This is a genomic window from Mesorhizobium sp. B2-8-9 (assembly GCF_006439475.1).
GTDB lineage: Bacteria > Pseudomonadota > Alphaproteobacteria > Rhizobiales > Rhizobiaceae > Mesorhizobium.
Map to the genome: position 1 here is coordinate 1 of NZ_VFTQ01000019.1, position 114437 is coordinate 114437.

A 114437-nucleotide genomic window follows, 5' to 3' on the forward strand; every position below is an offset into this window, starting at 1 on the left:
AAGTCCAGGCAGATGCATTTGGGCCTAACATCGCTAATTATGAGAATACGGGCGAGCGTCGCCCGTATTCTCTTTGCCTTGTCCGGGTGACCGCGATCACTCTCCTCAACGGTAACCCTCTCAGATGCGCAGCATAGCGCCGTCCAAATGCTGGTGCCCCCTTCGAACAACCAAGGGAAAACTTTCCCGGAACGGATTTCGACCGTCTGAAAGAAGAACTCACTCTGATTCCTGGTCCGTGGACGTATCTGCAAACGTTCCTGAAAACAGCGCAGGGCCGCGCGTCTTCAGCAGCGACAGGGACGTGTAATCAAGGATCGACAATCCCCCATCGACCACAAGCGTCTGACCGGTGATGAAGGATGCTTCCTCGCTTGCAAGGAATGCCACCGCTGCGGCAATCTCGCCAGGTGTTCCCATGCGGTTGAACACACCCGGCGGGACTTCCCATTCGCCCGAGGCGTTGGTGCTCGACGCAGGCTCTTTTTCATCGAGCTCTGTGGCGATCCAGCCGGGGCTGACACAATTTGCCCGAATGCCGAATGGCGCACCTTCGACCGCCAGTGAGCGTGTCAGCGCCTCCACTCCAGCCTTCGCAACGCCGTACAATCCCCAGTTTCCGTGCAGTGTGGCTGTCGACGAGATGTTTACGATCGACCCGCCGCCGCAGTCGCGCATCACCGGAAGCGCGTAGGAGGAGACGAAGTAGGTCGAATCGAGATTGGGACCGCGCAACTTCGACCAGCGCTGGCCCGGCGATTCATTGGCCTGGATGCCCGACCGGCGGGAGCCAACCCCGGCATTGTTGACGACGACGTCCAGACTGCCCCATTGAGCAACCTTGTCCACCAATTCCGCCGCTTCCGCTTCGCTTGCCAGATCACATTGAAAGAAAGTAGCTGTTCCCCCCGCAGAGGCTATCTCCGCTTCCACTTCCAAGCCCTTGGCACTGTCCCGACCGACAAGAGCAAGTCTGGCCCCTTCGTTGGCGAAGTAGCGTGCAATGCCACGTCCGATTCCTGAATTGCCGCCCGTGACGATTACGACCTTGTCTTCAAAACGCATCTCACCCGCCCTCCAAATGGGATCATCACTTCGCTCTGTCTTGTAACGCAGAATTCCGGACGCTCTAAGGCTTGTTCAAAGTCATCGGACATGAGCAAACGGCGACGAGAGTGACGGCGCAGCACTCGTCATGCCGAGGTGATCGAAGCCATCGCGCAAGGCAATTCGAAGAAAGCGCCCGCTGCGATCAGGCTGATATTCGGGAAGCTGCGGGACCAATCCGGGATGCCATTTCGGCGAATTCGGCTGACCTGGTTGAGGCCCGCGCTTAGTCGCCGTATTGCAAGCGCGCGTAGCCAGCCGAAAACTCTAGCTAGGCGCGTCGTCGCGCGCGAAGCAATTGGCGATAGCCGCGCTCGACCATGTTCAGCCCGTCGCGCACCAGCCGATGCGTCTGATATCGAAAAGCCGAGTCGTGCCAGTCGGCGGCGCTGACCAGTCGCCGACCGAACAAGGCGGTCGCGACTTCGAAATGGGATGCCTGCTCTTCCCGGCCATCGAGGCATCGCAGCATGTGGGCAAGGCGGCGGCGCTGGGCCGTGGTCAAGCGCGCGTCGGGAAGGTGCGGCCTGTGGATCGAGCGGATGAACCGTTCGATGGCTTGCAGCCGATCATGCGCCATGTCGTCGAGCGGGATGATGGCGGCAAGCGGCTCGCCCGGCTTGGCGTCGCCAAGGAGCGCCAGCTGTGTGCCGCCAGGCAACGAACGCATGTGAAGGCCGACCTCGTCACGCCGGCCCGCAGCAAGCGGTACGTCGAAGACGCTGTTTTCCCGCGTTTGCAGATCCGGCGGAACCTCGACAAGGTTCACGACCCCAGGGTTGATCTGAGGCGCCCAATAGATGGGCTGCTCGACCGCGGATTGGTCAGGCCTGGCGGCGAAACTGCAAACCCCAGCGCTTGCGTAATGCGCGCATCGCCTTAGCTGAGCGGGAGGTTGCGAAGTCCTGCTGATACCGCGGATTGCGTCGCAGGAATTCCCAGGCAATCTCATCGGCGTCGGCGCCTTTGATGAATGCATATGCCTGTGGGTCACGCCACTGCGATGTATCCGGCTTCATCCGCATCCTTCCCTTCTCAATGATTTGATAGGGGGGCGCGGCGTTGAGCGAAATCCTTGGATTCCGTCATTGACGTCGACGCGCGCATATCCCGGCGCCGAGCGATCAAGCGAGACTTATTGCGATAAATATGATGCCGGACGGCTTGCCTGGAAAGCCGTTCAGCCTTTGCCGTGTTTCGGAACATTTTAGCCTTGCTGAATGTTCACCTTCCCATGACGGAGCCACACGAAACCGGAGAAGCCGAGGATGCCAACCGGCGGGAGTTCACCCCAGCCTATTGCCGGGCTGCTCGCGCGCTGCTCGATTGGTCTCAGGTCCGCCTGGCTGCGAAGTCCAATCTCAGCGAAGCCACGATCCGCGACTTTGAGAGCGGGAGGCGCATTCTCCGCGCTCAAAGGATTGTGGCGGTCCGCAAAGCCTTCGAGTCGGCCGGCGTGACGTTAACGGTTGGCGGCCCTTTGCTGACAACGTCCGCGGATCTCCCCTCAAGTGAGACAGAAGACCAGCGGGCCGGCGTAGCAACAGCGCGCAAAGGATCGGCGGCGCGTGCGTCGAAAAGGATCCGCAGTCGACCGCTGAAGGGTGAGGACGCCGAGGTCAAACACGTCGTTGAAGTGCATGACATTTCACCGGCCCAAGCGCGAGAGCTGGTGCGCCGTCACGGTAACGACTGGCGCAAGATCGACGAGGCTGCGAAAGTCTACAAGGACGACAAATAAAGGGCCGCTTGGCCGAGCATGTCCCGCTTCATGATCCGCCTCACTGGGCTGTGAAGAAGGTCAACAACACCTTGCCCTTCTCGCCGAGCAGGCAGACATGCCGCCAATATCTCGATCCCGCATTTCGCTGCCCCAAAGGAAAAGCCCGCGTCGCCGCGGGCTTGTTCATGGTCGAATACTTGACGATCAGGTCTTGTCGACGACGTTCTTCACCGCGTCCTTGACCTGGCCCTTGGCGACCTGTGCCTTACCCTTGGTTTCCTGAACCTTGCCCTTGGCCTGTTCCTCGTGATTGTCCACAGCCTTGCCGACGGCTTGGCGCGCCTTTCCGGCGACTTCGTTGGCGTTGCCCTTAACCTTGTCCGATGTGATTCCCATGGCGCGCTCCCTTGCTGGATTCAGGCATTCACTCCGCAAGAGAATCTGTTCGTCGACAATTGGTTCCACGTTTCCGGAAGACCTACGCCAAAGGGAGAACAGAGGGCCGTGACAGCGGGAACGGACGGGTGGGTCCATTGCTCGGACATCTTGTAACGTGAAGATCGGTCCGCCGCTCACAGAACGCTCAAGGAGCCCCGCGTAACGTTTGCGATCCCTACTGGCTCGCGCATTGCAGTGTCTTGAACGTCTCTGTCCAGCTGCGATAGGCCTCGTCATCGCCTTGGCTCCACGCGCTGAAGGCGCGCCAGGCCGCAAAAGACGAGGCGGGCTGCTCGAGCAGCGTACCGATCGATTGATCGCCGGCAGGCCAGCCAGTTGGCTGGTCGCATATCGCGTCATGAGCGAGACGCCGCAGGTCAGCCAAGGCAGAGCGGATCTGCGGAAGCGGAAATTCGAAAAGATCGGTGTTGTCCTTCGCTTCGCGAACCACGACCGCAAGCTTGGCGATCACACCCGCTAACGATTGTGCCGGCGTCGCCGCGATCTCAGCCAACAGGGCGTCGGCCTTGTCCGCTACATCCTCTTTCTGGCCATCGAGATCGTCGCAATCGGCGCTAGCCCCCTCCCCGCGCCCAATAAGAGCGCCGGTGGGCAAAAATGCGCCGCGCTCCAACTGCCTCCCCTCCTCTTGCTGCTGCCGGACTGAGGAAGCCAGCATCTCAACATGGGCGTCGATCCAGGCAAGGGACAGGAGAAGTGCGGGATCGGGTGACGGAGCTTCGGCTGAAGGGCCGGCACGCTCTTTGGTCAACGGAGATTGCATCTCCCGTCCAAGCGTGACGGAAGGCAAAGTCGTGGTATTGTCGGAATCAGCCATGATCCGAGCTCCCACACAGCTTGGCTTTGGTCAGGTCGGGCAAGGTGTTCCTGCACCCTGCTCGACCGTTTCACCGCCGCCCATGACGTGGAGATGATCTCTCCTGGGTCGCAGGCGGTGGCAACTAGCGGTGGTTTAAGTGAACGCAGGCAAAAAATCAAGCCCTATGGCATCAAATGATACTTTTGGTATAGCTGAACTTACAAGCGGACAAATTCGAGCCGCACGTGCTTTGCTTCAATGGGATCAGAAAACGCTTGCGGAACGGTCCAAGGTCTCACTCGCTACGATCAAACGACTAGAGCCTCTAAGCGGTCCAATAAGTGCAAACAGGGTGACCATTGACGCGTTGCGACGCGCACTCGAATCCGCAGGCATTCAGTTCATCCCGGAGAATGGTGGTGGTGCGGGTGTCCGGCTCGCCAGCCGTTCTGATCAATCGTAGCAAGGTTTCGCAGTCAGCATGAAAGGACGCCTCGCCCGGTGCCGGGCGAGGCGTCTTCGAAGTCACTCGCCGTTGCGGCGGCTGGGGCGGGACCAGATGAGGCTGTGGCCCTCGCCTTCCTCGTCGGCGAAGAGGTTGGCGTAGATCGGAGCGGTGAAGCTCGGGTCGTCCAGCTTGAGCCCGAGATAATCGCGGCCCTCGTTGGAGCGCTTGGACCAGGCGGCGCCGATCTCGGCCTTGCCGACCACCACGCGGTGGCTTGGTGCCGCTGACAGTGCTCGGTAGTGCCAAATTCGGCTACGATGGCTTTGCGGCAACAATTCAACGCTGAAACCAGGCACACAGCTTACGGCCACCGTCGATAGTCATTGGTGACGTGCCGTCCTTTCAAGAGGCGATAATGCGTGCGTCCACCGCATGCAAGCAGGCCAAATAAGCCATTTAGCTCAACGCCTCTCTGATCTTAGTTGTAGCCAGCTCCGGGCCATCACTCATCAGTCAGCATCATTTCAGATGAACATGGTTGGAAATATCTTCAGGGCTTGCATTTGCCGAACAATTTGGTTGAATCAGAGTCACGCAAGCTCCTAAAAATTGCAACGTCGGATGTTCGGATAAAGGCGGTGGATCTCTCCCTAAGAAACTGGCTCCGGCAAGATGACCTTATCGAATTGTCAATGGATGCGGGATCTTTTCAGACCGCAGGCTTGTTTCTTCAACAAGTCGGGGCGGCCGAAGACGTAGCAGGTCAGATGCTCAAGTATTGCAAAGGTACAACATCGTCTTTTCGGGGAGGGGGGAATGAGGAGACAAGTCGATCTGCAGGAAGCTGTGAATGCCGTTTCGGATGTAGTGCAGAACCGACCGCGGCCTATCCGAGATTTCGACCAGATTCATATGAAGGTGGGCGACATGGTCATGCAGAGCGAGATCGTGGCGGATTGGGCGGACAACAAACGGCTGGCTTTCATCGGTGACGGGGACGCGATTAGCGTGTGCGTCGCTTATCTCAAGGCTAGGGACGTTCTTGACTTCGGGCCTACCAAGATCACCGTCTTCGACTTTGACGAGCGGACGGTCCAGTCGGTCAAGAGGTTCGCCGACAAGGAGCGGATCGAGCATCTCGACGCCCAGCTATACAATGTGCTCGAGCCGTTCCCCGATACGACCCAATTTGACTGCTTCTACACCAACCCGCCTTGGGGTGCCTCAAACGGCGGCGAAAGCGTTAAGGTTTTTGTCGATCGCGGGATCGAGGCCGTGAAGGGGATAGGCGAAGGGATGATCGTGATCGCCGACGACGACGATCGGCCTTGGCCCAAGGTGGTCCTCGCCAACGTCCAGCGACACGCGAACGAACATGGTTTCTTCGTCTCGCGCATGCAGCGAAAGCTGCACCAATATCACTTGGACGACGATCCAGACTTGAGGTCCTGCAATCTATTCGTCACATCGCTACCCGATCGGCAACTGATAAAGGGGCCGAGCCAACCCATTGCCGCCGAACGCATGGCCAACTTCTATGGAATGTCGCAACCGCCCAGGGTTCGATACGTGCGGGAAAGGAAGAGGCCCGATTGGGGCAAGGCCCCGGATGAAGAGTATTACGTCGAGTATCTGGAGGGACAGACGTCATGAACGAGATTTTCAAGCCGGGCGCAGGTGTCCTCTTCATGAAGGTGGGCACCCATGCCAATGAAGAACTTGACGACATCATCGCCCGCAAGACCAAAGAAATCGACGAAGCAGGTTACGCCATGTGGGGCTATGGCGGCAACACCTGCCACCCCAGCTCGATGGTGCAGCCGTTTGCCGGCAGCTTCGCGACGAAGGGGGCGCCCATCCACCTTGTGATGGAGCAGATGACCTCCAACCACTTCGCGGAACCACTCGAAGCGGCCGAGTACTCGCCCGACAACAAGAACTGGACCAATATCCCACCAGAAATCCGGGTGCTCGGCTCGAGGTTCGCCCTGGTGATAGAGGACCTCCAGCAGGTCGATATGTCACTTCCGCTTGACCAGACGCGTGTACCCGTCGGCCCGAGCACAGGTCGGATCGGCAGCAAGTATATCGCAGGCAAGGTCGACAAGGCATGCCTCGAAATCCTTGATGCGCCCGTTCTGCTAAATGATCAGGAACCCAAGTTTCGAAAGATCAATCTGGTCGCGACCTTGCGTACCCCATATGCCGTCTTCCTAAGAAACTTCCGAGGCTAGGCGATCAAAGCTGGCGACTAGGAGGTCGCCGGTCTCTGACCGAAGGGCCTTGGTATAGCTTTCGAGGCCCTGGACGACCGACGGGAGGTTCACGTCGCGGGTCGAGCACTGGAAGCAATAGGCGATGGCCCTGTCAGAAGCGCGCTCGCGACAGACGGCCGCGCGTATTGGGCCAAGGCCGTCCCTTTCGATCATGCTTTGCAGGACTTGCTCCAGACAAACCAACTTTTGCCGCACCATCGGCAAGACCATGCTGACCGCCTTCGCGGCTCTCTTGTCGCCCGTGACAAATGCCAAGCCGCCGCGGCTTAGAAGCATCGCGACCAATTGGCTTTCACCGGTATCAAGTGAAACATTGGCTGCGGAGGCGGCAGCTTCGAAGTCAGCGGCTCTCTCTACCTCCTCTGTCGTGGGCTCGAGAAACCGGACTTTTGCGAGGGCGATGTCGAGGTTAGCCTTGGCGTTGGCCACATCCACCAGAACTCTGGATCTTTCAACCCGTGACCTGAGCGTGAACCTCGCCAATCCGAGGACCGAGGGAGGCTGCGCTGCGCAGGTACAGAGCTCGATCAAACGGGTAGCTGCGCCGTAGGTGCATATTTTGAGGACGACATCGTTATCGAGGTAGAGACCGTCAGACATCGCCCAATTTCAGCAACGCCTCCACGAAGATCCGGTCGTCGTCCATCAGCGCTGACCAATCGATCTCGTCTTGCGCAAGCGTGTTTATCGCTTTCCATATAGGCACCGGACCGCCGTAGATCCGCTTCAATGCCGATATGACCACAGGCCAGTTGTGTTGGAGGTGCCCGACGCAAAGGGCGAGAGTGCCGGGCTCGATTCGGTGCTGCGGTGCGGCCTGCACGACTGCAGCGGCCAACATCATGTGGTTGTAGTGAGCCATCTCGGTCGTGATTTCAGGCTCCGGCGATCCAGTAAGAAGTGTCAGGGCGTATTCGTCTGCCGCCTTCTCTTCGTCGTCAGCCTCCTTCGCCTTGACCGGATCCTCGATGTCCACCAAGGCGCTGCCCGGCGCGACGTGGCCGAGCGCCAGATGACCGATTTCATGAGCGAGGGTGAATGCTAGGAGCGCTGGATAACTAGCATCACGGCCCAGCATGATTGCCCCAACGTGCCTATCGCCTATGACCATGGCATGCATGGCCTTGAAGACCAGCGGGAAAACCCGAAGATGAACGACGGGGACCCCGAGGGCCCAGCAGGATTGCGACAAGGTTCGAAGGTCGACGTACTCGTTCGAGCGTAGGATCGAGGCGCGCAGTTCATCAGCGCCAATCCCGGAGAAGCCTCGCCCCGGGGGCGCCGCTCGTGTCAGCAACCTGCCAACGGACATCCCGAACGAGCTGAGGACCTCTCGGTCGGCATCGGACTCAGTACCAAGATGTTTGAATTTGGCCTTGTCCTTCCATACGAATTCGACGCGCTCGCCGAGTAGGGGTTTGGGTGCCAGCCCCAGCTTGCGGGCCAACGCGAACCGCAGTTCCGCGCGAGCACTTGGGCTCTGCGACAGATCATCCTGCCACCACGTCGGCCATGCCGCATCGATGGCAGCTCCGCTCAATCCTGCTCGGCGCAGTTCCTTGCGGAGTTGATCTGAATCGTTGCCCGCCAAGGCCCCTTGGTTCCCGTTAGATAAAGCTGGACTGCGCCGGATAGGCCGAACGTAGCCGTCGAGGCCTTTCCCTCAAATCGGCAACCAGACGGAGCCACTCCCGAAGCGAAGCACCCTTAACGGTATATTCTACGCTCTCGACGCTCGATGCGTCCAGTTCTACGGGGTCGGTCAGCCTGACCCAATAGCTCCCGGTCAGTTCGGCCGAGATATTAGCTTCGTAGTCACCAACTCCATCCGGCTGTACCCGCTGGATCAGGGCGGTCACCTGGGATGACCCGACCGGCCCACGGTTCACCCCAACATTCCTGAACGCTCCCGGGTCGAACCTAACGCCTTTGCCGAGCTTGAGCGGATTCAGGCTCCTGCATATCAGCGCGTAATGGCGTTTCTTATCGCCGGCATCTGTTTCGCCGCGGCTGGTGATCAGCGCCTGGGGGGGCAATGCTCGTTCGACACCGTACATGTCGAGATACCGACGCCAAACCAACAAGCTCCGCGGCGACGCATCGACCGCTTTCGGCCGACCTTTCATGACCGAGAAGATGACCGGCACGGGGATGCCGAGCCTCGCATATGTCGACGTGGCTACGGCTGGAGCGTTGCCAACGCCCCAGAAGAATATGCCGTCGCCGGCACGACGTTCCAATTCCTTGCGGGCCACGATGTCTTCAAGCTTCTGACCTCCCTCGGACTGCATACGCGTCCAGCACAGCAGGTCCGATCCATGGTCAAGCGAAACAGGATGCCTGGCCGCATATGACATCAGCATTTTCCGATACATTTTCCCAGCTACGGTTTAATCTGCCACCGCAAGGGGTCTGTTGCAAGCGAAAATACCCGCCGTCGCCCCAGCAAGGGCGGTACATTGACGGTGGATAACATGTGCAAATCCTGTTAATTAGCCCAACGTGACTTATTTCCAGATTATCCCATGAAAACAGGTCGACCGCCGCTATGGAACCCGGTGGCCACGTTGAGCGAGACAACGTGGACGGAAGTCGTCCCTGTCACGAGCAAGTCGCGCGTGCAACTCCCCGTCTCGGCAAGAGTCAGGTTGAATTGGGGTTCGCTAACAGAGCCGTTTCCACTTCTTGCGAAGCTAGAGCCCGGCAATAGCGCTAAGCTAGAACCGTGGGATCCAACCGGCGTCACTGTAATGCGGAGGCTCGAAACACTGCTCGCGAGTGAGGGGGATGCCGATCGTGCGGAGCTGGCCTTGATCGCCATGGATCGCTATTTAAGGGTATCGCTCGACCCGGACGGCAGGATATTGCTCCCGGCAAACTTGGCTCACCATGTTCATGCCATTGGTCATGACGCCGTGCGCGTCATCGTCAGAGGGGGCGAACTCCAGCTTTGGTCCGAGATCGCGTGGCAGGCTAAACGTTCGTCGAGGCTTCGAGCATTCGGCGATCGCCTACTCCGCGTGGAAGGCTCCCGCTGAGGAAAGGCTAAATGCTGGAACTCGATGCCCGCTTGCAAGACGCGGCTGCCGATGTTCAAACTACGCAAATGACGCTGCCGTCTCGGCACAGTCGCCACCTGCGCGGCGGCTATCGGGTCCCGCCACTCATAAGCGGGAGAGCAGGAATCCACCCCATGATGGTCGGAGTCGTGTAGCCATCGCCCGTCAAAGCGGTCATACTCGGCCTCGTGGCCGAATGGTGTACCCACATGACGCCTATCATGATAGGTCGGCACTATCGTATAGCCGGAACACTATGAGGAAGAGGCTTCCGGCGCCCGAGTTTCCGCCCACATCAGGTTGTCGAGAAGAATCGAGCTCCCTCGCGTCGGAAATTTTGTAAAAACCCGGTATGACACGTCATCATCGTTTCGTAGCTGGAGTTTGCCGAAACGGGTTTGTGGTAACTTGCCGTCGCTGAAGCGCATGACGAGTTGATATCCACTAAGGTCGGCGTAATGTTCACGCGCAGAGCAATACCATGCGACTTCCTCTACGTCGGCATCCCGAAAAGCGGATGGCAAATTCAATGCCCTCGCTTGCTCGGGCCAGCGATCGTAAAATGTCGCTAAGCCTTCCAGGCCGGCCCGCGAGTAGGAATCGTGTCGCAGGACCAGGCGTAGGATCTGGTCCTGACTAAACATATCGCCGAGGCGTTCAACGGTCGCAACGATCTGCGGGATTAGCTGCGACGTTTGCCACAAGCCAGGGTTTGGTCCCAGGCCGACCAGAAGCTCTATAATCTTCTCTGCCGTGCGGAGCCGATTCGGAGCTTCGATATCATCCAGCAGTGCAAGCACACCCTTGAATAATTTGATCTGCTGACCATCACTGGCGGCAACATCAGCCAGCTCTCTTAGAGCGAGCACCACGGCAGACGCGTGTTTGCCTGCGACAACATCTATAAGTCCATGGTCCAGGCCAGTTTCGAGCGTATCATGAAGCGGTATATGCAAAGTGACATTTGAATTGTCGGGCGAAGACGCAAGGCGCTCTTCATGTTCCAGCGCCCAGGCCTGGAGCCAAAGCCACCAAGCCGAACGAGTCGTTATATCCACGTGCACAAGGATCACCGGCAACCGGAACTGCAGCGCGTAATTTAGGAATGATCGTTCGACTACGACGTGGACCACCTGTCCGCGCACGTCGGCAGACTCGGTCGCCTTGACCTGTAATTTTAACAGTTTGCCTGCGGGGCGCTGTCCGTCGCCTTCGGCGGGAGCGTATTCCGCTTCAAGGTCAACTCCGTAGTCGAGATCCTGAAATCTACACATCCAGTGGGGGTGCGCATCCACCTGTTCACGAACCTGATTCTGGCCTTTGTCGCCTATTTTTTGCGAACGGGTTCGAGTTGGCACGGGGGACCTTCGATCATGTGAGTATGTCTCATCACTGATAGCGACGAACATGCATGCCGACCAGAGGCCTGCTGGTCCAATAGATCAGCCGCACCGCCCGCAGCTTCAGTTCAAACGTCCGTTTTCGGGCAAGTTCAAAGTCAGCCGGAACATCCAGAATGCGGCGCAAAGCCGCTTTCCCTTCACAACACCAAGCTACGATTAAGCCCTCTTGACTCCCGTCGCTCGATCATAGAACAAATAGAGAACATGCTTGTATACGCTTCATGGAGGTCAACGACCATCTTGCGGCCGGAGCCCGCCATAGACGACTTGCGCGCACGGATCGAAAAGATCGAGGGCCGGCGCCGACGCGCCAGATCGGTGCTTCCTTTCGGGATCGCCGAGCTGGATTCGCGACTTCCGGGCGGGGGACTGGCGCTTGGCGCGCTGCATGAAATCGCCGGCGGCGGCAATGGAGCCATCGATGGCGCGGCCGCGGCCCTTTTCGCCGGCGGTGTGGCTGCGCGCACGCGCGGCAAGGTCCTGTGGTGCATCACGCGGCCCGACCTGTTCGCTCCGGCGCTGGCGCAGGCCGGGCTGAAACCGGACCGCGTCATCTATGTCGAGGCCGGCGACGACAAGACGATCCTCGCCTGCATGGAGGAAGGCATCCGGCATGGCGGCCTGGGCGCGGTCGTCGGTGAAGTCGCGCGCCTGACCATGACGGCCTCGCGGCGGCTGCAGCTCGCCGCCGAAGAAGCCCACACGATCGGGATCGCGCTGCGGAGATGGCGGCGGCAGACGGAGGCGGCCGATTTCGGCCAGCCGACGGCCGCCATGACCCGCTGGCGCATCTCGGTCCTGCCCTCGGCGCCGCTGCCCGTGCCCGGTGTCGGCCGTCACCGATGGCTCGTCGAATTGATTCGCGCCCGCGCGGGTGACAGTGCCGATTTCGAATTGGAGGCGTGCGATGGCACGGGTCGTCTCGCTGTTCCTGCCGACCTGGCCGACCGACAGGGTGCGGCGCAAGGCCGGCAACGCAGCGCCGCCGGCTGACGCCCCGCTCATCCTGATCGGTCGCGACAAGAACAGGCGCGTGGTGCTCGCTGCCGATGCCGCAGCACTCGCCGCCGGCCTGCGCGCCGGCATGCCCGCGACGAAGGCCCAGGTGCTGGTGCCGGGCCTTGCGATCCAGGACGCGGACCAAGAAGCGGATGCCGAGGCGCTCGAGCGGCTCGCTGTCTGGATGCTTCGATTTGCGCCGATTGTCGCGCCCGATCCGCCCGACGGGATCGTCATCGACACGACGGGCGCCGACCATCTCCATGGCGGCGAGGCCGCCATGCTCGAGGGCATGGTTGGGCGTCTGGCGATGTCCGGCATCGTCGCGCGCGCGGCGATCGCGGACAGCTGGGGCGCGGCGCATGCGCTGGCCCGGTATGGCGGCCAGGACATGTTCATCGCGCCACCCGGCCACGGCCCATCTATTATAGAACCACTTGCGCTCGAAGCGCTGCGGATCGCACTTTCGACGGCCGCCGAACTGCGCAGGCTTGGTTTCCAACGGATCGGCGATCTCCTGAAACAGCCGCGCGCGCCGCTTGCGCTGCGCTTCGGCCCGGAGATCGGCCGCCGCATCGATCAGGCTCTTGGCAACACAGCTGAGCCTATCGATCCGGTGCGGCCGCCGGACATCGTCGAGGTCCGCCGTGCATTCGCCGAGCCGATCGGCGCGGCCGAGACAATAGCGCGCTATATCGGCAAGCTCGTCGCCCAGCTGTGCAAGCTGATGGAGCAGCGCGGCCTCGGAGCGCGCCGGCTCGATCTCATCTGCCATCGCGTCGACAGTCGGGCTCAGGCGGTCCGTGTCGGCATGGCGATGCCCGTCCGGGACGCCAAACGGCTGACCCGGCTGCTTTGCGACAAGCTCGAGACCATCGCGCCGGGCTTCGGCATCGAGATGATGATCCTAGCGGCGACAGCGGCCGAACCCCTGGAGCACAGCCAGGCCGTGAACTCCTTCGTCGAGGAAACCGTGCCGGATGTGTCCGACCTTATCGATACGCTGATGAACCGGGTCGGCGAGCGCGCCGTCTACCGCCTTGCCCCTGTCGCTAGCGACGTGCCGGAGCGTTCGGTCAGCAAGATCCCGGCGATGGCGGCCGACACCGGCGCGGGCTGGCCCGGCCATTGGCCGCGGCCAGCCCGCCTGCTGCCGCAGCCGGACCCGGTCGAGACGGTGGCGCTGTTGCCCGACCATCCGCCGGTGTCCTTCACCTGGCGCGGCGTGCGCCGGCGCGTGAAGCGCGCGGATGGCCCGGAGCGGGTCTTCGGCGAATGGTGGAAGCGCGACGCCGAGCTGGTGGCGGTGCGCGATTATTTCCGGCTCGAGGACGACGCCGGCGAGCGCTACTGGCTCTACCGCGCCGGCGACGGCGAGGATGCGGCGACGGGCTCGCACCGGTGGTTCCTGCATGGAGTGTTCGGATGAGCGTCATCCGTTATGCCGAGCTGCAGGTCACCTCGCATTTCAGCTTCCTGCGCGGCGCCTCCTCGGCCGGGGAGCTGTTTTCGCAGGCGGCACTTCTCGGTATCGAGGCGCTGGCCGTCGTCGACCGCAACAGCCTCGCCGGCATCGTCCGCGCCCACGAGGCGGCCAAGACCACGGGCGTGCGCCTGATCGTTGGTTGCCGCCTCGACCTCACCGACGGCATGTCGCTGCTCGCCTACCCGACCGACCGCGACGCCTATTCCCGGCTCTGCCGGCTGCTCTCGCTCGGCAAGGCCCGGGCCGGCAAGGCGAAATGCCATCTCGAATGGAGCGATGTCGTTGCCTATGGCGACGGCCTCATCGCCGTGCTCCTGCCCGACATGGCCGATGAGATCCTGGCGCTGCGCCTGAGACATCTGCGCGAGGCATTCGGCGACCGCGCCTATATGGCGCTGACGCTCAGGCGCCGGCCCAACGACCAGCTTCGCATCCACGACCTGGCCACGCTTGCCTGGAAGATGAAGGTGCCGTGCGTCGTCACCAACGACGTGCTCTTCCATGAGCCGGGCCGCCGCATGCTGCAGGACGTCGTCACCGCGATCCGGCACAATCTCACCATCGACGCGCTCGGCGAGCGCCGCGAGCGGCATGCCGACCGTTACCTCAAGCCGCCTCAGGAAATGCACCGGCTTTTTTCACGCTACCCGGAAGCGCTGGCGCGCACGATGGAGATCGCCGACCGCTGCCGGTTCTCTCTCGACGAGCTTGCCTACCAGTACCCGGAGGAGCGCGACGATCCTTCGCTGACACCGCAGCAGGCGCTCGAAAAGCTGACATGGCAGGGTGCCGCGACGCGCTACCCGGAAGGCGTCCCGGACAGCGTCGCCCGCTCGCTGCGCCACGAATTGCGGCTGATCGAGAAGCTCGACTATGCACCCTATTTCCTGACCGTGAATTCGATCGTGCGTTTCGCGCGCTCGAAGGACATCCTCTGCCAGGGCCGCGGCTCCGCCGCCAATTCGGCGGTCTGCTACGTGCTCGGCATCACCTCGATCGATCCCGGCCGCAACGATCTTCTGTTCGAGCGTTTCGTCTCCGAGGAGCGCCGCGAGCCTCCCGACATCGACGTCGATTTCGAGCATGAGCGGCGCGAGATCGTCATGCAGTGGGTGTTCGACACCTATGGACGCGACCACGCGGCGTTGTGTTCGACGGTGGTGCGCTACCGCACCAAGGGCGCGCTGCGCGATGTCGGCAAGGCGCTCGGCCTGCCGGAGGATCTCATCCGTACGCTCTCCGGCCAGGTCTGGGGCTGGTCCGAAGAGGGCGTCGAGAAGCGGCATGTCGAGGAACTCAATCTCAACCTTGCCGATCGCCGGCTGCGACTGACGCTCGACCTCGCGAGTCAGTTGATGGGCGCGCCGCGTCACCTCAGCCAGCATCCGGGCGGCTTCGTGCTCACCCATGACCGTCTCGACGATCTGGTGCCGATCGAGCCGGCGAGCATGAAGGATCGTCAGGTGATCGAATGGGACAAGGACGATATCGACGCGCTCAAATTCATGAAGGTCGACGTGCTGGCGCTCGGCATGCTGACCTGCATGAAGAAGGGCCTCGATCTCCTCGCAGAGTGCAGGGACATACGCCTCGACCTTGCCACCATACCGGCGGAGGATCCGCGCACCTACGCCATGATCAGGAAAGCCGATACGCTCGGCACTTTCCAGATCGAGAGCCGGGCGCAGATGTCGATGCTGCCGCGGCTGAAGCCAAGGACTTTTTATGATCTCGTGGTGCAGGTCGCGATCGTGCGACCCGGGCCGATCCAGGGCGACATGGTCCATCCCTATCTGCGCCGCCGGGAAGGCATCGAACCGGTGCATTACCCAAGGCCCGAGCTCGAGAAGGTGCTCGGCAAGACGCTCGGCGTTCCGCTGTTCCAGGAGCAGGCGATGCGGGTTGCCATCGAATGCGCGGGCTTCACGCCAGGCGAAGCGGACATGCTTCGCAAGTCGATGGCGACCTTCAAGTTCACCGGCGGCGTCTCGTCCTTCAAGACGAAGCTGATCGACGGGATGGTGGACAATGGCTATGAGCGCGGCTTCGCCGAGCAGACATTCAAGCAGCTCGAAGGTTTCGGCTCGTATGGTTTTCCGGAGAGCCACGCCGCTTCCTTCGCGCTGATCGCCTATGCCTCGGCCTGGCTCAAATGCTGGCATCCCGACGTCTTCTGCGCGGCGCTGTTGAACAGCCAGCCGATGGGCTTCTATGCGCCGGCGCAGATCGTGCGCGACGCGGCCGCGCACGGGATCGAGATCCGGCCGGCCTGCGTCAACGCTTCGCGCTGGGACTGCACGCTCGAGCCTATTTCCGATGGCGGACATTTCGCCGTCCGGCTGGGGTTGCGCATGGTGCGCGGCCTCGCCAATGCCCATGCAAGCACAATCGTCGCCACGCGCGCCGACCAGCCCTTCGCCTCGGTCGAAGATCTGTGGCGGCGTGCCGGCGTGCCGCAGGCAGCGCTTGTCCAGCTCGCCGAGGCGGATGCGTTCCGGCCAGCGCTTGGCCTTGCGCGGCGAGAGGCGCTTTGGGCGATCAAGGCGCTGCGCGACGAGCCCCTGCCCCTGTTCGCGGCCGCATCGGCCCGTGAAGCGGAGCTGGTTCCGGAGATCGACGAACCTGCGGTGGCGCTTCGGCCGATGACAGCCGGCGGCGAGGTCGTGGAAGACTACCGCCATATCCGCCTGACGCTGCGCAGCCATCCGATCTCGTTTCTGCGCGACGACCTTCGCCGTCGCCGCATTGTTTCCTGCGCCGAGGCGATGGAGGCGCGCGACGGCCGCTGGCTGGAAACGGCAGGCATAGTGCTCGTGCGGCAGCGCCCGGGCTCGGCCAAGGGCGTCATGTTCATCACCCTTGAGGACGAGACCGGGATCGCGAACCTGGTCGTCTGGCCGAAAGTGTTCGAGCAGCACCGGCGCACGGTTCTGTCGGCGGGCATGATCGCGGTAAAGGGCCGGATCCAGCGCGAGGGCGAAGTGGTCCACCTCGTGGCTCGCAAGATCAGCGATCTGTCAAACGAGCTCGCCAGCGTCGGCGAGCGCGAGGGCAGCTTTCCCGTGCCGCACGGCCGCGGCGACCAGGTGCGCAATGGCGGCTCGGGACCCGATCCGCGCGAGCTCCCGCCCAAGGGGCTGCGCAGCCGCGACATCTACATACCCGACCTCCACATCGACAACATCAAGGTCAGGACGCGGGATTTCAGGTGAAACGCCGAATTTCTTGCCCGGCTCAGGATCGCAAGACGACCCAAAGCGTTAGAGGTCGAACGTCGTGACCGCGCGGCGATCGAACAGGAGACGATAATGGCAGACGACAAATCGAAGCGAGGCGCCGCAGACCGGAGGCAGGTCTCCGGCGGTGAAGGCTACGAGGTCAATTATTTCGCCCGCAAGCACGGTATCAGCAGAGAGCAGGCCGAAACCCTGATCAAGCGGGTCGGCAACGACCGCGACAAGCTCAATGCCGCCGCGGAGAAACTGAAGAAATAGGCTGCGAATTGCGAATGGCGCATCGGGCAGTTGGGTTTTGTTTGAGTGAGGTCAGGTGAGCAAGTCAGCTTTGCGTCGGCCCGCAACCAAAGGATCTTCAACCCCCCTTGCGAAGCCAGCCTTGCGCGGCGCAGCCAAACTCGCGCCACCCGCGTTCCGGCCGGTCCAGCTTGCAAAACTGGTGGACACGGTTCCCCCTGGGGACCGCTGGATCCACGAGATGAAATATGATGGCTACCGCATTCTCGTCGCGCTGGGCGGAGGTGAGGCGCGCGCCTATACGCGCTCCGGCCTGGACTGGTCCGACCGCTTCCCGTCCATTTTGGCGGAGGCGCGCAAGCTCAAAGTTCGCTCCGCCCTGATCGACGGAGAGGCGGTTGTCATGGACAAGGAGGGCCGATCCAGCTTCCAGGCGCTGCAGAACGCATTGAAGGGCGCTCCCGCGAGCATCGATTTTTATGCCTTCGACCTGCTCCAGCTCGACGGGGAAGACCTGACAAGGTTGCCGCTCCTGCAGCGCAAGCAGAAACTGGAGACCATCCTGCCGGCGAAGCAGCCCGTCCTGCGCTACTCCGATCATATCCAGGGCCGCGGGGAAGAGTTGCTGAACCGCTTCTGCGACGCCGGCCTCGAGGGGGTGATCTCGAAGCTCGCGGATTCGGCCTATGTCGGCGCCCGCGATGGAAGCTGGCTGAAGATCAAGTGCATCAAGCGTCAGGAATTCGTGCTCGTCGGCTGGACGCCGTCAGACAAGGATCGCGCGTTTCGATCGCTGATCCTCGGCGTCCATGACGGCGGAAAGCTGCGATATGCCGGCAAGGTCGGGACCGGTTTCAATGCCGCCGGAATGGCCCGGCTCATGAAGACCATGGCGCCTCTGGAGCAGAAGGCGGCAACGGTCGAGGCGCCGCGCGCGGAGGTCCGCGGCGCGCACTGGCTGCGTCCCAGGCTTGTCGCCGAAATCGCCTTCACCGAGATGACGAATGAAGGGACACTGCGCCATCCAAGCTATCTCGGCCTGCGCGACGACAAGAAGCCGGAAGCGGTCGTGCTCGAGACGGAACACCGCACGGCCACCCTGCCGCCGCCGGCGACAAGCGCGGTCGCGATCAGCAATCGCGGCCGCGTGATCTACCCCGAATCCAACATCACCAAGGGACAGCTTGCCGATCATTATTCGGAGGTTGCCGCGATCATGCTTCCCTGGGCCGCCAGCAGACCGATCAGCCTGGTCCGCTGCCCGCAGGGCCGCGCCAAGAAATGTTTTTTTCAAAAGCATGACGCCGGCAGCTTCGGCGACAAGGTCCATCACGTCGGGATCACCGAAAAGGACGGCCATGAGGAGCCCTACCTTTACGTCGACGATGCCGAGGGGCTTCTAACCTGTGTCCAGATGGGAACGATCGAGTTCCATGGATGGGGAGCGCGCATCGAAGACGTCGAGAAGGCCGACCGCCTCGTGTTCGACCTTGACCCCGACGAAGGACTGGATTTCGAGGCGGTCCGCGCTGCCGCATTCCAGTTCCGGGATATGCTGCAATCCATTGGGTTGACCAGCTTCCCGATGCTGACGGGCGGCAAGGGCGTGCATGTGATCGCGCCGCTCACGCCGCGCGCTGAATGGCCCGAGGTAAAGGCCTTCGCCTCCGGGCTTGCTCAGGCGGTCGCGCAGAGCGACCCCAGCCACTTCACGGCCGTGTTGTCGAAGGCCAAACGCAAGGGACGGATCTTCGTCGACTATCTGCGCAACCAGCGCGGCGCAACGGCAATCATGCCTTATAGCGCCAGGTCGCGGCCGGGCGCCCCGGTCGCAGTACCTGTCAGCTGGGCGGAGATGAAGACGATCGATGCGCCCTCGCATTTCCATGTCGGCGACGCGCCCGAGTTGAAGAAGCGCGCCGCATCGAAGGCCCTCGCCGGCTGGGGCCGGGCCGATCAGTTCCTGCCGGACCTCATGAAGCCATGAGGATCGCCACCTACAACGTCAACGGCGTCAATGGCCGCCTGCCGGTGCTGCTGCGCTGGCTTAAAGAGGCAGCGCCAGACATTGCCTGTCTCCAGGAACTCAAGGCGCCGCAGGAGAAGTTCCCGGAAGGGCCGATCCGCGACCTCGGCTATGACGTGGTCTGGCATGGCCAGAAAAGCTGGAACGGCGTCGCGATCCTGAGCCGGGTCGGCAACATCCACGAAACGCGGCGCGGCCTCCCCGGCGACCCCGATGACAGCCATAGCCGCTACATCGAAGCAGCAGTCAATGGCATCCTGATCGGATGCCTTTATCTTCCCAATGGAAATCCAAGGCCCGGCCCGAAATTCGACTACAAGCTGCGTTGGTTCGACCGCCTCATCGACCACGCAGCCGAATTCGTGGCGTCCAGACAGCCGGTGGTGCTGGCAGGCGATTTCAACGTCATGCCGACCGAACTCGATGTCTACAAGCCCGAGCGCTGGCTGGACGATGCTCTGTTCGCGCCCGAGGCGCGCGCCGCCTACGCGACGCTGCTCAAGCAAGGCTGGACCGACGCACTGCGCTCGCGTCATCCCGGCGAGAAGATCTACACGTTCTGGGATTATTTCCGCAACGCCTTCGGCCGCAACGCAGGCCTGCGCATCGACCACCTTCTCGTGAGCCCGTCGCTCAGGAAGCGGCTGATCGATGCCCAGGTCGACGTCGAGGTGCGCGGCTGGGAAAAGAGCAGCGATCACGCGCCGGTCTGGATCGAGCTCTCGTAAAAAACAGCGCCTCGCGGGTGTTCAACGCCTGACGACAGGAAGCCCAGGGCGCGCCTGGAGCATTGGGTGCTCGCTGATGATGAAACCGTCACGATGTTTAGCTGCGGCGTCGACAGGCTTCGTGCGCCTAAAATGCCTACGCCCGTGTCGCGGCCGCATTCAGCAGCGCACCGCCTCGCTTCACCCGATCTGCTCCACGAGCAGCGTCCCCGGCTGAAGCGGCTTGATCAGCGATTTGGCGGATACCGACGGATCAAGCCAGCTCGCCCAATCCTTGCGCTCCAGGATCACGATCTGCCGATCGTGATACGGCGCGATATCGGGACCGGGTTCCATCGTGAGCATGGTGAACGCCTCCCCGACATCATTGGTATCGCGCCAAATCCCGGCGATGCAGAAGATCGGCTCGTCGCGCTTGGTGAAGAGCCACTTGTCCTTGCGCTTCTTGCCCTTGTCTGTCGGTTCGGTGAATTCGTAAAATCCATCGGCTGGTATCAGGCAGCGGTTCGAGGCGAACTCGCGACCGTCCGAGCGGAAGTTGTAGACCGGCCTCTTGTTCGGTCCAGGCCAGCTCCACCGGCGCTGAACAAGGTCACCCTCGCCGGCCGCTCCGTCAACCGGGCGGATGATCGGCCCGATGTCGGTTATCTTGATGTCCTCGCGCGCCTGGATGTTCGGCGCTCCTTCACTGAAGCGGATCTTGATCTTGAGATCGGCGAAGTCCTCCACGATCGAGGCGACATCCACCATCAGCCGATAATCATTGCACATGTCTCACCTGTCTCTGCGGCATTGCGCGGCGGCTTCGTTCCTGTTATGTTCTTTTTGCTATGGGCGCAACAGTTTTCGATTCCGACAGCCCGCTCGACGAGCCCCGCGTCATCATAAGGCGCTACGGCGGCGATGTTGAGATGCTCAAGCTGCCGTGGGGACTTCAACCGAAGGAAGCAGGCCGGCGCCCCTTCACCGTGGTGCGCGCGGAGGACCGATCGTTCCCGAGCCATCGCTGCCTCGTGCCGGCGTCCGAATTCCGGCACCGAAGCCAGGGGAAGAACTACAGCTTTCGCCTCGCCGACGATGACTGGTTCTATTTCGCCGGCATCTGGCGGCCGGCGAGCCGCGATTGGCCGGAAGCCTACGCGATCCTGACGATCGAGGCCAATGACGACATCGCGCCCTACCATGATCGCCAGATGGCGGTGCTGCGCCGAGACCAGCGCTCGGCCTGGCTGGACATGACGCGTCCCGAACACGAAGTGCTTCGTCCCCTTCCCAAGGACAGTTTCCGGATTTCCCGCCTCCATCAGGGCCGCGCGCAGGCTGAATTCGCGATCTGAGCGTTGTAGATCCTGCAGCACGAAGCACATATCCTGGCGACATGTCCCCTGACCGCAACGCCGACCAGCGTAAGATCATTCATGTCGACATGGATGCGTTCTACGCGTCTGTCGAACAGCGCGACAATCCGGAGCTGCGCGGCAAGCCGCTGGCCGTTGGCGGGGCTGCGGCGCGCGGCGTGGTGGCTGCCGCGAGCTACGAGGCTCGCGCCTTCGGCGTTCGCTCCGCGATGCCTTCGGTTACGGCAAAGCGCAAATGCCCCGAGTTGGTCTTCGTGCCGCCCCGCTTCGACGTCTACCGGTCCGTCTCGGCCCAGATCCGCGAGGTGTTCGCCGAACACACCGATCTCATTGAACCGCTCTCGCTCGACGAGGCCTATCTCGACGTGACGCGGAACAGGCTCGAAATTTCGTCTGCCACGACGATCGCCGAGATGATCAGAGCGAAGATCCTGCTGGTGACCGGTCTCACCGCTTCCGCCGGCATCTCATACAACAAATTCCTCGCCAAGATGGCCTCCGGCCAGAACAAGCCAAACGGCCAGTTCGTCATCACGCCCCGCCATGGGCCGGCCTTCGTGGAGGCGCTGCCGGTCAAGAAATTTCATGGTGTCGGTCCCGCAACGGCCGCCAAGATGGAGGCGCTGGGCATTAAGACAGGCGCCGATCTCAAGGACCGTTCGCTTGCCTTCCTGCAGCAGCATTTCGGGAAGTCTGGGTTCTGGTATTATCAGATCGCGCGCGCCATCGATGAACGCGCGGTCGAGCCGGATCGGCCGCGCAAATCGATCGGCGCCGAGGATACGTTCGCAGCCGACATCTTCGAGTTCGCTGGAGCAAGCGCCGAACTTAAGCCGCTGACAGCCAAGGTGTGGGGGCACTGTGAAGGCAAAGGCATCCGGGGCCGGACGATCACGCTGAAGGTCAAGTTTGCCGATTTCCATCAGATCACGCGCAGTCGCACCGTGTCGGTGCCAATCGAGCTCTCTGACTTCGAACGTCTCGCAGCCGATCTCCTGAAGTCGGTGTTTCCGGTACAGAAGGGAATCCGGCTGCTGGGCGTCACGCTTTCGTCGCTGGGCGATGTGTGGCCGCCGGAACAACGGCAACTTCGGTTCGAGCTTTAGGATGAGCGCAAACGAAACGCGGCCGCCGGCTCTGGGATCAGCCCGCGTGGGGATCGGATTTGGCGATTGTCTTGGATAGCTACTCCGGCATAATCATCGGCCGGCACGGCCGTGCGAAGCAGAGGGGAAGGCACATGGCCCCCCTCCCAGGGGTTGATGCGTCAAACATCAGGCGGCCTCGCCTTCTTCTGGCTGGAGCCCGTGCAGGAAAGCGACGGCGCGCTGCGCATGGGCAGCGGCCGAGAAGATCGCTCGCTTGTCGTCGCCGAGGACTTTCAGCCACGCGCCGAGGTAGCTTGCATGGTCCGGCCGGGGCTCGAGTTCGGGCGCGATGCCAAGATCGGCGCAGAGGAAGCAGCTTCCGAGCTCGGCGATCAGTTCCTCGCGCGCTTGCTCGCTGCGATCCTTGGCGTAGCGACTAAGGTCGCGGTTCACGCGATGCGGCGCCGAAGTCCAATGGGTAAGCTCGTGACTGAGCGTGGCGGCGTATGACGCGGCGTCCCGGAACGTCTGAAGCGGCGGCATCTGGATGTGGTCCGTCACCGGGGCAAAGTAGGCGCGATCCCCGCCGTGCCGGATTACCGCCCCAGTGTTGGCGAAGAACCCGTCGGCGTGCTCGATCCGGGCGATGGGATCGCGCACCGGCTCCGCCTGCCGTTGATAAAGGTGGTCCGGCAGGCCATCAATTTGCGCAATGTTGAAAACGGAATACGCCTTGAGGAACGGGATCTCGCGGTCGATTTCCTCGCCGCTGGTGTCCGTCTCCGTCCTTGTAAAGCGGCTGGCGAAGACCACCAGCGAGCCGGTCTCGCCCTTGCGAACGCCGCCGCCAAGTTCGAGCGCCTGCCTGAATGTCATCCACAGCGGGTTGGAAAAGCCGCGGGCAACCGCCTCCGACCAAAGCAGCAGCACATTCATGCCGCTATAGGGCAGACCATTGTGCCTGAGCGGCCGGGTGACGCGGCCGGAGCCATCGGTCGATTGCCACGGCTGCATCCAAGGACGGACACCCTTCTCCAGCTCGGCTACGATGCGATCGGTGATGCGCGCATAGATATCGATGCGCCCTGCATTTTCTTTCCTGCTCATTTCATGAACCTCCAGTTGGAGGCCGCGCCGATCGCGGCCCCGTCACAGGGGTCCACTTGGCGGAGCAGGAAGGCGGGCCGCGCACCCGACCGGGTCCCGTCGTGCGCGCACGATGGGTGGTCATGGGCCGCAGCGACAGCGGAGGACGGCAAAGCCGTTGCGCTGTCTGCCTGGATCCGCCAGGACCTCGGGGCAGGACGGGGCGCGAGCGGACGTCAGAAAACAGAACGCGGCGCTGGGCGCCGCCTGAATGCAGTCGAGAGAAGGCCGGTTCAATGAACAGACCGGCCACCGCTATAGGGATCGTATTCGAAGAGGATTTCGACATCGGCGTCGTCGAGCTCATCGGCGGGCATCACGCCGAATTCGTTGTCGACCTGGAAGAGGATAACCGGAACCATGAGAGTGCGGGCGAGAGACCAGGCGGCCTTTTGGGCGAGTATGAGATCGTAGGACATCTGAGGGCTCCATCTTGGAGCGGGCCAATTCCCGCTCGATGGCTCCGTCAGTGTGCGGAAGCGGGCGCGATCACCCGAAGGCGTCAGCCGAGCGGCCGCAGCATGCTAGCGGACCCCTTGCGGGTTGATCAGGGAAGATCCGCAGCCGCACCAGGAAGGCCATTACGAGAGAGCGGGATTGGGCCGTGAAGGAGTTCAGCATCCCGATCGGGCCGAGGCTGGCGAAAGAGCTGGCATCGGGGCGGTCCTCGGAACGTGGCGCACCGGAAGCAACATCCGACCCGAGTGCAAACTCGCGCATGACGCAACCCTATTTGCTCGGCGCACTGTATGGCAGCGGTCGTCTCTCTTCGTTCGCCACGCAGCGACACTCGCGACGAAACCGCCACTTGGCCATGATCGAAAGCGGTGTGTTCGACCCATGAAAATGGCCAGGCCCTGCGCAGTCGATGCGAGGGGCGAATGAGCCGGATGTGCACGACATAGAAGGAGGGCGGGTCCGGAGCTCCGCCCTCGATGTTTATCCGAGAGCTACCATCTGCAGTTCGGCCGCCTTGCGGTCGACGGATTGGCCGGGGTTTTCGACTGGACGCTCGAAGGGCTTCCAGGCCTCGCCTACAACCTGCTCGTAGGCCGCGATAGCCCCCTCGGCGGCCATACGCAGCGCATGGGCCTGTAGTGCCATATCAGCGGCGAACTCGCGCTTGCGCTGGGCAGCGCTGTCGAAGCCGACCGGTCCTGCGACGTCTTCGTTCCGATCGTCGCAGGCCGACTTGGCCGTCGCGTCCCGTGCTTCGGATACCGCACGGCTGTAGAACTGGCCGGCCCCGTAGGCGGATCCGACAAAGGCACCGACGACGCGTTGCAGGTGTATCTGCATGGCGCGTTCCGCCAGCCCCTCGTCGAGTGCGGCGGCCGTGTCCACGATGAGCCTTTCGTGCAGGTCGCGAATGCCGTCGCTGTCGAGCACCGGGAGGCCAAAACTCTCCGAGACGAGCGAACACTGTGCGGCGTCGGGGCATACGAGTCGGACCATTTGGAAGGTAGTGCCCTTGCGCAATGGGGCGACGCGGGCGGTTGCGCGGGGATTGGCGGCTTTGCTGGTCATTGACATATCCTTTCTTCAGCTTCTCGAGGTCAGGACCGACTCCGTGCCGACTCTCCCTCGGGCGCGGACCAAAAGAACCGGCGGAATGACGGGCGCTTCAGGGTCCGGGCGGACCGAGACGAGCATGGAAGGCTTGCGGCCAAGCAGGGCTTCCTTCGCCCTCGCGCGGGACGCGGGTCTTCCATGTCGAGACCGGACCGACCGGCCGCCCCGCGGCGCGGACGCGGCCTTGAAGCGCACGGCCGCAGGTTCAGGACCGCATGAAGCCCGAGTGAGGACCGGCACGGGCGTCGACTTCGACATTGGAACCGTAGGACAGGTGATCATGGCTACCTGCCGACTCATCGACCGGAGACCGCTCGGCATGCACACCACGCCCACACCATGACGGCCGTGGCCCGACACCGGAGGGACCATCATCGGCAGCGCTAGCTGTCGCGGCCGTACACCTGGAGCCGCCAGGCGAACCTGACGGCGGCAGATTGATCAAAAGAAAGGCGAGGTCTATTCGGCGGCCTCGCGGTAGCCGTCCTCGAGCCCGCCTTTCTCGGAAGGTTGGTCCTCTCCACTCAGGCCGTCGACCTCAGGCCCAACGTCGTCATCGGCCCCGGGGACGGTGCTCTTGGACAGCCACTCGGTCAGGTTTGCCGCATCGGGAGCGAACAGCGCAGCCGGGTGGACGAAGTGCCCTTCCTTGAAGTGCTCGACGAGCGCGGCCCGCGTGTCCTTTACGCGCGCCCGCGGCAGAACCGGCGTGTCGGCGCACGAGGCCTCGATCGCTGGACGCGACAGACAGGAAAGGAAGTCCTCGGTGCCCATATTGGCGAGGAAGCTGTCTGCCCCGATCGCGCCGCCTGCGACGAGCGCCACCACGCCCGACTTGCTCATCCCCTCGCGGCAGGAGAGCGCATCGATGAGGACGCCCCGGGCTGCGATGCGCAAAGTCTCGGCGTCGAAGGCGAACTTGCCCTCGGCATCGAAGAGAGTGGCGGCGTGCCGAGGCATGCGGCGACCGACCCCATAATCGCCGCCGGCACCGGAATCGACGCGCACGTTCTGGCCAGCGAAGGCGAGAACGAGCAACGCCAACAGCGTGTCGTCCTCGATCGGCGCCCGTGACAGCGCCTCATGGAGAGCATCGGTGCGCAGGTCGCCGATCATCTCGATACCCTTACGGGTCACATCGGGACGCGACTTCGGCATGACGACCGCCTCGGCGGCTTCCGTCGCGTTGGCCTTCTTTCCGGCCTCGGGCAGACGGAAGTGGACCGTCTTCACCTTTCCCTCGCGGTCGAGATACATCGCGGCGTGATCCGACTTCTTCGGCGTGCCATAAACGCGTTCCGCCTTTGGCGGCAGCTTCACCTCGCCATGGGCGTTCGGTTCGGTGATGATGCTGTTCTTGGGCAGGTTCTGCGTCATCCATTCCTGCTGGGCGCCGAGGAAGGCCTCCACGTCTGTGGTGTATCGGCTGTCCTGGTCGGCCGGTGCGAACAGATCCTCCACCCAGGCGATGCCGTAGGCCTCGCGCAGCTCGTCGTCAAAGCTTGCGTCGCGCGCGTACATGCGTCGCTTCGTGAGACCGTTGGCGATGCTCCACCACGACACCTGTGGGTCGCCCTTGCTGGGCTTTTTGGCTTTCCAGACCTCCTTCTGCTCCTCAAGCGAGGCGGCCGCGATAGTGCGGAGCTGCTGCTCGTTCGGCATATCGCCCTTGGCCATTGCGTCGAGCATCGCCGGCAGCACATTGGCGAGCAGACGCAGCTTCTTGATCTGGCGAATCGACTGCGCGAGGGCGATCGCAATCGACTCTTCGGTCCAGTTCAGCGCAACGAGACGCTCAATGGCACGCCAAAGATCGACCGGGTTGAGCTGCTCATGCGTGATAGAGGTGGCCAGCGATCGCATCGCGCCGCCGTCCTCGGCTCGAGGCACGACCAGAACGGCGATCTCTTCGAGACCTGCTGCGATCGCCTGCTTCGCGCGCCGATGACCCTGATCGATGACGAAGCCATTGCCGCCATCGGCTTCAGCGAACACGATCAGCGGCTCGACGACGCCAATGGCCTTGATCGTTGCGAGCAGCAAGGCGTCCGCCTGCGGGCTGCACTTGGAGCGCCGCGCCTTGTCAGGATTGTCCTTGAGCGAGCGCGGATCGACGAACTTCAATTCCATGGGAATGCTCCTTGAAGGTTAGGACAGGCCCTTCGCCGGTCCTTTCTCGTCTTCATTCCGAAGACATCCCCCTTGCCCGCGGAGCGGGCGGGACGGGGCAATTGCGCTGGAGCATCCCTGCCCGACTGGCCAAGCGGGGCTTCGTCAGCCCTGCGCAGGATGAAGGGCCGGGATTGCGACCGGCGCGATTGAGCGTCAGCGTCGGCGGACCACCCGATCTGCGAGCGGTCCGCCCTGCTTTTTCGCTTCTCTCCTCTCTGGACGCCCTCCAGACCGAGCCGGCGAAAGCTGCTCAGAACGTGGAGGCAAGTTACGTCGCCTGCACCTCATGCTCGACGTCTCGATCTTCCGCGAGATGCCCGGAAGAACTTCTGACGCCCGGGTCAAGGAGAACCGCCGTGATCTGATCAATCGAGAACAATGGCTATTTCGCAGCGTCGTTCTTGTCAGCTCTTCGGCTGCGCTCTCATTCTCAGATCGGCGTTCCAGTCATCCGCTACGGGTCGAAGGCGTTCACCGCCGCACCGAGCTTGCTCCCCCAATCCGAGCAGACGGTCGGCGTAAATCTCGCCCTGTTTGTTGTTGTCGGTAGCAGCGATGAGCTCAACACCCGGCCTGGCGGCAAGCGCGCGCAGCGCCGCGTCGGTATCCGGCGACCAGCCGCCCCCGGTGCTGAGATAGAACGTGTCGGCGCGAAAGCCCTCGAGCGCGGCAAGGCTCATGGCGTCGATCGCGGCTTCGGTCACGCAAAGGCGCAGCGCATCAGGACTGCCGAGGCGGAACAGCATCTTGGCGCCGCCCGTGGCAAAACCGCGCCAGTCCGGCCCGCGTTCTTCCCACCCGGTAACGGTGCCCTTGCTGTCGACATGGGCAGCCCACATCGAGCCGTGCGGGCCTTCGCGCAGGACGCCGGCGCCGCTTGCGGCGCGGACGATGCGGTAAGGAAGATGTCGGGCCCCGGTCAGATAGCGCCAGGCCGCCGATCCGCGCCATGGCCTCCGTCGTGCGTACCAGCGCTCCGGTATCGACAGGTCAGGCTCCCGCTCGCGGGACACCCGCTGCCAGACCGGCTGGCACGGCACGAACCCGACGAGGTTGGCGACCTCGTTCATGGCTTCAACGAACGGCACCTTCTCAAGATGTTCGACCAGGCGAAAGACATCGCCTTTGCCGTCGCCGAGCGGGTCGAACCAGCCCCTGCCGTCATGGATGACGATGATGATCGAAGCCTCACGGCGGTATTTCATCGCCTTGCGCGTGCTCTCCTTTATGTCCAGGGCGAACCCCGCGCGCTCCAGCACCGCAGCGCAGGGTACCTTGTCCTTCAGCCTTTCAAGTTCCGCTTTTTGCATTTCGCCCGCGCACCTTTGCAGCGCCTCCCTTCTATTTGGTCTTCGCCCAAACAATTGGGCAGGAACAGGAGGCCGCGAAGAGCACGGCGGGCAAGGGCGCATGCAATGCCTTGATGGTGGCGAGTTGCGCCGCGGCGCAGCTTCCCTTGCCGGCCTCGGCGCGCAAGCGGCACGGTGCGCCGCCGTCAGTTTCGCTGACGCTCCTCCTCCGCGACCACTGAACGCACCGCGATGCCCGTTTCCGCAAACGGAGCGATGCGAGCGTAGTCGGGATGGGCAGCGCCTGCGCTGCGCGAGGTCTTGTCCGAAACTTGCAGCATTCGTCGAACCTTGCTGACGCTCGCCCGGGACGTTGCAAACATGATCGCCATGATTTTCGGCGCGTATCGAGCTTTGATGATGCCTTGGCGTTGGCCCGGCAGATCGAGAAAGCCATGAACGCCGGCAGCTAGCGGGCCGGCCAGAGGGGCCTGCGATCCAATGCCAAATCAATCACCGCCTGCTCGACAAGCTGGCAGTGCAGTCTTGGTCGGTCCAAAGCAAACTGAAGTCACTAGCTATGATTTTCGCGCCAAGATCGCCACCCCATATGCCTCCTGAGCGCGAGAGCCGGTCCCCAGATCATCCACCTTCGAGTTGGAAATTCGCTTTCGGCGGCGGCGCGCCGCGATAAGCGCGTTGGTTCCGCGGTACGTGCGACCCTGGCTCTTTGGAAGGAGAGCAAGGCCTTTACTCCTCTCCTTCCGTCATCAACCAGTCGCTGAAAAACCCGGCCCTTCCGGGCCTCTTCTCGGGAGAGCCCACAGGTCTCCTGACCAATGTGAAAAGGGCGTACAAAGTGGAGGCACCGAAATGTCCGTAAGCGCAAACAAGTCAGTTCGGTGCTGGAGCAGGTTCGTGGCCCTGAGACCGGTTCAACAGGGCGGCCGAAGGAGCATCAGCATAGCGCCGCCGAAAGGCGGGATGCGGGACCGACAGCCCCCGGCGAAGGGCGCCATATACCTCAGATGTGTGTCGCGGCTGCCTATTGCAGACGCTTGGTGACAGCTTGGCCAATGTTGCGGTGGGGCATTCCGGACGGTCGGGTTTGGTTCGCAGCAATCAGAAGGCAGACGTTCAGCTCGGCCTGAGGCTGCGAATTGTATGAAGCATCGCCAACGGGTCGCAACGGATCTTCGGCGTCGCGCCCAAATTGATGCCGGTCACATGCTTTCGAGAAGGCTTTGAAGGAACGCAAGGCTGCGTGATTGCTTAAGGCAGCCGAGACCGAAGGTCGTGCGTAGTCTCGGGAAGCAAGCGCCCACCTCTCCCACTTGGCGGACCGCTTTTGTCCGCCCGACCGCATCGGAATGACATCGCTGGTTTGGAGGTCTCTCAGCCTGTCCGTAATAGATTGCAGAGTGGTGGGCAATCGTTAGGACGCAAGGGCTCACCTCGCTAAGCATCGCCGCTCACTCGGCCCGCGATGGCGAACGCCTGCAGGTTTTGACCTTTCCGTGGTCTTGGTCGGCGTTGGCGATAATCGAGTAGAACGCCGCGCGGGCGATGTCTTTCTTTGACGCGTCCGGGTGTTCCTTCCTTGCCGCCTCAACAGTTGTTTCGGCGTCATATCTGGCGTCACAATCCGCATCAGAGTGTCGCTGATCGTCTGTAGTTCGGTTGCATCCATTGGAAACTCCGTCCCCTGGCTCCCCACTAACAGCTCTAAGAGAGCGCCTTTGTTAGCTGAAACTAATTCACGTCTCGACGGCAAGCCAGTCAGCCCGAGTTCCGGCCGTGTCGGCTGTCTCATAAGGCGCTTCGCTGCAACGGCGTCAGCCAACCGGTCGGCCAGTGCCGCTCGGAAACGTGGAAGCCATACCGACGGTTCAGTCTTCCTTTAAATCTTCGGCTTCCTCCTTGAGCTTGGTCCAGTCGGCACCATGCTTTCGCAGCAAAGCGCGCGCCTGTTTCGGCGTGACGTCCGCAATTTCCGCCAGGTGCTCTACCTCGAGTTCTTGCCCTTTAACCACGCGGCTCGCCTTCTTCTTTTCTTCTTCTTCGGTAGCCATTTACCCATGTCCTTCTCTCGCATCATCGGATGAACGAGGACTGACCGGTGTGGTTCCGGCTCGCGTATTGTCGCCTGCCGGCTTGGGAGCCCGGCCAGAGTTGGCCGAGACGAGCGGTTGTTTGTGACAGCTCAATGACGCACGATGCAGAGTGGGACCCGTTCGATTGTCGTGAAGTTGCGCGGCGCCAAGGACATCATGCAGGAAACGGAACTGAAGCTCGAGCTTTCGCGGTCGGGTGCGGGATCGCTCCTCAAGAAAAATCCGTTCGGATCCTCGCCCACCGTTCTCCAGCAGAGATCAAGCTATTTCGATACCGCCGAATGGGACCTGTCCAAGCGCGGCCTATCGCTCCGAATTCGGCAATCGGGAAATGAGAGGATACAAACCGTCAAAACCGGCGATAGAAGCGCGGCCGGATCGTTCACACGCAAGGAATACGAGCAACCGGTCGCCGGCGATACGCCGGTACTTGATGATCCAGAGACCCGAGACCTGCTTGCAGAGGCTGGCCCCAGGCTCGCGGCTCTGTTCGAGGTTCATGTCAAACGGCATTCCTGGAACGTGACGGATGGCAACGCCACGATCGAAGTCGCCTTGGATATCGGCAAGGTCGTTGCAGCCGATCGCGAGGCGCCGCTCTTCGAGATCGAGTTGGAAAAGAAGGCAGGCTCGCCGAGAGCGCTGTTTGCATTAGCCCGGAAAATCGACGTGATCGCGCCGGCGCATCTCGGGGTGCTGAGCAAAGCTGAACGAGGCTACCGTCTGCTTGACTCGGCGCCCAGTGCCGTGAAATCGGTCGCGACCCCACTGACCTCTGACATAAGTGCGACAACGGCGTTCGCCCGCATCGCAGCAGCCTGTCTCAAACAGTTTCGGCTGAACGAAATGGCGTTGGGCTGGTCCTGCGATGCCAACGCCCTGCACCAGGCTCGTGTGTCGCTGCGACGACTGCGCTCCTTGTGTTCGATCTGCAAGTCCCTGTTCGACGACCGCCGTTTCGACCACCTGCGAGAAGAATTGAAATGGCTCGCGTCGGAACTTGGCGATGCACGCAACATCGACGTGATGATCGACCGCGCTTCGAGCGACCCTCTCTCTCGTCGTCTTCAAGAAGCGCGCGGCGAAGCCTATGCGGCGGTCAAAGCATCGTTCTCCTCAACGCGCGCCCGGTCTTTGATGATCGATATCACCGAATGGATTTCCATCGGGGAGTGGCGAACCCCATCATGCGAAAAGTTGCATGAGCAGTCGTCGAGGGATTTCGCGTCGGATGTATTTGATAAACTTTGGAAAAAGGTGGCAAAGGGCGGCAGCAATCTCATCGATGCCGACGACGAGACCCGCCATAAAGTGCGGATCGCCGCAAAGAAACTGCGCTACGCGGCGGAGTTCTTCGAGCCGCTTTACAACAGCAAGACGGAAGCTAAACGCCATCGACGGTTCATTGAGGCGATGAAGGGCCTGCAGGATCAACTGGGCAGCCTCAACGATATCGCCACCGCCCCCGATATGCTTGCAGCGCTGGAGCTTTCGGACCTGGATGGTGCGAAAGATCTCTTCAGCGCCGACGAGAAGTCCAAGCTTCTGAAGCACGCCGCGGAAGCGCACGATGCCTTTGTCAACACCAAGCGCTTCTGGCGTTGAGACAGCATGCAGAAAGCGCGGCAAAGCTCCAGCACAGCCGCGCCCGCCGCTAGGCATGGCGGAACCTGCCTCATGAAACCTTCATAGACGCTCTCTAACGTGTCTGGCGTAGGGGGAATGTTGCGTGGATGAACATAGACCGCACAGGCCGGTCTACCGCCTGCAGCGCCTTGATGGCGATCGGGTGGTTACCATCGTCACCTTCCACTCGGCTGCAGAAGCGCTGATGCTGCTACTGAACCTGCCAAACGGCTACCGATTGACCCTCGATAACCGCGAAGTGTCGCCCTTGTCAGGTCGTCATGAAGATGCCGCAGATTAGCTGGGCCGAACGTTTGATTGGTCGGCGCCTCAGGTCGATTCGACTGCTAAGAAAGACCTTCCGCCCGGTTTCAACCGGTCTTCTTTCTAGTCCTAGCCGATAGCCTAGCTTTCAACCAGTGCAAGCTTGGACCGGATAGTCCCAATCGCATTCACGATGGCATCGGCGGCGTGAAGGTCGAGCGCGATATCCAAGATACCTTCGGCCGTCTGTATCGATAGGATGCCGAGGTTGCCTTTGTCATCCTCCACGGCGCCGACGTGGATTTCGGTTGGCACCAAAGGCTTCGCTTTGTCCGTCCGCTTCATCGTTCACCCGTGTCAAGAGAAAACGACAATTCCCCAAATAGGTCGAAGGTTCAAGCGGGCTTAGGTCTCACTACAGCCACAAGCCTGCGGGGCTTCTATACTCCGTGAACGGCAATTCCGTATATCCGGGCGCCGCCAAGCGCCCGGGCTTCCGTCGGAGTAACGCGAATTTCATTTCTTACCAGAAGCAGCCTGTTCGATAAGGTCGGCGACGGCTTTGGGATTGGAGACGTAGATGGCGTGGCTGCCGGGCACTTCCATTGTCGTCGCCTTGGCGCGGCCGGCCATCTGGCGCTGCGCCGGCGGCGGGATCATGTGGTCGTCGGTGGCAACGAGGTACCATGACGGCTTCACCTTCCAGGCCGGCTTGGTGACCTTGCCTTCAAGCGCGGCTACCCCCCACGGCACCTGCGAGTCGGCCATGAAGGAGGCGAGCTCGGGATCGACGTCGGCGGCGAATGAAGCGGCGAACTTCGCCTTGTCCAGCATCAGGAAGCCGTCGACAGGCGGAAGGATCGGCGGCACCGCGGCGCCGGCAGGCGGGTTGGCGATCAGGCTCGACACCGACTCGCCGGCATTGGCGGCGAAAGCGGCGATGTAGACGACGCTCTTCACTTTGGGATCGGTGCCGGCTTCCGAGACCACGACGCCGCCATAGGAATGGCCGACCAGGATGACGTCGCCCTTGGCGGCGGCGATGGCGCGCTTGGTGACAGCCACGTCGTCGGCGAGCGATGTGGTCGGGTTCTGGACGATAGTGACGTCGTAACCGTCCTTCTTGAGGATCTTGTAGACGCCGTCCCAGCCGGAACCGTCGACGAAGCCGCCATGGACGAGGACGACGGATTTCGCAGGCTGGGCATTTGCCGTTCCGGCGGCGGCGACGCTGAGGGTGAGAGCGGCGGAAGCGATGATTGCAGCGGTAGACATTCGAGTTCTCCTTTTCAAAAGCGTTTGTTTGCGTTGCTTGCAGGAGAACTATGCGACGGAGCGGCCGGGCCCGCTTTCAGGCGGCCTTCAGGACCTCTTGATTTTCCCTTGAGATCGCTTTGATTTTGCGCCCAATAGCCGGCTAGACTACCGCAGTAGCCGTTTTCCGGCGGGTGGAGCACGCATTGCCATATCATTTCGAGGATTTCGTCCTGGACGGGGACAGGCGCGAGCTGCGCCGCCGCAACGACCTGATCCCCGTCGAGCCGCAGGTGTTCGACCTTTTGCAGTACCTCATCCGTAACCGCGACCGGGTGGTGAGCAAGGACGACTTGGTCGACGCCGTATGGCAGGGGCGCATCGTCTCCGACGCCACCTTGGCCAGCCGCGTCAACGCCGCCCGCGGCGCGCTCAGCGACAATGGCGAGGATCAGCGGCTGATCCGCACCATCCTGCGCCGGGGCCTGCGCTTCGTCGGTGCGGTGCGCGAGGACGGCGGCGTGCAGGGCACCCCCGCGGCGCAGCAAGCGGCCCCCTGCCCCGAAATTCCCGCCCGGCCCTCCATCGCCGTGCTGCCCTTCCAGAACATGAGCGGTGATCCGGAGCAGGATTATTTCGCCGATGGCATGGTGGAGGACATCATCACCGGCCTGTCACGCATCCGCTGGCTGTTCGTCATCGCGCGGAACTCGAGCTTCACCTACAAGGGCCGCGCGGTGGATGTGAAGCAGGTCGGGCGGGAGCTTGGCGTGCGCTATGTGCTGGAAGGTTCGGTGCGCAAGGTGGGCAGCCGCGTGCGCATCACCGGCCAGTTGATCGAGGCCGAGGACGGCAGCCATCTTTGGGCCGAGCGCTACGATCGCGATCTCACAGATGTGTTCGCGCTGCAGGATGAGATCACCGTCGCCGTGGTGGCGGCGATCGAGCCCAACCTGCGTCGCGTCGAGATCGAGCGCGTCAGGCGCAAGCGCCCCGACAGCCTCGACGCCTATGACCTTCTGCTGCGGGCGCTCCCCGACGTCTATACCTTCATGCCCCAGGGCGCGGCCAAGGGGCTGCCACTGCTCGACCAGGCCCTCGCCATAGAGCCGACATACGCGCTGGCGCATGGCTTCTCTGCCTGGGCGCACCAGACGCTTTTCATCCGCGGCGGCTTGAGGCCCGAGCATCGCGACAAGGCGGCCCGCCATGCCCACGCGGCGATCGAGCACGGCTCGGGCGACGCGATGGCGCTGGCCCTGGCCGGCTTCACCATCGGCCTGGTCGAGCACGACCGCGGCCTCGCCGACGAGGCATTTGCGGCCGCGCTTTCGCTCAGCGCCTCCTGCGCCTTCGTCTATGCTTTCGGCTGCGTGCCGGTGGCATATGGCAGCGACGCAGCGCGCGCCATCGACTGGTGCGAAAAAGCGATGCGGCTCAGCCCAATGGACGCCATGAGTTGCGTGCCGCAAGGCATTATCGGCTTTGGCAATTTCCTGGCCGGCCGACATGAACAGGCGGTCGCGGCCGGCCGCCGAGCGGTCGAGATGAATCCGGGCTTCAGCATTCTGCATGGCTGGCTGGCGGCGCCGCTGGCGCGGCTTGGGCGGATCGACGAGGCAAAGGCCTCGGCCAAGCGGCTGATGACGCTGGACCCGCATTTCACCATCGGCGGTTGGTCGAAAGCGGTAGGGCTAGCGCCACAGATCATCGATGACGTCACTGGCGCGATGAGGACGGCGGGGCTGCCAAACTAGCCGGGACGTTGAGATCGCGCTCCCTCTCAACTTCTGAAGTGTCCCGCTGTAGCCGGATTTATACGGCCAGTTCGTCACATTTGATGCTGCATGCAGGAATGCCGTCGCTGAGCAAAGCAAGACATGCTCCTGTAACGAGCATTTTAGCCCAATTCTCTGCCCGCCCTGCGTTCGGTCAGCTTTGTTGGCTCGCCTAGATTCCATAGATTGGCTCTGCGCCAGGCGCGGCGCGACCTGTCAGGCGCGGATGATGCTCAACGGCGGGCCGAGAACTCGCCACAGGTGTCGCTCGGGATTTGATTAGCACCGGTAGGTAGCCGTCCCTCGCGCAAAAAATGTTGCTTGCCGCTGGTAGGCCTACTCCCACCTTGTGGTACCGATGACCGCGGCAGAGGCGTAGCAAAACGCGCGATCACGCGGACTTGCGGCTCGCCTTTGCTCTGGGCTGTCCCTTGATGCCTTCCTTCTCCAGACTCTTGCGAAGCACAGAAGCGAGATCGACGACATTCTCTTGTGGCCGAGGCTCGGGCTTTGGCGGCTTTTTACCCTTGCGCTTGGCATCGATCATGGCAATCAGTGCGTCTTCGTAAGTGTCCTTAAACTTCGACGGGTCGAATTTGGTTACCTTCTTGTCGATCAGCAGCTCGGCGAGCTCAAGCAGATCCTTGTCGTATTTCGGGCTTTCCAGCTCATCGAAAACGCTGCGCTCGGAAACCATCTCATCGTGGGTCCGCAGCCCTGTCAACAGCATGCCCTTGCCGAATGGCTGGATCACCACTTCCCGCCCACGCTGATAAAGCACGACGCATGACCTGGCCGCGACCCGTTGTTTCGCCATCGCGTCGCGCAGCACCGAGAATGCTTCCAATGCGGCGCCGTCCGCCGGAACGACATAATAGTTTTTTTCCAGATAGCGCGTGTCGATGTCGTCGACATCGACAAACGCCTCCACCTCGAGCGTGTGCTGCGAAGTCAGCTTCAGCTTCTTGATCTCGTCGGGCTCGATTTCGATGAAATCGCCCTTCTCAGCTTCATAACCTTTGATCTGATCTTCCGACGGAACGACGTCATCGGTCCCTTCATCCACGTAGGCACTCTTGACAGGCAGACCGTCCTGCCGATTGAGGATTTTGAAGTGGACCTTTCCGGCCTCACTCGTCGCCCCTACGAGCTTGACGCCGCAGGAAACCGACCCGACCTTCAGGAAACCCTTCCAAACTGCGCGTGGGGCCATCTTCCATCCTATTGCCGTTCTGATCATCAGGAAACATTTGGCGGCCAGCGGGGTTCCAGCTGGCTCGCTTCTTCTCGAAAATCCCTGACGCAGGCGTGGCGAAGCTCGAAGCGGCCGGACGCAAGCGCAAAGCGCTGGCTGTAGGTGCCGGACACGGATTCGCCACTTACGGCACGGTTGAACGAGCGGCCCGATTGGGTCGCGATCCTGCGCCCGACATGAGCGCTTGCCGGCGCTCGGTTCTTTCCAATTCCTGTTTAACGGCCGGTCAGAACGAAGCACGGTTTACCTCAGTCCAAGCGCTGATCGACCGCGTCCGAGGCTGACCATCGGTTTCAAACACGTTCGTCGACCCAACCTTTGATGTCAGCCATGACGATCTCCTTATCCCGGTCATTGAGGAGGTCATGGAAATGGCCGTCATACAGCTTCAGCGTCCTGTCGACGGCGCAGGCGGTGTCATAGAATATCTGGCCCGCTCACGACATCGCGCACAAACGCCGAAGCGATGCTGGTGTAGGCACATCAGCACAAACCCCGCGGGCTTTTTGCCAGCGCGTTCGCTTTAGGCAAGCGAGCGTCGACTACTACGTCGCGCGAGCTCACCGCCTTGGCCGTGGGCGTCGTGCAAGGCGCCCCTTGCCATATCGCCATCCGTCCGGAGCGGCTGAGCCTCGCCTCAGGAACTGCCGGCGGCAACGCCCTGCCCGCCACGGTCGACGGGCGCATTTATCTCGGCGACCACCTGCGCCTACTGGCAAGGCTCAGCAGCGACCAGGTGCTGACCGTCAAGGTCGGCCCCAAAGCCACGATGGCGAATGGCGAGACCGTGACGGTCTCCTGCGCGCCCAACGATTGCCGTGCCTTTCCGGCCGAAGCCGGATCGGGCGGTGCCATTCCAAAACAGGGGAAAACGACATGAAATATGTGAGGAAACATCTTATCGCGCTCGCGGCCGCCACGGCTTGCATGACGTTTGGCCATGCAGCCCCAGCGTCACTTCACTCGGGATCAACCCAACTGCTTCAACACTTCGGGGTCCACCGGCAGCTTGCGCATCCGCTTTCCCGTGGCTGCGAAGATCGCGTTGGTCACAGCCGGCACGATGCAAGACGTGCCGGCCTCACCCATGCCGCCTGGGGCCTCCGAGCTTGGGACGAGGTGAACTTCGACGGAAGGTGCCTCATCGATACGCAACATCTTGTAAGTATCGAAATTGGTCTGCTCGACACGGCCATCCGTCACGGTAATCTCTCCGTGCAGCGCCGCGGTGATACCGAACATGACTGCGCCTTGTATCTGTGCCTCGACGGTATTGGGGTTCACGACGATCCCGCAATCGACGGCGCAGACGACTCGCCGGACGCGAACCTTGCCGTCCTCCGCCACTTCGACCTCGGCAACATGCGCCATGTAGCTGGCGAAGGTATTCTGGATCGAGACGCCGCGTCCCACCCGCGGTGGCAGCTTCTCGCCCCAGCCCGCCTTCTTGGCGGCAAGCTCCAGTACGGCCTTGGCGCGTGGCGTCTTATCGAGCAGCGCCAGACGATACGCCACCGGATCCTGCTTGGCCGCCGCCGCGAGTTCATCCATGAAACTCTCGGTGACAAAGACATTGTGCGATGGCCCGACACTGCGCCAGAAGGCGGTTGGAATGCCTGGCGGCTCGACGCGTACATATTCGACATGCAGGTTTGGCAGATCATAGACCAAGCCGATGGCGCCTTCAGTCGTGTCCGGATCAAGGCCGTTGTTGAAGCCCGGCGGCAGCCATCGCGCGATGATGGAGGACCCGGCAAAGCGATTGTTCCAGGCGACTGGCATGCCTTTGGCGTCGAGCCCCGCGGACAACCTGTCATGGAACATGGGGCGGTACATGTCGTGCTGGATATCTTCCTCGCGCGTCCACACGACCTTGACCGGACCGTCGACCTGCCTAGCGATCTCGACGGTACGGACCACACCATCAACCTCGAGCCGGCGTCCAAAACCGCCGCCGATAAGGTGGTTGTGCACCACCACCTGCTCCGGCTGCATGCCCAGCACTTTCGCCGCGGCGGTCTGAGCGCGCGCGATCGTCTGATTTCCAACCCAGATCTCACACCCACCCTTGCGCACATGGGCTGTGCAGTTCATTGGTTCCATCGTCGCATGCGCGAGGAACGGAACGTGATAGGTCGCCTCGACCTTAATAGCCGCGCCGGCCATCGCCCGGTCTACATTGCCAACGGTCTCGGCAACCGCTCCTGGCTTCACGGTCGCCTGCTCGAGCTCCGCGGAGATCACTTCGGTGGTGAGGCCAGCGTGGGGGCCATCATCCCACTCGATCATCAGTGCCTCGAGTCCCTTCTTCGCCGCGCCCATATGATCCGCGACAATCGCGATTGCGTCGTCGAGTTTCACGATCTGGCGCACACCGTTGACGGCCTTCGCCGCAGCATCGTCCACGCTTTTGACACGGCCGCCGAACACCGGCGTCTGCACCAATGTGGCGATTTTCACGCCGGGCGGACGGGCATCGATACCGAAGACCACGGTTCCGTTCACCTTCGCGGAGAGGTCGAGTCGCTTGGCCGGCGTGCCGATCAGCTTGAAATCCTGCGGCTGCTTGAGCAAAACATCTCCCGGAACCGGCATGCGTGCCGCTTCGGCGGCGAGCTCGCCATAGCCAAGGTGTCGGCCGGTCATGGCATGGATCACCTCGCCGCGCTGCGCATGGCAGGTCGCCGGGTCGACATTCCAGCGCGCTGCTGCGGCTGAAACGAGCATCGTCCGCGCGGCCGCACCGGCCTGGCGCATCGGCTTCCATGCCCCCCGGATCGCGTTCGAATTACCCGTTGCCTGCACGCCAAGCAGTGGATTGGCATAGAGCTTCTCATTGGGTGGAGCATGTTCCAGCTTCACCTGGTCGAGGTCCACCTCCAGTTCCTCGGCGATCAGCATCGGGATCGAGGTGTACGTGCCCTGCCCCATCTCGACATAGGGCATCGTCAGCACGATCTGTCCGTCTGTCTCGATGCGGATGAAGGCGTTGGGGATGAACCCCTCGTTACCGGCATTGGCTGCCGGCAAGGTGAAACCAAGTATCAGGCCGCCGCCCGCTGCCGCTGCAGCCTGCAGGAAGCTGCGACGAGAAAGAGTGTTCATCGAAGCCGGGTCGGAGGCCCGGGACCTGTCGCGATTTACGATCATGATTGCCTCCCCTTCAGCTCGCAGCGGCCTGCTTGATCGCCTCGCGGATGCGCGCATAGGTCCCGCAGCGGCAGATGTTGCCCGACATCGCGTCGTTGATGTCGGTATCCGTCGGATGGGAATTGCTTGCCAGCAACGCCGTGGCGGACATGATCTGGCCCGACTGGCAGTATCCGCATTGTGGGACTTCCCGGTCGAGCCAGGCCTTCTGGATCGCGGCGCCGGCATCGGTCGCGCCGATCGCTTCGATCGTGGTGACCTGGGACTGGCCAATGCTGTCGATCGGGGTGACGCAGGAGCGAATGGCCTGCCCGTCCAGATGCACGGTGCAGGCACCGCACAGCGCCATGCCGCAGCCGAATTTTGTGCCGGTCATGCCCAATACATCGCGCAGCACCCAGAGAAGCGGCGTGTCGTCATCAACATCCACGCTATGTGTCTGACCGTTGACATTAATGGTGAAGGCCATGGAGTTCTCTCCCTCGCAACCGGGTGGCGATCCCCAAGGTTACGGCCCGGCGGCAGGGAGTCGATTGTACGTTAGTGTCGCCGGTACTTTGGAATAATTGAAGCGCCGTCCGATATCCGCGAAATACCGGATAAGGCTCAGCCGCAATGAGGCCGGGTCTGTACTGAATTATCCGCCGCGGCATCGAATACATCATTCCGCCTGGCGGTCACATGCGATCAGGAGACATCAGTGAGACAGCCAATTGCCATCTTGGCGGGCGCCATCGCGTTTGCTTGCGCTCCGCCAGCTTCAGCAGAAGACATCGATGCGTGAAAAACCGTTTTCAAGAAATGCACGGCTTGCCACGCGGGTGATACAACCACGAACAAGGTCGGGCCATATCTTGGCACGTGATCGGCCGCCCGGGCGGCACGGTCGATGGTTTTAAATACTCGAAGGCAATGGCCGGGGGCGGAGCGGCGGGTCTGGTGTGGGATGAAGTGACGCTCGCCGAATATTTGGCGGCCCCCAAAACCAAGGTTCCCGGAACGACGATGACATTTGCCGGGCTGAAAGCCGGACGACGTCCAAACAGTCATCGCCTATCTCAAATCCCTGTCGAAGTAGTTGGTGGGGTGAGATCAATCCAAAGGTGTTGCCGATGCCAACGTGCTATAAATAGATTGTCGTTGCTCCCGCGCATCTGACAGCGCATCAGAACAAAATCGCTAGCAATCCCGAACTTAGAGGAGAGACGGCATGACGAAAATTCCGAGCCCCGATCCCTTGTTCGAATGTCCAAGACCGTTGTGGAAGCCGCGCAAACCGCCAAATAGCGCTCTTGCATCAAAACTCAGAATAAAAGATCGAGAGGGATGCCGAATGATCGGCATCTTTTCCTAGCGTCCGATACCGAGCCGGGCGGCCATGTTCACCAGGTCGGCAAGGGAGCGGGCCTGCATTTTTCGCATCGCCTGACCTCGGTGCGCCTTTACCGTGATCTCGCTGATGCCGAGTTCGAAGCCGACCTGTTTGTTCATAAGCCCCGAAACCACCAGTGCCATTACTTCCTGCTCGCGATGGCTGAGTGACGCATGACGCTCCCGCAGCGCCATCCCCTCCGATTCCAGCGCGAGCGCGGTCTTGCTGCGATCGAGAGCCTGTTCGACAGCGGCGAGCAGGACCTCGTCGCTGAACGGCTTGGTCAGGAACTCCACGGCACCGGCTTTCATCGCCTTCACGGTCATCGGCACGTCGCCATAGCCGGTGACGAAGATGATCGGCATTTCGGTGCGCTCGACGGAGACTAGCTTCTGCACGTCCAGCCCATTCAGATCGGGAAGATTGACATCCAGGATCAGACAGTTCGGCACCGCCGGACGGGACCAGGCGAGGAATTCCTGTCCGGACTGGCATGTCTTTGCCAGCCAGCCAGCCGACTGGATCAGCAATTCCAGGGACTCACGCACGGAGATGTCATCGTCGACGACGAATACGACAGGTGTTTCATATGACATGGACATACACCTCGCCCCCCACGCTCGATGCAGTCACTAAATACTTGCGGATGGCAATCATCGCTTCACGGCAGCTCATGACAAGACCTCCTCCTGATCAAGCGGCACGAAACGCCGAGTTGAGTGCCTCCTGCAGGGCCGCATCGCTGAAGGGTTTGAACAGGCACGCAACCGCGCCCTGTTCGATCAGGCGCGGCCGCACCGTATCGTCCTTAAGCGCCGTGATGAAGATTGTCGGGATTGACTGACCACGACGCGCCAGTTCGCGCTGCAAGTCGGGGCCCGTCATGCCGGGCATGACGACATCGAGGATCAGGCATCTGGTCTCGCTCACACGATCCGACCTCAGAAACTCTTCCGCCGACGAGAACCCATGAGCACGGAACCCGAACTCGCGGAGCAGGTCTGGCAGCGACTCGCGTACCGACTCATCGTCATCGACGACCGACACGAGTGGATGCATGACATTCATAAAATCCTCGCTGCGGCTTGGGCACTGCTGATGACCGGCGCAAAATTTGCTCCGGTCGCTTGGACGGGGATCTCGTCCCCTGAATATTTCGGTATCGAAACGAAGAATGTGGCTCCGGGTCCATTGTTTCCTTCGGCCCATAGACGTCCGCCATGGCTCTCGACGATAGACCGGCTGACCGATAGTCCGATTCCCATGCCCTCGCTCTTGGTGGTGTAGAAGGCTTGAAACAGCTTCTCCGCGCCCAGAGGCCCGAAGCCGATGCCCGCATCCTGCACCGAGAGGCGCACGAGATCGTCGCCGCCGGCCTCGCTACGGATCAGCAATCGCCGCGGGCGATCTTCGACTTCGTTCATTGCATCCACGGCGTTGCGCAAAAGGTTCATGATCACCTGCTGAAGCTGGATCCGGTCGCCGCCGACGGGCTGAAGTCCATCGTCGAGTTCGGTGCGTAAAACCACACGCCGGCGCTGAAAGTCATTCCAGGACAGCGCGATGACTTCACGCACAGCCTCGTTCAGATCCACCGGCTCGATAGTGACGGCTTTCTTGGTGAACAGAGAACGCAGCCGCGCGATCACATCGGCCGCGCGATTGCCGTCGCGGATCGTGCGGCGCGCCGTTTCGCGCGCGCCATCAACATTTGGCGGGTCGGCAGCCAGCATACGAAGGCAGGTGCCGGCATTGGTTATGATGCCCGACAGCGGCTGGTTGACCTCATGCGCGATCGAGGCCGTCAGCGCGCCGAGGCTCATGATGCGGGTTACCTGCGCAAGTTCGGACCGCAGCTTCTCGACTGCTTCTTCAGAGAGCCGGCGTTGCGTGATGTCAAGAACCGCGCCTATATATTCGATCACGCCGTCGTTGCTGTGGCAGCCAGCCCGGTGCGCAATCAGATGCAGATACTTGACCGATTGGTCCGGCAGCACGATCCGATGCTGGTATTCGAAGTCGCGTTCACCGCGTTGAGCCCGCTCCACCATATCGGCCATCATCGGCATGTCTTCGGGATGAACCCGGCTGGCGATTTGATCGAGCGTCACGGCCTTGCCCGGCTCGAACTCGAAGATGCGATAGAGTTGCTCCGACCAGATGATTTCGCCGCTCGTGACATTCCAGGAAAGGTTGCCCACGCGAGCGAGGTGCTGGCCTTCCGCCAGGAACGCTTCACTGCGCCGAAGAGCGTCTTCGGCCCGCTTGCGCTCCGTCATATCGCGCGTGACGCCGAGTTGCACGATTGAGCCGTCACTCTCGCGCAAGGGCGCGGCGTGAGTTTCCATGTGTCGGCGAATGCCTTGCGCGTTGACAAGGTCGAACTCCAGAAAGCCTTTTTGCCCAGAGCAGACCTTTTCGTGGAATTCGCGATACCGCGCCTGATGCTCGGGCGCGACGAAATCGACGAATCTCTGGCCAATTACGGCGTCCACGGAAGGCACACCGGCCATCACGGCACCGGCCGCGTTGGTGCGCAGCACCGTGCCGTCGCGAGCAACCACTTTCACACATTCAGGCGTCGTTTCGACGATCGCGCGGAAGCCGTCCTCGCTGCGTTTGCGGTCATCTATTTCGGTATTGACGCCGTACCATTTGATGATGTTGCCGTTCTCATCGCGCATGGGGTTGGTGCGGAACATGAACCAGCGATACTGCCCGTCATGGCGGCGTACGCGTCCCTCCGTCTCGCCAGCCCTGCCGGCGGCAAGCATGACGTCCCAGTCGGCGAGGATTTTGGGCAGATCGTCCGGGTGAAAAGCCTCTGTCCACCCCCAACCCTGGACTTGCTCGAGGGTGCGCCCGACATACTCAAGATATTGCTCGTTATAGAAGTCGATCAAACCGTCGGGTGTCGCCGTCCATGCAAGCGCTGGAATCGTATTGATCGTGTTGAGGAGATTGCGCTCGCTCGTCGCGAGAGCCTGCTCGGCACGCTTTCTATCTTCGATATCGTGACTGACGCCATACCAGCGGATCACCCGGCCCTGCTCGTCTCGCATTGGCACCCGCCGCCCCAGATGCCAACGATACGTGCCATCCGCCATGCGCGCACGATATTCGCACTCAAACGGCTCTTCCTTGGCCAGACATTCGCGCCATCGATTCTCGGCGAACCCAAGATCATCCGGATGGAAAATTTTCCGCCAATCCACATCAGCGGGGAAGCCGCTAAGTTCGATCGCCTGTCTATTGGCGGAAACACGGATGCCGTCGGCATCGTAGATGCCGACTCTGGCGGGAATGCTGTCGAGGATCAGCCGTGATTCGCGCTCGCTCTCGCGCAACGACGCCTCAGCCCGCTTCCGGTCGTCTATATCTGTCTGCAGGGCGTACCAACAGATAATATGTCCGGAGGGGTCGTGAAGAGGAACGCCTCGACTGTAAAACCATCGATACACCCCATCGAAGCGACGCAAGCGATATTCGATTTCATAGGGCATGCCGGAAGCGATCGCCCTGTTGAATATCTCGGTCACTCCCGGAAGATCGTCGTCATGTATTGTTCTGTTTGTTGCCCATTTCCGTAGCTCTTCCGGAGTCAGGCCGTGATACTCAGCCATTTGCTGGTTTACGACGTCGGTCCTGCCGTCAGGCGTCAGGATGGCCACTAGGCCGGGAATGCCATCGACGATGGCGCGCGCCTGCCGTTCGCTTTCGCGCAGCGCATCCTCAGCTCGTTTGCGGTCCTCGATATCGATCAGCAAATGGAGCCAGCGCAGAATGTTGCCCTGGGGATCCCGCAAAGGCAGGCCATGGACGTTGTACCAGCGATAGATGCCGTCGGCGCGGCGGTGGCGGCTCTCGACATTGTAGGGTCTGCCATTCCGGTGCGCTTCGACCTGTGCCGCGACCGTGCGCTCGAGATCGCCCGGATGGACAACCTCGGAAACCTTCCAGCTTTTTAGTTCCTCCAAGGTCTTGCCGAAGTAATCGAGCGTGGGTTGATTGAGACGCTCGATTTCACCGGACGGAGTCGTCACCGCGACCGGGATCGGAATACTGTCGACGATCGATTGAAAATAAAGATCACGCTCTCGCAATGTCTCCTTGGCTCGCCGCAAATCGTCGATATCGGTGACCACACCACACCATCTGAAGATACGTCCGGCGGCGTCGCGCACCGGATTGCATTGGATGAGGAGCGAGCAATACTGCCCGTCGACCCGTCGCACGCGCGCCTCCATGTCGCCGGGCTCGCCGGAAGCCAGGATCGACTGCCAGCGTTCAAGCAATTTGGGCAGGTTGTCCGGGTCGACCACAGCCCGCCACTCCCAGCCATGGGCTTCGTCCAGCCCGAGACCGGTGTATTCAGACCAGCGTCGGTTGATGAAGTTGATCTTACCGTCAGGTAGCGCTGTCCACGTCATGGCCGGATGTGCGTCCAGGACGCGACCGAGATCGATCTCCATTGTCATCCTTTCCCGTCAAGCCGCAACCATGCGCCAGCCCCCGTCGGACCGTCTATTATGCCTTGGTGTCGGTCTCTCGAAGCCAAGCCAATCCGCAGCCTGCCGATACCATCGTGCAATAGAATTGCGGCGAGCGACAGTCGATCTTCTATGCATCTGACGCGGGTCAATTCGTGGCTGCGAGGCCGGGCGATGTGTCATGGGCGATCAAGAAATTGTCGATTCAAGCGTCACGGCAATCAGACCCACTGAGCGGCCGATTATCGAAACGGAACCAAGTCGAGGAGGTAAGCCGTGAATAACTCAGCGTCTGATCCTCTCTTTCTGGACGACCTTCATGTCGGTCAGCGCTTCACCAGTGCGACCCACACAATTGACGAGGCGCAGATCAAGGCGTTCGCGGCTCAATTCGATCCGCAGCCTTTTCACGCGGACGACCAGGCAGCCAGAAAAACACTTTTCAACGGCCTCGCGGCAAGCGGATGGCACACTGCTGCAATCACGATGCGTCTCAACGTCGAGTCCGGCCTTCCCCTGGCAGGTGGGATCATCGGCGCAGGCGGAGAGATCAACTGGCCTGCGCCGACGCGGCCCGGCGACATATTGCACGTGGAAAGCGAGGTCGCCGAGATCACACCTTCGCGCTCGAAGCCCGATCGAGGCATTGCACTCATTCTGAGCCGCACGATCAATCAGCATGGCGAGGTCGTTCAGATCCTCAAGGCGAAGCTCGTCGTCCCGCGCAGACCCGCGACCTGAGCGCTCGCCGATCCAGCGCGGTCGCGCCGGCGGTTTGCCATCGGCACGCATGCCATCGATTCACCTCAGATCAAGCGGTTCGCCGCCGAATACGATCCGTAGCCGGAGGCCGCGAACGACACTTCTTCCATGGCCTCGCTGCCAGCGGCTGGCAAGCAGGAATCGGCCTTCGCGAGCTCACCCCTCGAAAATCAGAAAACACGTACGACGGATCCGATGGGGCCGCCGAAAATCCATCATACGGTCGATCAGCGCCTCCACCATGTTCGAAAGACGGGCGTGCGTACAGTAGAAATCGGAGCGTGAGGGACGGCACTGTGTCCGAATTCCGGATAATCGCCTGCGATCATGAGCGTCTCAGGAATCCGCCGGTCCAGGCAGCTTGAACTCAGCGGCATGCAGCTTAACGAAGTCGCGCATGTTCGTCGGTGCTTCGCCGGTCAGTTTGCGCAGGGTGTCTGTCATGCGGTCGTAACGCCCCTGCTTAGTAAGCTCAGTCATGGCTGAGAGATGCCTGACGACGAATTCGGGAAGCTGCATATGACGAAGGCTATCGCTCCACCCTGGGAGTGGGACGTCGTAATATCGGATGGGCCTGCCGAGCGCTTCGGAAAAGACACGCGCATAATGTTCCAGATCGGCCGATTCCGGCCCGGTTAGATCGTAGATCTGCCCGATATGCGGAGCGGGATCGTCGAGGATCACCGCCACCGCTCGCGCCACGTCTACCGCAGAGATCGGCGAGGTTTTGCCGCTGCCGAACGGCAGAGCCAACGCATCGGAGGCCCGCACACCGGGAGCGGTGAGTTGAAGAAAAAAGCCCTCGAGGAAGACTGTCGGCCGGATCGTGACAACCGGCAGTCCCGACCACGACAAAGCCTGCTCTGACAGCCAGTGCAGCTTATGCTGCGGGCTGTCGGTAGTCTCACTAATGCTCATCTGCGAGACCGTCATCTGCGACATGTTCACGAAAGCATCGACGCCGTAGTGGCGCGCCACCGCCGCGGTGTTGACCGTGGCTTCCAGGTAGGCCGCGGAGGTAGACATTCCAAAATAGATGCGCCGGCAGCCTTCGATGGCGCGATGCATTGAGGCAAGGTCCGTCAGGTCGCCCACAACGACCTCTGCGCCGATTCGTCGTAGGGCCTCAGCGCGCTCGTCCTCACGCCGAACCATGGCGCGCACCTTGTGCCCCCTTGCGAGCAGGAATTCGGTGAGGTTGCGACCGATGCCACCGACAGCGCCGGCTGCTCCAGTCACGAGAATCGGGCTGTCGTGTTTCGTCGTCATATTGGCTGACCTCGGGCTATATTCAAAAGACGAACTACTGCGATTTCCGCGCCTGGGGTCGAAGTTATTTGTGCGGCGACCTGGCCTTAGCGCTGCGGCAATCCGGCCTAATATTCCCAGAAATCGTCTGGAACAGAGCTTCCCATAGCAGCCCGCATGGCATCCCGAAAAAGTTTCGCAGCGGGCATTGGACGAAAAGCGATTGCGCGATCAACGATACGCCCCTCGTCGTCTTCTTCGATAATATCGAAGCTTTCCAGCTCGTGACCCTGAATTTTTCCCTTCCACCTTAGTAGCGTTCTTCGGTCGTCCAGCTTCCACTCACCCGTATAGGCACCTTCTCGTAGCGTGGTCGACGTTGCGAAGATCTTCGCAACGACCGCACGACCCTTTAGGGCCCGAATTAATACTGGGCTGTGAAAGACCACATTTGCAGCGAGAATTGTTTCGTAGTCAGCCACGGTGGCGTGGCCTGACTCACGAAGTTTTCGAATTGCATGCATGGCGGATGACTCCTTCGATGGTAATGACCCTTCGGTTGCTTCTCGGTGATGTTGGCGGGTCAAGCCGGCATCGCCCGCGCCAGGAAGCCGCGCGTCAGTGACCCCTCCGCACAATGATCTCAAGCGCGAAGTGACCGCTGTCGATCGGGTGGAACTCGATCTGGCAACGCCCGGAATTGGCATCAGCCATTGCTGACTCTCTCGATCACGAGGGCACTTGGGTTCTCACGGCAGAGCATCTAATGGCGAGATCGTGGGCTTTCGTGCCTGACGTTGGATCGCCTCATTGGGCGGTTGCCGCATCCTCAATGACTTTCGCCACGGCGTCAGGATGCGAGATCATAACGACATGCGAGGCGCCTTTGACAACCAAGGTTTCACGAGCATGCACGCGTTCGGCCATCCAGGCATGCAGTTTCGGAGGGATCGCGGTGTCGTGATCGCCGTAGACGAACCATGACGGGATGGTCTTCCAGGCGGGTTCCGTCGCCGCTTCGCCGAATGCGATATCGGTGATGGGCCGCTGCGTCGCCGCCGCCAACTTGGCTTCCGCCTCGGGCAGGTCTGGCGCGAAAGCCTGCTGGAACTTGTCCTGCCGAACATAGAGATCGCTGCCGCCGCCCGGCAGAGGCACCGGCGATGCGAGCGTGTCGGGGCCGAGCAGGCTCCCCGGAAACTTGCTATCGAGGCTACCAGCGCTTTCTCCCGCTTCCGGCGCGAAGGCCGCGACATAAACGAGAGCCTTCACGTTGGCCTGCCCGTTCGCCGCATTGCTGATCACCATGCCGCCGTAGGAATGCCCGACCAACACGACCGGCGCCTTGAAGGTTGCGAGGAGGCTGTGGACGATGTCAGCGTCGCCTTTGACGCTGCGCAGCGGGTTGGCGGCTGCGACGACTGGGTAGCCGTCCTTCTCGAGGATGGCGACCACGCCATACCAACTCGACGAATCTGCAAAGGCACCGTGCACCAGAACGATGGTCGGCTTGGCTGGCTGCGCCGTGGCGGTAGCTCCCGTGAGCATGAGACCGGCAAATGCCAAGGCTGGCGCGAGGATTTTCATCATAGACTCCTTTCTTCGACCTATAGATTCAAACCGAAGCGTCTCGTCGATGCGATAGCGTCGCTGTGATGCTCGTGTGCCCGCCGTGCCACCACTTGGTAGCGAGCGCCGCGCGTCCTCCTGATCTGATTTCCAGTCCAGGGAGATGCCCCGAGCGTGAGCGCGATCTAATCATGAGTTGTTCGCCGGGGCGATTGGACGAAGGTGTCGCCGAGCAATGGCGTCGCTCCCGCCCTTCGCCGGCTACCGCCTTCTATCTGATCAGTTCGACTTCCAGCTTGGCTCGAACCCAATCGCTCCCATGCCGGAACAGATTGCGACGCAGTTGCGCCGGCCGGCGTGCTCACCAGGCCGATCGATCCAAAAGTATTGCCGATACCAACGTCCAATCGATTGCTGCTGCCGCCGCTGCCAATCTCTCACAAAACCAGAGCTATGGAGATGAACATGAACGATACCTTGACAATCAACGAACCTGCGGCCGAGGCCGCGAAAACTCCAAATGTCGACTTGAAGCTGGAAGTCGTCATTATCTCTGTTTCGGACGTGGACCGTGCCAAGCGCTTCTACGCCAGCCTGGGCTGGAGACTCGATGCCGACTTCGCCAATGGCGAGACCTTTAGGGTCGTGCAGTTCACCCCGCCCGGCTCGCCGAGCTCGATTCACTTCGGCAAGGGGTTGACCTCAGCCGCGCCGGGACCGGGGCAGACACTCTATCTCGTCGTGTCCGACATCGAGGCGGCGCGTGCCGCGCTCATCGCTCGCGGCGCCGATGTCAGTGAAGTGTTCCACCGCGCAGCCGTGGGCGGCGCACCGATCAGCGGCCGGGATCCGGAGCGCCGCACCTATAACTCGTTCGCAACGTTCAGCGATCCGGACGGCAACATCTGGTTGCTCCAGGAAATCACCGCACGACTGCCCGGACGCGTGGTCGCAGACGTCACTGCTTTTGGCTCGGTTACTGATCTGGCCGGCGCGATGCGACGTGCATCGATTGCCCATGGAGAGCATGAGAAACGCAACGGCGGCCAGCACGATGAGAACTGGCCGCACTGGTACGCCGAGTACATGGTCGCAGAGCACGCCGGCAAGCCGCTGCCGCTTTAGGCAGTGGTTGTCCGGCGATCCTAATGGGACGGCTTGCCCCGGTCGGAGCACTAACCGTGCCAAGCAAGCGAAATCGCGCCGATCGATCTTCAGTCCGAGAGCACGCATCGAGCCCGATGCGTGCTCTCTTACTGTCCAGACTTGCCCTCCTAAACAGTTGTCCCGACTCATCCGAAAGTATCGCCGATACCTTCGTGCAATGGATTTGTTTCCGCCCACAGCCGATCTCTGTGCTCGTATTCGAACAGTCGGTCTGCACAGGAGGACATCATGTCGGCAAAATTGTTATCACCCACGCGGCGCGAACTGCTCGCTGCCACTGCGGCGGCCGGGGCCATCAGCCTGCTTCCCGGAATGCTGGGCGCCGCAGCCGCTGAAGCATCTATCCGCCCCTTCAGCGTCAACTTCCCGCAGGACCAGCTCGACGACCTGCATCGGCGTGTCGTGGCAACCCGCTGGCCGGACAAGGAGCAAGTGGCGGATACGACACAGGGCGTGCAGCTCGCGACGATGCAGCAGCTTGTGCAGCACTGGGCCAATCACGACTGGCGCAAGGTCGAGGCGCGACTGAACGCGCTGCCGAACTTCATCACCGAAATCGACGGTCTCGACATCCACTTCATCCATGTGCGCTCCAAGCATGAGAATGCGCTGCCCATGGTCGTTACCCACGGCTGGCCCGGCTCGGTCATCGAGCAGCTCAAGATCGTCAGCCCACTGACCGACCCTACCGCGCATGGCGGAACCGAAGCGGATGCCTTCCATCTCGTGATCCCGTCGCTGCCCGGCTACGGCTTCTCCGGAAAGCCGACTGAGCCAGGCTGGATTCCCTCCCGCATCGCCAAGGCCTGGGCGGTGCTTATGCAGCGCCTCGGCTATACGAAGTACGTGGCGCAGGGCGGCGACTGGGGCAATGCCGTCACCGAGAACATGGCCGTACAGCAGCCAGCCGGGTTGCTCGGCATCCACACGAATATGCCGGCTACCGTTCCGGCGGAGATCAATCAGTCGCTCGCCGCGGGCGCGCCTCCCGCTGGTCTCAGCGCCGATGAGGTCAATGCCTGGAACCAGCTCGACTTCTTCAATAAGAACGGCCTCGGCTATGCCATCGAGATGAACAACCGGCCGCAGACGCTCTACGCACTCGTGGATTCACCCGTCGGCCTGGCGGCGTGGATGATGGATCACGACGATCGCAGCCAGAAGATGATCGCCCGCGCCTTTGCTGGGCAGAGCGAGGGTCTGTCGCCTGACGACGTCCTGGACAACGTCACGCTCTACTGGCTGACGAACACCGCGATATCGTCGGCGCGCCTTTACTGGGACAACGCGCAGCATCCGGCGGGTGGCTTCTTCGACCCGCGCGGCATCACGATTCCGGTCGCGGTCACCGCCTATCCGGAGGAGATCTATACGGCGCCGCGGAACTGGGCGGAGAAGGCATATCCCAAGCTGATACACTACAACAAGGCACCGAAGGGCGGCCACTTCGCCGCCTGGGAACAGCCCGAATTCTTCGTTGAGGAGATGCGGGCGGCGTTCAGGCCGCTGCGCCAACAGATCTGAGGCGACAGGGCGGCCTCCCACCGCCCTCTGCCGCTGGCGCGGCCGGGTCTCCCCTTGCCCGGCCGCGCATCCCACACGTCGGCAATGCTGGCGCAAACCTTAAGCGGAGAAGAACGATGTCGACGACTTCCACAGGGATCGCAGTGGTCACCGGCGCCTCCTCAGGTATTGGCGCGATCTATGCTGACCGGCTGGCGCATCGCGGCTATGACCTCGTATTGGTTGCGCGCAGCCAAAAGAAGCTCGACGAAGTGGCAGGGCGCGTCGCCGGCGCGACCGGCCGCATCGTTCGCGTCATGGCGGCTGACCTCAACGACAAGGCAGATTTGAAGCGGGTGGAAACGCTGCTCGCCAGCGAGCCTGAGATTGCCATGCTGGTCAACAACGCCGGCGTCGGTTCGGTCGCACCGTTGGTCGAGGCCGATGTCGACGCGATGGAACAGATGATCGCGCTCAACGTGACCGCGCTTACGCGCCTGACCTACGCGGCAGCACCATCCTTCGTGTCGCGTGGCGGAGGGGCGATCGTCAACGTTGCGTCGATCGTTGCCATCCGACCAGAGTCCCTCAACGGCGTCTATGGCGGCACGAAAGCCTTCGTGCTGGCGTTCAGCCTGTCGCTGGTCAAGGAACTGGCCGCCAGCAATGTGCGCGTCCAAGCCGTACTGCCGGGCGCGACGGCTACCGATTTTTGGGACTTATCCGGCAGGCCGATCGAAAACCTTCCAAGCGCGATCGTCATGTCGGCCGAGGACATGGTCGATGCTGCGCTTGCGGGCTTCGACCAGGGCGAGTTGGTCACCATTCCTGCACTGCCCGATGCCGCCGACTGGCATGCCTACGAAGCAGCACGGCAGAAACTCATGCCCAATCTGTCGCATCGCATTCCTGCAGCGCGCTACCGCGTTGCAGCAACTGCCTGACGCAGGCCCGGCGAAGCGCCGGGCAAGTCTAGATCACACCGGCGACCGCCTGCTTCCCTAAAGCCTCGACCAAGATCTGAAAGGAACGACAATGTCACAGACGGCAAAGGACCTGCAGAGCGAGAAGCTTCTGTATACGAGCCATGTTCACACACAGGGCGGCCGCGATCATGGCATCGCCCGCAGCAATGACGGTCAGCTTGAGGTTAAATTCTCGCCGCCAGGCTCCGGACGGCCTGGAACCAATCCCGAACAGATGCTCGCTGCCGGCTGGTCGGCCTGCTTCGAGGGCGCGCTCGACATCGTCGCACGCAAGCGCCGGATCACGGTTGCCGAGGACCCGACCATCGATGCCGAAGTGGACCTGAACTACGGCGCCGACGGCTTCTTCCTGCGGGCGCGCCTCAACGTCAGCCTTCCCGGCATCGAGCGGCATACCGCCCAGACCATCATCGACGAGGCACACAAGATCTGCCCCTACTCCAAGGCTCTGAGCAGAAGCATCGACGTCACCGTCAGCCTCATCTGAGCCCGGCCACTGCATTGTTGGCCGGCGCAAAAGACGCGCTGGTTCCCTGGGCATCCCAGCATCCGCGAACACGAGGCATTTGCCATGAACACGAACACCGTTTCTGAAACCATCGATCCCCGCCGTCGCCAACTGATCGGCGCAGCAGCAATGGGGCTGGCGGCGGCGGAATTCGCAATGGTACGGCCGGCGTGGGCAGCCTCCGGCACGACAAGTCCGGCGAAGGTGACCGCTATGGCGACAATACCCGACGGATTCGCGGGCATGAAGCAGATCAATGCCGGCGTCCTGAACATCGGCTATGCGGACCTCGGCCCGTCCGACGGGTTGCCCGTCATCCTGTTGCATGGCTGGCCCTATGACATCCATACCTATGCCGATGTCGCGCCGATCCTGGCGTCAAAAGGCCACCGAGTCATCGTCCCGCATTTGCGCGGCTACGGCAGCACGCGCTTCCTGTCGAGCGATGCGCCACGCAACGGCCAGCAGTCCGCGATCGCTTCCGACGTGGTGGCGCTGATGGATGCCCTGGCGATCGACAACGCGATCCTCGGTGGCTGCGATTGGGGTGCCCGCACCGCCAACATCGTCGCCGCACTTTGGCCGGAGCGCTGCAAGGCGATGGTCTCGGTGAGCGGCTATCTTATCGGCAACCAGCAACTCGGCATGGTGCCGCTGCCACCCAAGGCAGAGCTGCAATGGTGGTATCAATACTACTTCGCAACCGAGCGCGGCCGCGCCGGTTACGAGAAATACCGGCGCGATTTCGCGCGGCTGATCTGGCAGACGGCTTCGCCGCAGTGGAACTTCGATGACGCTACTTTCGAACGCAGCGCGGCGGCCTTCAACAATCCTGACCACGTCGCGATCGTGACACACAATTACCGCTGGCGGCTCGGTCTCGCTGAAGGCGAGACTCAGTATGACGCGCTAGAGCAGCGGCTCGCGCAGGCGCCCGTCATCACCGTGCCCACGATCACGCTCGAGGGTGACGCGAACGGCGCACCGCACCCCGAACCGGGCGTATACGCAAAGATGTTCTCGGGTGGCTACGAGCACCGGTCTATCGCCGGCGGCATCGGCCACAACCTGCCCCAGGAAGCGCCGCAGGCATTTGCCCAGGCAGTCATCGACGTCGAGGGCCTCTGATGCCAACAAAGGGCATGTGGTTCCGCTTTCGGTGTGGCGCCTTGTCACGACCCCAGCGCGCCAGGCGCGAAACAGATAGGACCCCCCCGGGGGGAAGCCATGAATGATCTCTTGCAAAATGTCCTGGAGGCGCATGGCTCGCTCGCTGTAACGCATTCAGCACCGTCCGCGCGCAGGTCGTGACCGGTGGAGGCCTTTGGGCCTCAAGGGCCTAATCCAGGACGCAGGGCCAAGGCAGATGACTGTATCGCTGCGGGAAGAGTTTGCTTCCGTCACGCCCTTCGGGTGGACGTGGCAGGCTCCTTCCCGGCCGCGCAGTATGTGGACCAGATCGTTGAGGCCCAGGGTATGAAGATGCCCACCATAAGGCGGGCCTACCTCCGCGGTCCGGATATGCGGCCAGTGCGCGACCTGCTGATGGTCGCTATCGACCTGGGCGGCTTCTCCTTTTCCGAGCGCATGTTGCCCACAAATGCGCTGCGGTTTTGCGACGACGATAGGCGCAAAACCAACTCACGCCGCTCTCATCGAGATATCCAGACCGTCATGCCTGGTTCGAGTCCGCTCGCATCGCCTTGCGGGTCGAGACGCAGCCGCAGCGTGTTGCGGTCGTGGTCGCCGACCGCGCGCTCGGCCTGCCAAGTCGCGAACGCGCCGAGCGGCCGCAGCTCGGTGACCACGGCCGGCATCGTCCCGGATTCGCCGGCCCGAGCCACCTGGACCGCCGTCCCGACCGTGAGACCCAGCAGCAGATCCTCGCGCGCGTTGAACGACAGCCACTGCTTGCCGGTCGCCGCGATGGCAAGCACGGGTTGCCCGGCGCGCACGTTCTCGCCGATCCCGGCGACGACCACGCTCACGACACCATCAACGGGAGAACGCAAGACGGTCTTGTCCAACCGCCGCTCGAACATCGCGAGCTCGGCCGCCGCCGACTGTACCTGTGCGTCAGCGATGGCCAGCTCCTCATTCGTCGCTCCAGAGACCGCCGCCGCGTGGTCGGCCTCCGCTTCGGCGACGTCGGCCCGCGCTGCAGAGACATCCTCGGTAGCCTGGTCGAGCGTCTGCAGCGAGGCGAAGTCGCCCTGCGTCAATCTGGATGCCCGTAGAAGCTGCGCTTCCATATAGACCAACTTCGATTTTGCCTTGCCGATCTTGGCCGCAAGGGCATCGATCTGTTCGGCCCGCACGCCGGCATAGATATGATCGCGGGAGGCGTTCGCGGCCTTGAGTGAGGCCCGCGCCTGCGCCACCGCGGCGGTCAATTCGAGCGCCGAGAGTTCGGCCAGAACATCGCCGGCGCGCACGGTGTCGCCCTTCGCCACTTTCAGGGTCGCAAGCTGTCCTCCGACTTCCGGCGCAACGCGGACCTCCGTTGCGCGCACGACACCGGCGATCGGCGCCGCCGGCGCAGGGCGCGACAGATAATAATACCCGCCGACGCATGCGCCGGCCAGGATGACAACAGGCACGAGAATCCGGACATTAGCCATGAACATGGCTCCTCTTGAGCAAGGCCGCCGACATCACGGCAAGCGCGAAGAAAGCGGACACAAGAACCCACAAGCCTATCCAGTCATACGCTACTTCCCAGAGGCTGGCGCCGAGCTGATTGATGCGGACGAGGCCGTCGATCGCCCAATCCGCGGGGAAGACGTAGCCAATTGTCAGCACCGATTTGGGGATCGCCTCGCGCGGCCAGGCGAAGCCGGTCACGAACAGCAGCGGCAGGCTTGTGCCGAGGAAGAGGAGTGTCGGTATTTCGGGACGCTTGAACCATGGACCGACCGCCTGCCCCATGAAGCTGGTCGCGAGAACGAGCAGCGAGGCGAGCACGAACAGCTGCAACGGGTCGCCGAGCGTCGAGAAGCCGTAGACGCGCGGCAGCACGACAAGATAGAGCGCAAGCGGCGCCAGGAAGATCGTCAGGTGGGCGACGCCGCGTCCGAGCACGTTGGCGAACGCGCTGCCCGCCGTCTGTGCCACGGCCAGGCGACTCAGTGTCGCGGCTCCGATCAGGAGTGTCTGCTGCAGGATCAGTACGAACACCGCCGGGACAATGTAGCTCGCATAGCCGCCGACTGGATTGAAGATCGGCTGCAGCAGGATGTTGGCCGGACTTGCGGATGCCAGCGCTGCCTTGACAAGGCTGCCGTCGGACCGCGCGCCACCCGCCGCGAGCTCGAACGAGAGCGCATTGACCGCAGCTGCTATGCCGTTGGCGGTCGTGCGGAATGCGAACAGGTAGGTGGCATCGGCGTAAATCGGCATGTGGGCGGGCAAGCCCTTGAGCACATCCCGCTCTGTGCCAGGCGGGATGCCCACCACCGCGAAGGCCTTGCCGGCGTCGACGGCGGCATGCGCTTCAGCCAGAGTGTTGGAACGCACCGCCACGCCGACTGCGCCGCTCGCCTCCAAGGTCTGCACAATCGTCCGGCTCAGATCGCTCAGGTCGTTATCGACGATCGCGATTGGAATCTTGCGCAGGATCTGGCCCAGATAAGGTTGCGGAAAGAACACGCCGTAGATCAGCGGCGTTATGATCAGGATGATGAAGGGACCGCGCATTCGGAGCACGCGCGCCCATTCGGCTGCAAAAGCCTCCCCGACGCTGCGCGGCGCCGCAGCGGGTGGCGCCAGTTCCGGCCGGGGCGCTTCATGGTTCATGCCAGCCGCGACCGAGCGTAAGCGAAGGAGCGCGAGCAGCGCAAACAGCACGGCCAGTCCCGCCAGCGCCGCGAACGCCATTGCGGATTCCTGGACAGGCAGCCCGCGTGCCGCCTGCCCGAGCAGCACTTCCATATACCAGCGCAACGGCAGGATCGCGCCCCAGCCTACCGAAAACATGTTCATGGCGATAATCGGAAAGCCGACCCCGACAAAACCGAACGCCGGAGAGACGATCAGGCCAGTGATCCCTAATCCACTCGGCAGGTCGCGCAACAGCAGTTGCAGCAGGGCCCCGAGCGCAAGATAGCCGATGATCATCAGCGACGCGGCGGCGATGACCATCGCCGCACTACCCCTGAACGGAATCTCGAATATGCCCTCTAGGATCAACGGGACGGACAGCATGATCAGGAAAAAGATCGCAAACAGCGGCGCCAGCTTGCCAGCGAGTGCAACGATCGGATTGCCACCGGCGCATCGCATCCAGGCGCGCATGCTGCGCCGTCGGAACTCAGATCCGACCGCGTAGCCGGCCGCCAGTGCGACGACGATGTGTACGACGACCGGCAGCAGTGCGCGCAACAGGAATTGGGCGTAGTTGCGAGCTGGATTGACCAGCGCGATGACTTCGGGAACGAGCGACCCGATACTGGACGCCTTTGGCGCCGCAGGATCCGCAGCGGTCCTGATGGCGGCGGACAGACTTTCGCTCAGGCCCGAGGACACCACACCCGCAGCCGTCAGGAACTGCTGATTATAGAAGGCGACGATCTGCGGCCGGCGCGCAGCCTTGAGGTCACGTTCAAAGTTTGCCGGGATATAGATTGCCGCGATGGTGTCGCCGGTGCGGATCGTTTGCGCCGCCGTGGCCAGGTCGCCCGTGCGCTCGACGATTGCGAGATTGGGAGAGGCGGCCACCTGCTCTACGAATGCGCGCGAGACTTCCGAGTGGTCCGCATCGACGACGACCACCCCGAGACCGCGGATCACCGGCTGGCTGAAGGCCGTGGCCAACACAACGAAACCGAACATCGGCACGCCGAAGATCAGGATCAGCGCCACGCGATCATGCAGCAGCCATCGCCATTCACGCCTGGCGACCAGCCAGAACCCGGGTCTCGGCGCTTTCATCTGGGCCAGTCCAGATAGGCGCTCATGCCGGGCCTGAGCTCTGGCACTTTGTCGACCGGATAAGCGCGGATGGAAAAGGTTCGAAGGTCGAAATCGCCGGTGGCGCGGGTGGCGCGCCAGCTCGCATATTCGCCCTTGCCGGCGATCAGCTTGACCTCGACGGTGATCGGGCGGTCACCAAGCGCCGGCACTCGGACATCGAGGCGGTCGCCGACCTTGAGCGTCTTGACCAGATCTTCGCGCAGGTCGAAGTGTATCCACAGGTCGTTGAGATCAATCAGCGTGACCAGCGGCACGCCCGGCGACACGAACTCACCGGGCTCCAAGTTGCGCTGGTACACCTGCGACGCGACTGGCGCATATACCACCATCTGATCGATGACCGATTGAACTGCCTTGATGTCTGCCTGCGCCTTGCCGACATTCGCCGCCGCGATCCCGCGCTCTTCACGCGTATAGCCGTTGACCGCCTGCTGGTAGGCCGACGTGGCCTGATCGCCGGCGCGCTCGGCCTCATGCAGGCTATCGGTCGCCTGATCGAGCCGCGCCTGTGGCGCGTTGCCGTCCTCCGTCAACTTGCGGGTGCGCTCATAGGTCTTTTGTGCCAGCACCAGGGCGCCTTGCGCCCTATCGAGCGCGGCCTTGCGCGCCGCTACCACCTCTGGCCGGGTGCCGGCGTCAATGTTCGCGAGTTGCGCGTCGGCAACGGCCTTGGCGGCGACGGCCTGCTCGTATTTCGCCAGGGTTTCGGGATTGTCGATCCGCACCAGGACAGTGTTGGCTGTGACGTTGTCGCCGCGGGCGACCGGTATGTCCCCGACACGGCCGTCGACCCGCGCCGCGATATCGAAGCGGGTTGCGTCCACCTCGCCCTGCACCAACAGCGGCTGGCCCCGCACCAGATAGTAGATCGACAGGGTGGCAACCGCGGCGATGACCACGGCGACAATGATGGAGGGAATGCGACTGGGCACCGGGGCTTGCACCCTCGGCACCGCCGGCAGCGGTTCAGACGCCTGTGGCATCGTGAGTGCCGGTGCTGGTGCACCTTCCGTTCGAGCTTCACTGACTACGGTGTCCATTCGAATTTCCCCGTCGCTGGATTGCCGGGCAGTTTCAGGGCCGCACTGCCAAGTGCCGATCAGCCGACAACCCGGATTTGAATACTGCCTTCGAGCTCTTGCACTTCGTAGACTTTGAGCGGCTTGGTCGCCGGGCCATTGATCACCGCTCCGGTGGCAATGTCGAACCGGGAGCCGTGGCATTGGCACATGATGACCATCCCGGTCAGGAGCCCGCCGGAGAGCGGGCACGCCCTGTCGGCGCAGGTGCAGAGGTCATCGAACGCGTAAAGTCGGTCTTCGACCCGCGCGATCGAAATTCGTTGTTTGCGATCGTCCAGGTAGCGGGGGACGACGAAGCCATCGGGAAACGCGGCACCCTGCCCGACCGCAAGAATGAGATTGATAGCTGCAGACATCGCCGTCTCCTTCAGTACGGGTATTCCGGAATGACGTCGGACTTCTTCGCGTCGAGCCTCAGTTCGCCTGGAGCCCCGGCCGGCACGAATGGACGGTGTGGCATGACAGGATCGATACGCTCGTAGCCGGAGTTCAAAGGCGGTCGCGTATCCGCCTCACCCTTGTTGGGCCAGAGCGACATGGCGCGCTCGGCAAGGGCTGTGATCGTCAGCGACGGGTTCACGCCTGGGTTGGCCGGCATGACGCTCCCGTCCATGACGTGAAGACCGGGCTGTCCGAAAACGCGCTGATAGGGATCCACGGCGCCGCTTTCGCTGCTTTCGCCGATGGGAATCCCGCCGGTGAAGTGAGCCGTAGCGGCGCGGTTGATCACTTCGGTGACCAGCGCTCCTTCGCCGCTGTCCATCTTGCCTGCCAGCCGGTCGACGAACTCCTCGACGATCGGGATGTGCACCGAAGGAGGCGCGCCCGAACCCCGTCGGCTTCGCAGCAGGCCGTCGTGCCAGTAAAGGTCGATCGAGGTGTCGGTGGTCTGCATGCACAGCATGATCGCCGCCCGTTCGGACCAGTGACGCGGATCGCTGACGCCCAACGTTTGGGCCGGGTTTTCGGCCAATTCCTTAAGCCAGGACCGCGTCGGGTGCTTCTGTTTGCCATGCTGATGGTAGGTGAACAGGAGCGAAAACAGTGAGCTTCCGACCCCGTAATAGACAGGCTCGATGCTTGTCGCCGCGTCCGGCCAGACGCCGGAGGTGATCGCTATGGACCCAGGCGTGATGTGGATTTTCTCCGGATCACGCTTCCATTCTCCGTGGGGCCGGGAGATCACGAGAAGCTGTTCGGAGTTCGTCCGCGCGCGTTGTCCGAGTTGGCTCGACAGGCCTGTCAGGTTGCCTTTGTGCTGCACGTGATGAAGCAGCTTGGACGAGCCGTACGCATGCGCGGCGACGATCACCTGCTCGGCGGTGTATGTGTGATGGTGGAGGTGCGCCGCTCGCTGCGCCCAGCCGGGATGACGCGCATGCACCTCAAAGCCGCCTCCGTCGAGCCGGACGAGATCGTACACCTCATGCAATTCATGGACGTCGACGCCCAGCTTTTCCGCCAGGTAGAGATAGTTCGTTGTCACCTTGTTCTTGGCGTTGTGACCGCAGCCAATCTGGCAGTTGCCGCAGGAGATGCATCCGGTGCGCCGCGGTCCGACCCCGCCGAAGTATGGATCGGCGGCTTCGGCGCCCGGGCTGCCGAAATAGACACCTACGGGAGCCTTGTTGAATGTTTCTCCTTTCCCCATGTCAATGGCGACCTGATGCATGTGCCGGTCGACGTCGGTCGGCATGTAAGGATAGCGAACCACACCGAACATCCGTCTTGCCTGGTCGTAGCAAGGCGCCAGCTCGTCGGCCCAGTCAGTAATCCCAGCCCATCCCGGCGCATCAAAAAACTGCTTCGGAGGTACGTAGAGCGTGTTGCCGTAGACGTGCGAGCCGCCGCCCACGCCAGCACCGCAAAGAACCAACACGTCGTCCAGATACTCGATCCTCTGAATCCCGTACAATTCTGCCGCCGGGAACCACAAATAGTGCTGCATGTTCCAGTTGGTCTTCGGAATGTCTTCGTCCCTCCAGCGCCGGCCGGACTCAACGACGCCAACCCGATAGCCCTTCTCCGCGGCGCGGAGCGCAGCAACGCTTCCGCCGAACCCGGAGCCGATGATCACCACGTCGTAATCGAAACTGGTCATGAGCTTTTCCTTCCCAGCTGTGCTGGATCCGACAGTCGGATACGCGAGCCTCATTGGGGGCGCACGTCGAGGACCATTTCATGCGGTATCGTCATCACCAGCCAGCGCGCGTCGCAGGTCGGGTCAGGAGGACTCGGCTTACAACCAATATCCATGCCAGACCGATGGCGGGCGAGACGAGCCGCGAATAGGCGCCGTCCGGTGCCCAGAATCCGTCGCTCAGCCACGTGGTGCCGCCCAGCAGGACGAGCACGACGGCTGTGACCCCAACCGCAAAGAGCGCATTCGAGATCAGCTTGGCCCGCCACAGCCCAAATGCCGCCGACATCACCAGCATGGCGCGGGGGAACGAACTCAGCACGACGCCGGCCCATGCGAAGTCGTTCAGTCCCGATGTGAACGCTGAATTTCCGGAGCCGGCGATCGAGTACGCCAGCGCTGCACTTACCGTAACGAGCAGAGCGAAAAGCCCTCCGAATACCGCGCTGGAGGCGGTCGCTGCGGCGCCCCAACCGTCTTGTCCGGCGTCCGCCAGGGTGGTTCTGATCGCCGCCGCGAACCACATGAGGTTGAGCATGGCGAACCCGCCGACGATGGCGGCAATCAGGATCCGCGTGCGATCGCCGACATAGAACGCGACGAGTTCGTCGGCTGGCGCCCCGACCGACGGCTGATAGCCGTAGACGAAGTATGCGACCATGAAGAGCCCGACGGCCTGGATGCCAGCGGTGCGCCACAGATGTTCCCAGAATGGAGGGCTCGTGTAGACGCTGGTGGATGGGTTCATCGATGTGGTGGGCGTGTTCATGACGATCTCCTCTCGAATTGAAGTTGATGTGGCTGCTCTGGTGTGAATTCAACGTTGGCGCTTGTCGCTGAATCAGAGCCGTCGAGGTCGCCCAGCAGCCCGGCCAGATCCATTTCCGCACCTCTCGTCTGGAAGCCGCGCTTGAAGGCAGCCTGGAAGCGGCTGAGGCCCTCGGGAGTGCGCGAGCCCTCGCCAAAGAGATCGGGATCGCGACGAAAGTCCTCGACGGGTGCGAGGGCGATCGCGTTGACGCACTTCTTGAGCGCGGCGGCGGGTTCATTGCGCACGGTGAGCGTCTCGAAAACCGCTGTGTTTACTTGCGCGGCCACGGCGGAGCCCGCCGGCGGCAATGCCGATCCTGATCTGCGCATGATGATCTCGTTTGGAACGAAGATATTGATAAGTGGTAATTTGATCGAGTGGAGGTGCGGCGGCAATTGCACGTAGGTATTGCCCATTAGAGCGCGAGAACCAGCCTGAATTACAGGAACCGTAGTGCGAAATCTCAGCTTGCTACTGCACGCGAAATGAATAACGATCTGCACCCCACCAATACAAAAGTATTTCCGATACCAAGGTGCAATGGACTTGGCGCTGCGAACGGCGGACCTGTCTGCCCATGCGAGCTGAGCAGGGCCATGGAGCGATGCGCGACCGGCTCACGCTCGGACACCCGGAAAACGCGCCGGCCGTCGCTTGGCAGGAGAGCATCATAGTGTTCAGCGAAGACGATTTCCGATTCCCGGCCGAACCGGGCAGGCGCCGGATGAACACCTCTGCCGCTGCGCTCTGCGCCGCGTCTAGGTCGCGCGCTGGCCTGCGCCGGGGCGCTGCGATGCTGGGTACGATCGCTTGGAACTGACGTCTGCCACGATCGTCGTCGCATTTGCTGGAGTGTTCCTGATCAGCTTCATGCGGGGCGCGTTTGGTGGCGGATTCGCCATCATCGGCATTCCGCTGTTGTCGATCGTCATGGACCCGGTGACGGCCGGTGGCCTTCTCGCACCATTGTTCATCGTGATGGACCTGTTCGCGCTGCGCTACTGGAAGCCCTCGACATGGTCGCAGCCGGACCTGGTCCTGTTGCTGCCCGGGCTGATAGTCGGGATCGGGCTCGGCTATCTGCTGTTTCGAATTCTCGACCATCGCGCGATCGCAATCGTAATGGCGGTGATCACATTGATCTTTGTCGGCTTATGGTTCCTTGGAGGCGCCGAGGTGACAGTCCACCGGCGATCGTCGCCAAAGGCGGTCGTTGCCGGTCTCACATCGGGCATCACCACCATGGTGGCGCATTCGGGTGGACCACCGCTTGCGATGTATCTGCTGCCGCTCGGCCTCAGCAAGGAAATCTATGCGGGAACGACCAGCCTATTCTTTACCGTCGGAAACGCAACCAAGGCGGTGCCCTGGCTGCTCCTGGTGAAACCGGAAGGCGACGTCTGGACATTGATGGCGGTTTGCCTGCTCGCTATCCCCGCTGGCGTCTGGCTGGGTTGGCGGCTACACGGCAGGCTGGATCAACATCAGCTTTACCGTGCCTGCTATGGATTACTGATCGTCACCGCGTTGAAACTATTGTGGGACGGCGTTTCCGGCTATCTCGCGTGACTTTGGATTGGGATGTCCGCCAACAGCCGTACATATCACTGGTATGCAGCCCATCGCAGCCGGCCCTGCGCCAGCTTGCTGGTTGAATCGTCGCGTTTTACACTCGGCGTATCACTTTTGTCGCCAGCCGTGTTGGGGCGGCACTGCCGGCCGCGATGGCGAAGTGCAATCGGTCGAGCCGGAGCCACCGGGTTACGGCAGCACCTCATCTGCACTTGCGGGCGCAGAACAGACACGGCGAATGCTCCCGTATGTACAGCTCTCAGTGAGCGGCGAGGCCAGAGATGCTCTCGAGCGACCGATCGAGGGCGACTGGCCCTATATCTGGATCGACGCCGCTACCTGAAGGTGCGCCGCGGTGGCCACATCGTCTCGGTCGCTGTCATCATTGCCGTCGGCGTCAACTCAGACGGACCGGCGCGAGGTGCTGAGCATGGAGTTCGGCACTTCGGGATCGAGACTATCTGGACGGCATTCCTGCGCAAGGTCATGCGGCGCGGCCTGCGCGGCGTCAAGCTGGTGGTGTCGGATGTGCACGAGGGCATCGACCATGGTACGTGTTCGAACTCACGACCGCAAAGCGTAAGCGGTGCCCGATTGTGTTCGCCGATGTTGGTCAAAAGCGAAGCCGCGCCCACCTGAGCTCTTCGACATGGTGGATACAGTGGAACTACCTGAGATCATTGTTTATCCCGATCCACCTTTGGGGAAAATCGAGGAAGGTCTGTTGGTCAAGGCGCTCAAGGTGTTCTCACCTTCAACACTCTTAGTGGGCTGGGGGAGCTCTCATGACAACACCAAGGCAGGTCCGTTGCACTATCTGTCAGCGACGCTCCTGATCGGGCACGGCTTGGCTTTCCGGCGCGCGAAGTCAATCGTGCATTGTTCTCGATTTGCACGGTATTGATCCGCGCCGGCGCCAGGGTCGTCTACGCAGGCAATCTCGATCCCAAAGGCCTGACCTTCAACATCTTTAGATGTCTGACAGGTGCTTACGCTGCTGCCCAAGAGGCAGCCTTCATCCACATAGTTCCCGAGCCAATTCTTCGGGGCACGTCATTTGATGGGCTTGTCGTCGCTCTGCGAGAGGGCATGGCAGTCGTTGAGACGCGCATTCATGTCGAGGACAGTCTGCTTCCCATACGAGCAATAGTGGATGGTTTGCTTATTGGGAAAGGTGGCTCGCGAATCAAGCTAGGAAATGACGCCGAGTTCAAAAGTTGGCTCGATGCGAGACAAAGCCTCGACAACGCCCCCGCATATTCGGCGGCCCGGAAAGCCATGACCGAAGTTTCAGATGCTCGTGTCGTACTTGGAGGCAAGATGGGCCTGACAAACAGCCCGGCGACACCTATCAGGGGGCCATGCCGGGCATTGTGGAAGGCCGGTATGCCATGTGGCGGCACAGGGATGGACCGAGTCGTGCGTCTCGTGAAGCCCAAGCCGATGCTTGGCGAACCTATTGGCGAACCTCTTGGCGAACCACCCTAACGGTCGGCCGGGAGGGACTCGCTTCAGGGTGGGCAATCATGACTACGCCAAGATCACGCTCGTGCAAAGCAATTCCTCTAACAGGGGATTACAGTTGATACCATCGGCATGTAGCGCGTTCCGACTTGCCCACCGCCCAGACAGATTTAGGCGCCAAGCTTTACTCCATCGAGACGTTTCGGCGTTTGCAAGCACATGAGCGGACTGGCCACTCACCGTGCGCGGCACGGCAACCACTCGCTGTCGCGTAGGTTGTGGAACGTTAGATCTGTCCCTTTCACCGGTCTAAACCGCCCGTGATACGACGCAGAGCCCGAAGCTCTTTTCCCATCGAACACAATCGTCTTCAGTTCAGTTCGTCACTGAGGAGTAGAAGATGGTCCGATCAAATGAAGAAGCACTCCGCCGTACGATTCGGAGGCATCAACTCCGAGAAATCGTGCCGCTTGCCGACAGCACCATTTATGAAATGGAACAGCGGGGCGAGTTTCCGCGACGCTTCGCTTTGACCCCAAGATGTGTGGTTTGGGATTTGAGCGAGATTCAAGCATGGCTAGCGGCGCGCCGTTCAAAACCAATTCTGCGCGCCCCCAAACCGGACCTGAAGCAGCGCCGAACCCGACCGGTCAGAGAGACGGATCGGGCCCCAAGATCGGCATCGAAGGAGGGATAAGCGTCGGGATCCACCTCTTTCCATCGACCCACGCGTCCACCGTATCCGACCATTCCTGCATCATGTGGCGGCGCTGCACTTCATACTCGGCCTTGTTGTAGACGCCTCGAGACGAACGTCCGTCCTCGTGCGCTAAGCACTTCTCGATCCAATCGCTGTTGAAGCCAAGTTCATTCAACAGCGTCGAGCCCGTTCGCCGCAAGTCATGCACTGTGAACGGCTCCAGAGGCAGCCCTTCAGCCTTCGCCCGCTCGACGACTGCGTAAGTGACCCGGTTAAAGGTGGCACGCGACATCGGGGCGTCCGCATCATACCGCGATGGAAGGAGGTACCTGGAATTTCCTGCACAGGTCTTCAGAGCAATCATGATGTCGAGCACTTGGCGTGACAGGTAGACGTTATGAGCCTTCGAACGCTTCATGCGTTCTTTCGGGATTGTCCAGACCGCATTCTCGAAGTCGACCTCATCCCAAACCGCGTCCTGCAACTCGCTCTTCCGCACCATCGTAAGCAGGTAGAGCCGCATGCCCAAACGTATCGTAGGGAGTGTGGCGATGTGCTCGAGCTGTTTCAGCATCACGCGAATTTCCGAGGGTGAAAGCGAGCGGTCTTTAGGTACGAACGTGGCAATCGATGCGGGCCCAACTTCATCGGCTGGGTTAGCCACCTTCTCTCCGTGCAGGATCGCGAAACTGTAAATCTGCTTCAGGATATCCCGTACATGGATGGCGGTCGCTGGGGCGCCGCGTTCAACGATGCTACCACAGTGGGCGCGTAAATCGTCCGGGGTAATCTCCGTCAGGAGGCGATTGCGCCAGACCGGAAGAAGCTCGCGATCGAAGATGGAACGGCGCATGGCTCGGGTGCTATCGGCCATTGGAGCGGCACTGAGCCATTTCTCGCCGAACTCCCCAAAACTCTTCGCCTCCTTTAGACGACGTTTCGCGCGCTGCTTCTCGATTGCCGGCGATCGTCCCTCCCTAACGGCGCGCTTCGCGTCGAGGCACTTCTCTCGGGCCAGAGCAAGCGAGATGCCGTCTCGTCCATATCTGCCCAAATAGACCGTCTCGCGGCGTCCGTTGAGCCTGTAGTCCAGTCGAAACGAGATTGCGCCACTGGGCATGATGCGAACATACATGCCGTCACGGTCCGCAATTTTGTACATTTTCTCTCTTGGTTTCAGAGCCTTAAGGGCGGCATCTGTCAGCATTCTCACTGCCTCCTGAAAAAAGTACCGTCAGTACAGTTTCGGGGCTGCGTGGCAGGAACTCTCCTTTATTTTCAATGCCTTACAAGCAAAAAAGTACCGTCACGAGCCTCATCGGGACAGACGGTACTTTGGAAAATCCGAGCGAGCAATACGCGGAAGGGCCGTCAGGCGGTCCGCCGCTGCCGACCTATGCGCACCAATTGTCTCCGATTGTCCGCGAACGGATTTTATTTTTGTTTTCAGAATGTTACGTCGCAGATTGGCGTATTTCCGGCGACGTTTGAGTAGGTCTGAATCATTCCCACTCGATGATCAACCGGACCTTCAACACACTGGTTTTGCAGTCCAATTGCTGCCATAAATTTCCTAATACCGTTCCAAATACCGTCGGATTCTTACGCTGTTGAAAAGGCTACAACAATGTAGTCGCTGTCGCGGCATGCATCCTTTTGACTGCATCATTTCCGTAGCGATTTCGCAGCGCCAAACAGAATGGCGCGTGGGCGCCATTTCCGCCAGCGGATGCGGTAAGCAAACCGACACAGGACAGCGGCTGCTTGGTTTCGCATCCGTTTGGCCCACCGAGCACCGGCGAATTTGCACAATTCGACTGTAGACGACTTTGGACTATTCGCAGCCAGTTGGCGAATGGCCGCAGTCGGGCGCCGAAAGCGGATTGTTAATCAGATTGCCTAAGCGAGATAGCGAACGGATACATCCATGAGCGCCACCGCTGTGCCTCCGCCTGGCGCCCAACGGCTGTTCACTTGTTATTCAAGGCGAGGCCGAAGATGTAAGCTGATCGAAACCTATCCCGGCGAGAGCCATCAAGTCGCTTGGCAGAGCGACGTCGCCCGCCGTTTTCCCATTTTCGCTTGAGATGAATGCGATCAGTGCGCTCACTTCTGCGTTGCTCAAAGTTCCAGGCGCGTTCCTTGGCATATTAGTTTTGATGAAACTGAACAGGGCACTGACGCTGCCAGGGAACCACTTTTGTGTAAAGACAGAGCCTCTAAGGGGGGGGCCGAATCCCCCCGAGAGGTCGGCCTTATGACAAAGCACGCAGGTCGAAAGGAATTTGGTCCGACCGGCCCCAGCCTGATCGGCAGAAAAGGTAAGTGGACCTAATGTCGCCGCGTGGCCATCACCCTCGGGGCGATCGGTTGCTCCATTACTTGGCAATGCAATCACTAAAGCCGCGATTGCCAGGAGCATCGCGCCCAAACAGCGCCTGACACTCATCTCGTCAGCCCCCTTTCATTTTTGAAATGGACAGGAGGCGGGCGGCGGACCTGCAGTTTCTGGCTTTGCACGGAACGGTATTGACATCACGAAGTCGGTCTGGACGAAGTCGTCAAATACATTATTACGCGTAACCTGCAGATTGGCCGATGGGAAGCCTGGCCACGGAACGAGCGTACCGTCAACAGATTTGGCAAGTACAGCACCATCTGGCACGGGTTCTTGGTTAGGCAACCCGATCTGAAACAATCCGGTGTTCAGAGGGTTGAAAAATCGCGGTGATGCGGCTTTCTTGTCCCATCCACCGTATGAATGGCAGCTAATGCACGAGGAGTTTACAAAGCCATTCTCGATATGGGCATCTGAAAGCACAATTGGAGAGCCGGTCGTGTCCACGAAATTGACCTGCGTCCCTCCCAATTTATAGTTCTCCCAAACGGTTCCCGCGAGACTGGCTGGCATTTGCGCTGTGTCGGGATACTCCCTTCCAGGTTGGCTGGGGAGCGGCTTTCCAGCGAATATCTTGTGATGAAAGGTCGCCCAGAACCAGTTTGGAACGTCTTTCGTGAGGATGTGAAGCGTCTGTAGCCCAAAGACGACTTTCGTTGCTCCTGTTGATTGTCCAGAGCTGAGCTGCCCATTCTTCACATAGAGTACTATTGAATAGAAATTGTTTGGAACGCCCGACCCAATCTCGGCATCGGTGAATTGCACCCAAGCAGCTTTGACTTCAATGCTCTCTGGAGGGAAAGTGATCGGTCCGACCGCCTTATCAAGTACCGCCTTAGCGTACCTCGCCAATCCATCTCGACTATACAGACAATTCGTACGAATGAAGTCGAACGTCGCTTTGTTCATATATGTCTCGCCGAGACCGCCTACGCTTCCGATATAGACACCCTCTCCTGATGTATTGAACCTTGCGCTTAATGCGGCTTGTTCATGAAAACCTGGCTGCTGCCCAGGCGCCTGACCAAAAAGATGTCTTTCGTCGTTCGCATCGGTCCAATCGGCCGGGTAACTTCCGTCGTCCTTGAATACCTCGCTATCTGCTAACTTCCACGTCTCCCAAACAGAAGTGGTACCTGGCGCTCCAGGACGGCGCGAACAGTCTGGTACTCCGCGAGATTTAGGGTCTGTCGCGACCGCAGGTTGGACCAACGTAGCGAACAAATCCCAAGCGTGCTTGCTGGGATTATCCATCGCATCGGTGCGTACGGGCGACGGAGGACAAAAATCGGCGGGTGTCGCAGGCGGCTGCCCTGCGGCCACCGCGGGAGCAAGCGCGCAGTCCCAACCAACAAACAATGACAAGCAAGTCGCAGCCTGCATCAATCGACGTCCAAGGACGCTGACCATAGCACTCTCCCGAAGTATTAAGTCTTGTCAGTAAAGCGCGCTGCCAAGAGCTTCCATGACCTGGAACATTAAATGGGCAACAATATATAATGCCGGACTAGACGCCAAAGCCAAAAGCGCCCCCCCTGCGGTATGACCATATCCCTCAGAGTCGATTGACGCAATACCGCTTGCACGCGACGACAAAAAGATTAATTGTCAGGGCAGAGACTATAATACAGGCACGTGCGTTCGCGACGGGCATACGTACACTTATTAACTGAGGAGAAGGGCAAGCACGTCACACCTGCGAGAGAGGCACATAACCTTGGGAGGGATTGGAATGCAGGTATTTGCTGGATTGGCTGCGATTGGCTTTTTTGTGATAGAGGTACTGTCAGTCACGCCTGCAGCGGCGGGAGGACTGGGGAATATCGAGCGCCTCCAGAACGAGGTGCAAGACATCGTGAAGCGGGCGAAACTGCCCGACGCCGATCAGAAGTTGATACTCAATTCGATTCGTGTGGACCCTCGCATCGTTGGCGGCGAGGCGGTGGATTTCAAGCAAAATGAGTGGCAGGTTGGGCTTGTAAGGGCGGTCGCCCCCGATCCACAACGGTTCCTGTTTTGCGGCGGGTCGCTTGTGGCGCCAGGCTGGGTCCTAACGGCGGCGCACTGCGTCGACAACTTCATCGTGAACAAGAACCCAGCCGCGCTAGACGTCGTCGATGGCACGAGTTTCCTGCCTGCTGGCGGCGAGCGTCTCAAGGTAACCAACATCATCATCCATCCGAAATGGGACTCGCAGCTTAACGAGTACGATTTCGCACTACTTCAGTTGGCGCGGGACGCGAGGATGGGCCGACCGATTGCGCTGATCCCAGAGGGTTCAAGTTACCACGGGACGGCCTACGTTACGGGTTGGGGAGCGATCTTCCAAGGCGGAAATACGACGACCGACCTGCTCGGTGCAACCGTGCCCATAGTGCCGAATGATGCGTGCAATGCGAAGGACAGTTACAACGGACGAATTACCTCGGCGATGATATGCGCTGGCAAGGAGGACGGCGGCGTCGATTCTTGTCAAGGCGATAGCGGAGGGCCACTAAGTGCCGTTGTAGACGGGAAGCGCCAGCTCGTCGGCGTTGTGAGCTGGGGCGAGGGTTGCGCCAAACGCCTGAAATATGGCGTCTACGCCAACGTCGCGGTTGCAACCGTGTGGATAGCCAACACGCTGGCGCGCTGAGCTATTAGTCCGGGCTTGAAGCGAGTGACTCCGTTGACGGGACTATTCGGTTGTCACCTTGCCCGTTGATTTTAGGGGCAAGGTCAGGTGTTGCGAACGTTGGTCCGCCTAGCGCAGGACCGAGTCCGGTCTACGGCTTTGCAGCTGGATCGAGAACAAGAACAAACGCGGTTAGGAGGATCATGCAAGCCGACCGCTATTGGAGCGGACGGCCTTTGTTGAACATTTGGTTAAGCTCCTGAAGCGGAGGCGCATTGAGGTTTGATCGGGTTAGCGCGTCGGTTTCCTGTGCTGCCTTCAACTTGTTTTGTAGCGCTCTTTTGAGCGCCGCCCATTGCGCGGCATCGAGCTTCCCAGCCGATTCCGCGCTTTGGGCATAGTTTCGCACCGCCGCTGCATAGACGAGCGACGGTGTGTTCGGATCGGTGGCGACGGTGAGTGCGTAGGACGTGAATGTCGGATCATATTGACCAAGCACTTGAGCCGCCGCGGCTCGAAGAGCGGGCTCCGCCTGGTCGTTGAGAAAAATCTTGTTGCGAATCAAAGGTCGGTCTCCTGGAATTGAGCCAAGAACCGCCACGGCAGCCAGTCGCGCTTCCGCGGGCCCCTTATCCAGAAAATCCAAAAGGCAGGCACGCGAACGCGCCTCAGGTGCTTGCGTGCAAAGTTCGGCCGCTTGCTTTGGTGTGACCGCTCCATTGGCTAGGGCCTCCGCCAGCAAGGGCGAGGCTTCCTCCGCGGAGGACCTCACCAGCGTCTTTAAGGCGAGCATACCTGCCTCGGATCGACTTTGGCGAGTTGCCAGCCTCAATGCGTCGAGCGCCACCTTGTGCTGGTTTTGAACGTAGCTTCCCCATATTGTGCCCGGGTGCATCGCGGGGTCGTGATTGCCGGCGTCGTGACCGGCCATGACGACCGAGTTAGCCAAGATTCCGACTGCGGATTTTCGCACGTCTTCGACGGGATCCGTTACCAACTCCGCAGCGACGGGCAGAGCCGCGTCTTCGGAAATCAACGCAAGACCTTCGAGCGCCTTGCTGCGTGTTCCTGGATCAAAATTCGTGTTTGCGGCGGTGACGCGCAGTCTTTCGATCTCGCCTGCGTTCTCCAGGAGATACGCCCTGACACGCGGATCGGGATTGGGGGGCTGGCCCAACTGGGCCAGGCACGGCGCAGCCAAAAGCCAAGCGCTAACCAAGGCGGAAACGAAGATGCGGCTGTTATTGTTGCCACCCATGTAGGTCATTTGAGAGGCCGTCCGAGATAGTCGATGTCGTCGTAGCAATATCCCAGCGCCGAGGAGGCCTGTTCGGATCCTAGGTAATCTAGCATTCTTGCTGGCGTGAGCGAAGCGGCCTCGGACTTTGAACTTATTCCGGGCATCTGATGCGACGTGGAAGGCCATCCCGATGCTTCTGCGGGATCTGGGTATCCCCAAGGCCACATCGGATCGTCGGCGTAGGTGCCCTTCCTGTATATGCCCGCATCTGGCCCGGTTCCTGGATATTTCCCCAGGGCTGAGTACGCGTCCTCATCATTCCCGCTGAACCGGGAATAGGTGGCCTGCCAGTGTGCCCAAACCCTATCCACGTTGGCATGCAGCAGGAAGAAGAGTGGGTCGGCGGGCGAGTCGGCCGTGGCAAGCCAGCCGCCCAGGTTTCGATGCACACCGCTATGGAAACTACTCTCGATTTGGCTATGGAATATCACGAACGCGCGGTGGAAGTTCGCCGGTACGGCTGGATCAAGGACGCCTTGGCTTGGCGCCACAGCTGGGTCTCGAATCAGCCGACCCATTTGTGGATCGATCCAGTCGCCTAGACCTGGCCCGCTGACGAACGGCACACCTGGCACAGTCGCTCCCATGAAATCATCGGAAAAAACATGGTCCGCAGGCTCATCGAAGCGCCAATATGGAATGGTCACACGCGGGTCGACCTGCTGGAGGCGACGTTCAAGATCAAGGAGTAGCGCTCGGTGCCATGGCAAAAAAAGTGGCGACCTGTGAATTTCAAGCTGATTGGCCGCTTCATGGATGCGAACGAACGGTTCGTAATCCGACGACGCGGCGCTGTTTTGGATATCGTGAAGCTTCTTCAAAGCGTCCAGAAAAATTTGGACTTCAAATCTCGTCAACGACTCCGCGTTTTTTCGCACCCGCACCATCACGTCCACCGATCCAAGCTCCAGGCCTAGGTCATCAAGCGCGATCACGCGCACGTCTTTGGCGCCAGTGGAGGCCTTCGTCCCCATGATCCAGAACGACGCCCATGCCCCATTCGAGGGAAGGGGCAGACTGAGAGTGGAGGAAGGAGAGTAAGACTTCTTGTCGAGGACTTCGGCTCCGTTTAGCTGGAAGGCCACATTGCCGCTGCTGTCGGTAGAGACAGCAGAGAGGGTTAGATGTTGTTGCGCTGTCGACGACTTGCTTAAGAGTCGAGCTCGCGAGAGAACAGGAGTCCAGCAAATATAAGGACTGCTATCGTGGGCGCCGTCGCCGATTTGTATTTCGACCGACTGAGCCGTTGATCGACCGACGGCGGCAATCGAGATGAGGACGCACCAGAATATTAGGCCGAGAAGAATTCGCATTGCACCCTTGCGATTGGATTGCCACCGTCGAAATCATTGCCCTGGCGCCGTCACTCGCACAACAGTCTCGGCCCCACCGTCGGCGGGCGCATTGAAAAATGTAAGGGTGGCGTCCGCAGTCGTGGGAGGCTTATCGGAAACGAACGAAAAGTTATAGGCCGAACCCCAGCGAACCGCGTTTGCGTTGGTGTCTTCGGAAGATTTGCGCGTTGACCAGATTATCTGGTTGCCTTGAATGCGGCTGTCCCAGGCGTCGTTCGACCATATCTCCCCATTCGAATGTGGAGCTTTGAATGAAGCGCTGCTCTGGTCAATCTGCTGCTCAGGCACTGCAAATGCCTGGACAGCGAGATCGCTGTTCATATTGTACACGGAATAATCGTACCGGAACTTCCCACCGGCGAGGGGCTGGGCCTTGGAGCCTACTAGGATATACGTCTTCACCCCGTTCTCATCAAGATCGACCTCGGAGAGCTGCGCCCCGTACTCTTTCCAGGCGAACAGAGCCGGCTGCATCCGCACCTCCGGGCTTTCGTTTCGCAACACCCACGCTCCAGATCTTAAGATCGGTTTGACTTCCCTATAGGTCACATTGTTACGTGCGTTACCGGCTGTCGCATCGTCGGCGGTGATGTACTGGGCCTCCACGAAATACCGCGCGCCTGGCGTGAGCAGGTCAGCTTCGTCGACGAGCAAGATCCGTTCCGCTGGATCGCTTGGGGGATAGCCGGTCAGATCTTGTGCTTTGGATCCGTCAAATTCAACTTTTGCAGAATTGGTTATTCTGCTCCGAGGCCCAAGATTACGGGGATCTGAATTGAGATCCTCAGTATACAGGTCGGAGCAACCGGGACGCAACTGGCTTCCCCCGGCCCCAGCCTGGCAGGTGCGATGCATTTCCGGTATGCCACCGCAATCGTTCTGATTCGTCGCGTAGAATCCGTGCTTGACCCAAGATTTCGCCAATTGCTCCATCCTTCCATCTGCCAAGCGATAAAAGTTGAGGGTGATGGCTGGATGATGTGTGTCCGGAAGGCGCTGCCAATTGAGTGGCGAATCCCCAATATTGCAGGAATTGGTTGAAGCCGTGAGACCGATCTTCGATCCGAGCCGGCTGTCTTCCCGAGCGTCGTCGATGAATCCCACGATCACATCCGGCCCTGTCGCGGCCGCTTTGAGGTTGCTCGACAGCAGCGAAACGACGACAACCGCGATCCCATATGCTATACGCATGACTTACTCCCGTGGGCTATTTAATATCGACTTTTAGCAGATGGTCAGCGGCGCTGACGCGCTCCCCGCCCTGATCGAAACCAAATCGCTTGGCAGCGACACGAATGAGGTACCGCTTGTTCAGCGATGCCGGAAAATACAATCTGTATTGCCTTGGTGTCAGCGTAGGGGCGGGGTTGATCCAGCGCATATGCCCCTGGAAAGACATGTCGCGGAGTACGAATATTGTCCCATCCGTGAAGACACCCCCTCCCAGGTCGCTAAACCCTAACGCCTTGGTCTGCTCGATGCTTGGAAAGTCACCACTAGCCGGCTCCGCACCATCAGAGGGTATACCGACCTCGTGTATCGCTACGTTAAAGCGTACATCATCGCGCTCAGGGACTCCGCCGAATGAATTGATATACGTCCAGTCAAGCCGGATGCGCTTTGGCGACAATTCCGAGGAACCGTCGGGATTGTCTTCAATGCCCACTGCGAAATTTTGAGGACCTGATGGATCTCCGATCCTCGTCGCCTCATCCATCGTGGACTCGGGAGTTGGAGCATCGGTGTAGGTTTTGAGGGAGCGCGAATCTCCATCAGCGTTCTCGATAACCGCGCGAAGCTTATCCCAATCAGCATCCGAGATGGGAGCAGGTTGAGGGTCGGAAACGTCATTGCCTTGCGGTTCCGCGTACATCCACGGATGAATTTTACCTGCGCCGGTCCGAAGTGCCCAGTCGGTGCGGAAACTGTTTTCCAACCCGCTGTCTCCGGCAATAGAACCGAGGCGTCCTACTGCATCCGATGCAAAGCGTCCGGTGCCGTTGTTGGTGAGTCCATGGCATGAGGTACAATTTCGTGCTGGATCTACAATCGTGAGGTCGCCATCGAGCGTGCCCCTGTGAGCTGCGGTATAGTCCGTCCCAACCACTCGGTAGGGGGTCTTCGAGTTCCGGGTACGCTCGGGGAGCAGATCGCCAAGGCTGAACGCCGCGGCCTCATCTTTGTCGCGATAACCCACGCGCGCTTGCTTGATATAGGGGGTAATGATCCTGGGTTCTTTGTTATCGTGGCACGCGGCGCAGTCGACCCTGAAAGTCGCGTCGTATGTCTTGGATGCCAGAGTCCGACCAGCAGTGTCGTTGTATCCGCCTCCTCCTGGTGCCACAGTAGGCGTACTCCAATCGAACTTTATTCCTTCATAGCTTCCGTCGAAGAACGCCAATTCCCCGCTCACCTGGTTGAAGCCGATGTAACCAAGCAGCGCATAGGAGTTGTCGTTCTCACTCCAATATTTCTCTGGTCTTAGAATCTCCGGGCCGTGGGTTTTCCTCGCAAGTGCGATCCATTCGACGTTTCCTTTTTCGATCCTAGAGAGTCTCGAAGCGGTACCGCATGGTGTTACACCGCCTGCCAGAGACGGCTTGTCGCATTTGTCGATGGTCGCCGTCCAATTTACAAACACACCGTTCTTGTCGCGATGCTCGTATTCGAGCGGAGAGCCAGATTTGGAACTGTTCGGCTTTAGTTCCGCTCGATTGCCGTCCACCTCCACATACGTGGCCCGCGTTTCGATAACTGACCCGTCAGAGCGGACAAATCGGCCAAGCGTGGTAACGTCGAACGGCGGGATCGGTCCGAAGACAGCTCTGACTTCATCGGCGTAGCGGAGGTTAATGTCTGTTTCTTTCGAAGCAGGTGCCCAAAAGATATTGCCGTTCCACCGATTAACCTTGGATGAGAAGTAGTCTCCTCTGCCCAAAAAATCCGGCGCCGCGTTGAGAGGTCGACTTGACGACCCTACCGCTAAGCGAAATTGATCAGTTATTTGTCCAAGTTTTTGATGTTGTTCCAGGAAAATTGAAAGCTGGTTGACGTACTCTAAGGTGCGAGAATCTCCCTCTGGCAACTGCGACATCGGTCTAGCAAACGGATATCGGGGCGCCTTTAAAAGTTCCCCCTCATTGATGAGAGCTTGGCTATTGGTCCGTTCGAGCGCGGCGGCGTCGAGATGTCGGATCAGATCGGGCGCGGTTTGCCGGACAAAATCGGCGAACGACTTCGGCCGCATCAGTTTCGCGTCTTGGGCCAGGGCACAGGAACCCGCCGCTGCAAAGGCAATCAGACTGCAAAGCAAGAGGCGCATGAACTCGACCCCCCCGATCGCGTCATGTATAATTGCACGAGTATACCTGGTTTAGCAATCAGAGATATGCATCCTCCCGGTCAATGTCCTGTAGCAGTGCTGGACGAGATACTTACGCGCTGTTTTTAGTGCACAAGAGCGGCTGCGCCGGGAAGGTAAGTCCAAATGCTATCTGGGCCCGCGGGATCGGCTGCAGGCACGTGAAAAAAAGCCGGCAGGCAGGAAATGGCCTGAGCACTGCGCTGCGGTTCACCGTTCGGCAGGATTGGTTTTGCGCTGGTGGTCACCCGGAATCTCGGAGCTGCCCGACGTGCTGAGCGCGGAGGAAGCGGCGCGGGTGCTCGAGCCGGCGCCAGGCATCAAGTACATGGCTGCGCTCGGTGTCGCGTATGGCCCAGATCTACACGGTCGGAGGTCACGCGTCTGAATAGGTCAGCGGCATCAATTCGAAACGCATGTTGGTCCGTGTCGAACAGGAGCATGATCGGTTCGATAAGAGTGCGGTCTAAGAGGCTGGACTTTCAGTGGGAGTTCACCTCGGAAGAACATCGAGGCTTTGATCGCGGCAGCACGAATGCGGCCCGCACCTTGCTCGTTGAGCAGAAAGCCGATTGCAGGCGATCTCTCAGGTGGTCGACTGAACCTTGTCGACCTGATGAGGTTGGTCTGCCTCCTCGATGCTGGGGGAGGCGAATTCTCGACGCATGGCTCGCATGAGGCTGTGTAATTGAGGCCTCAGTTCCGCGTTTTCCCCGAGCCGGCCGAAGGGATTGAGGGCGTCTGCATGGTTTCGGAAGTCCCTTCCGCAGTCCGCACAGTCGGGACAATCGTGTCGTTGCCTCTTGCTGATGCATGAAAATGACCACGTACCGGTGGAGGAAACCATAAAGAGCTTGCTGCACCTAGGCGCGCGTCACCAGCGGATCACGACGACTTTTTCAGTTCCATTGGCGAGTTCGACAGCCTCGGTGCCATCTTGCTTGCGGCTCTGGATTTCGCGCTCTCAACGGCTTCAACCCCGGCGGCAACGGCCGCAATGCTTCATCGACCTCGGCGACACAGACCAATGTTTCTTCCGGGAGGTCCTTGATTTGGTTTCAGCAACTGGCGAACGTTCATGGCAAATCTCCTTGGCGCTGCGGGGAGCAGATACCTGCTTTCGCCGGCGCGAACCATGGTTCGTGAGAAAAGTTCCGTTCGCCAGCGCACTGATCAAAATGCGGCGCGAGAGTATCGGCCTAGGTTAAGTTTGCTCCTCCAACCCATGCCAGTTCGCCGGCGCTTCGTGCTCGAACTCAAGGAGATCGGTAGCAGCCTTCCCCCGCCCAGAACATTCTGCTGGACGGCATCGAAGGAGATGTGCGCCGCCCACCTCCAAGTGCTCGGGTACTGCTTCGGATCTTTTCCAGTCGCAGTGGCCTGGAATCACGCGCAGTAATTTTCCAGTAAACTCAGCCTTTCGGAATACCATCCGAACCCACACCGTTAGGTCATTCAGCTCGCAGTACGGCCGATGATCCGCGCCGAAATGTCACCGTCACCGACCGAACAGGCGTTCGCCGAAGCGGTGGCAGTGATGATTTGGAGCGATGCCACTCTTGCCGAGCGGTCGTCGCAACAAGTCCACGAATTCCAGAGCTGCTGGTGCTTCACCGTTTGAGCATGGCCGAGATGCCATGCCGGATAAGAGGAACGTGTTGGGCGAACCGAAGCCCCGCATGGCGTGCAAGCCGTGCCGCCGGTCGCTCGCTTGAGTAGAGTCGGACGAGTATATTCGTAGCATGGTAGAGCGGCGCCGCCGACAGGCGCAGCCGCCTTTCGTATCTGTGCAGCATGTCGGGATCGGCAATGTCACGGCGGTCGCGACTTGCAGTCAGGATTGCATCGGCGAGTTGCTTTTGGCTGCTGAGACCGATGTTGAAGCCATGCGCTGTCACCGGGTGCATTCCAATAGCAGCGTCACCGATGAGTGCGGCACTCGGAGCCCTGAGTTCGTGCGCCCACGTGGTGACCAGCGGAAAGGCGTGGCGGCTGCTTGCCAATGTCATTTCCCCGAGACGGCCTTGACACCGCTTCGTCAATTCCCTGAGGAACAAATCGTCGTTGGAGGCAAGCAGTCTGCCGACCTCGCTTGAGGGCAGAGTGAGCAGCAACGAGGAGACCCCCTCCCCCAGAGGCAACATCGCTATCGTTTGATGGTGATCGAACCATTCGGTTGCCACATGGTGATGGGCGCGTTCATGCCGCACCCGACAGATCAGCATCGAGTGGCCAAGCCGATTGATGTCGGCGCCGATGCCGAGCAGATCACGCGTGGGAGACAGGCGCGAATCTGCGGCAACAACAAGCCTGGCGCTCAACTGCATGCCGTCAGAAAGCGTAACCACTGCTCCTTTGTGGCTGGTCCTTGCATGGACGACCGAGTGGCCGCACCGCAGCTCTGGCTGATCACGCAGCCGAACGATTTTGAACAGCGCATCGCGAATGCGGCAGTTCGGGACCAAAATTCCGAGGGGCTCTCCACACGCTCTTGGAGCATTAAAACGCAGAGCGAAAGCGCTCGATCCGTTGAGGACGCGTGCGCCTTGAAGTGGTGATTTGTCCGAAGCGGGAATGATATCCCAGGCGCCGAGCTCCCGAAGGATTCTGATCGAGGCATGAGTCAGCGCGATCTCGCGACCGTCGAACGCCGGATTCGCGAGCCTTTCCCGGGCCTGCGCTTCAACAAGTGCCACTTTGAGTTTGCTCTGGGCAAGCGAGGCGGCGAAGGAAAGTCCGACCGGCCCCGCGCCAACGACAATGATGTCGAAGCTGTTATCGGAGACGGCCATCAGCGTGGCGCCATCGGGTCGGCTCTCCAGTGTTCAGGCACGAATTGCGAAATCAAAAACGCCTTTGATGCTAGTTTAAGCACGACGCGCGCAAGCTATGGCCGCCTAAATAAGTGGCAAGCCGCCTTATCAGCGGCAGATGCTCACAAAGCCGTTGCTTGACCGCTGATGCTGGCAAGTAAGCGGTCGATCGGGCCGTTGCTGCGGCGCGATCTCGCGATCCTGGCCACGGAAGTGCTGCTGCTGCTGCTGATATTGCTGCCGCCGCAGCCTGTTCTCCAGCATCAGTAATTGGTTCTGCTCGACCAGCGCATTGCGATTGGCGGAGTTGAGGACTGGTGCCGAGGCGACTTGATCCGGCAACGTCGCCGTTCCCAGCATTCCCGACATGAAGATCGTCAATAGGCGAAATCGCGACATCTATACACTCCTGCAAACAAAACTTTGGCATACGCAGTTGCCCGGTGATGCCACCATGCCCGCAGGACCAGCGAACATGGCCAGCGTCTGACGCCGCTCTGCTGCCGTCCCGCGATGTCTTGAGCACGCGGTCAGCAGCCTCGCGTCCGAGCGCCTTGGGTTCACATCGACGGTTGTCAGTTGCGGACGCGCCGCAAGCTCCACAACGTTCTCAAAACTAGCGAGGGCTACATCGGCATGTATTAGCGAGCCATCTCGCAGAGCGGGTCGCACGCACCCTGGGCGATCTGATCGTTGCCGCCGGAGGTCGCGTTCAGCCTTTGCTCACAAGAATCCGGCCGCCGCCTTGCGCAGCCACGCTTCGGCCCACTTTTGGCTTTGGCCGTTCTTCGTGTGGGTCTTGATTCAAACCGATCGCCGAGGCGTTCGGCGGCGCGATTCGTCGACGTAGGCATGGATTCTCTCCCTGAAGGACTGGCCGATGAAACCACGCCGATGAGTAGATAACCCTGATCTAGGTCAAGCGGTGTGAGTAATCCGGCGACCGCGGTTCGACGATCACCCGCCTGCATATTGGGCGGAATGGGCGACGTAATCTTTCGAGCGACACAGGCTTTTCACAGATCAGCGTCAACCGGCGGCAGGTGAAGCTGCCTATGCAACCTCAGCAGTAGTTCCACTCGGCTTATCACCGGCATCCCAACAGTCGTCTGCAGAGCGGCTTGAATCAGCGTTCTGGCTTGTCTTCCTGGTCGACAAGGATACGCTCTGCTGCCCCGTCGAGATCTTCGTACTGACCGCTTTTCAATGCCCATAGGAAGCCAGACAGCCCAAGCCCGCCGAGGAGCAGGGTCCCAGGTATCAAATAGGCAAGCGTCCTCATTACAACTGTACCCGTCCGCCATTGTTGGAGTGTCTATCATTGGCAACAGTTTCCGCTGGTGCGTGCCGAACAAAGCCTTCCAGGCGCAATGCATTCCCGATCACCAGCAGTGATGACGCAGACATAGCAATCGCCGCGATAAGCGGAGTGGCGTGCCCTAGAATAGCGATTGGTACAGCGATGGTATTGTAGAGAGTCGCGACGGCGATGTTTTGGCGGATCAGGCTTCCTGCCTTGCGCGAGACGTCCAGCGCGAGCGGCACCGCCAGGAGGCTTTCGCGCAGGAAGACGAAATCCGCGGCGTTGCGGCCAACATCGGCGGCGGTGGCCGGTGCGATCGAGACATGCGCTGCGCTCAGCGCCGGCGTATCATTGAGGCCGTCGCCAACCATCAGAACCCTGTGCCCCACTTTCGCGAGGGTCTCGATGCGTTCGAGCTTGCCGGATGGCAGCAGGCAGGGAACGAAGTTGTCGATTCCGAGTGACTTCGCAACCTCGGCACAGGCCGCCGCGGTATCGCCTGACAGCATTTCCACGGGAACCCTGGCGTCGCTCAATTGATCGATGGCCGCTCTGGCGTCGACCCGCAACGCATCCTCGAAAGCGAAGGAAGCGACAATCATCCCGTTCTTCGTGAGAACGGTTCCGCCGTAGCCATGTTTGGCTTCGCCGCCGGTTCGAGCCTTCCATCCAGCCCATCCGCGTCGGCCCAGTCGCCAGGTGCTTCCCGCATCAGTGGCCTCGATTCCGAATCCCGGATGCTCGGTGACGGCATCGAATTTGAGCTGCCCGCCAGGAATGGCAAAGCCGGCTATGGCCTTTGAAAACGGATGACGCGAGTGCGCCGCCAGGTCGGCTGCGACTGCCAGCATGGCCGGATCGATCGACGGCGCGTTAACGAGCCGGGGCTGGCCAAGCGTCAGCGTTCCGGTCTTGTCGAACACGGCAATGTCGACAATTGCCAGGCGTTCCATGGCGGAGCCGTCCTTGACCATAATGCCGTTCTCAAACAGGCGCCGCGCGGCGACCACCTGCACGATCGGCACGGCGAGGCCAAGCGCGCAGGGGCACGTGATGATGAGAACGGCGATGGCGATCGTCATCGCCCGGTGCCAGTCGCCGGTCGCCACTATCCAGCCCAGGAATGTCACGAAGGCGGTGAGATGAACCATGGGCGCGTAGAGCGCCGAAACGCGGTCGGCGATACGGCGATATTGCGCGCGGCCGCCCTCGGCGGCCTCCATCAACCGGACCATTTCCGCCAGGAATGAATCTTTTGCGGCGGCTGTCGCCTCAATCGTCAGCGGGCCGGTAAGATTGAGCACGCCGGCCTGTACCGCTTCGCCCGGCGCTACGTTTTTCGGCGTGCTTTCGCCTGAGGCCAGCGAGCAGTCGAGATCCGACGTTCCCTGGATGATCTTGCCGTCGACGGGGATCCTCTCACCGGCCGCGATCAACATCCGCATGCCTGGTTCGATCTCGCCGACCGGCAGATAGTCGCGCGCGCCATCGCCGCGCAGCACCATGGCGCCACGCGCGGCCAGCTGAGACAGGCCTTTCACGGCAGTTCGGGCACGCTCCCGCATCACATGATCCAGCGTGCGTCCGATCAAAAGGAAGAACAGCAGCGATACCGACGCGTCGAAATAGGCGTGGTCGCCATGATTGATCGTCTCATAGAGGCTCATGGCGTAGGCGAGCGAAACACCGACCGCGATGGGCACGTCCATATTCATGCGGCCATGACGCAAGGCGTTCCAGGCCGACCGGAAGAAGATGCCGCCGGCGAAGGCGAGGGCAGGAATGGCGATCAGCGCCGAGACCCAGTGAAACAGGTCGCGGGTAGCACCTTCGGCGCCGGACCAGACAGAGACCGAAAGCAGCATGATGTTGCCCGCCGCAAAACCGGCAACAGCGACGGCGCGGATCAGTTCGGCAAGCGTCTTGTCCTTGTCGTCGATCTCGGGTGCGAACAGATGCGCCTCGTAGCCAAGCCTGCCAAGCGCGGCGACGAACGGTGGCACCTCGTCTCCACGCCACCGGACCGCGACCCGTTTCGTCGACAGGTTGACGCGCGCGCTTTCGACGTGATCGAGCTTTCCAAGTGCCGCCTCGATCGTCTGGATGCAGGCGGCGCAATGAACCGTCGGCACTGAAAGGTCGGTCTGCCGAAGATCGTCGCCAAGCGATCGGCTCGCCAACCTGATTTCCTGGCTGGATGGCAGGACCCATGTGGCGCCGTTCAGATCCAGCGCCGTTTCAGCGCCCGGTGCACAACAGCTCATTGCAGAGCCCCATGAGAGATCATGATCCTGCTGACGTCGCGATAGGGTCGTGCCAGGCCGGCATCGGCGTCGACTTCGACGATCCAGACGCCGTCCTTCGGCATCTGCTGCGCTGCGAATTCCTTGCCTGAGGCGAGGGCGAGCGTGACGGACTTGTCGTCTTTCTCGTAGGCGGGATGACGAAACAGCACCTTGACGCCGTGCAGAGGAACCGGCTTGCCGGCCGCGTCGGAGAGGCTGTAGCGGACTTCGCCCCATGCGATGGTCAGCTTGCCGGTCCAACCGAGCGCGGCTTGGGCGCGGCCGGCCTCGGCCTCCTTGTTGAATTGCTGGCTCGCCACATATGTGTTCTCGACGACAAGGCCGGTCCAACTGGTGTTGGCGAGCGTGGCCATCGTCAGATTGACCGCGATGACCACGCCGAAGAAGGTGAGAATGATGGCCAGCATGTGCCTGCCGGTGAATTCGCGAGGCTTTTGGGCATTGGCGGTCATTTGGCGGCCTCTGGCGCGTTGAATGTTGCGGTGTACTCGTTCGACTCGGAGCTCGCTCTGTCCTCGACACGGAACTTGAAGGTCTGTGCCGGAGCGTGGATCTGGTCCGCCGGCTGGCGAACGAAGACCTTCAACGTTTTCAGGCGATCGGGCTCGACCGGGATGGCAAACGAGCGGCCCGCCTTGATGTCGTCCCCGACCACGCTCATTTCGCCTCCTTGCAAGCCCTGCATGGTGACAACAATGATCCGCGGCTCGGGGATCATGTTGAGCAGTTTGACGGTGTAGCCGTTGCGGATCGAGCCGTCGGACAACGTTACGAATTGCGGATTGCGATCGTGCAGCACATTGACTTCGAGCCTGTCGCGCGTCAGCAGCGAATAGAGCAGACCCAGGCCGATCAGCGACCACAGACCCATGTAGACGTAGGTGCGTGGCCGGAAGATCTTGCTGACATGGAAATGCGCCACCTTGTCGGAGAACAGGCCATCAGCGGTCCTGACCAGCGACGGGTTGACTGAACTGGAGCCGCCCGCGGTCGCCAACATCATGTTGGCGTTGTAATCGGAGAGCGTTGCGTAGGAAATCAGTCCGCGCTCTTTGCCGAGCTTGTCCATGACGCCGTCGCAGGCGTCGATACACAGCGCGCAGGTGATGCATTCGAGCTGCTGGCCGTCGCGAATGTCGATCCCCATCGGGCAGACCGCGACACAGGCATTGCAGTCGACGCAGTCGCCGACGGACTGCCCTGTCGCTTGCACCTTCTTGGCGTGACGCGAGCGCGGTTCGCCGCGCCAGTCATTGTAGGTGACGGTAAGCGAATTCTCGTCGAGCATGGCTGCCTGGATGCGCGGCCATGGGCACATATAGGTGCAGATCTGTTCGCGCATCAGGCCACCGAACGTGTAGGTGGTCGCCGTCAACACGGCGATGGTGATGTAGGCGACAGGCGCGGCGGTACCGGTGAAAAGTTCGCGAGCCAAACTAGGCGCATCGGCGAAATAGAAGATCCAAGCACCGCCGGTGGCCGCGCCGATGACCAGCCAGATCGTGTGCTTCGATAGGCGCAGCACCAGCTTGCGGGCGGTCCAGGGACCAGCGTCAAGCTTCATGCGGGCGTTACGGTCCCCCTCGACCGCACGTTCGACGACAAGAAACAGGTCGACCCATACGGTCTGCGGACATGCATAGCCGCACCAGGCACGGCCGACAGTCGAGGTAATCAGGAAAAGCCCAACGCCGGCCATGACCAGGAGGCCGGCCACATAGAAGAATTCCTGGGGCCATATCTCGATGAAAAAGAAGTAGAAGCGCCGGTTGGCGAGGTCGAGCAGCACGGCCTGATCCGGAGCAAATGGACCGCGATCCCAACGCAGCCAAGGCGTCAGGTAGTAGATGCCGAGCGTGATCGCCATCACCAGCCATTTGAAGCGGCGAAAGTTGCCCGAGACGCGCTTTGGGAAGACTTTCTTGCGTCTGGCATAATGCGGCTGGCGGGTATTCGAGGAATTTGGGGCCGAGCCTTCGAGCCGTTCAGTTCGCGTATCATTGCGCACGTGCGTACCACTCCCATCCGAAGTCAGAAGGGGATTTCGTGCCGCATCGACGAGCGGCGCAGCCGAAATGGTGTCGAGGCCCGGCTTGCGCCGGGCCCCGTCGCTTGGCAGGGGGAGGCCGAGAATAGGCCTTGCCTTCCTATTCTCCGCCGCCAAGCGAATGGACATAAACCGCAAGCTCCTTGACTTTGATCTCGCCGAGACGGCCGAGCCAGGCCGGCATGACACCTTCCTTTGGCGCGCGGACCTGGGCTGCGACCGCTGCCTCGCCGGCCCCGTGCAGCCAAATGGCGTCGGTGAGGTTGGGGCCCCCAAATTCCCTGTTCCCTTCCGCGTTCTCACCATGACAGGCGACGCAATTGTCGGAAAAGACTTTGGCACCGGATTGGATCAGACTTGCATCGGCGACCTTGCCAGAGAGGCTGACGACATATGCGCTAACCTGCTTGATCTCGTCGGCGGTGATGATGTCCCCGAACGCCGGCATTTCCGACAGGCGCGTGTCCGGATCCGAAGCGAAGCGGATGCCATGGGTGATCGTCTGCTGGATCTGCTCGGCCTTGCCGCCCCACAGCCAGTCGTCGTCGTTTAGGTTGGGAAAGCCCTTGGAACCTTGGGCGCCGGAGCCGTGGCACTGCGTGCAGTTGACCTTGAATGCGGCGCCGCCGGCGGCGATGGCGAATTCGCGCAAGGCATCGTCCGCAGCGATCTCCGAGACACTTTTCGACTTCACCGCCGCGAGGTATTTGCTCTTCGCTGCTTCCGCATCCGCCAGTTCGTTCTTGACGTCATTGCGGCTCGAATAGCCGAGAACACCCGTCGTCGCCGAATGCAGCAGTGGCCATGCGGGATAGGCGATTGTGTAGCCGATCGCCCACACGATGGTGACGTAGAAGATGGTGATCCACCAACGCGGAAGCGGGTTGTTCAGCTCGCGGATGCCATCCCATTCGTGGCCGGTGGTCGAGACCCCAGAGACTTCATCGATGTGCTCCTCGCTCATGATCACTCGTCCTGAAGCGGAATTCGGGCAGCTTCGTCCGCCAACTTACGGCTGCCGGGACGCAGGACGAAGACACTTGCCCCCGCAAAGAAAAGCGCCATGGCAACCAGACCCCAGCTGTCGGCAAACTCCCGCATAAGATTGTAATTCATGGAAAACTCCTCAGCGGTAACCGGCGCCTTCGTCGTAGTTCTTAAAATCGACCAGCGTGCCGAGCATCTGCAGATACGCAACGAGCGCATCCATTTCGGTGACCTGTTGCGGGTTGCCGTCGAAGTCGCCGATCTTGGCCTTGGGATAACGGGCCTCAAGACCTGATGTGTCGGCGTTGGGATCAGCCTGCGCCATCAGATCGGCGTTGGCGTTGGCGACCATGTCATCGTTGTAGGGAACGCCGACCCGCCGGTTGGCGACCAGATGCGTCGAGAAGTCCTTCACCTCGATCGGCGCGTCCTTCAGGAAGGCGTAGCTGGGCATGATGGATTCCGGCACAACGGAACGCGGATCCGAAAGATGGGCGACATGCCAGGCGTTCGAGTAGCGGTCACCGACCCGGGCCAGATCCGGCCCCGTCCGCTTCGATCCCCATTGGAAGGGGTGATCGTACATTGACTCGGCGGCCAGGCTGTAGTGGCCGTAGCGCTCGACCTCGTCGCGGAACGGCCTGATCATCTGGCTGTGGCAGAGGTAGCAGCCCTCGCGCACATAGATGTTGCGCCCGACGAGCTCGAGCGGCGAGTACGGACGCATGCCTTCCACCTTCTCGATCGTGTTGTCGAGATAGAAGAGCGGCGCGATTTCGACGATACCGCCGACAGTCACGACAAGAAGGGAGCCTACGAGAAGAAGCGTGGCGTTCTTCTCGATAATGGCATGTTTGTCGATCAAGCCCATTGGTTTGGCTCCCTGGCAGGCTGAATGACAGGCGCGGCACCCGACATCGGCCTCTCCTCGCGTTGACGGCCGAGGATTGTCATCGCGATGTTCCAGGCCATGATCAGGGCGCCCGAGAGATACATGGCGCCGCCTATGGCGCGCATGACGTAGTAGGGGCGCATGGCAGCGACGGTCTCGGCGAAGGAGTAGACCAGGAAGCCCTGCCCGTCGTATTCGCGCCACATCAGGCCCTGCGTGATGCCGGACACCCACATGGCGGCGGCGTAGACGACGATGCCGAGCGTCGCCAGCCAGAAGTGCCAGGTAACCAGCCGCAGCGAATAGAGCCGGTTACGGTTCCAGAGCTTCGGTACCATGTAGTAGATCGCGCCGAACGAGATCATGCCGACCCAGCCGAGTGCACCGGAGTGCACGTGACCAATTGTCCAGTCGGTATAATGGGACAGCGAGTTGACCGCCTTGATAGCCATCACCGGGCCTTCGAAGGTCGACATGCCGTAGAAGGCGACGGCCATCACCATCATGCGGATGATCGGGTCGGTGCGCAACTTGTCCCAGGCTCCGGACAGCGTCATCAAGCCGTTGATCATGCCGCCCCAGGACGGCATCCACAGCATGATCGAGAACACCATGCCGAGCGTCTGTGCCCAGTCGGGCAGAGCGGTGAAATGCAGGTGGTGCGGCCCGGCCCAGATGTACAGGAAGATCAGTGCCCAGAAATGGATGATCGAGAGCCGGTAGGAATAGACTGGCCGGTTCGCCTGCTTGGGCACGAAATAATACATCATGCCGAGGAAGCCGGCGGTGAGGAAGAAGCCGACGGCGTTGTGGCCGTACCACCACTGCGTCAGCGCGTCCTGGACGCCGGAAAAGGCGGAGTAACTCTTGGAACCGAGGAAAGAGACCGGCATCGACAGGTTGTTGACCACATGCAGCATCGCGATGGTCACGATGAAGGAGAGGTAGAACCAGTTGGCGACGTAGATGTGCGGTTCCTTGCGCTTCAGGATCGTGCCGAGGAACAGGATGAGGTAGGCGACCCAGACGATGGTCAGCCAGACGTCGACATACCATTCCGGTTCGGCGTATTCGCGGCTCTCGGTGATGCCGAGCAGGTAGCCTGTCGCGGCCATGACAATGAAAAGCTGGTAGCCCCAAAAGACGAACCAGGCGAGATCGCCGCCGAACAGGCGAGCGCGGCAAGTGCGTTGCACGACGTACAATGACGTGCACAGCAGCGCGTTGCCGCCGAAGGCGAAGACGACCCCGGACGTGTGCAGCGGCCGCAAGCGGCCGAAATTGAACCAAGGCTGAACGTTGAGATCGGGGTAGGCCAGCTGCAGCGCGATAACGACGCCGACCAGCATGCCGACGACGCCCCAGAACATCGTGGCGATGGCGCCGTAGCGGATCGGACCGTCCATATAGGCGGACGGGTCGATCGGAGCGGCCGGCTTGAACTCCGAGTTGCGCAACAAGATCCCGATAAAGGCAATAAGGGCAAAAGACAGCACCCCCATATGCTGGCGGAAAGGTCCATCAATGCCGAAGCCAGCAGCCACCAGGGCTGCAAAGGCAAAAAAGCCCACCACGACGATCGCTGTGCCGAATTTCATCGCAAATCCTGATCCCGAATCGGGCGCACGCCAAATCCGCTCGGCATCAATTGCGCAGCTGCCCTCTGCCCGCCCTGATCCATGTCAGGTGCCAGGTTTGTTTGGTAGAATCGAGTTTGCGCAAATCAGAGCGGACGTTGGGGCGGGCGGGTATGTCGAAGCGCGGCCGGCGAGCTTTGCGGAACTCTTGCCGGCTGCCTTGCTATCCGACAAGGGTCGCTGATGCTCTTGGGTCTATGCTACCGGGGTTCTCGAGGCTACAGCAATACATTGTGCTCGAACGCAGCATGTCCTGCCGCGGATTCGAGTTGGCGGCGCAGAGCCCGCCGCTTGGGCTTATCCAAACTGCCGCGGCCTTCGGCCGCCGCAACGCTGCTCCAGCCGGCCGACGCTCTCCACCCTCACATGGCGCTTGTTGTCGATCCGGATCACGCCTTCAGCTCGCAATCGAGTCAGCTGGCGGCTCACGGTCTCATTCGTCAGGCCAAGGAAATCAGAGATGTCGGCACGAGTCAGTGGCAGATCGAAGGACGCCGAGATAGCGGCCGGATCAACACTGGAATCCATGTTCAGGGCGAGCATGACAAGAAAACTCGCCACCTTTTCCGATGCCGTCTTGCGCCCGAGCGTCACCATCCATTCGCGTGCTGCGTCAAGTTCGTCCAGCGCCTGCTTGAGCAGGCGATGCTCGAGTTCCGGTGATTCCTTCACCATCCGTTCGAGGGCTGCCTTGGGGAACGAACACAGCGTGACAACGGTTGCCGCTTCCGCACTGATCTCGCTTTCGACCTTGAAGGGTCGCCCCAGAAAATCCGGTGCAAACTGGAGCCCTACGATCTGCTGGCGCCCATCCGAAAGGCTCTTCGTCAGCTTGACCACGCCTGAAAGCACATTCGAATAGCTGTTGACGGCCTCGCAGTCGCCGACCAGTTCGACTCCTGGCTCGATCTTGTGCCGCGATGAACTCCTGGCAAGCGCAGCCAAACGGTCTGGATCGAGCGCGCCGCAAATACCGCGACGCCTTCCCTCGCAAGAGCGGCAAAGAACGGGAATGCCGGCACTGTGAATGCCCTGCCGTAATGTCATGCGCTCGCTCTATCCTCTTCCAAGCACCGACAGGGTAGCAATCCAGGGTAGAAAAATCCTTGCGGCAGTTTGTCCGAGCTGCACTTGATCGAAATCAGGGCGTTGGCCGGCCAACCAGTCAAGAGTTCCAGCGGTGCACATGGTGACCACGACATGCAGTCGAAAGTAGCTTGCTCGGATTGTCGAAAACGTCCCTCGCTATACCAGCTATCCGACCGCACCGCATTTCCACGTGGGCGTCGATGCTGCGGCTTATCGTGGCTGGCTGGAGGCGCTCGGCGAGGACGATGAGATATCGCTCTACGTGCACATCCCTTTCTGCGCCAAGCTTTGCTGGTTCTGCGCGTGCCACACCAAGCAGACACGCCACTATGAACCGGTCACCAAATATCTGAGATCGCTGCATGCGGAGATCGCCACCGTCTCATGTCTCGCCGGAGGCAAGGGCCGGGTGCGTGCCGTCCATTTCGGTGGCGGCTCACCGACGATGCTCAAACCACAGGACATGGTGGCGCTCGGAGCCGTTCTGCGCAACAGCTTCTCATTTCTTCCCGGCGCCAAGATCAGCGGCGAAATCGAACCCAACGATATGGACGAAGCGCGCCTCGACGCACTTGCCGAAATCGGCATGACGAGGGCCAGCCTCGGGGTCCAGGATTTCGATCCGAAGGTGCAGAAGGCCATCAATCGCGAACAGATCTTCTTGCAGACCAAGACAGTCGTCGACGGCGTTCGGGCACGCGGCGTCGAGTCGGTTAACCTGGACCTGCTCTACGGCTTGCCGCACCAGACCAGGGAGAGCGTCTTGTCCACCGTCAGGCAGGCGCTGACGCTCGAGCCCGACCGGATCGCCCTCTTTGGCTATGCGCATGTGCCATGGTTCAAGAAACATCAGACAATGATCGACGAGGCCTGGTTGCCAGGCCCGGAGGAGCGGTTTGCCCAATCGCAACTGGCAGCTCGCGCCATACTCGACCAAGGATACGAAGCAATCGGGCTCGACCATTTCGCCAAACCGGGGGATGCGCTGGCGCTTGCCGCGCATGCGGGGATGTTGCGTCGCAACTTTCAGGGCTACACCGAGGATCGCTGCGAAACCTTGATCGGCCTCGGCCCGTCATCCATCAGCCAATTCCGACAAGGCTATGTACAGAACATGCCTTCGACCGCCGAGTATGGCCGCATGGTGGATGACGGTGGGTTGGCTTCGGTCCGCGGAATTGCTTTTTCCGACGACGACCGCGCTCGCGGTTGGATCATCGAGCGCCTGATGTGCGATTTCGGCTTCTCGGCAGTCGATTTGGTGGAACGCTTCGGCAAAGCCGGCCAGAAGCTCCTTCTTCGGTCGAGTACCGTGGCCCTCGACAAGTCGGTCCGACTTGAACTCGACGGCGATCGTTTCGTCGTACCGCTGGAAAGTCGTCCCTTTGTCAGATGCGTCGCTGCGAAGTTCGACAAATATCTCAAAACGGGAAAGGCCAGGCACTCCGTGGCAGTTTGAGCCAGCGAGTGCGTCGCGGTCCGCGCAGGGCCCATCATCGGTGACCTATTTGCCAGACGATGTTGCCCGCGCACACCCTTGTTTGACAGGCACGGTGCGCCACAATTGCACTTGACTGACTCTCTGCTTCGGTCATTCGGAATCTGAGGCTTTCAAAGACCGCGATTCGTCTGAGATGCTGGCCGTCGCCAGACCTTCTTTTCTGGCCTTGGCAAACGCTCGGTCGCCGTCCAGAAATCCCGCCAGCATAAAAGGAATGAGTTCCGCGACTGTTTCAGACTCGCCGTAAGTCTGACGATAGAGCGCAGCATAGGCGTTGAGTTCTTGGCTCAAGTCCGCGCTGACGGTGATGGTAATCTTCAAGGGCGTTCGGTCTGGAAGCTTGCCAAGTTTCAAGTTGGCCATAATCACTCCCGTTCAATCTTGTATGGCCGCAGCAAGAGATCCTTGTGCACGATGACGCGCAGTGGCCAGCCTGGTCGGATCGTTATGGTGGGCTGAACGTTGAGATTTTTCTCAGTTATGCGCTGGCCGGCTCGACTGACGTTCTGCTGGGCGGATTCGCGGATCGCCTTGACCAGATCGCTTTCATTGTCTCCGAGGCTCAATTCGGTGCCCACGCCAAGCAAGGTCGCGAGCGCAACCCCCTTGATCAGCTGCCAGGTGTGGAAATCCACCTTGTCCTCAAGCCCCGCATATCCGGCGGTGTCTGTCGCCGGCAGATTATCGATCTCGATCGAGGACCCGTCCGGCAGGATTATTCGCTGCCAGACCAGCAATGCGCGCTTTTGCCCAAACGCCACCACGCTGTCATAGGTGCCGATCAGCCGGGAACCTTGTGGAATGAGCAAGATGCTGCCAGTGACTGTGTCTTGCACATTCTCTGTGACCTGCGCGACGACGAGGCCGGGTAGGTCGGAATTGATCCCGGTAATGAGGCTTGCCGCGATTACGCTGCCAGCCATCAGTTGGTAGGGCGAGGCAGACGTCTGCAGCGCATGCGGATTGTAGATTCCGCTTGTGCTCCGCTGACTGACAAAATCCAGTTTGCGCTGTTGGTTGTTCTGATCGCCCTCGGCTGGTGCAACGGAAGCCGACCCGGCTGTCGCTCCGGATTGCGGCGCTTCAGGCCGCTGCTGTAGACTCTCCTCGCCGCCAGCGAGATCTGTCGGTTTGGGCCGATTGTCGATCCGGAACAACACTTGCGACTCGCGCGCTTCGATCGCCTGCTGGGCAAGGCGTTGATCCTCGGCGGAGACCTCCTGTCCCGGCGCAATTCCGAGTTGGCGCTGCCGCTCGAGGATGGGGCGGCCGAGATCACCGGGTAGCGGCGGTCCGAGCACCGGGGCCTTCGGCTTGACGCCGGAATAGTCCCTGGGCAGGCTGTCGAGCCCCTCGGCGGTGGGCTTGTGGTCAGGATGGTAGAGGTCTTCCGCCTGCTCTTTGAATCGCAATGCCGGCCCCTGAAGCGCAATGATCATGACGCCCAGAATGGCACCACATCCGGCGGCAGAGATCGCGACAATCACCCCCCGCCTGAAGCGCACAGCACCGCGGGGTGAGGCGCGCAGCTGCAGCTGGTCGGGATCGAGTTTCGGCGGCGCATTGGAGTGGGACGTATAGGTCATGAGCCTTTTCCCCTCACCTGCCGAAACCGGCAAAGAGTGGCATCCGACGCGGCAATTGCCGGCCGTCCATCCTTGAGATGCGCACGACCTGCTGCGGCTTGGCGCCGAGGCGCAGTTCGGCCGCGGCGAACAGGCGATCGACGATGTAGTAGTTGCCGCGCATGCGGTAGTTGACCAACTGATTGCCGCCGTCAGCACCGACGATGAAGAGCGGCGGCGCCTCGCCCTGATCGATGCGGCGCGGGAATTCGATATAGACTTTGCTGCCGTCGTCAAAGGCCCGTGTCGGTCTCCAGGGCGGTGTGTCGCCGGCGATCGAATAGCGGAAGCGGATATTTTCGAGCGCAACATTCGATGCGACCGGCGTTGCAGCGTCGGCCTGAACGTTTCGCCGGGAGAGCGCAAGGATCTGGTCTTCGCTGTAGGTCCAAGAGATGGCCGCCATTGCGGTCTTCTCCGTGCTTTGGAGCTGCAAGTGATAGGTGCGTCGATCCGTGGTGATCACCAGATTTGTGGTAAGCTCGGGCGCGAACGGCTTCACCAAAACATGGGTGCGCTGACCGTCACCGGTGCCACTGACGGTGTCGCCGATGACCCAGCGGATCGTGTCCCCGGCGGACACAGCCGTCAGCTTCTCGCCCGGCTGCAGAGCGATGTCGGTGACGCGCTCCGGCGCTGCAAAGAGCTGATAAAGCGCGCCATCGGTGAAGGGATAGACCTGGACCGCGTTGACATAGCCATACCTGGTTGGCTGCCGAGTTGCGGCCCTATTGGCATCGGCAACGCGTTCTTCAGGAGAGCGCTTGTCCTCGGCGAACTTGACTGGGTCAGGCTGCAACTGGCCGGGAAGCGGTAGCGGCTTTGGCACCTCGACGATTTTAACCGGTTTCTCTGGCGGCTTCTCGATCGACGCTGCTTTGAAGTCGGCAGCGTCATAGGCAATCTCGGGCGGCGGCACCGGCTTGGATGCGCAGGCGGACAGCACCGCTGCCGAGGCCGACAGGATCAGCGCGGCACGGAGCGATGGGGCTTTATTTGTCATTGGCGGGCTCCTTGGGGGAAACGGAGGTCGGCGCGGCACTGTCGAGCTCGCGCGACCAATCGATGGCGTTGATGAAGAGGCCGAGCGGATTCTTGCGCAGTTGGTCTGTATTGCTTGGCGGCCGGATCATAATGGTGAGGATCGCCGTCCAGCGGGTCGTGCTGGCAAGGCTGCCGCGCTCAAAGACCTGCTCGGTCCATTTGACCTGGAACGAGCTACCGGAGGCCCGCACCACGCTGGTCACCTGGACGGACACGCTTCGCGTTCCGATCTGACCGAAAGGATCGCTCGCCTTGGCATATTCGTTGAGGAAGAGCGCGGCGCGGTCGCTGGCAAAGTCATAGGCGGCCAACCAGTTCTGCCGCACCAACACCGGATCGGTGGAAACGGAACGGATATTCTGAATGAAACGGCCAAGATGCCAGGCGATCTGGGCGTCCGTCGGCTCGTAGTCCCGGATTGCCGAGGCTACGGCGCGCGCCTCGCCGAAGCGGTCGACCTCGACGACGTAGGGCACAACCCGGCTTTGCATTGACTGCCAAACGAGCCCGCCGGAGAGCCCGGTTGCCAATGCCAGGCAGCCAAGAGCCATCAGCCGCCAGTTGCGGGCCTGCACCCGCGATGAGCCGATGCGCTCATCCCACAGCTGGCCCGCCTTCTGGTACGGTGTGATGGGCTCGGGTGTCTTGCCGTAGCGTTGAACGGATCGCTTGAAGAGCATCTAGTCGTCCTTGTCGTTGAGAGAGGGATTGGCGCTACCGCCCGGTCTGTCACCATCGCGCACCGCCTGCATGGTGGCGTGGCGGTGGGCTCGCGCAGACTGCTGGGAACGCAGGCGCCTGGCCCAGCTAGGGGCAGCATCGGTGGTCGGACCCGCAGGAGTTTCGGTCATCGAGGCGATGGGAGACCCGCCGGTCGCGGTCCATGCGGCCTGGCGCCCGGCATCAGCGCTGCGCCCGAAGGTTTCCGCGGCAGATCGTGCCGCTCGCACAGCGGCGCCACTGGCGGCACCTGCCACGCCCTGCATCCCGGCAGCCACACCGGACAGGCCGGAGTCAGGCGAGGTTGCGCGCCCTAATTGCCAGGCAGAGGAAGCTGCCGAACCGATCGTGGTGCCGGCGCGAATTGCGGCAAGCCCGCCATCAGCTGCCATGCGCACCCCGGCGATCGCAGCGCCTCCGGCAACGAGTGACGCACCGGCGGCGGCCGCGGCCGTACCCAGTGCAGCGCCCGCACCAAGCTGCGGGGCACCCGAGACGAGACCGGACGCTATTCCAGGCCCGAAAACACCTAGCCCAAGCAGCGCCAGCGCCCCCAACACCTGTGACATGGCGGCGGCCAAATCCGGCTCCTTGCCTTGCAGCGCCGAAGCGAACTCGCCGAACAGCGTGGACCCGACACCGACAATGACCGCAAGCACCATCACCTTGATGCCCGACGAGATCACGTTGCCGAGCACGCGCTCGGCCAGGAACGCCGACCGGTTCCAGACTGCGAAGGGCACCAGAACGAAGCCGGCGAGAGTGGTGAGCTTGAACTCCAGAATGGTGATGAAGAGCTGGATGGAAAGAATGAAGAAGGCAATGATGACCAGGAACCAGGCCACGAGCAGCACGAAAATGGTGAGCGCGTTGCCGAAGATTTCGGGAAAGCCAAGAAGCTGGCTCGCCTGATCCAGCAGCGGCCACGCGCCCTCGAAGCCTGTGGCGGCAATACGTCCGGGCCGCAGGAGACTGTCGGGCGACAGATTGGCGGCCGAAGCGTTGAAGCCCAGCCCTGCGAAGGAGCGGTATATAATGTCGGCGAGATTCTTGAAATTGTTCAGGATGAAAGCGAAGACGCCGACATAGAGCACCTTGCGGATGAAGCGGCCGAGAATGTTGGGCTCGCCGGCGAATGCCCAGGCGAGCCCGGCTAACGTGATGTCGATGCCGATCAGGGTCGTGGTGAGGAAGGCGACATCGCCCGACAGCAGACCAAACCCGCTGTCAATATAGCGGATGAAAGTCTCCATGAAGCGATCGATGACCCCGAGGTCGTTCATTGCGCCTTCCTCGTGACAGATATGGTGATCAGTTGCCGGGATAGGCCGTGCCGGTGCCGAGGAAACGCTTTGTCGTCTGGCGTGCGGCTTCTTCGGACTGCGCCTTGCGAGCCGCATCCTCCGCCTCCGCGCGAAACTGCGTCGCGAGCAGCGTCTGGATCTGCATCTGCTGCTTGGTTGACAGCGCGATCAGTTGGTTGGTGGCCTGGCTTGCCTCAAGCGCACCGGCAGCACCCTGGCTGCGGTTGACGAGATCAGCAAGCAGGTCGCGATCGCCCCGGACGTTCTCGAGGATCTGCGACTGGACACCCATCGTCTGCCGGAACGCCTGCATGGCGCTCTGCCAGCGCTCGCGCGCTGCGCTTGCCACATCGCTGACCTTGATCGTGGCGTCGTAGCTTTCGGGATATTGATTGCGCCACTGGTCCTGCAGCTTGTCCAGATCAAAACTCAGGCCACTCGCCTGGTCCATGAGCCCGTCGATCCGCTGCAGCGAACCGGTGAGCTGGCCTACCGAAGAAAAATCCAGCCTCTGAAGGTTGCGCGCCATGTTCTGCAGCATGGTCGCCTGGTTCTGGAGCGACTGTATCTGGTTGTTGATCTGCTCCAGTGAGCGTGCCGCCGTCAGCACATTCTGGGTGTAGTTCGAGGGATCGAAGACAATGAGCGCGTAGGCTGGCTGGACATAGTCGGCCATCGGTTTGGCCATCAGGGAAAGGGTGATCAGGCCGGAAAGGAAACGGCGCCGCATCATGACGATTACTCCATGTCTGGTTGAGGGAATTGGCGGAGAAGCTCGGCGGCCCAATCGAGCCCGCGGGCATTCAGGAAATAAAAGGCAAAGCCGTCCTGTCCGCGTTCCGACAGGATCTTGTCGATCAGGGTCTGGCTGGCCGGATCGGAGGCGCCGCATAGCGCAAGCGCAATTGGACCCAAGCCCAGCTGAAACAGCCGGTTGCCGCGGCGCGATTGCAGATAATATTGCCGCTTCGGCGTGGCGCGCGCGACCAGTTCGATCTGCCGCTCGTTCAGGCCGAAACGCTCGTAGGCTTCCCGTGCCTGTGGTTCCACGGCACGGTCATTTGGAAGAAAAATGCGCTGTGGGCAGCTCTCGATGATGGCCGGTGCGATTGCAGAGCCAGCGATGTCGGCCAGTGACTGCGTGGCGAAAATGACAGAGACGTTCTTCTTGCGCAGCACCTTCAGCCATTCGCGTATACGCCCCGCAAAGAGCGGATTGTCGAGATAGAGCCAGGCCTCGTCGAGCATGAGCAATGTCGGTCGTCCATCGAACCGCGCCTCGAGGCGATGGAAAAGATAGGTGAGCACCGGCAGCACAGCGCCTTGGCTGTGCATCAGCTCTTCGGTCTCGAAGCACTGCACATCCGACAAGGCCAGCCGATCGTCGTCCGCGTCCAGCAACCGGCCGAAGGGCCCGTCGAGCGTGTAGGGCATCAAAGCGGACTTCAGCGCGTTGGACTGAAGCAAGACCGACAGGCCGGTGAGTGTGCGTTCCTGCGCTGGCGCCGTTGCAAGACTGGTGAGTGCCGACCAGATTGCCTCTTTCGCCTCCGGGGTGACGGTGACGTTCTCATGGGCGAACAGCCCGGCGATCCATTCGGCTGCCCAGCTGCGGATCGCCGGATCGTCAATCTTGCGCAGCGGCTGGAAGGCAAGCGCACCGTGGGCGCGCAGCGCGTGATGCTCGCCACCCATGGCAAGAATTGCGGCCCGGGCTGAATTGCCTTTGTCGAAGACATACACCTGCGCGCCGGCATAGCGTCGGAACTGCAGAGCGAAGAGGGCAACGAGAACCGATTTGCCGGCGCCGGTCGGTCCGACGATCAGCATGTGGCCGACATCGTCGACGTGGGTGGAAAGCCGGAACGGTGTCGACCCGCTGGTTGAGGCGAAGAGAAGCGGCGGGGCCTCTGCCTGTGTAACTTTGGCGAGATGCTCGTTCGCCGCCGGGCCGGCCCACACCGAGGAAAGCGGCATCAAGTGGGCGAGATTCAATGTGTGAACGAGCGGCTGACGGACATTGGCATAGACATGGCCGGGCAACGAGCCGAGCCAGGCCTCGACCGCATTCACGCCTTCACGGATCGTGGCGAAGCCGAGGCCATTGACGACGCGCTCGACCGCGCGGAGTTTCTCCGCAGCGGCTTGATGGTCCTCGTCCCAAACCGTTACCGTCGTCGTCAGATAGCCGAACCCGACATGATCGCCGCCTAACGCCTGGATTGCGGCGTCGGCATCGAGCGCCTTGTTTTCGGCGTCGGTGTCAACGAGCGGGACGGGTTCGCTGGTCACCACCTCGCGCAGGATGGCCACGATCGATTTGCGCTTGGCAAACCACTGCCGCCGCAACCGCGTGAGCGTCCTGGTGGCCTCGGTCTTATCCAGCGGAATGAAGCGCGTCATCCAGCGGTAGGGGAAATCCTGATTGTTGAGCGCATCGAGAATTCCGGGCCGTGTGACATTCGGAAAACCGAGGATGGTGAGCGTGCGCAGATGGTGGTTGCCAAGCATCGGCTCCAATCCGCCAGTAAGCGGCGCATCGACCAGGATGCCGTCGAGATACATGGGTGTTTTTGGCGCGGCGACTGGATGGCGGCGGGTGGAGATCGTGCCGTGGAGGTAAGTCAGCGTCCCGGCATCATCGAGTGCGCGTATTTCGGGCATGAAGCCCGACAGGAGATCCAGCACGCGGCCGGTCTCGTCCCGGAACCGCGTCAGTTCCTGGCGCCACTCTCTCTCGCCTCCTGAATGATGCGAGTCGACCAGAGCGCTTTGCGCCCGCGCCTGGCTGTCTGGCGGCGGGATGAACGTCAGCGTTAGGTGATAGCGGCTCTCGTAGTGCGCGACCTTGCCTTGAAAGGCCGCGCGCCGTTCTTCATCCACCAGCCATGACGCAGCGTCGGGGAAACGCGAGCTTGGGTAGCCCAGCGCCTCGATGCGCTCGGCGTCGAAGAACAATGCCCAGCCGGAGCCGAGCCGTCTGAGCGCATTGTTGGCCCGCGCGCAGATGCCGATGAGTTCGGCTTCTGTTGCACTCTCGAGATCAGGCCCGCGAAATCCAAATGAGCGCTGGAAACTTCCGTCCTTGTTGAGCACGATGCCCGGTGCCACCAGTGCGGCCCAAGGCAGATGATCGGCAAGTCGGTCGGCCTTGCCCCGATATTCGGAAAGATTCAGCATGCGAGCCACCCCTTCAGGCGAAGATGGCGGACGAGCACGCTGGCGAAATCCGGGTCGCGGCGGGCCGCGAAGACAGCCACCGTGTGCGCGCAGATCCACAGCACCAATCCGGCAATCCACTGCTGCAAGCCAAGCCCGACGGCCGCGGCAACGGTGCCACTGAAGATGGCCACCGCTCGCGGCGCGCCGCCGAGCAGGATCGGTTCGGTCAGTGCGCGGTGAACCGGAACCTCAAAGCCCTCGATATGGTGCTCTCCGGCCAACATCAGACGAGTGCCCCGCCGCCAAAGGAGAAGAAGGAGAGGAAGAAGCTCGATGCGGCAAAGGCGATCGACAGGCCGAAGACAATCTGGATGAGCCGACGGAACCCACCTGCCGTGTCGCCGAAGGCGAGTGTCAGGCCGGTGGTAATGATGATGATGACCGCGATGATCTTGGCGACCGGCCCCTGCACAGATTCCAAGATCTGCTGCAGCGGCTGCTCCCAGGGCATTCCGGAGCCGGCGGCGTATGCCGGAAACGTGAGAAGAAACGCGAGCGTGGTGGCCCAGAGAAAGCGAAGCTTCTTGCGCATGAAGTGACCTTTCAGAGTTGCTGGAGTTGCGGAAGCGTGAGCTGGGTGACGGCGTAGTCGCCACTGCCGTCGAGGCCAGTGACCTCGGCGATCGTCTCGATGCGGCGCGAGGATCCGCGGCCGGCGATGAAGACGATCAGGTCTATCGCCTCGGCGATGAGCCGGCGGGGAACGGTGACCACGGCTTCCTGTGCGAGCTGCTCGATGCGGTAGAGGGCGGACCGCGCCGAGTTCGCGTGAACGGTGGCGATGCCGCCTGGGTGACCAGTGTTCCATGCCTTCAGCATGTCGAGCGCTTCCGCGCCTCTGATCTCGCCGACGATGATGCGATCGGGTCTGAGGCGCAGTGTCGAACGCACGAGATCGGCGAGCGTGACAGAACCACGCCTGGTCCTCAGCGCAACGCAGTCTTTTGCTGCGCATTGAAGTTCGCGCGTATCCTCGATCAGGATCACCCGCTCGTGGCAGTCGGCGACCACGGCCAGCAGCGCATTGGCAAGGGTTGTCTTGCCCGATGAAGTGCCGCCCGCGACCAGGATGTTGCGCTGCTCGCGGACGGCTTTCTTCAACGCATCAGCCTGCAGCGGCAGCATGACCCCGTCGGCGACATAATCGGCTAGGCTGTAGAGCTTTGCGGCGGGCTTGCGAATGGCAAAGCATGGCGCCAACACCACAGGTGGCAGGAGGCCTTCGAACCGCTCGCCCGAGGGCAGTTCGGCGCTTACGATCGGATTATCCGCATGCGCTTCGGCGCGCACGTGGGAAGCGACGAGGCGGACAATGCGCTCCGCCTCGGTAGGATGGATGTGCACGCCTGTGTCGACCAAGCCTTCCCCGAGCCGATCGATGCGCAGTGCTCCGTCGGGATTGACCATCACCTCGATGATCGATGGGTCTGAAAGCGCTTTGGTGATCGCCGGGCCCATGGCGGTGCGCAGCATGGCGCGGCGGCGATGATCGGCTTCCGGATGAGAGTTCACCCTTCCTCTCCCCCGCCATTGTCTTTGCCAAGCGACCGCTTCCCGGAAGCGATCTGCCGGCCGACCTGCTCGACAAATTTGTCGAAGCGCTCCTGGCCGATGGCCTGCGTTACCCTGTCCGGGGCCGGCGTGTGGGCGTGAAGCGTGATCGAGAAGCGGATGAAGAGCGCCAGGCTCTCCATCGTCATCTCGGCGTCGCGCCTGACATGAGCGAGGTCGCGAGAAAGACGGTCGAGCCTTACCCCGTAGCGTTGGTCGAGCTCGTTCTTGCCACGCCGCTCGATGAAGGCTTCTACTGCCTTGGCGACGATCGCCGATTTGGTGGTCGAAGGATCACGACTGAGTTTGTCCAGCTTCTCGCTTAACTCAAACTCAAGCAGAAACTGGTGACGAATGCGGCGGGGCTTCATGTGGCTTGTTCCAACAGCCAGCGCTACGCGCCGGCGACGGGAACAAGCATCCTCCAGATGCCCAAAAACGCTTATCGCCCTTACCTACGCTGAGGTACGCCGTCAGGAAGCAGCGTTCAGAAGCCGGGCACGATGTCCTTGTCGTCGCCCCTTCCTTCATTGAGGCCGTAGACCCGGGCCGCCGTCGAAGTCCGATCCATGACACGTTTGTCGGCGACCGGCTCGCTATCATCGTCAACAGACTTGAAGAGATCGTCCTGCTCAGCTTCTTGAGAAAGCACGATTTGATGTTCCGGTAGAGCTGGATGGCGCTGCTGCTGGACGCCGCCCTCGTCCCCGATCGCCGCGTCGGCAATTTCGTCGCCTGCAGCCAGACGACCGTCAACGCTGCGCACCCGTCCAGTCCAGTCGTCCGTGCGGGAAGCCGGACGGTCTGCGTAAGGGCTGTCCCGCAGCACCGGGGAAGGTAGCACGCGTTCGGTAAAATTCCGGTCCTCATAATAGCGCAGCTTCTGGACGCGCAACGGCGGCAGCCCTGAAATCAGCACCAGCTCGTCGGTTTGGGGCAGCTGCATCACCTCGCCAGGAGTGAGCAGCGGTCGGGCCGTTTCCTGCCGGCTGACCATGACGTGCGACAGCCAGGGCGCCAGCCGGTGGCCGGCATAGTTGCGCATCGATCTAAGCTCCGTTGCGGTGCCGAGCGCATCCGAAATGCGCTTGGCGGTGCGTTCGTCATTGGAGGAAAAGGCAATACGCACGTGGCAGTTGTCGAGAATGGCACTGTTCTCGCCATAGGCCTTGGATATCTGGTTCAATGATTGCGCGATCAGGTATGCGCGAATGCCATAGCCGGCCATGAAGGCGAGCGCGGTCTCGAAGAAATCTAACCGCCCGAGCGCCGGGAATTCGTCGAGCATCATGAGGAGTCGATGTTTGCGACTCCTGCTTGGATCGCCCTCAAGGCGCTCGGTCAGGCGTCTGCCGATCTGGTTCAGGATCAGGCGCACCAAGGGCTTGGTGCGCGAGATGTCCGACGGCGGCACGACCAGGTAGAGCGATATCGGTCGCTCGGCATCCATGAGATCGACAATGCGCCAGTCGCAGGTCGATGTTGCCGCCGCGACCGTCGGGTCGCGATAGAGCCCGAGAAATGACATGGCGGTCGACAAAACACCAGAACGCTCGTTTTCCGATTTGTTCAGCAGCTCACGTGCCGCCGAGGCCACGACCGGATGGACCTCAGGCTTGTCGGGCGTGCCCAGGTGGTTGGTGGTCATCATCTGCTGCAGCGTCGCGGAAAAGGAACGTTGCGGGTCCGACAGGAAAGTGGCGACGCGGGCAAGCGTCTTCTCCTCTTCGGCATAGAGCACGTGCAAAACGGCGCCGACGAGGAGGGAATGACTTGTCTTTTCCCAGTGATTCCGGCGGTCCAGCGCGCCTTCCGGATCTACCAGGATGTCGGCGATGTTCTGAACATCGCGGACCTCTTGTGGACCCTTTCGTACCTCAAGCAGCGGGTTATAGCGCGCCGACCTAGGATCAGTTGGATTGAATAGAAGGCAATAGGAGAATTTCGACCGCCAGCCGGAGGTCAACTGCCAATTCTCGCCCTTAATATCATGAATGACCGCCGAACCGGTCCAGGACAGAAGAGTTGGAACAACCAGTCCGACGCCCTTGCCTGAACGTGTTGGGGCAAAGGCCATGACGTGCTCGGGCCCGTCATGTCGCAGATAGCGATCCTTCAGCTTGCCTAGGAAAACCCCGGCCGGCCGAAACAGCCCTGCCGTCACGATCTCCTGAGTCGTTGCCCACCTTGACGAGCCATAGGTCGTCACCGATCCGAGCTGTCGCGCGCGCCACAGCGAACCGCCGATGGCGGCGGCACAGCCCACGAACCCACTCGCGCCGGCGAGCGCACCGGCCTTATCGAAGACCTCGGGCGCATAGGCGTCAAAATGGTACCACCATTCAAACAGTTTCCACGGCTTGTAGATCGGCCAGCCAGCCGCAACAAACCACGGCGCGCCGAGTGGCGGCTGATGGCCCAGCATGTGCGCGCACCACTGCGTGGCCGTCCACACGCCGAGCATGACGATTGCGAATACGACGACGATCTGCCCAATCAGCAACTTCGTGGGCGTCATTGGCTTGCTCCGCTGTTTCGAACACCGGGGCAAGCATCGCGCGCCGCGATGTGAACTGAAATGCACACTACGCACGACCAGGTGCGATGAGGAGCAGCGCCGGGCTCGTCACAAGGATTAGCCGGAGCTATTAAGGCCTCGACGATAACGTCCGACTGCTCGTTCAGCCGAAGTGCATTTCTATCGAAGGGCCGTGACCATCATTCGACGGTAACCGATTTTGCGAGATTGCGCGGCTGGTCGACATCTTTGCCCATCAAGACCGCCGTGTGATACGCAAGAAGCTGTATCGGCAGCGCAAAGATCATTGGCGCGATAATCTCGTCGACTACCGGCAGCACGATCGTGTGCATCGTGTCGAGTTTCGAAGCAGCGGCCCCTTTCTCATCCGTGATGAGGATAATCCGACCGCCTCTGGCGGCCGCTTCCTGCATGTTCGAGACGGTCTTGTCGAAAAAGCGATCATGTGGCGCGATGACGATCACTGGCATGTTTTCGTCGACCAGTGCGAGCGGACCATGCTTCAATTCACCAGCCGCATATCCCTCGGCATGGATGTAGGATATCTCCTTGAGCTTCAGCGCACCTTCCATTGCCAGCGGGAAACTGGTGCCGCGGCCGATATACAGGACGTCATGAAATTTTGACAGTTCGCGCGATAGGAGCTCGACATCTGGCTTGATGCTGTTCAGGACCCGGCCCATGACGCCCGGCATTTCGGCAAGACTCGTGACGAGCGCCTTTGCCTCATCTTGCGTTGCCGTTCCACGGGCCCTGGCAGCGCCAATGGCGAGTGTGGCTAGAGCCACAAGCTGGCAGGTGAACGCCTTGGTGGAGGCAACGCCGATCTCCGGGCCGGCGAAGATCGGGAAGACGGCGTCGGCCTCCCGCGCGATGCTCGATTCCCGGCTGTTGACGACAGCGCCGGTCTTCAGCCCACGCGCCTTGCAGTATCTCAGGGATGCGAGCGTGTCGGCGGTTTCACCGGACTGCGAAATGAAGAGAGCCGCCGACTGCGGCGGCAACGGGATCTCCCGGTAGCGGAATTCGGACGCGACGTCGATTTCGACCGGCAGGCGCGCATAGCGCTCGAACCAGTATTTTGCGATAAGTCCAGCCAGATAGGCGGTGCCGCAAGCCGAGATCGCCAGGCTCGGGATGCCGGCGAAATCTATGCAAGACGTCGTGTCGGCGCGATTCCCTTCGAAGCTGGTGTGATAACCGAGCGCACGGGCGACAACCTCGGGCTGCTCATGAATTTCCTTCTCCATGAAATGGCGATACTTGCCCTTATCAGCCAGATATGCCCCGGCAAGGGAAGTCTGGCGCGGACGCTCGACGGGATGGCCATCGAAATTGAAGATGTCGACTCCTGTCTTGCCGATAACGGCCCAGTCGCCGTCGACGAGATACGTGACCGCATTTGTGAAGGGAGCAAGCGCGATCGCGTCGGAGCCCAGGAACATCTCGCCGACGCCATGACCGATCGCCAATGGGGGTCCATTGCGCGCCGCCATGATGGTGGACGGATCATCCTCAAAGAGAACAGCAAGCGCATAGGCACCCCTGACGCGCTTCAGCATGGCATGCATTGCCTCACCCCTCCCCATGCCCTCACGGCGGTATCGTGCCAAGAGATGTACGACAACCTCGGTGTCGGTATCGGTCTGGAACTCGGCGCCCGCCGCCGCGAGTTCATCCTTCAACTCGGCGAAATTCTCGATGATGCCGTTGTGAACCACGGCCACACCCTCCGCAATGTGCGGGTGCGCGTTGCGCTCGGTGGGTGCGCCGTGGGTCGCCCAACGCGTGTGTGCGATGCCGACGATCCCACTCAGCGGCTCTTCCTTCAACCTTCTCTCGAGGTTGACAAGCTTGCCCTTCGCGCGCCGGGAGTGCAGCGAGCCCTCGCAAATGGTGGCAAGGCCGGCTGAGTCATAGCCGCGATATTCGAGCCGCTTCAACGCGTCGACCAACCGCTCCGACACCGGCTGATGCCCGACAATGCCAACAATCCCGCACATGACTTCGTCTCCGAATTCTTCCCGGTAGCCTCAGTCGGCTCGAAGGGAACGCGCCAAGCGCTCAGCCTCCGTAGTAGAATTCTGCAAAACAGGTAAAATCGATTTTTGGGATAGCTGCCATCCAGCCAGCGGATAGGCGAGCATGTCTTTTGACATCCGGCGAGACGGATCGTTGATCTCGGCTCTGCAGGTCTCCTGACCTCAACTCACCCGTCTCGGAGAGTTAGTAAGCTGTCAAATTCGTCAGCGATTGGCGCAATTTGCGGCCATGTTCAGTGCTTTTTCGACCTTCGCGGCCGCGCAGATTGTCCCTGCAAGCTGTCCATCATGGGGACCGCCGCGTGTCGCGGAGAGGATGGCCCGGTGGCCGACTTAGTCGCGGAGTGTTCGGCGGTGCGGAGTTTCGGCCGCTGAAATTCAGCCGTGGCAACGTCGCCGAGTCGCCGACGCTGCCGCCGCAACCGCGCTGTGTCGATCTTAGACAAGGCCGAATGCCAGGCTCTGCCGATGGCCCTAAGGATCATTTGCATTGCTACCTTCCTCTGCTGCCCAGCGCATTCCCGTCGTCTGCGTCAGTCGATTTGGGATCGTGCATCAAAGATCGATGCCGATGCGAATCGGGTGGCTATCAGCCCCATTTTTCGCTGCCGATGCAAGCAGGCTCGGAGCACCTTGTCGAAGTCTTGCCCGGGCCGATCGAAGGCAGACCGCGTTCGTATAGCTGCGCAGGTCACGAGACGTTGGGCCCACTCCTTTGCCGACCGATGTTCCAAGAGATGCCCTCGCGCTGCACCAGGCCGGAAACCTCTTTGCCGACATGCCGCTCGAGAACCGGCCGCCATGGTACGAGCGTGAACTCTCGCGATTTCTCGATAACGGCGTATTTGCCGCTGGCGAGTTCAACTGACCGGCGGAGCGTGCCCTCTACGCGATGACCGGGCCGCGTTTCGGCATAGGACAGGCCAAGCTCTTCCGACAGTTGACCGGCAACACGGTTCAACTCCCGCTGGCGGAGGATCGAAACCATGTTGGCGCGATAGATGATCCGATCCTGCTCCTCATGAGCAAGGCCCTGCGCGATCAGCCACTGCTGCCGGCGGCTCCGCGCCTCCTGCACTTCACGGCCGAAGCCCGAATTGCGCAACCTCTCTGATGCCTCGGAGACAAGCTGGCTGTCGATCCAGGTCGCGCCGTCAAAGCCAACCTGCCGCTCCAGCGGCATCGATGAGAGCTTGTCGACCGTGACCGGCTGGGTCCTGGCCTGCTGGCGCTCGTAGGCGACGACACGATCGAGATGATCCGGCGCGATGATCCAGGTGCCGTCGGGCTCGCGCTCCACGCCCCCGATAGCGCGCCGGATTGCCTCCAGCCGGCGGACATGCGTATCGGCGAAGCGGTCGGTGGCGGCCGGATCGTGCTTCAGATGAATGTCGATGTTGTAGCGGCCGTCATGGGCAGCCGCGATTTCGACCACTGTGCGGTCAACCAGCCTGGGCTGTGTGTTCCTCGGCGTGACACGCACGATGCAGCCGTCGGGCGTCGGCTCTGTCGCCTCGCCCTTGCCGATGTCGATGTATCGGGTTTTGCCATCCACACCGTCGACGATGAGGTAATGCCGGTCGCTGAGCTCGTCGGCCAGCCCGCGCGCGACAACGCGGCCGACGACAGGGGCGGCCTGCTCGCCGGATCCATCGTGGATCACGCAGTCGGCGGCACTGCGGGCGATCCCCCTGCCCGTCAGTTCGCGATGCAAGGTCTTGATGATGTCGCCGCGTTCGCCGATGCGGCGCAGCGTCGCTTCAAGCCCGTCGTCGAGCCGCCAGCGGCGCGGGGCGATCTCTTCCGCCAGATGCATCCGCTCGAGCTTGCGCAGGCGCCCCTGGTGCAAGGTCTGTCGAAACGCGTCGCGGCTATCCAGCGAAACCAGCCCACTGTCGTCACGCAGCTGCAGCAGGCGGCGGTCGATGCTGGTGAAGCGTTCCTGCTGCATTTCCTGGCGCAGGCGATGCTCGATCTCGTGGTCGGTGCGCGGACCGAGATCGAGGCTGACCAGCTCGGCGGCGCGCTCGCGGATGCCGCTCGAGATGTATTCTCGCGCTATAACAAGATTCTCGCCGCGATCGTCCTTGCCACGCACGATGATGTGGGTGTGCGGATGGCCGGTATTGAAATGGTCCACGGCAACCCAGTCGAGCTTCGTGCCGAGATCCTCCTCCATCTGTGCCATGAGCCGCCGCGTCAGTGGCTTGAGGTCGTCAAATTCGATGCCGTCCTCGGGTGCGACGATGAAGCGGAATTGATGGCGATCGCCATCGGCACGATCGAGGAAGTCCTTGCCAGCGACGCAATCGCTGTCGGCGCCGTAGAGCTGGCCAGGCGCGCCGTCCCGGGTGACGCCGTCGCGCTGGATGTAGCGCAGATGCGCACGCGCCCCGTCCGCGCTCTTGCCGGCCAGCTTGACGACACGCGCCTTGACGACGACCCGGCGCTGGCGGAAGGCTGCATGGCGATCGCGTGATTTCAGCAGCGCGGCCGTCGCCCCACCCCGGCCTATCCTGCTGCCCGCGAAGCGCCCACCACGCTGGGGCCGGCCACCAGCTCGGTTGATCGCCGCCCGCACCTGGCCGGCAAAGCGTTTGCCGGCCTTCGAACCACGGGAGCCAATCTTCCCGAGCTTCGGTCTGAACTCGTCATCCCTCATGCTTGGCCTGCGCCTGGAACAGAGTCGAATCAGCCATTTGCGCTCCGAAGTTCTCCTGACGCTGGAGGGTGCCTCCGGCAAAAATGATGTGCAGACAGACACTTCGCCGGCCCTGGGAGGCGGTGCCTTTATCTTGCCTTCCGCGCCCCACCCCTTTGGACGCGTCCGGCCCCCCATTGCTAGCGTTCCGGCTCTTTGACATGTGCGACATCCCTCCCCAGCGGCACGAAGAGATCGCCGTTTCGCGCAAAAGCGCGACCACCATTTTGCGGGAAAAACAGCGAGCGCCCCGAGGGTGCATCTTGCCTGTCCGGAGCGACAGATTTGCCCTTGAACTGCTCGATGTCGGTTCGCGAAACTCCGGCAGCCCGGAGCTGCTTGAGGTAGTCGACGGTCTCTTTCGGCAGCGGCGTGCCGCGCTTCAGATGCGCCTGGTAGCGCTCGGGTCCGGCGTTGTAAGCGGCAAACAGCCCGGGGAACCCGAAGCGGTCATACATGGCGCGGAGATAGGCAGTGCCGGCCAGAATGTTGTCGTGCGGATCGTGGGGATCGGCGCCCAGTCCGTATTGCGCGCGCATGTCCTGATAGGTTTCCGGCATCACCTGCATGAGGCCCATGGCACCGGCGCGCGAGGTGATCGGCCGGCCGTGGAGCATCGTCTTGCCGCCGCTTTCGGCATCGATCACCGCGTAGATCCAGGCCTCGGGAACACGGAAACGCTTGCTTGCTTCGGCAACGAAGTGCCGCCATTTTCCAAGCTGCGGACTATGGGAGATGGCGACCGGCTCAGCGCCGGTCGAGGCGGAACAGGCGCATGGCGCGACAGCGATCATGCCAAGCATCAGGAGGGCTACTCGGTCCATAGCGGCGCGAGCCTCCCGATGATGTTGGTGGCTCGGACCGGCCCGAAATAGCGGCTGTCGAAAGAGCGCGGTGCCTCGCCGTTCAGCACGAAGAATTCGTCGTCAGCGAGCGCGCGGCAGCCGCTCCACCAGGGCAGCGGACGGCCTTGGGTGTCGGTAACTAGCCGACGTGCGACGATCTTGCCGCCGATGATGATCGCCTCGTTGAAGGCGCAGACACGTTCGTGCGGCAGCGCGGCAATGTGCTTTACAAGGGGAACGCCGTTCGGGAGATAGCCGCGTTCGGCAGCGAGGCCGGCAATGGCATCCGGTGCGCCGGCGAGCACCAGGTCGCCGCGTGCTGGCGCTCCCGCCACGACGCGATAGAGGCCAACCGGCGCGCTCGCCGAGGCGTTCCAGATCAAGAAGGGCGATGGGTTTGCAAGGGGGCCGAAGGCAACCAGGCCAAGGGCAATCGCGGTCGCGGCGATCGCCTTTGTCGCCCGAGCACGGCGCAGGCGGCTGCCGGTCAGACCGATGGAAGGAGGCCGGCTCATGAACGGCCTCCATCGTTGGAATGGGTCTGGTTATGGCGGCCTTTCGACCAGTCGTCGAGCTCGTCGATGTGGTAGCGGACGTAGCGGCCATGCTTGCGGAATTTCGGGCCGCCGCCCTTGAGCCGCATCTTTTCCAGCGTGCGCTGGGAGAGCCCTATGTAGAAGGCGGCTTGGGCTGTGTTGAGAAACGGACTGCCCTTTTTGGCGCGGGCGGCGCGTTCGTTTTCGTTGTCCATGATGATCCTCGTTTGGCTTGCGAGCGAGACGAGGATGGGGGGGCGAGGTCGTCTTGGGGACGGGCGAAGAGTTGGGGGCGAGTTTTCGCCGCTCTGTGGCAAGAGCCCCGCGCCGGCTGCGGCGCGGGGCTCCGATGAGCCCGATCAGTCGGCCGGGTTCCAGATGATGGCGTAGGTGTCGTCATCGTCCTGGCCGGCGGCGCGGCCCAGATTGGCGTAGAGCTTGCGCGGTCCGAACTCCGGCGCGGCAATCGACAGGCTCACATAATCCTTGCCGGAGGTCTCGCCGGTGCGGATCCAGCCGGCGCCAACTTCGACCCCTTGCGTCAGCACCCTGTAGTCGGGATGGTTGTCGGCGCTCTTGGCCTGGTTGGGGATGATGTCGATGTCGGCGCGGACGCTGAGGGTCTTGAGCTGGCCCTTGTAGGCGCCGTTTTCCTGCTTGTTGACGTAACCGATCGCGGTCATTTCGAAGTCTCCTTTTGCTGTCGCCGGGGACCATCCCCTGCGATGGCGGACCGTGATGGATGCGTCCGGAGCGCCTGAACCTGACAGGGCCGCAGCGCCAGCGGAGGACCCGAGCAGGCGGCTTTTTTGAAGCGGAGCGGCGCGAGGAAGCCGCCGCAGGCGGCGGGGAAAAAAGCTGCTGGCGAGGGTTTCGGGCGGCCGGACCCGTCCATAGGTCGACAAGCCAGCCGCAGGGGATGGTCCTGGCAGGGAGCATGGAGATCGTGGCGAGCGCGGTCGCTGCAGCCAAGCCAAGCAGGAGAGGATTGCGGGACTGCGGCTGATGCCGCGCCATGCCGATCGAGATCGTGCCCCACGGGTCGGGCGCCAGGGCAGGCATCCGACGGGCTGAACGACCTGCGGGACCAAGGTGGTTTGCCGGGCTGGATTGTGCCGCTGGAAACGGGGGGCAAAGGTCACGAACATGCGGCCATTGCGACCGGGGTGCGATGCCGAGCGGCGGCCATCCTGGCAGCCGCCGCCCAGCTTGACGGGCTATTGGCAGTCGAACAGGGAGCGGACCCGTGCCCATTGATCGGCGGTGCGCAAGCCGCCTCGATCCGTGTAGCTTTCGACCGGGAATTTCATCCAGCGCGGCAGCCAGGCCTCGACCTTTTGCCTGCCGTTTTCGCCGGACAGAAAGTCGCGGATGATTGTCTTTTGCGTCTTCACCTTCTCAGCGACATTGCCGTCCGCGACATGCTTGCCGCCGATTTCGGCAAGCATCGAATTGGCAATTTCCCTGTCGCGCAACAGGTCGAAGAAGGCGTCGTCCGGTTGCCAGCAAGCGGCGGTGTCGACATTGAGATGATTGCCGAGCGCCTCGATGACGGCACTGCCGGCCTCAAGCGTCTCGGCCATGACGATGCCGAGAACGCGCATCACATCATCGTCGGACAGCGTCAGCAAATGCGCAAACAGGCTTGCCGTGCCGAAGTCGCCGCCATTGCGGCCAGCGACCGCGCCACCCTCGTCCGGTTCTCCAAGCAGCGCCAGGACCTCGCGCCGCTTATCCGTGAAGGCGGTTTCGGCCTTGCAGGCTGAAAGGCTTGCCGCCACGATTTCGTTGGCGGCGCGCTGCGGCTCGGTACGCACCTGCCACAGGCTTGAGCCGGCAATCGCATGTGCCACCATCAGGCGAAGGGCTGCGGCCGGACGGTCAAGGAGCGCCAAGCGCACGATGGCATGACGGTGCAGATCGACATAATTCTGCATCGGTCCAGTGACTTCGGGCCGCGAGGGTTTGTCCGGGGTCTCGGCCTCTGCGGCCTCGCCATTGGCTCGGGCGCGGCGGGCTTGCTTGTGCGACAGCCAGCCCTCGTGACACGCGACCTCGCCGCGATGCGAGACTGATATAAAGACCTTGCCGCCCTTCTTCTTCGGCGTCTTTTCGTGGTCCCATGCGTGAAAATGTTGACTCGGTTCGAGCACGATCACTTCGCTCCATCCGGCCTCAAGAAAGGCGTTGCGCGTGGCGGCTATCGCCTCATTCTGCTTGAGCCAGAACAGGTCGGCGTCGGCAAAATAGCTTTCCTCGCCGAACAGATCGGAGACGATCAGGCCGGGATAGTCCTCGATGGCGAACAGCGCCACCTTGGTCGAGATCGACTGGCCGCCGAACAGCCATTGCTTCAATTGCCAGCCGCGCGGCGCGCGGTTGTCGGGATCGGCAAAGAGCGCCAGCCAGTCCTTCTGCTGCGCCTTCGAGGCCATGGTGAGATGGCGCACCGTCTCGGCGTCGATTTCCTCGCGGCGATAGGCTTCGCGAATCCTGGGCAGAAGCTCGCCGAGCGCCAGAATCCGCTTCACCTGATGCTCGGTGAGGCCGAACGTGGCCGCGATATCGGCGATTGTGCGACCTTCCCTGATGAGGCGGGAAAAGGTTTCCCATTGCGAGACCTCGTCGGGATCGAGGCGGGCGATATTTTCAATCAGGGAGGCTTCGAGCGCGTCGGCGTCGTCGCCATCCTCCATGATGGCGCATGGCAGCGGCGCGGCCTTGCCGCGCTCGTCGGCAACGGTCTTGGCCGCGAAATAGCGTCGGCGCCCGGCGACGATCTCGAAGGTGTCGGGCGAGCCGTTGGGCCGCACCAGAAGCGGAACAAGGACGCCGCGCGCCCGCACCGAGGGCAGGATGTCGGCGATGTCGGGCGCGCGTTTGGAATGCCGCATGTTGGCGGCGGCGATGCTCAATTGGTCGATGGAAACGTGGGCAAGCTGCATGGTCTTTCTCCTTTGCTATGGCCGAAATTGCCTGACCGCGAGGCCGCTGGCCGAGCGGCGCGACGGTTTTGCGCCGGAGGGCGCTATTGTTCCGCCCGGTCGGACGGAAGCTCGGGAAGGGAAAGCGAGAGGGCGGCGGCGGCCTGCCGCAAGAGCCCTTCGGCCTCGGTGATGTGGCCGCATAGGCGAGCGGCTTCGGCATAGACCGAGAGCGGAAACCGCGCCTTGAAATAAAGGTCGCGCTCGATGCCGAGGCCAAGCGGTCCCTTCACGGTTTGGAGCTCGGCAAGGCTGACGCTGCCGAGTTCGGGGAAGCCCAATCCGAGATCACAGAGGCCGAAGAGTGTATCGCCATCAGCATCGAGCTCGCTCAGGAGCCAGGTGGCGGCGCCCAGCGGATTGAACAGTTTCACGACCGGAACATGGTCGGCTTCGGTCTCGGCAGCGCCATTGGCGAGCAGAAGAAGGCGCAGTTCGTCAGTGATGAGGATCATTGCGGCGTTCCTTCAAAACGGTTCGTGATTGACGGCGGGTTGACCAACAGGCCGGTATTCAAGGGGTTTCCGCGCGGCCGCATCGCGCGCCGTCAGAAGCGCAAGGCTCTCGCGTAGGGCGACGAAGCGCGCTCATGCGGCGATCTCGGCATCCGCCTCGCCTTCCACGTCGGCATTGAAGCCGAGCAGGAGATCGGCGGCTTTCGAGGCATGGCTGGCGGCGCGGAAGATGGCGCGATTGTCCTCGCGCAGCACGCTCAGCCATGAGCCGATATAATCGGCATGGCGCACGGTCGGCTCGATGCCCATAGTGCTGCAGACGAAGGCTGCGCAGATTTCAGCGACCAGTTCCTCGCGCGCATAGGCCTTGGAGCCGAACGAGCCGGAGAGGTCGCGCGCAAGGCGCGTCGGGTGGCCGGTCCAGTGGCCAAGCTCGTGAAAGCAGGTCCGGTAATAGTTGATCTGCTGAAAGAAGGCCGGTTGCGGCGGCACCTGAATGAAGTCGCAGTCCGGCATGTAGAAAGCGCGATCGCCGCCGATGCGGACATCAGCGCCGGTTGCACGAATGAGCGCCTCGGCCTGCGGGATGATCTGGCGCTGCGGCAGCGGTTCGGCGGCGGCATGGAGATGTCCGGGCAGGTTCTCGCACTGCGCGACGTTGAAGACGGTGAAGCGCTTCAGGAAGGGCACCGCCTGTGGTTCGTCGCCATCGACCTTGGCGCGTTCCTTTTCGTTTTGCGGAACAAAGCGGTCGGCGTGAACGATGGTCGTGCCGCGCTCGCCTTTCCTGACATTGCCGCCAAGGGCAAGCGCCTGCCGGAAGGTCAGCCAGTTCTGGCAGGCATAGCTGCGCTCGATGACCGCGCCCC

At 61.4% G+C, this 114437-nt stretch carries 104 protein-coding genes and 2 pseudogenes (1 of these 106 running past the window's edge); 30 read left to right on the top strand and 76 right to left on the bottom strand.

The annotated features are described in order from the left end of the window. Positions 1 to 219: 219 nt before the first annotated feature. The 3 genes from FJ423_RS21325 to FJ423_RS21335 all read right to left on the bottom strand — a co-directional run bounded on the left by FJ423_RS21325 (position 220) and on the right by FJ423_RS21335 (position 2126). Positions 220 to 1065, bottom strand: coding sequence for an SDR family NAD(P)-dependent oxidoreductase (locus FJ423_RS21325; protein WP_140844832.1), 846 nt, complete (start codon positions 1063 to 1065; stop codon positions 220 to 222). Positions 1066 to 1378: 313 nt separating this feature from the next. Continuing rightward, positions 1379 to 1777: a DUF2285 domain-containing protein gene (locus FJ423_RS21330; protein WP_246680214.1), complete on the bottom strand. Its 399-nt coding sequence runs from the start codon at positions 1775 to 1777 to the stop codon at positions 1379 to 1381. Between the two features lie 154 nt (positions 1778 to 1931). Then, positions 1932 to 2126: a DUF6499 domain-containing protein gene (locus FJ423_RS21335; RefSeq protein ID WP_140844842.1), complete on the bottom strand. Its 195-nt coding sequence runs from the start codon at positions 2124 to 2126 to the stop codon at positions 1932 to 1934. Between the two features lie 194 nt (positions 2127 to 2320). Here FJ423_RS21335 and FJ423_RS34250 point away from each other — a divergent pair, with 194 nt between their 5' ends. Continuing rightward, positions 2321 to 2848, top strand: a complete 528-nt coding sequence (locus FJ423_RS34250; RefSeq protein WP_246680215.1) for a helix-turn-helix transcriptional regulator — start codon at positions 2321 to 2323, stop codon at positions 2846 to 2848. A 186-nt stretch (positions 2849 to 3034) separates the two neighbouring features. On the opposite strand, the gene FJ423_RS21345 is transcribed toward FJ423_RS34250, so the two are convergent. From FJ423_RS21345 to FJ423_RS21360, 3 genes are all read right to left on the bottom strand, one after another. Beyond that, the gene (locus FJ423_RS21345; protein WP_140844847.1) at positions 3035 to 3226 is read right to left on the bottom strand and encodes a CsbD family protein; all 192 of its coding nucleotides are present in this window, start codon (positions 3224 to 3226) and stop codon (positions 3035 to 3037) included. Positions 3227 to 3443: 217 nt separating this feature from the next. After that, on the bottom strand, positions 3444 to 4106 hold the full coding sequence (locus FJ423_RS21350) for a hypothetical protein (RefSeq protein ID WP_246680216.1): 663 nt from the start codon (positions 4104 to 4106) through the stop codon (positions 3444 to 3446). Between the two features lie 507 nt (positions 4107 to 4613). Beyond that, entirely contained in the window at positions 4614 to 4871 is a 258-nt protein-coding gene (locus FJ423_RS21360; protein ID WP_246680220.1) for a DUF736 family protein, read from the bottom strand. A gap of 481 nt (positions 4872 to 5352) precedes the next feature. Here FJ423_RS21360 and FJ423_RS21365 point away from each other — a divergent pair, with 481 nt between their 5' ends. Further along, positions 5353 to 6189 (top strand): bis-aminopropyl spermidine synthase family protein, encoded by an 837-nt coding sequence (locus FJ423_RS21365; RefSeq protein WP_140844850.1) that lies wholly within the window; start codon positions 5353 to 5355, stop codon positions 6187 to 6189. Next, a complete protein-coding gene (locus FJ423_RS21370; protein ID WP_140844852.1) occupies positions 6186 to 6770 on the top strand; it encodes a hypothetical protein in 585 nt (194 codons plus the stop codon). The genes FJ423_RS21365 and FJ423_RS21370 overlap by 4 nt, the downstream gene beginning before the upstream one ends. On the opposite strand, the gene FJ423_RS21375 is transcribed toward FJ423_RS21370, so the two are convergent. The 5 genes from FJ423_RS21375 to FJ423_RS33635 form a co-directional block, all read right to left on the bottom strand. Beyond that, positions 6750 to 7412, bottom strand: a complete 663-nt coding sequence (locus tag FJ423_RS21375; RefSeq protein WP_140844854.1) for a hypothetical protein — start codon at positions 7410 to 7412, stop codon at positions 6750 to 6752. The two genes, FJ423_RS21370 and FJ423_RS21375, sit on opposite strands and share 21 nt — an antisense overlap. Continuing rightward, a complete protein-coding gene (locus FJ423_RS21380) occupies positions 7405 to 8403 on the bottom strand; it encodes a hypothetical protein (protein WP_246680217.1) in 999 nt (332 codons plus the stop codon). Before FJ423_RS21380 ends, FJ423_RS21375 begins: the two co-directional genes overlap by 8 nt. Positions 8404 to 8419: 16 nt before the next feature. Beyond that, positions 8420 to 9169 (bottom strand): hypothetical protein, encoded by a 750-nt coding sequence (locus FJ423_RS21385; protein ID WP_140844856.1) that lies wholly within the window; start codon positions 9167 to 9169, stop codon positions 8420 to 8422. A 956-nt stretch (positions 9170 to 10125) separates the two neighbouring features. Next, positions 10126 to 11229 (bottom strand): DUF4365 domain-containing protein, encoded by a 1104-nt coding sequence (locus FJ423_RS21395; protein WP_181174865.1) that lies wholly within the window; start codon positions 11227 to 11229, stop codon positions 10126 to 10128. Between the two features lie 31 nt (positions 11230 to 11260). After that, positions 11261 to 11398 carry a hypothetical protein gene (locus tag FJ423_RS33635; protein WP_181174866.1) on the bottom strand — a complete coding sequence of 46 codons (138 nt, stop codon included), beginning with the start codon at positions 11396 to 11398 and terminating at the stop codon, positions 11261 to 11263. An 80-nt stretch (positions 11399 to 11478) separates the two neighbouring features. Here FJ423_RS33635 and FJ423_RS21400 point away from each other — a divergent pair, with 80 nt between their 5' ends. The 6 genes from FJ423_RS21400 to xth all read left to right on the top strand — a co-directional run bounded on the left by FJ423_RS21400 (position 11479) and on the right by xth (position 19986). Further along, positions 11479 to 12267, top strand: coding sequence for an ImuA family protein (locus tag FJ423_RS21400; protein ID WP_140844862.1), 789 nt, complete (start codon positions 11479 to 11481; stop codon positions 12265 to 12267). Next, the gene (locus tag FJ423_RS21405; protein WP_140844864.1) at positions 12182 to 13702 is read left to right on the top strand and encodes a DUF6504 family protein; all 1521 of its coding nucleotides are present in this window, start codon (positions 12182 to 12184) and stop codon (positions 13700 to 13702) included. The genes FJ423_RS21400 and FJ423_RS21405 overlap by 86 nt, the downstream gene beginning before the upstream one ends. Then, on the top strand, positions 13699 to 16971 hold the full coding sequence (locus tag FJ423_RS21410) for an error-prone DNA polymerase (protein WP_140844866.1): 3273 nt from the start codon (positions 13699 to 13701) through the stop codon (positions 16969 to 16971). The genes FJ423_RS21405 and FJ423_RS21410 overlap by 4 nt, the downstream gene beginning before the upstream one ends. A 96-nt stretch (positions 16972 to 17067) precedes the next feature. Beyond that, entirely contained in the window at positions 17068 to 17253 is a 186-nt protein-coding gene (locus FJ423_RS21415; RefSeq protein WP_140844867.1) for a DUF3606 domain-containing protein, read from the top strand. A 55-nt stretch (positions 17254 to 17308) separates the two neighbouring features. After that, entirely contained in the window at positions 17309 to 19219 is a 1911-nt protein-coding gene (gene ligD / locus FJ423_RS21420) for a DNA ligase D (RefSeq protein ID WP_281408994.1), read from the top strand. Further along, entirely contained in the window at positions 19216 to 19986 is a 771-nt protein-coding gene (xth, locus tag FJ423_RS21425; RefSeq protein ID WP_140844869.1) for an exodeoxyribonuclease III, read from the top strand. The genes ligD and xth overlap by 4 nt, the downstream gene beginning before the upstream one ends. A gap of 180 nt (positions 19987 to 20166) precedes the next feature. On the opposite strand, the gene FJ423_RS21430 is transcribed toward xth, so the two are convergent. Beyond that, entirely contained in the window at positions 20167 to 20757 is a 591-nt protein-coding gene (locus tag FJ423_RS21430; protein WP_140844871.1) for an SOS response-associated peptidase, read from the bottom strand. 59 nt (positions 20758 to 20816) lie between these two features. On the opposite strand from FJ423_RS21430, the gene FJ423_RS21435 reads away from it, so the two are divergent. Continuing rightward, positions 20817 to 21323 carry an SOS response-associated peptidase gene (locus tag FJ423_RS21435; RefSeq protein ID WP_140844873.1) on the top strand — a complete coding sequence of 169 codons (507 nt, stop codon included), beginning with the start codon at positions 20817 to 20819 and terminating at the stop codon, positions 21321 to 21323. Positions 21324 to 21364: 41 nt separating this feature from the next. Beyond that, a complete protein-coding gene (gene dinB / locus FJ423_RS21440) occupies positions 21365 to 22450 on the top strand; it encodes a DNA polymerase IV (protein ID WP_140844875.1) in 1086 nt (361 codons plus the stop codon). Positions 22451 to 22618: 168 nt separating this feature from the next. Here the strand turns inward: dinB and FJ423_RS21445 are convergent, their stop codons facing one another. After that, on the bottom strand, positions 22619 to 23539 hold the full coding sequence (locus FJ423_RS21445) for a zincin-like metallopeptidase domain-containing protein (RefSeq protein WP_140844877.1): 921 nt from the start codon (positions 23537 to 23539) through the stop codon (positions 22619 to 22621). 272 nt (positions 23540 to 23811) lie between these two features. Continuing rightward, positions 23812 to 23997, bottom strand: a complete 186-nt coding sequence (locus FJ423_RS21450; RefSeq protein ID WP_140844879.1) for a hypothetical protein — start codon at positions 23995 to 23997, stop codon at positions 23812 to 23814. Between the two features lie 185 nt (positions 23998 to 24182). On the opposite strand from FJ423_RS21450, the gene FJ423_RS21455 reads away from it, so the two are divergent. After that, on the top strand, positions 24183 to 24422 hold the full coding sequence (locus FJ423_RS21455) for a hypothetical protein (protein ID WP_140844884.1): 240 nt from the start codon (positions 24183 to 24185) through the stop codon (positions 24420 to 24422). Positions 24423 to 24517: 95 nt separating this feature from the next. Here FJ423_RS21455 and FJ423_RS21460 read toward each other — a convergent pair whose 3' ends face one another. From FJ423_RS21460 to FJ423_RS21485, 5 genes are all read right to left on the bottom strand, one after another. Beyond that, positions 24518 to 25105 carry a hypothetical protein gene (locus FJ423_RS21460; RefSeq protein WP_140844888.1) on the bottom strand — a complete coding sequence of 196 codons (588 nt, stop codon included), beginning with the start codon at positions 25103 to 25105 and terminating at the stop codon, positions 24518 to 24520. Between the two features lie 504 nt (positions 25106 to 25609). Beyond that, positions 25610 to 27280 (bottom strand): ParB N-terminal domain-containing protein, encoded by a 1671-nt coding sequence (locus FJ423_RS21465; protein ID WP_140844894.1) that lies wholly within the window; start codon positions 27278 to 27280, stop codon positions 25610 to 25612. Positions 27281 to 27726: 446 nt separating this feature from the next. After that, the gene (locus FJ423_RS21470; protein ID WP_140844901.1) at positions 27727 to 28632 is read right to left on the bottom strand and encodes a DUF3991 and TOPRIM domain-containing protein; all 906 of its coding nucleotides are present in this window, start codon (positions 28630 to 28632) and stop codon (positions 27727 to 27729) included. A gap of 185 nt (positions 28633 to 28817) precedes the next feature. After that, the gene (locus FJ423_RS21475) at positions 28818 to 29003 is read right to left on the bottom strand and encodes a hypothetical protein (protein WP_140844907.1); all 186 of its coding nucleotides are present in this window, start codon (positions 29001 to 29003) and stop codon (positions 28818 to 28820) included. 1497 nt (positions 29004 to 30500) lie between these two features. Then, a complete protein-coding gene (locus FJ423_RS21485) occupies positions 30501 to 30683 on the bottom strand; it encodes a hypothetical protein (protein ID WP_140844913.1) in 183 nt (60 codons plus the stop codon). A gap of 171 nt (positions 30684 to 30854) precedes the next feature. Here FJ423_RS21485 and FJ423_RS21490 point away from each other — a divergent pair, with 171 nt between their 5' ends. Together FJ423_RS21490 and FJ423_RS21495 are read left to right on the top strand one after the other, a co-directional pair. After that, positions 30855 to 32330, top strand: coding sequence for an inorganic triphosphatase (locus FJ423_RS21490; protein WP_348642920.1), 1476 nt, complete (start codon positions 30855 to 30857; stop codon positions 32328 to 32330). 124 nt (positions 32331 to 32454) lie between these two features. After that, complete coding sequence (locus FJ423_RS21495) at positions 32455 to 32652, top strand: hypothetical protein (protein WP_140844919.1); 198 nt, start codon at positions 32455 to 32457, stop codon at positions 32650 to 32652. A 104-nt stretch (positions 32653 to 32756) separates the two neighbouring features. Here the strand turns inward: FJ423_RS21495 and FJ423_RS21500 are convergent, their stop codons facing one another. Together FJ423_RS21500 and FJ423_RS21505 are read right to left on the bottom strand one after the other, a co-directional pair. Next, entirely contained in the window at positions 32757 to 32960 is a 204-nt protein-coding gene (locus FJ423_RS21500) for a hypothetical protein (RefSeq protein ID WP_140844924.1), read from the bottom strand. 171 nt (positions 32961 to 33131) lie between these two features. Next, positions 33132 to 33890 (bottom strand): alpha/beta hydrolase, encoded by a 759-nt coding sequence (locus FJ423_RS21505; protein WP_140844930.1) that lies wholly within the window; start codon positions 33888 to 33890, stop codon positions 33132 to 33134. Positions 33891 to 34075: 185 nt separating this feature from the next. On the opposite strand from FJ423_RS21505, the gene FJ423_RS21510 reads away from it, so the two are divergent. Next, the gene (locus FJ423_RS21510) at positions 34076 to 35626 is read left to right on the top strand and encodes a winged helix-turn-helix domain-containing tetratricopeptide repeat protein (RefSeq protein WP_140844936.1); all 1551 of its coding nucleotides are present in this window, start codon (positions 34076 to 34078) and stop codon (positions 35624 to 35626) included. A gap of 412 nt (positions 35627 to 36038) precedes the next feature. Here FJ423_RS21510 and FJ423_RS21515 read toward each other — a convergent pair whose 3' ends face one another. Further along, complete coding sequence (locus FJ423_RS21515) at positions 36039 to 36860, bottom strand: Ku protein (protein WP_140844942.1); 822 nt, start codon at positions 36858 to 36860, stop codon at positions 36039 to 36041. Positions 36861 to 37476: 616 nt separating this feature from the next. On the opposite strand from FJ423_RS21515, the gene FJ423_RS21525 reads away from it, so the two are divergent. After that, on the top strand, positions 37477 to 37782 hold the full coding sequence (locus FJ423_RS21525) for a TOBE domain-containing protein (protein WP_246680221.1): 306 nt from the start codon (positions 37477 to 37479) through the stop codon (positions 37780 to 37782). 89 nt (positions 37783 to 37871) lie between these two features. Here the strand turns inward: FJ423_RS21525 and FJ423_RS21530 are convergent, their stop codons facing one another. From FJ423_RS21530 to FJ423_RS21555, 6 genes are all read right to left on the bottom strand, one after another. Continuing rightward, complete coding sequence (locus FJ423_RS21530; protein WP_140845051.1) at positions 37872 to 40052, bottom strand: xanthine dehydrogenase family protein molybdopterin-binding subunit; 2181 nt, start codon at positions 40050 to 40052, stop codon at positions 37872 to 37874. A gap of 13 nt (positions 40053 to 40065) precedes the next feature. Further along, on the bottom strand, positions 40066 to 40521 hold the full coding sequence (locus FJ423_RS21535; protein ID WP_140844947.1) for a (2Fe-2S)-binding protein: 456 nt from the start codon (positions 40519 to 40521) through the stop codon (positions 40066 to 40068). Positions 40522 to 40739: 218 nt separating this feature from the next. Then, positions 40740 to 41102 carry a hypothetical protein gene (locus FJ423_RS33640; RefSeq protein WP_181174867.1) on the bottom strand — a complete coding sequence of 121 codons (363 nt, stop codon included), beginning with the start codon at positions 41100 to 41102 and terminating at the stop codon, positions 40740 to 40742. Positions 41103 to 41402: 300 nt separating this feature from the next. Then, positions 41403 to 42020 carry a response regulator gene (locus tag FJ423_RS21545; RefSeq protein ID WP_140844954.1) on the bottom strand — a complete coding sequence of 206 codons (618 nt, stop codon included), beginning with the start codon at positions 42018 to 42020 and terminating at the stop codon, positions 41403 to 41405. Between the two features lie 97 nt (positions 42021 to 42117). After that, on the bottom strand, positions 42118 to 42492 hold the full coding sequence (locus FJ423_RS21550; RefSeq protein WP_140844960.1) for a response regulator: 375 nt from the start codon (positions 42490 to 42492) through the stop codon (positions 42118 to 42120). Beyond that, a complete protein-coding gene (locus FJ423_RS21555; RefSeq protein WP_181174868.1) occupies positions 42489 to 45896 on the bottom strand; it encodes a PAS domain S-box protein in 3408 nt (1135 codons plus the stop codon). Before FJ423_RS21555 ends, FJ423_RS21550 begins: the two co-directional genes overlap by 4 nt. Positions 45897 to 46190: 294 nt before the next feature. Between FJ423_RS21555 and FJ423_RS21560 the strand changes: the two genes are divergently transcribed. After that, a complete protein-coding gene (locus tag FJ423_RS21560) occupies positions 46191 to 46655 on the top strand; it encodes a MaoC family dehydratase (protein WP_140844972.1) in 465 nt (154 codons plus the stop codon). Between the two features lie 357 nt (positions 46656 to 47012). Here the strand turns inward: FJ423_RS21560 and FJ423_RS21565 are convergent, their stop codons facing one another. The 3 genes from FJ423_RS21565 to FJ423_RS21575 all read right to left on the bottom strand — a co-directional run bounded on the left by FJ423_RS21565 (position 47013) and on the right by FJ423_RS21575 (position 49472). Further along, complete coding sequence (locus FJ423_RS21565; RefSeq protein ID WP_140844976.1) at positions 47013 to 47945, bottom strand: NAD(P)H-binding protein; 933 nt, start codon at positions 47943 to 47945, stop codon at positions 47013 to 47015. 107 nt (positions 47946 to 48052) lie between these two features. After that, positions 48053 to 48448, bottom strand: coding sequence for a hypothetical protein (locus tag FJ423_RS21570; protein WP_140844980.1), 396 nt, complete (start codon positions 48446 to 48448; stop codon positions 48053 to 48055). A 283-nt stretch (positions 48449 to 48731) separates the two neighbouring features. Then, positions 48732 to 49472: an alpha/beta hydrolase gene (locus FJ423_RS21575; RefSeq protein WP_246680222.1), complete on the bottom strand. Its 741-nt coding sequence runs from the start codon at positions 49470 to 49472 to the stop codon at positions 48732 to 48734. 486 nt (positions 49473 to 49958) lie between these two features. Between FJ423_RS21575 and FJ423_RS21580 the strand changes: the two genes are divergently transcribed. The 5 genes from FJ423_RS21580 (at position 49959) to FJ423_RS21600 (ending at position 54785) form a co-directional block, all read left to right on the top strand. Then, positions 49959 to 50618, top strand: coding sequence for a VOC family protein (locus FJ423_RS21580; RefSeq protein WP_140844991.1), 660 nt, complete (start codon positions 49959 to 49961; stop codon positions 50616 to 50618). A 270-nt stretch (positions 50619 to 50888) separates the two neighbouring features. After that, on the top strand, positions 50889 to 52184 hold the full coding sequence (locus FJ423_RS21585) for an epoxide hydrolase family protein (protein ID WP_140844999.1): 1296 nt from the start codon (positions 50889 to 50891) through the stop codon (positions 52182 to 52184). A 116-nt stretch (positions 52185 to 52300) separates the two neighbouring features. Next, positions 52301 to 53107, top strand: coding sequence for an SDR family oxidoreductase (locus FJ423_RS21590; protein WP_140845007.1), 807 nt, complete (start codon positions 52301 to 52303; stop codon positions 53105 to 53107). A gap of 91 nt (positions 53108 to 53198) precedes the next feature. Next, on the top strand, positions 53199 to 53636 hold the full coding sequence (locus FJ423_RS21595; RefSeq protein WP_140845014.1) for an organic hydroperoxide resistance protein: 438 nt from the start codon (positions 53199 to 53201) through the stop codon (positions 53634 to 53636). An 84-nt stretch (positions 53637 to 53720) separates the two neighbouring features. Next, positions 53721 to 54785, top strand: coding sequence for an alpha/beta hydrolase (locus FJ423_RS21600; protein ID WP_140845026.1), 1065 nt, complete (start codon positions 53721 to 53723; stop codon positions 54783 to 54785). Between the two features lie 524 nt (positions 54786 to 55309). Here FJ423_RS21600 and FJ423_RS21610 read toward each other — a convergent pair. The 7 genes from FJ423_RS21610 to FJ423_RS21640 all read right to left on the bottom strand — a co-directional run bounded on the left by FJ423_RS21610 (position 55310) and on the right by FJ423_RS21640 (position 63077). Then, positions 55310 to 56278 (bottom strand): biotin/lipoyl-binding protein, encoded by a 969-nt coding sequence (locus FJ423_RS21610; protein ID WP_140845027.1) that lies wholly within the window; start codon positions 56276 to 56278, stop codon positions 55310 to 55312. Then, positions 56271 to 58586 carry an ABC transporter permease gene (locus FJ423_RS21615; protein WP_140845028.1) on the bottom strand — a complete coding sequence of 772 codons (2316 nt, stop codon included), beginning with the start codon at positions 58584 to 58586 and terminating at the stop codon, positions 56271 to 56273. The genes FJ423_RS21610 and FJ423_RS21615 overlap by 8 nt, the downstream gene beginning before the upstream one ends. Further along, on the bottom strand, positions 58583 to 59668 hold the full coding sequence (locus tag FJ423_RS21620; RefSeq protein WP_246680219.1) for an efflux RND transporter periplasmic adaptor subunit: 1086 nt from the start codon (positions 59666 to 59668) through the stop codon (positions 58583 to 58585). Before FJ423_RS21620 ends, FJ423_RS21615 begins: the two co-directional genes overlap by 4 nt. A gap of 59 nt (positions 59669 to 59727) precedes the next feature. Next, positions 59728 to 60066 carry a Rieske 2Fe-2S domain-containing protein gene (locus tag FJ423_RS21625; RefSeq protein ID WP_140845029.1) on the bottom strand — a complete coding sequence of 113 codons (339 nt, stop codon included), beginning with the start codon at positions 60064 to 60066 and terminating at the stop codon, positions 59728 to 59730. Between the two features lie 11 nt (positions 60067 to 60077). Then, entirely contained in the window at positions 60078 to 61811 is a 1734-nt protein-coding gene (locus FJ423_RS21630; RefSeq protein ID WP_140845030.1) for a GMC family oxidoreductase, read from the bottom strand. 94 nt (positions 61812 to 61905) lie between these two features. Then, entirely contained in the window at positions 61906 to 62619 is a 714-nt protein-coding gene (locus tag FJ423_RS21635; RefSeq protein ID WP_140845031.1) for a hypothetical protein, read from the bottom strand. After that, positions 62616 to 63077: a hypothetical protein gene (locus FJ423_RS21640; RefSeq protein WP_140845032.1), complete on the bottom strand. Its 462-nt coding sequence runs from the start codon at positions 63075 to 63077 to the stop codon at positions 62616 to 62618. The genes FJ423_RS21635 and FJ423_RS21640 overlap by 4 nt, the downstream gene beginning before the upstream one ends. Before the next feature lie 394 nt (positions 63078 to 63471). Between FJ423_RS21640 and FJ423_RS21645 the strand changes: the two genes are divergently transcribed. From FJ423_RS21645 to FJ423_RS21665, 5 genes and pseudogenes are all read left to right on the top strand, one after another. After that, positions 63472 to 64230: a sulfite exporter TauE/SafE family protein gene (locus FJ423_RS21645; protein WP_140845033.1), complete on the top strand. Its 759-nt coding sequence runs from the start codon at positions 63472 to 63474 to the stop codon at positions 64228 to 64230. Between the two features lie 289 nt (positions 64231 to 64519). Further along, positions 64520 to 64776 (top strand): annotated as a pseudogene (locus tag FJ423_RS33645) (transposase); the annotation flags it as partial. 106 nt (positions 64777 to 64882) lie between these two features. Next, on the top strand, positions 64883 to 65137 hold the full coding sequence (locus FJ423_RS21655; protein ID WP_140845035.1) for a hypothetical protein: 255 nt from the start codon (positions 64883 to 64885) through the stop codon (positions 65135 to 65137). Further along, a pseudogene (locus FJ423_RS21660) lies at positions 65092 to 65721 on the top strand (hypothetical protein); the annotation flags it as partial. The gene FJ423_RS21655 and the pseudogene FJ423_RS21660, both read left to right, overlap by 46 nt. 376 nt (positions 65722 to 66097) lie before the next feature. After that, the gene (locus FJ423_RS21665; RefSeq protein ID WP_140845039.1) at positions 66098 to 66394 is read left to right on the top strand and encodes an AlpA family phage regulatory protein; all 297 of its coding nucleotides are present in this window, start codon (positions 66098 to 66100) and stop codon (positions 66392 to 66394) included. Here FJ423_RS21665 and FJ423_RS21670 read toward each other — a convergent pair. Continuing rightward, positions 66348 to 67604: a site-specific integrase gene (locus FJ423_RS21670; protein ID WP_095769145.1), complete on the bottom strand. Its 1257-nt coding sequence runs from the start codon at positions 67602 to 67604 to the stop codon at positions 66348 to 66350. The genes FJ423_RS21665 and FJ423_RS21670 overlap by 47 nt on opposite strands. Before the next feature lie 1257 nt (positions 67605 to 68861). After that, complete coding sequence (locus FJ423_RS21680; protein ID WP_140696752.1) at positions 68862 to 70205, bottom strand: hypothetical protein; 1344 nt, start codon at positions 70203 to 70205, stop codon at positions 68862 to 68864. Positions 70206 to 70527: 322 nt separating this feature from the next. On the opposite strand from FJ423_RS21680, the gene FJ423_RS21685 reads away from it, so the two are divergent. Beyond that, complete coding sequence (locus tag FJ423_RS21685; RefSeq protein WP_084015715.1) at positions 70528 to 71430, top strand: serine protease; 903 nt, start codon at positions 70528 to 70530, stop codon at positions 71428 to 71430. 196 nt (positions 71431 to 71626) lie between these two features. Here the strand turns inward: FJ423_RS21685 and FJ423_RS21690 are convergent, their stop codons facing one another. From FJ423_RS21690 to FJ423_RS21705, 4 genes are read right to left on the bottom strand one after another with little or no spacing between them, the layout of a single operon-like run. Continuing rightward, complete coding sequence (locus FJ423_RS21690) at positions 71627 to 72676, bottom strand: hypothetical protein (protein ID WP_064993455.1); 1050 nt, start codon at positions 72674 to 72676, stop codon at positions 71627 to 71629. Further along, complete coding sequence (locus FJ423_RS21695; RefSeq protein ID WP_064993454.1) at positions 72673 to 74022, bottom strand: tyrosinase family protein; 1350 nt, start codon at positions 74020 to 74022, stop codon at positions 72673 to 72675. Before FJ423_RS21695 ends, FJ423_RS21690 begins: the two co-directional genes overlap by 4 nt. 33 nt (positions 74023 to 74055) lie before the next feature. Beyond that, on the bottom strand, positions 74056 to 75255 hold the full coding sequence (locus FJ423_RS21700; protein WP_064993453.1) for a hypothetical protein: 1200 nt from the start codon (positions 75253 to 75255) through the stop codon (positions 74056 to 74058). Positions 75256 to 75271: 16 nt separating this feature from the next. Continuing rightward, positions 75272 to 77386: a hypothetical protein gene (locus FJ423_RS21705; RefSeq protein ID WP_064993452.1), complete on the bottom strand. Its 2115-nt coding sequence runs from the start codon at positions 77384 to 77386 to the stop codon at positions 75272 to 75274. Between the two features lie 1513 nt (positions 77387 to 78899). Between FJ423_RS21705 and FJ423_RS34260 the strand changes: the two genes are divergently transcribed. After that, on the top strand, positions 78900 to 79046 hold the full coding sequence (locus FJ423_RS34260) for a hypothetical protein (protein ID WP_224655927.1): 147 nt from the start codon (positions 78900 to 78902) through the stop codon (positions 79044 to 79046). Here FJ423_RS34260 and ubiM read toward each other — a convergent pair. The 11 genes from ubiM to FJ423_RS21770 all read right to left on the bottom strand — a co-directional run bounded on the left by ubiM (position 79036) and on the right by FJ423_RS21770 (position 90457). After that, positions 79036 to 80217 carry a 5-demethoxyubiquinol-8 5-hydroxylase UbiM gene (gene ubiM / locus FJ423_RS21720; protein ID WP_064993451.1) on the bottom strand — a complete coding sequence of 394 codons (1182 nt, stop codon included), beginning with the start codon at positions 80215 to 80217 and terminating at the stop codon, positions 79036 to 79038. The two genes, FJ423_RS34260 and ubiM, sit on opposite strands and share 11 nt — an antisense overlap. Before the next feature lie 129 nt (positions 80218 to 80346). Continuing rightward, positions 80347 to 80637: a hypothetical protein gene (locus tag FJ423_RS21725; protein ID WP_084015713.1), complete on the bottom strand. Its 291-nt coding sequence runs from the start codon at positions 80635 to 80637 to the stop codon at positions 80347 to 80349. Positions 80638 to 81364: 727 nt separating this feature from the next. Further along, a complete protein-coding gene (ccoS, locus tag FJ423_RS21730; RefSeq protein ID WP_064993450.1) occupies positions 81365 to 81520 on the bottom strand; it encodes a cbb3-type cytochrome oxidase assembly protein CcoS in 156 nt (51 codons plus the stop codon). Next, complete coding sequence (locus FJ423_RS21735) at positions 81520 to 83805, bottom strand: cation-translocating P-type ATPase (RefSeq protein WP_064993449.1); 2286 nt, start codon at positions 83803 to 83805, stop codon at positions 81520 to 81522. Before FJ423_RS21735 ends, ccoS begins: the two co-directional genes overlap by 1 nt. Continuing rightward, a complete protein-coding gene (locus FJ423_RS21740; RefSeq protein ID WP_064993448.1) occupies positions 83802 to 84299 on the bottom strand; it encodes a FixH family protein in 498 nt (165 codons plus the stop codon). Before FJ423_RS21740 ends, FJ423_RS21735 begins: the two co-directional genes overlap by 4 nt. Next, positions 84296 to 85855: a cytochrome c oxidase accessory protein CcoG gene (gene ccoG / locus FJ423_RS21745; RefSeq protein ID WP_064993447.1), complete on the bottom strand. Its 1560-nt coding sequence runs from the start codon at positions 85853 to 85855 to the stop codon at positions 84296 to 84298. Before ccoG ends, FJ423_RS21740 begins: the two co-directional genes overlap by 4 nt. A gap of 139 nt (positions 85856 to 85994) precedes the next feature. Beyond that, positions 85995 to 86858, bottom strand: a complete 864-nt coding sequence (gene ccoP / locus FJ423_RS21750) for a cytochrome-c oxidase, cbb3-type subunit III (protein ID WP_064993446.1) — start codon at positions 86856 to 86858, stop codon at positions 85995 to 85997. Positions 86859 to 86860: 2 nt separating this feature from the next. After that, positions 86861 to 87010: a CcoQ/FixQ family Cbb3-type cytochrome c oxidase assembly chaperone gene (locus tag FJ423_RS21755; RefSeq protein WP_013533256.1), complete on the bottom strand. Its 150-nt coding sequence runs from the start codon at positions 87008 to 87010 to the stop codon at positions 86861 to 86863. A gap of 10 nt (positions 87011 to 87020) precedes the next feature. After that, the gene (gene ccoO, locus FJ423_RS21760; RefSeq protein ID WP_064993445.1) at positions 87021 to 87752 is read right to left on the bottom strand and encodes a cytochrome-c oxidase, cbb3-type subunit II; all 732 of its coding nucleotides are present in this window, start codon (positions 87750 to 87752) and stop codon (positions 87021 to 87023) included. Continuing rightward, positions 87743 to 89371 carry a cytochrome-c oxidase, cbb3-type subunit I gene (gene ccoN, locus FJ423_RS21765; protein ID WP_064993444.1) on the bottom strand — a complete coding sequence of 543 codons (1629 nt, stop codon included), beginning with the start codon at positions 89369 to 89371 and terminating at the stop codon, positions 87743 to 87745. The genes ccoO and ccoN overlap by 10 nt, the downstream gene beginning before the upstream one ends. Positions 89372 to 89707: 336 nt before the next feature. After that, complete coding sequence (locus FJ423_RS21770) at positions 89708 to 90457, bottom strand: Crp/Fnr family transcriptional regulator (RefSeq protein ID WP_064993443.1); 750 nt, start codon at positions 90455 to 90457, stop codon at positions 89708 to 89710. A 178-nt stretch (positions 90458 to 90635) separates the two neighbouring features. Here FJ423_RS21770 and hemN point away from each other — a divergent pair, with 178 nt between their 5' ends. Further along, positions 90636 to 91958 (top strand): oxygen-independent coproporphyrinogen III oxidase, encoded by a 1323-nt coding sequence (hemN, locus tag FJ423_RS21775; protein WP_064993442.1) that lies wholly within the window; start codon positions 90636 to 90638, stop codon positions 91956 to 91958. Between the two features lie 132 nt (positions 91959 to 92090). Here the strand turns inward: hemN and FJ423_RS21780 are convergent, their stop codons facing one another. From FJ423_RS21780 to FJ423_RS21885, 21 genes are all read right to left on the bottom strand, one after another. Beyond that, positions 92091 to 92363 (bottom strand): DUF2274 domain-containing protein, encoded by a 273-nt coding sequence (locus tag FJ423_RS21780; protein WP_064993441.1) that lies wholly within the window; start codon positions 92361 to 92363, stop codon positions 92091 to 92093. A gap of 2 nt (positions 92364 to 92365) precedes the next feature. Then, positions 92366 to 93586: a TrbI/VirB10 family protein gene (locus FJ423_RS21785; protein ID WP_064993440.1), complete on the bottom strand. Its 1221-nt coding sequence runs from the start codon at positions 93584 to 93586 to the stop codon at positions 92366 to 92368. A gap of 13 nt (positions 93587 to 93599) precedes the next feature. Beyond that, a complete protein-coding gene (gene trbG, locus FJ423_RS21790) occupies positions 93600 to 94628 on the bottom strand; it encodes a P-type conjugative transfer protein TrbG (RefSeq protein WP_064993439.1) in 1029 nt (342 codons plus the stop codon). Next, positions 94618 to 95349 carry a conjugal transfer protein TrbF gene (gene trbF / locus FJ423_RS21795; protein WP_064993438.1) on the bottom strand — a complete coding sequence of 244 codons (732 nt, stop codon included), beginning with the start codon at positions 95347 to 95349 and terminating at the stop codon, positions 94618 to 94620. The genes trbG and trbF overlap by 11 nt, the downstream gene beginning before the upstream one ends. Beyond that, positions 95350 to 96672 (bottom strand): P-type conjugative transfer protein TrbL, encoded by a 1323-nt coding sequence (gene trbL, locus FJ423_RS21800; RefSeq protein WP_064993437.1) that lies wholly within the window; start codon positions 96670 to 96672, stop codon positions 95350 to 95352. A gap of 28 nt (positions 96673 to 96700) precedes the next feature. Next, the gene (gene trbJ, locus FJ423_RS21805; protein WP_064993436.1) at positions 96701 to 97426 is read right to left on the bottom strand and encodes a P-type conjugative transfer protein TrbJ; all 726 of its coding nucleotides are present in this window, start codon (positions 97424 to 97426) and stop codon (positions 96701 to 96703) included. A gap of 5 nt (positions 97427 to 97431) precedes the next feature. Further along, a complete protein-coding gene (trbE, locus tag FJ423_RS21810) occupies positions 97432 to 99873 on the bottom strand; it encodes a conjugal transfer protein TrbE (RefSeq protein WP_064993435.1) in 2442 nt (813 codons plus the stop codon). Continuing rightward, positions 99867 to 100139, bottom strand: coding sequence for a VirB3 family type IV secretion system protein (locus FJ423_RS21815; RefSeq protein WP_064993434.1), 273 nt, complete (start codon positions 100137 to 100139; stop codon positions 99867 to 99869). Before FJ423_RS21815 ends, trbE begins: the two co-directional genes overlap by 7 nt. Then, complete coding sequence (locus FJ423_RS21820; RefSeq protein ID WP_064993433.1) at positions 100139 to 100447, bottom strand: TrbC/VirB2 family protein; 309 nt, start codon at positions 100445 to 100447, stop codon at positions 100139 to 100141. Before FJ423_RS21820 ends, FJ423_RS21815 begins: the two co-directional genes overlap by 1 nt. Before the next feature lie 11 nt (positions 100448 to 100458). Continuing rightward, complete coding sequence (trbB, locus tag FJ423_RS21825) at positions 100459 to 101427, bottom strand: P-type conjugative transfer ATPase TrbB (RefSeq protein WP_013533270.1); 969 nt, start codon at positions 101425 to 101427, stop codon at positions 100459 to 100461. Then, complete coding sequence (locus tag FJ423_RS21830; protein ID WP_064993432.1) at positions 101424 to 101837, bottom strand: CopG family transcriptional regulator; 414 nt, start codon at positions 101835 to 101837, stop codon at positions 101424 to 101426. The genes trbB and FJ423_RS21830 overlap by 4 nt, the downstream gene beginning before the upstream one ends. A 116-nt stretch (positions 101838 to 101953) precedes the next feature. Then, entirely contained in the window at positions 101954 to 103984 is a 2031-nt protein-coding gene (locus FJ423_RS21835; protein WP_064993431.1) for a conjugal transfer protein TraG, read from the bottom strand. 200 nt (positions 103985 to 104184) lie between these two features. Further along, the gene (gene glmS, locus FJ423_RS21840; protein WP_064993430.1) at positions 104185 to 106008 is read right to left on the bottom strand and encodes a glutamine--fructose-6-phosphate transaminase (isomerizing); all 1824 of its coding nucleotides are present in this window, start codon (positions 106006 to 106008) and stop codon (positions 104185 to 104187) included. Between the two features lie 730 nt (positions 106009 to 106738). Next, the gene (gene rlxS, locus FJ423_RS21850) at positions 106739 to 108709 is read right to left on the bottom strand and encodes a relaxase/mobilization nuclease RlxS (RefSeq protein WP_064993429.1); all 1971 of its coding nucleotides are present in this window, start codon (positions 108707 to 108709) and stop codon (positions 106739 to 106741) included. A 179-nt stretch (positions 108710 to 108888) separates the two neighbouring features. Beyond that, the gene (locus tag FJ423_RS21855) at positions 108889 to 109572 is read right to left on the bottom strand and encodes a lytic transglycosylase domain-containing protein (protein ID WP_064993427.1); all 684 of its coding nucleotides are present in this window, start codon (positions 109570 to 109572) and stop codon (positions 108889 to 108891) included. Further along, positions 109560 to 110108, bottom strand: coding sequence for a S26 family signal peptidase (locus FJ423_RS21860; protein ID WP_064993426.1), 549 nt, complete (start codon positions 110106 to 110108; stop codon positions 109560 to 109562). Before FJ423_RS21860 ends, FJ423_RS21855 begins: the two co-directional genes overlap by 13 nt. Continuing rightward, complete coding sequence (locus tag FJ423_RS21865) at positions 110105 to 110344, bottom strand: helix-turn-helix domain-containing protein (RefSeq protein ID WP_064993425.1); 240 nt, start codon at positions 110342 to 110344, stop codon at positions 110105 to 110107. Before FJ423_RS21865 ends, FJ423_RS21860 begins: the two co-directional genes overlap by 4 nt. Before the next feature lie 144 nt (positions 110345 to 110488). Continuing rightward, positions 110489 to 110812 (bottom strand): DUF736 domain-containing protein, encoded by a 324-nt coding sequence (locus tag FJ423_RS21870; protein ID WP_013533279.1) that lies wholly within the window; start codon positions 110810 to 110812, stop codon positions 110489 to 110491. A gap of 534 nt (positions 110813 to 111346) precedes the next feature. Beyond that, entirely contained in the window at positions 111347 to 113074 is a 1728-nt protein-coding gene (locus FJ423_RS21875) for a ParB/RepB/Spo0J family partition protein (RefSeq protein WP_064993423.1), read from the bottom strand. 83 nt (positions 113075 to 113157) lie between these two features. After that, entirely contained in the window at positions 113158 to 113568 is a 411-nt protein-coding gene (locus FJ423_RS21880) for a DUF2958 domain-containing protein (protein ID WP_064993422.1), read from the bottom strand. Between the two features lie 132 nt (positions 113569 to 113700). After that, positions 113701 to 114437, bottom strand: partial view of a zincin-like metallopeptidase domain-containing protein gene (locus FJ423_RS21885; RefSeq protein ID WP_064993421.1) — the 3' portion only. Its footprint extends 226 nt past the window's final position; the window shows 737 of its 963 coding nt (coding positions 227-963); its start codon lies beyond the right edge, outside the window — the gene reads right to left on this strand; its stop codon occupies positions 113701 to 113703.

What these genes read in the sequence shown, in the direction of transcription:
- FJ423_RS21630 (WP_140845030.1), bottom strand. Translation starts at nt 61,811, where the DNA reads ATGACCAGTTTCGATTACGACGTGGTGATCATCGGCTCCGGGTTCGGC.
- dinB (WP_140844875.1), top strand. Translation starts at nt 21,365, where the DNA reads ATGTCCCCTGACCGCAACGCCGACCAGCGTAAGATCATTCATGTCGAC.
- FJ423_RS21655 (WP_140845035.1), top strand. Translation starts at nt 64,883, where the DNA reads ATGGTGGATACAGTGGAACTACCTGAGATCATTGTTTATCCCGATCCA.
- FJ423_RS21880 (WP_064993422.1), bottom strand. Translation starts at nt 113,568, where the DNA reads ATGATCCTCATCACTGACGAACTGCGCCTTCTTCTGCTCGCCAATGGC.
- FJ423_RS21860 (WP_064993426.1), bottom strand. Translation starts at nt 110,108, where the DNA reads ATGAGCCGGCCTCCTTCCATCGGTCTGACCGGCAGCCGCCTGCGCCGT.
- FJ423_RS21835 (WP_064993431.1), bottom strand. Translation starts at nt 103,984, where the DNA reads ATGACGCCCACGAAGTTGCTGATTGGGCAGATCGTCGTCGTATTCGCA.
- ccoS (WP_064993450.1), bottom strand. Translation starts at nt 81,520, where the DNA reads ATGAGGACGCTTGCCTATTTGATACCTGGGACCCTGCTCCTCGGCGGG.
- FJ423_RS21530 (WP_140845051.1), bottom strand. Translation starts at nt 40,052, where the DNA reads ATGATCGTAAATCGCGACAGGTCCCGGGCCTCCGACCCGGCTTCGATG.
- FJ423_RS21600 (WP_140845026.1), top strand. Translation starts at nt 53,721, where the DNA reads ATGAACACGAACACCGTTTCTGAAACCATCGATCCCCGCCGTCGCCAA.
- FJ423_RS21610 (WP_140845027.1), bottom strand. Translation starts at nt 56,278, where the DNA reads ATGGCTAATGTCCGGATTCTCGTGCCTGTTGTCATCCTGGCCGGCGCA.
- FJ423_RS21570 (WP_140844980.1), bottom strand. Translation starts at nt 48,448, where the DNA reads ATGCATGCAATTCGAAAACTTCGTGAGTCAGGCCACGCCACCGTGGCT.
- FJ423_RS21740 (WP_064993448.1), bottom strand. Translation starts at nt 84,299, where the DNA reads ATGACCGCCAATGCCCAAAAGCCTCGCGAATTCACCGGCAGGCACATG.
- FJ423_RS21445 (WP_140844877.1), bottom strand. Translation starts at nt 23,539, where the DNA reads ATGAGCAGGAAAGAAAATGCAGGGCGCATCGATATCTATGCGCGCATC.
- glmS (WP_064993430.1), bottom strand. Translation starts at nt 106,008, where the DNA reads ATGTGCGGGATTGTTGGCATTGTCGGGCATCAGCCGGTGTCGGAGCGG.
- FJ423_RS21435 (WP_140844873.1), top strand. Translation starts at nt 20,817, where the DNA reads ATGGGCGCAACAGTTTTCGATTCCGACAGCCCGCTCGACGAGCCCCGC.
- FJ423_RS21700 (WP_064993453.1), bottom strand. Translation starts at nt 75,255, where the DNA reads ATGCGTATAGCATATGGGATCGCGGTTGTCGTCGTTTCGCTGCTGTCG.
- FJ423_RS21620 (WP_246680219.1), bottom strand. Translation starts at nt 59,668, where the DNA reads ATGGACACCGTAGTCAGTGAAGCTCGAACGGAAGGTGCACCAGCACCG.
- FJ423_RS21640 (WP_140845032.1), bottom strand. Translation starts at nt 63,077, where the DNA reads ATGGGCAATACCTACGTGCAATTGCCGCCGCACCTCCACTCGATCAAA.
- FJ423_RS21690 (WP_064993455.1), bottom strand. Translation starts at nt 72,676, where the DNA reads ATGACCTACATGGGTGGCAACAATAACAGCCGCATCTTCGTTTCCGCC.
- FJ423_RS21695 (WP_064993454.1), bottom strand. Translation starts at nt 74,022, where the DNA reads ATGCGAATTCTTCTCGGCCTAATATTCTGGTGCGTCCTCATCTCGATT.
- FJ423_RS21665 (WP_140845039.1), top strand. Translation starts at nt 66,098, where the DNA reads ATGGTCCGATCAAATGAAGAAGCACTCCGCCGTACGATTCGGAGGCAT.
- FJ423_RS21385 (WP_140844856.1), bottom strand. Translation starts at nt 9,169, where the DNA reads ATGTCATATGCGGCCAGGCATCCTGTTTCGCTTGACCATGGATCGGAC.
- FJ423_RS21500 (WP_140844924.1), bottom strand. Translation starts at nt 32,960, where the DNA reads ATGAAGCGGACGGACAAAGCGAAGCCTTTGGTGCCAACCGAAATCCAC.
- FJ423_RS21465 (WP_140844894.1), bottom strand. Translation starts at nt 27,280, where the DNA reads ATGGAATTGAAGTTCGTCGATCCGCGCTCGCTCAAGGACAATCCTGAC.
- FJ423_RS21475 (WP_140844907.1), bottom strand. Translation starts at nt 29,003, where the DNA reads ATGGCGATCATGTTTGCAACGTCCCGGGCGAGCGTCAGCAAGGTTCGA.
- FJ423_RS21365 (WP_140844850.1), top strand. Translation starts at nt 5,353, where the DNA reads ATGAGGAGACAAGTCGATCTGCAGGAAGCTGTGAATGCCGTTTCGGAT.
- FJ423_RS21575 (WP_246680222.1), bottom strand. Translation starts at nt 49,472, where the DNA reads ATGCTCACGGGAGCTACCGCCACGGCGCAGCCAGCCAAGCCGACCATC.
- FJ423_RS33640 (WP_181174867.1), bottom strand. Translation starts at nt 41,102, where the DNA reads ATGACTGTTTGGACGTCGTCCGGCTTTCAGCCCGGCAAATGTCATCGT.
- FJ423_RS21535 (WP_140844947.1), bottom strand. Translation starts at nt 40,521, where the DNA reads ATGGCCTTCACCATTAATGTCAACGGTCAGACACATAGCGTGGATGTT.
- trbJ (WP_064993436.1), bottom strand. Translation starts at nt 97,426, where the DNA reads ATGATGCGGCGCCGTTTCCTTTCCGGCCTGATCACCCTTTCCCTGATG.
- FJ423_RS21325 (WP_140844832.1), bottom strand. Translation starts at nt 1,065, where the DNA reads ATGCGTTTTGAAGACAAGGTCGTAATCGTCACGGGCGGCAATTCAGGA.
- FJ423_RS21505 (WP_140844930.1), bottom strand. Translation starts at nt 33,890, where the DNA reads ATGTCTACCGCTGCAATCATCGCTTCCGCCGCTCTCACCCTCAGCGTC.
- FJ423_RS21635 (WP_140845031.1), bottom strand. Translation starts at nt 62,619, where the DNA reads ATGAACACGCCCACCACATCGATGAACCCATCCACCAGCGTCTACACG.
- FJ423_RS21725 (WP_084015713.1), bottom strand. Translation starts at nt 80,637, where the DNA reads ATGTCGCGATTTCGCCTATTGACGATCTTCATGTCGGGAATGCTGGGA.
- FJ423_RS21685 (WP_084015715.1), top strand. Translation starts at nt 70,528, where the DNA reads ATGCAGGTATTTGCTGGATTGGCTGCGATTGGCTTTTTTGTGATAGAG.
- FJ423_RS21350 (WP_246680216.1), bottom strand. Translation starts at nt 4,106, where the DNA reads ATGGCTGATTCCGACAATACCACGACTTTGCCTTCCGTCACGCTTGGA.
- FJ423_RS34260 (WP_224655927.1), top strand. Translation starts at nt 78,900, where the DNA reads ATGATCCGCGCCGAAATGTCACCGTCACCGACCGAACAGGCGTTCGCC.
- ubiM (WP_064993451.1), bottom strand. Translation starts at nt 80,217, where the DNA reads ATGGCCGTCTCCGATAACAGCTTCGACATCATTGTCGTTGGCGCGGGG.
- FJ423_RS21345 (WP_140844847.1), bottom strand. Translation starts at nt 3,226, where the DNA reads ATGGGAATCACATCGGACAAGGTTAAGGGCAACGCCAACGAAGTCGCC.
- FJ423_RS21450 (WP_140844879.1), bottom strand. Translation starts at nt 23,997, where the DNA reads ATGTCCTACGATCTCATACTCGCCCAAAAGGCCGCCTGGTCTCTCGCC.
- FJ423_RS21670 (WP_095769145.1), bottom strand. Translation starts at nt 67,604, where the DNA reads ATGCTGACAGATGCCGCCCTTAAGGCTCTGAAACCAAGAGAGAAAATG.
- FJ423_RS21485 (WP_140844913.1), bottom strand. Translation starts at nt 30,683, where the DNA reads ATGGCTACCGAAGAAGAAGAAAAGAAGAAGGCGAGCCGCGTGGTTAAA.
- FJ423_RS21430 (WP_140844871.1), bottom strand. Translation starts at nt 20,757, where the DNA reads ATGTGCAATGATTATCGGCTGATGGTGGATGTCGCCTCGATCGTGGAG.
- FJ423_RS21330 (WP_246680214.1), bottom strand. Translation starts at nt 1,777, where the DNA reads ATGCGTTCGTTGCCTGGCGGCACACAGCTGGCGCTCCTTGGCGACGCC.
- FJ423_RS21855 (WP_064993427.1), bottom strand. Translation starts at nt 109,572, where the DNA reads ATGGACCGAGTAGCCCTCCTGATGCTTGGCATGATCGCTGTCGCGCCA.
- FJ423_RS21680 (WP_140696752.1), bottom strand. Translation starts at nt 70,205, where the DNA reads ATGGTCAGCGTCCTTGGACGTCGATTGATGCAGGCTGCGACTTGCTTG.
- ccoN (WP_064993444.1), bottom strand. Translation starts at nt 89,371, where the DNA reads ATGAAATTCGGCACAGCGATCGTCGTGGTGGGCTTTTTTGCCTTTGCA.
- FJ423_RS21335 (WP_140844842.1), bottom strand. Translation starts at nt 2,126, where the DNA reads ATGAAGCCGGATACATCGCAGTGGCGTGACCCACAGGCATATGCATTC.
- FJ423_RS21595 (WP_140845014.1), top strand. Translation starts at nt 53,199, where the DNA reads ATGTCACAGACGGCAAAGGACCTGCAGAGCGAGAAGCTTCTGTATACG.
- FJ423_RS21410 (WP_140844866.1), top strand. Translation starts at nt 13,699, where the DNA reads ATGAGCGTCATCCGTTATGCCGAGCTGCAGGTCACCTCGCATTTCAGC.
- FJ423_RS21370 (WP_140844852.1), top strand. Translation starts at nt 6,186, where the DNA reads ATGAACGAGATTTTCAAGCCGGGCGCAGGTGTCCTCTTCATGAAGGTG.
- FJ423_RS21590 (WP_140845007.1), top strand. Translation starts at nt 52,301, where the DNA reads ATGTCGACGACTTCCACAGGGATCGCAGTGGTCACCGGCGCCTCCTCA.
- FJ423_RS21555 (WP_181174868.1), bottom strand. Translation starts at nt 45,896, where the DNA reads ATGGAGATCGATCTCGGTCGCGTCCTGGACGCACATCCGGCCATGACG.
- FJ423_RS21755 (WP_013533256.1), bottom strand. Translation starts at nt 87,010, where the DNA reads ATGAATTACAATCTTATGCGGGAGTTTGCCGACAGCTGGGGTCTGGTT.
- FJ423_RS21625 (WP_140845029.1), bottom strand. Translation starts at nt 60,066, where the DNA reads ATGTCTGCAGCTATCAATCTCATTCTTGCGGTCGGGCAGGGTGCCGCG.
- FJ423_RS21785 (WP_064993440.1), bottom strand. Translation starts at nt 93,586, where the DNA reads ATGACCTATACGTCCCACTCCAATGCGCCGCCGAAACTCGATCCCGAC.
- FJ423_RS21770 (WP_064993443.1), bottom strand. Translation starts at nt 90,457, where the DNA reads ATGACATTACGGCAGGGCATTCACAGTGCCGGCATTCCCGTTCTTTGC.
- FJ423_RS21415 (WP_140844867.1), top strand. Translation starts at nt 17,068, where the DNA reads ATGGCAGACGACAAATCGAAGCGAGGCGCCGCAGACCGGAGGCAGGTC.
- FJ423_RS21815 (WP_064993434.1), bottom strand. Translation starts at nt 100,139, where the DNA reads ATGTTGGCCGGAGAGCACCATATCGAGGGCTTTGAGGTTCCGGTTCAC.
- ccoO (WP_064993445.1), bottom strand. Translation starts at nt 87,752, where the DNA reads ATGGGCTTGATCGACAAACATGCCATTATCGAGAAGAACGCCACGCTT.
- trbF (WP_064993438.1), bottom strand. Translation starts at nt 95,349, where the DNA reads ATGCTCTTCAAGCGATCCGTTCAACGCTACGGCAAGACACCCGAGCCC.
- FJ423_RS21735 (WP_064993449.1), bottom strand. Translation starts at nt 83,805, where the DNA reads ATGAGCTGTTGTGCACCGGGCGCTGAAACGGCGCTGGATCTGAACGGC.
- ccoP (WP_064993446.1), bottom strand. Translation starts at nt 86,858, where the DNA reads ATGAGCGAGGAGCACATCGATGAAGTCTCTGGGGTCTCGACCACCGGC.
- FJ423_RS21400 (WP_140844862.1), top strand. Translation starts at nt 11,479, where the DNA reads ATGCTTGTATACGCTTCATGGAGGTCAACGACCATCTTGCGGCCGGAG.
- FJ423_RS21780 (WP_064993441.1), bottom strand. Translation starts at nt 92,363, where the DNA reads ATGGCCAACTTGAAACTTGGCAAGCTTCCAGACCGAACGCCCTTGAAG.
- FJ423_RS21870 (WP_013533279.1), bottom strand. Translation starts at nt 110,812, where the DNA reads ATGACCGCGATCGGTTACGTCAACAAGCAGGAAAACGGCGCCTACAAG.
- FJ423_RS21470 (WP_140844901.1), bottom strand. Translation starts at nt 28,632, where the DNA reads ATGCAAAAAGCGGAACTTGAAAGGCTGAAGGACAAGGTACCCTGCGCT.
- trbL (WP_064993437.1), bottom strand. Translation starts at nt 96,672, where the DNA reads ATGAACGACCTCGGGGTCATCGATCGCTTCATGGAGACTTTCATCCGC.
- trbE (WP_064993435.1), bottom strand. Translation starts at nt 99,873, where the DNA reads ATGCTGAATCTTTCCGAATATCGGGGCAAGGCCGACCGACTTGCCGAT.
- FJ423_RS21820 (WP_064993433.1), bottom strand. Translation starts at nt 100,447, where the DNA reads ATGCGCAAGAAGCTTCGCTTTCTCTGGGCCACCACGCTCGCGTTTCTT.
- FJ423_RS21875 (WP_064993423.1), bottom strand. Translation starts at nt 113,074, where the DNA reads ATGCAGCTTGCCCACGTTTCCATCGACCAATTGAGCATCGCCGCCGCC.
- FJ423_RS21460 (WP_140844888.1), bottom strand. Translation starts at nt 25,105, where the DNA reads ATGACCAGCAAAGCCGCCAATCCCCGCGCAACCGCCCGCGTCGCCCCA.
- FJ423_RS21830 (WP_064993432.1), bottom strand. Translation starts at nt 101,837, where the DNA reads ATGAAGCCCCGCCGCATTCGTCACCAGTTTCTGCTTGAGTTTGAGTTA.
- FJ423_RS21585 (WP_140844999.1), top strand. Translation starts at nt 50,889, where the DNA reads ATGTCGGCAAAATTGTTATCACCCACGCGGCGCGAACTGCTCGCTGCC.
- FJ423_RS21550 (WP_140844960.1), bottom strand. Translation starts at nt 42,492, where the DNA reads ATGAATGTCATGCATCCACTCGTGTCGGTCGTCGATGACGATGAGTCG.
- FJ423_RS21545 (WP_140844954.1), bottom strand. Translation starts at nt 42,020, where the DNA reads ATGTCATATGAAACACCTGTCGTATTCGTCGTCGACGATGACATCTCC.
- xth (WP_140844869.1), top strand. Translation starts at nt 19,216, where the DNA reads ATGAGGATCGCCACCTACAACGTCAACGGCGTCAATGGCCGCCTGCCG.
- trbG (WP_064993439.1), bottom strand. Translation starts at nt 94,628, where the DNA reads ATGACAAATAAAGCCCCATCGCTCCGTGCCGCGCTGATCCTGTCGGCC.
- FJ423_RS21705 (WP_064993452.1), bottom strand. Translation starts at nt 77,386, where the DNA reads ATGCGCCTCTTGCTTTGCAGTCTGATTGCCTTTGCAGCGGCGGGTTCC.
- FJ423_RS21405 (WP_140844864.1), top strand. Translation starts at nt 12,182, where the DNA reads ATGGCACGGGTCGTCTCGCTGTTCCTGCCGACCTGGCCGACCGACAGG.
- FJ423_RS21865 (WP_064993425.1), bottom strand. Translation starts at nt 110,344, where the DNA reads ATGGACAACGAAAACGAACGCGCCGCCCGCGCCAAAAAGGGCAGTCCG.
- FJ423_RS21580 (WP_140844991.1), top strand. Translation starts at nt 49,959, where the DNA reads ATGAACGATACCTTGACAATCAACGAACCTGCGGCCGAGGCCGCGAAA.
- rlxS (WP_064993429.1), bottom strand. Translation starts at nt 108,709, where the DNA reads ATGAGGGATGACGAGTTCAGACCGAAGCTCGGGAAGATTGGCTCCCGT.
- FJ423_RS21565 (WP_140844976.1), bottom strand. Translation starts at nt 47,945, where the DNA reads ATGACGACGAAACACGACAGCCCGATTCTCGTGACTGGAGCAGCCGGC.
- FJ423_RS21515 (WP_140844942.1), bottom strand. Translation starts at nt 36,860, where the DNA reads ATGGCCCCACGCGCAGTTTGGAAGGGTTTCCTGAAGGTCGGGTCGGTT.
- FJ423_RS21375 (WP_140844854.1), bottom strand. Translation starts at nt 7,412, where the DNA reads ATGTCTGACGGTCTCTACCTCGATAACGATGTCGTCCTCAAAATATGC.
- FJ423_RS21615 (WP_140845028.1), bottom strand. Translation starts at nt 58,586, where the DNA reads ATGAAAGCGCCGAGACCCGGGTTCTGGCTGGTCGCCAGGCGTGAATGG.